Raw genomic sequence first — 115343 nt, 5'->3', positions numbered from 1 at the left:
GTTACGGTGCTTTCAAATGGGCACTAAAAAGTAACAGGTTTTCTTATGCTGCCTCTTTTTCGGGAGCCTTGGATTTTTCACCAGAGACCTTGCTTGAGAGGAAATTGGGTCAGCCAGCATATTGGCAAGGAGTCTTTGGTCAGTTTGATGACCCCAACCTTGATAAGCATTACCTTAAAAATATGGTGGCAGAAAGCGACGGTAAGACAAAATATTATGCTTGGTGTGGCTACGAGGATTTTCTTTTTGAAGCCAATGAAAAAGCTATTTCAGATTTTAGAGCTCAAGGACTTGAGGTGGACTACCGGAAAGACCATGGTGATCATGAGTGGTATTATTGGAACAGGCAACTAGAAGTGTTATTGGATTGGCTACCGGTTCATTATCAAAAAGAAGAAAGGCTGTCTTAGAGATCATTTGAGACAAATAGGATCAGCAATGAAAAAAATAATGTCTCTTATTTTGTGGTTGCCTAAGCAAGTGTTACGTTTGTTGTGGCAGTTAATTAAAAGCGTTCTGCAGACAATTTTATTAGTAGTCATCGTTGTTTTTGGCTTGATTTATTATTCTAATCATAGCAACTCCATTTTGGCCAACAAGATTTCGACTGTGACAGAACAAGTTGTACAAATTGTTGATACCTTAACACAACAACCTTCTACTCAAGCCCCTCAAGAAAAAAAGACACACTAAACAAAGCGTTTTCCTCTTACTGATAAGCAAATCAGATTAATGGAAAGCTGAGATGGATTTCTTTTCGAAATCAAGTTGAAAATGTCCTCAAAAGGGCATTTTTTTGCTACAATAAAATTATGATTATTTTACAAGGAAACAAGTTAGAACGCTCATTTTCAGGAGATGTTCTTTTTCAAAACATATCGTTGCAGGTTGATGAACGTGATCGGATTGCCTTGGTTGGTCCTAATGGGGTAGGCAAATCAACCTTGCTTAAAATTCTGGTTGGAGAAGAGACCCCAACCAGTGGGGAAGTTAATACTAAAAAAGACTTAACCTTATCTTATTTAGCACAAAATAGCCGTTTTGAATCAGATAAGACGATTTATGACGAGATGCTTAAAGTTTTTGAGGAATTACGACAGGATGAGAAGCGTCTTCGGCATATGGAGATGGAGATGGCAAGAGTGTCTGGTGAAGAACTATCATGTTTGATGTCAGATTATGATCGGTTGACTGAAAGTTTTCGGCGGCGTAATGGCTTCACGTATGAATCAGATATTAAGGCAATTTTAAATGGTTTTAAGTTTGATGAGAGTATGTGGGAAATGACCATTGCAGAGCTGTCAGGGGGACAAAATACCCGTCTTGCCTTGGCAAAAATGCTATTGGAAAAACCTGAACTGTTGGTACTAGATGAGCCGACCAATCATTTGGATATTGAGACAATCGCTTGGTTAGAAAACTATTTGGCGAATTATCAAGGGGCACTTATTGTCGTCAGTCATGACCGCTATTTTTTGGATAAGGTAGCAACCGTTACTCTGGATCTTACTCAAAACCGTTTAGACCGATACGTTGGAAATTATTCACGCTTTATGGCATTAAAGGCGGAAAAATTAACCACTGAAGAAAAGCATTTCGACAAACAGCAAAAAGAAATTGCCAAGTTAGAAGATTTTGTTCAAAAAAATATTGTTAGGGCGTCAACAACCAAACGAGCTCAGGCTAGGCGCAAGCAATTAGAAAAGATAGAACGTCTGGACAAACCAACTATCAGACAAAAATCAGCAAACATGACCTTTCAGGCTGACAAACCGTCAGGAAATGTCGTATTAAGAATTGAAGATGCAGCTATTGGTTATGATCAGCACGTTCTATCAGAGCCTATTAGCTTAGAAATAAACAAATTGGATGCCATTGCTATCGTTGGTCCAAATGGTGTTGGAAAATCAACTTTAATTAAATCTGTCATTGGACAGATTCCATTTATCAAGGGACAAATCAAGTACGGCGCTAATGTTGAAACAGGCTATTATGACCAAACCCAGTCTTATTTGACCCCAAGTAATTCAGTTCTTGAAGAATTATGGCACGATTTTTCAACCACTCCGGAAGTGGAAATTAGGAATCGTCTTGGTGCCTTTCTCTTTTCAGGAGATGATGTCAAAAAATCTGTTGCCATGTTATCAGGTGGTGAAAAAGCGCGTTTGCTTCTTGCAAAATTATCTATGGAAAACAATAATTTCCTTATTTTGGATGAACCAACCAATCACTTAGATATTGACAGTAAAGAAGTTTTAGAAAATGCCTTAATTGATTTTGATGGCACCTTGTTATTTGTTAGTCATGATCGGTATTTTATCAACCGTCTAGCAACAAAAGTTTTGGAAATGACTGAAAATGGCTCAACCCTTTACTTAGGTGACTATGATTATTTCCTTGAGAAAAAGGCAGAGCTAGAAGAATTAGCGCGTTTAGCAGCAACAGAGGAGCCGATAGAAAGGATAGAAACCCTTACCAATGACTACCAACTTCAGAAGGCTAGCCAAAAAGAACGTCGCCGTCTCACTCGGAGATACGAGGAAATTGAAACAAGATTGGAAAGTATTGAAGAGCGTATGGCTGATCTTCAGGGGGAAATGCTTGCTTCAAACGATACCGAACAATTAATCATCTGGCAAAAAGAACTGGATCAGCTTTACCAAGAGCAAGAAACTCTGATGGAAGAATGGGAAGAAATCGCTGAACAATTAGAATAATTTAACTGCTAAATAAGTCTTGGATAGATCTTTCCAAGGCTTATTTGGTAGTTTTAGAATAAAGAATAGGTAGTAAAGAAGGTTAGCTTTTGGCTATTAAAAAGTATTTTTAGGACAAACTGTTATATAATATTTTAAATTTCACTAGTACAGATGTGTTTGTGATTTCACAAACTATAAATCTTTGTTGAAGCTTAATAAGATAAGGTAGAAAGCGGTTTAATTATTTGCAAATTGTGAATAAAAGTTTTATGATAGGGAAGTAATATGATAATATGGAGGTCAAAATGGTAACAGTTTCTAAAGAACAACATTTGGATATGTTCCTAAAAATGGAACGTATTCGTGAATTTGATTCACGTATTAATAAACTTGTCCGTCGTGGATTTGTACAAGGGATGACCCATTTTTCTGTTGGTGAAGAAGCAGCTAACGTTGGTGCAGTAGCTCACTTAACTTATGATGATATTATTTTCTCAAACCACCGTGGTCATGGTCAATCAATTGCTAAAGATATGGATCTTAACAAAATGATGGCGGAGCTTGCAGGTAAAGCAACTGGTGTTTCTAAAGGACGTGGTGGTTCTATGCACTTGGCTGATTTTGAAAAAGGAAATTATGGCACGAATGGTATTGTTGGTGGTGGTTATGCACTTGCAGTAGGTGCTGCTCTAACACAACAATACAAAGGAACTAATAATATTGCAGTTGCTTTTTCAGGTGATGGTGCTACTAATGAAGGGTCGTTCCATGAGTCAGTAAACATGGCGGCAACATGGAAACTTCCTGTTATTTTCTTTATCATCAATAACCGTTATGGCATCTCAATGAGCATTAACAATGCGACAAACACCCCTCATTTGTACACTCGTGCAGAAGCTTATGGCATTCCTGGTTTTTATTGTGAGGATGGAAATGATGTGATGGCTGTTTATGAAACAATGGGCAAAGCTGTTGAACACGTTCGTGGTGGAAACGGTCCAGCTATCGTTGAGGTAGAATCATACCGCTGGTTTGGTCACTCAACGGCAGATGCTGGCAAATACCGTACTAAAGAAGAAGTTAATGAATGGAAAGAAAAAGATCCAATGCTCAAGTATCGCACTTATCTTACAAGTGAAGGCATTGCTACTGATGACGAATTGGATGCTATTCAAGCACAAGTCAAAAAAGAAGTTGACGATGCCTATGAATTTGCACAAAACAGTCCAGATCCGGAACTTTCAGTCGCTTTTGAAGATGTTTGGGTTGATTAAGTGACAAGGGGATGAGGCATTGACAACAGACGGTTAACAATCAACCTTGAAAGTATAAATGTGAATAGGAAAATATCGACTTTCAAGACAATTTATCTTTGCCACTGGAACTTTTATCATGAAGAGTTGGGATTATAATTTTAAAAACTTTTCAGGCTTAGATTTGATTTTATAACGATTTATATAAAGAAAGGAACAGGTTCATGGCGAAATGTCATTGAATCTGACCGATAAGACCATACAAAAAGGTAAGTTTTTTAAGTGCTAGTATCTGCGCCTTTCTATTTTGTAGTGGCTCTTACGGGCTTGGTATCTTAGATTATGTCAGAAACAAAATTAATGGCTCTGCGCGAAGCAGTCAACCTTGCCATGACTGAGGAAATGCGCAAGGATGAAAACATTTTCCTTATGGGAGAAGATGTTGGTGTTTATGGGGGTGATTTTGGGACCTCTGTTGGAATGATTGAAGAATTTGGTGCCAAACGTGTTAAAGACACACCAATTTCAGAAGCTGCTATCTCTGGTGCTGCCATTGGTGCTGCCATTACAGGGCTTCGTCCAATCGTTGATGTTACTTTCATGGATTTCCTTACTATCATGATGGATGCTATTGTTAATAATGGTGCTAAAAACAATTATATGTTTGGTGGTGGCTTAATCACACCAGTTACTTTCCGCGTGGCATCCGGTTCAGGTATTGGTTCTGCTGCCCAACACTCACAATCTCTTGAAGCGTGGTTGACCCATATTCCAGGGATTAAGGTTGTTGCTCCAGGTAATGCAAACGATGCTAAAGGATTATTAAAATCAGCTATTCGTGACAACAACATTGTTCTTTTCATGGAGCCCAAAGCTCTTTATGGTAAAAAAGAAGAAGTTAATCAAGACCCTGATTTCTATATTCCACTTGGCAAAGGTGATATCAAACGTGAAGGAACTGATTTGACAATCGTGTCATATGGTCGTATGTTGGAACGTGTTCTTCAAGCGGCTGAAGAAGTGGCGGTAGATGGTATTAACGTTGAAGTCGTTGACCCACGTACCCTCATTCCACTTGATAAAGAATTGATCATTGAATCTGTTAAGAAAACAGGTAAGTTGATGCTTGTTAATGATGCTTACAAAACAGGTGGATTCATTGGTGAAATTGCAACCATGATTACTGAAAGTGAAGCTTTTGATTACCTTGATCATCCTATTGTTCGTCTGGCAAGCGAGGATGTTCCGGTACCTTATGCGCGTGTTCTTGAGCAAGCTATCTTGCCAGATGTTGAAAAAATCAAGGCAGCTATTGTAAAAATGGTCAACAAAGGGAATTAGGTGACAAGTCTATAATGTAAAGCGAAAAGTTATCAATGACGCTTATAAATTGTGAAAGGATGTAGAAATGGCATTTGAAATTATTATGCCAAAGCTCGGCGTTGACATGCAAGAGGGTGAAATCATCGAGTGGAAAAAACAAGAAGGTGATACTGTCAATGAAGGTGACATTCTCCTTGAAATCATGTCAGACAAAACGAATATGGAACTTGAAGCAGAAGATTCAGGTATCTTATTGAAAATTGTCCGCCCAGCTGGTGACACGGTACCTGTAACTGAGATTATCGGTTATATTGGTGTTGAAGGTGAATCAGTCGATACAATCGCATCAAGCGAAAAAACCACAGAAACTCCAGTTCCTACTTCAACGAATGCTGGATCAGCAGTTGCTTCTAAAGAAGATGTTGCTATGCTAGTTCCTCAGATAGCAACGACAACTATTCCTCAAGGGACAGATGGTAAAGTTCGTGCCACTCCAGCCGCTCGTAAAGTAGCTAGAGAAATGGGCATTGACTTTACTCAAGTTCCAGGAACAGGACCAAAAGGTCGTGTCCATAAAGAAGATGTTGAGAACTTTAAAGAAGCGCAACCAAAAGCATCACCACTTGCTTACAAAATGGCTATTGACAAGGGGATTGACTTGGCGACCATTTCAGGAACAGGATTTAATGGTAAAGTTATGAAAGAAGATATTGTAGCAGTCCTCGAAGCTACTAAACCAGCTGAACCAAAAGCCCTAGCAGCAACTAAAGAAGAAAAAGTGGTTAATCTTCCAGAAGGCGTTGAACACAAGCCAATGTCAGCTATGCGTAAGGCTATTTCTAAAGGTATGACTAACTCCTACCTTACTGCGCCTACATTTACGCTTAACTACGATATTGACATGACAGAAATGATTGCACTTCGTAAAAAGTTAATCGATCCAATCATGGCGAAAACAGGTCTTAAAGTCAGTTTTACCGACCTAATTGGTATGGCAGTTGTCAAGACATTAATGAAACCAGAGCACGAGTACATGAATGCTTCTCTCATTAATGATGCTAACGATATTGAACTTCATCGTTTTGTTAACCTTGGTATTGCAGTTGGACTTGATGATGGTCTTATTGTGCCGGTTGTTCATGGAGCAGACAAAATGAGTTTGTCAGATTTTGTCCTTGCTTCTAAAGATGTGATCAAAAAGGCTCAATCTGGCAAGCTGAAAGCAGCAGAAATGTCTGGCTCAACCTTTTCAATCACAAACTTGGGAATGTTTGGCACAAAGACATTTAATCCAATCATCAACCAACCAAACTCTGCTATTCTAGGCGTTGGTGCAACGATTCCGACTCCAACAGTTGTTGATGGTCAGATTGTAGTGCGTCCAATTATGGCAATGTGTCTAACCATTGATCATCGCTTGGTAGATGGTATGAATGGGGCAAAATTCATGGTAGACCTTAAGAAATTAATGGAAAATCCATTTGAATTATTGATCTGATAAAAATTGAATTAGCTTGAAAAATCTGGATGATTTTTAAGGGCTAGAACAAAAAATAAAGCACTCGCAAAGACAAAAGAAGTGATTAGAAGAAAACTAATAATCCTTCTTTTCTCAAAAAAATAGAAAGGATTTAGAACGAGTTCGTGACATGTAAACACGAACTAAATGCTCGGAATAAAGTGGAAAAAGTTAAATAATCGAAGCGTTGTAGACGTCTTAACTTTCCTCAAGATTCGTCTCGGAAAGTCAGTCGTCCTGACTTGGGTGTGTTAACGAAATCAAAGATTTCTGACTTACCGCAAAATTCGGTTGCATTTGGACGTTCTTTGTATCATAATTATGGCTGTTGAAATTATTATGCCGAAACTCGGTGTTGACATGCAAGAAGGTGAAATCATCGAGTGGAAAAAACAAGAAGGTGATACTGTCAGTGAAGGTGATATTCTTCTTGAAATCATGTCAGATAAAACCAATATGGAACTTGAAGCAGAAGACTCAGGTGTTCTTTTGAAAATTATGCGCCAAGCTGGTGAAACGGTTCCTGTAACAGAAGTTATCGGTTATATTGGTGCCGAAGGCGAATCTGTTGAGGTTTCTAGCCCAGCTTCTTCAGATATCAATGTTGCTCGCACAACAGAAGATTTAGAAGCTGCTGGACTTGAAGTGCCAAAAGCACCAGCTCAAGCTGCTTCATCGTCACCAAAAGTGGCTCTTGCTGACGATGAATATGATATTATCGTTGTTGGCGGTGGTCCTGCTGGTTATTATGCTGCTATTCGTGGTGCTCAACTTGGTGGTAAAGTTGCCATTGTTGAGAAATCTGAATTTGGCGGGACTTGCTTGAACGTAGGATGTATCCCAACGAAGACTTACCTAAAAAATGCTGAAATCCTTGATGGTATTAAGATTGCAGCAGGTCGTGGGATCAATCTTGCATCAACTAACTACACGATTGACATGGACAAAACAGTTGACTTTAAGAACACTGTTGTTAAAACCTTAACAGGTGGTGTTCAAGGCCTTCTTAAAGCTAATAAAGTCACTATCTTTAATGGTCTTGGTCAAGTAAACCCTGACAAGACTGTAACCATTGGGGCACAAACCATTAAAGGTCGCAACATCATTCTTGCAACAGGTTCTAAAGTATCACGTATCAATATCCCAGGAATTGACTCTAAACTCGTTTTAACCTCTGATGATATTCTGGACCTTCGTGAAATGCCCAAATCACTTGCTGTTATGGGTGGCGGTGTCGTTGGTATCGAACTTGGACTTGTTTGGGCATCATACGGTGTTGATGTGACCGTTATTGAAATGGCAGACCGCATTATTCCTGCAATGGATAAAGAAGTATCGTTTGAATTGCAAAAGATCCTTTCTAAGAAAGGCATGAAGATCAAAACATCAGTTGGTGTGTCTGAAATCATAGAAGCAAATAATCAACTGACCTTGAAATTGAACAATGGTGAAGAAGTTGTCGCTGAAAAAGCTTTGCTTTCTATCGGACGTGTGCCTCAAATGGATGGTCTTGAAAATCTTAATCTTGAAATGGATCGCAATCGTATTAAAGTGAATGACTATCAAGAAACCTCTATTTCGGGTATCTATGCACCAGGTGATGTCAACGGAACTAAAATGCTTGCACACGCTGCTTACCGTATGGGTGAAGTAGCTGCAGAAAATGCCATGCATGGTAATACCACTCGTAAAGCCAATCTTAAGTATACACCAGCTGCGGTTTACACCCACCCAGAAGTGGCAATGGTTGGTTTAACAGAAGAACAAGCCCGTGAACAATACGGTGATGTTCTGATCGGTAAAAATAGCTTTACTGGTAATGGCCGTGCGATTGCCTCAAACGAAGCACATGGTTTTGTAAAAGTTATTGCTGATGCCAAATACCATGAAATTCTTGGGGTTCATATCATTGGTCCAGCAGCCGCTGAAATCATCAACGAAGCTGCAACCATTATGGAATCAGAATTAACAGTTGATGAATTATTATTGTCAATCCATGGGCATCCAACTTTCTCAGAAGTGATGTATGAAGCCTTTGCAGATGTTCTTGGCGAAGCTATTCATAATCCTCCAAAACGTCACTAAGAGCAAGTTTTACTGAAAATAAAAAAAGGAAGAACTGAGCAGTGAGCAGGAAGAGTTTCTTCCTTTTTACTTGTTTTTGAGTTTTATGAGCAGGTATCATAGCATTATTTGAAAAATGCTGGTTAAAAAACCATTATAAAAAATATTAATCATCTGATAAAAAATTCTAATATAATAACAAAACTATTGCAATTATATATAATAGAGTGGTAACTTTTGATAAAGTTACATCAGATGGTCTTTATTGTAGTCCTTTATCCCGGGAAAAGCACTATGATAAGACATCATAAATAACAATATGATATATAAAAGGAAGTACTCTACACATGAAGAAAAAAATTGTAGGAATATTATTAACAGCAGCTTCAGCAATGACACTTGCCGCACAATTGACTACAGTCGTTAGCGCTGATCAGTATAAAGGTACTGATCAATATAATTTTTACTCAAAATATAGTAATGATATGCTTGAAGCTTTTCTTGATGCCTATTACAGTTACGAGAAAGAAGTTAATCAGCATAAGATTGATGTAATTCAAGATGTTCTTTTAGACCGTTATAATGCTGGAACATGGAATCCTTATGCAGTTTCTGTGAAGAAAAATAAGGAAAATACCACAGTTTCTAATGGAATTACAGTAGTAAAAGAAACTAGTAGTACTACAGTTTCTAACAGTAACGGTATTACGTTGTCAAAATAATAATACATAGATAAAATACTCTAATCTCTAAGGGAGTTAGGTTGTCAATTTATGGATTATTCCCCATAAATCCTCAAACTCCTCCTTGACTTATAGCACAATCAACTACAGAGAACGAACATACAAAGGACTTATACATTTAAGTCGCTAGTATGTTCGCTTTTTTATAGTTGGCAAGCCTTGATAACTGTTTTACTAAAAGGTTTAGTGGCACAGTTGAAAGAATGTTTACTTTAATGACTAAAATTAGATTGGTAAACACTAATTTTAATCTAGCCAAAAGTTACCACTGTCAAAACTGAAAGGAAAAACTTGAAGAAGTCTCTTTAGAAAATTGATTAAGTAGCCCAACTTAATTCTTCATGAGTCCCTAAGAATTTAAGGTGAAACGTGGGTTTATTGCTTTTATCTCAATCTTTATAATGCAAAAAGCAACAGACAATAGCCTATTGCTTTTTGTGTTTAGGAGCCTTGTTATTACCTCAGTTCCCTCTTTTAATTTTTAGTAAGCAAAAGTTTATGATTAACTACTTGCCTTAGCCTTAATCTTTGTGGCTTACTTTTTTGAGATGCTTTGTTAAGAAAGTAAAGGTTAATAAGGTTAATCCCCATAGTCCCAGTGATGAGGTGGATTGACCAGCCTTTGGCAACGCTTTTTGAATACGCTTTTGATTTGATGAAGTTGGTTGGGGGTAACTGGACTTATCAGTTTTATTATCTGAGATGTTTTGACTTGGATTGTGTTCTTGTTTCTCCTTTTGATCATTTTTGGTAGCATCAGCAAAAGTGTAAAAACCTTGTTGAGGAAGGGACATGCCGGCAAATGTTGTTCCTTCTTTTGCGTAATGGATAAGGAACTTTTGTTGCTGTTTGCGATCATATATGGCAGCTACTTTATCATTATTTGCAAGTAATTCAAGTTCAAAATTGGCAACCATTGCTTCAAAATCTTTGCGACTTACATTTGGAATCATAGCATAGGCATAGCTATCGCCGTTTCCAGCGTGTTCTTGTGTGATGGTAATAAAGGTATTGGAAACTTCTTTTGCAGCAGCAGCTGATTTATCATCAGCTTTTATCGTATTCCATTTTCCAGTTTGAAGCGCCTTACGGATAGCAAGTGTTGTTGGCTTGAAGAAATAGTAACCAATATTGCGACCAGAAGCACCACTTTCAAGAAAAATACTTTTTGTGTCTTTAAAATTAGTTAGTTGATCTGTTAGATTGACTGCTTTACCGTTGACATAAGTAAGGTAAGGATGATTTTTATCTTCTTTTCGTTGCTCAATAGTGGTATAAGCTGGATCAGTAGATTTATTTTGGATATTACTGCCGACAAAGACAATCTTATTTCCTAAAATAAACCAACCTTTATTCAAAATAAGGCTTTTATTCCAATTGGTGAAAGTCATAGCAGCTAGGGCACTTGTATCAGTGAGTTTTTCACTACGAACAAAGGCACCATCAGGTAGACTGGTCATTCCAACTTGATCAGATTTGGTTTTAATGTTTTCAGGAGTGCCTTCAAGTGGTTTTTTACTTGTTTCAGTTGTTCCAGGTAAATAATAAGGATTGACGGTTGCCCAATAGTTGTCACTGTAATGTCCTAAGTCACTGTTGTATAGATAGAACATACCATCAGCAGTAAACCAGCCATGTAAATTCTCGTTATTCATGGCTTCATAATTTTGCGTACGATCAGAAAACATGGACAAGCCAAAAGCAAAATCATAATCGGCATTATAGAGGGCTAATTTATCCATACTATTAAAGCTAGAAACATAGCTTTTGCTTTTTTGAACAGGAATAGAGTCATCATCTAATAAGTTTTTCATTAATTGAATATCACGATAGGTTTTAAGGTTATCATATACATTATAGAAAGGCATTCCCTCAGTGACAAGAGTTTTCACACGTGTTTTGAGAGCTGTTCGGTGTGGTTCTTCAGACATGTCCGCGATTCGTAAAATGGCGCGGAGAGCTTCAACCGCAGCAACATGTGATTGGGCTGTTAATCGACTGATAGAACGACCTCGAGTCATATCCATCATTTCACCATTGACCATGATAGGGAAAAAGGACTTATTAATCCAGTGATAGATGGTAGCCATTTTGTCTTGCCCCATAGGTGAATTTGTTTTTTGGATAATTGGAATGAGTTGTGATAGACCATCAATGAGAACATTACCATAGGCACCTGTATAAGCAATTCCTTTATTATACATAGGACTTTTTTTATTGGTAATGACGTGATCGATTAAGGAACCATCTTTATAAAACCCATTGCCCTCATCAACAAGGGTAAATACTTTTTCAATCGCCTTGATAGTGGCTGCGATTTCCTTGTCGTCCTTACGAAGTAGACCAGCAATTAATTTGACACGCCCCATATCAATTAAATTACCACTGTTAGCTTCAAAAGGAGGAAAATCCTTTGCATTGACAGCGTTTACTCTAAAACGAGTTGGGTCTGGCACAAACTTTTCGATAGGAGCTGTGTATTTAAGAATTTCTTCTTGGCTAAAATAAGGATACATCAATGAAAGGGTATTATTAATGGCTCTAGGTGTACCAATTTCGTAGTCCCACCAATTTTCTTTATTATTTTTGCCGGTTGTCTGGTGATTTTCGCGTTCAAGGTTATAAGCGTGGTCATACATAAAAGCCATACCATCCCTAACGATGTTAATAGCTTTGTTATTGCGATAATAATTCGATTCAGGGTTGGTTACTTGTTTGGCAATTTTTTCGATATCACGGTAAGTTTGTGTAATATTAGTAGAAGCAGTGTAATCTTTTGTTTTCTCCCAGAGATAAGTTCTGTTTTGAAGTTCTGGTCCTTGATAGGTCTGAATGATTGTTTCAACTTCTTTTTCAGCCTTATTATGGAAAGCTACCATATCAGGATTGGTTTTATCATAAACAGCATTGCCAGCAATAATAGCATTCCAATCGTCTAATAGGTCGGTATAACGGTCTTTCTTAGGGGATGGGTGATTATTTTCTGGAACGGATGGTGTTTGCTGCAATTCAGTCATTACTGGAGCAACATTTGATCCTTCAGTAGTATTTTCAGTTTGATTTGTGGTATCTTTGCTAGTCTCTTGATCTGTTGACTGAGGGGGTGTTTTGATAGTTGTTTCTGGTGCCTGGGTAATTTCTTCAGCGTAACTATTTCGTCCATTACTCAAAATAGCGAAGCTGAGAATGACACTTGAATAGAGTAATAGCTGTTTATGATTTAATTTTGGATGTGTTTTCACCATAAAACCTCCTTTATTATGGGAATAGGAATTTAAAAACAAAAAAGTAAACCGGTTTGCTTTTTCAATATACCATTTTAAAAAGGTTTTGTAAACCCTTTCAATAATTATTCCGAATATTTTGCATAATTTAGTAAACTGTTTACTAAATTAGGGTTAAAATAATCGCCATAAACCTAATAATTTGTTATGATAAAGCAATAAAATATTCAAGAGGAGACATCAATGAAATACATCATCAATAAGAGTCATAATCCTGCATTTAACATTGCTCTAGAAGCTTATGCTTTTAGAGAACTGGTTGAAGAAGATGAATTGTTTATCCTTTGGATTAATGAGCCTGCCATTATTATTGGAAAACATCAAAACACGATTCAAGAGATTAATAAGGAATATATTGATAAGCATGGTATTCATGTTGTCCGCCGTTTATCTGGCGGCGGTGCTGTTTATCATGATTTGAATAATTTGAATTATACTATTATTTCAAATAAAACAACAGAAGGTGCTTTTGACTTTAAAACTTTCTCGCAACCCGTTATTGCAACTTTAGCTGATTTGGGAGTTACTGCTAATTTTACCGGTCGAAATGATATTGAAATTGATGGCAAAAAAATATGCGGTAACGCACAAGCCTATTATAAGGGTCGAATGATGCATCATGGTTGCTTATTATTCGATGTTGATATGACCGTTCTGGGCAATGCGCTCAAGGTCAGTAAGGATAAAATTGAATCAAAAGGTGTCAAATCTGTTCGTGCTCGAGTGACTAATATTTTAAACGAATTGCCAGAGAAAATTACAGTTGAAGTATTTTCAGATAAGATTTTGGCTAAAATGAAAGAAACTTATCCAGACATGACAGAATACGTATTATCAAAGGATGAATTAGTCAAGATTCAGCGATCTGCTGAAGAACAATTTGGTAGCTGGGATTGGACTTATGGACAAGCTCCAGAGTACACTATTGAGCGTAATGTACGCTACCCTGCTGGTAAAATTTCAACTTTTGCCAATGTTGAAAATTCTGTCATTAAAACTCTCAGAATCTACGGTGATTTTTTTGGTATTAAAGACGTGCAAGATATTGAGAAATTACTTGTTGGCTGTAAATATGACTATATTGATGTACTTGAACGTCTTCAAACCATTGATACCGCTCAATATTTTTCACGCATGACGGTTGAAGAAGTGGCTAAAGCAATTGTGGCTTAATGATGCAAGAAAAGTTGGTAGGTTATGAACGACTACTTGTCAAATAAATAAAGCATAGAACTTTTCTTCATTTAAAGTTCTATGCTTTATTATTGCTGTTTTTTCCCTGTCCGCTATAAGCTATGAAAACTAGCGTTTACTTCTTATTTTTAGGACTTTGCTGGGTTAAATTTAAACCCCAAGGTACTAAGTTTTCGGAATGGCACTGGATACGTTTGAGATTATCTTTATGCCTTATCAAGATAATAATTGCCAGTAAAATGATAATAAGGACTAAAAACCAGTCATAGTGAGGTAATAGAATATGAAAGGACGGAAAAATTAAGACACTTAGTATAGCAATAATGGCAGATCCAACACTAGCTAAGGAAATCATACTGAAAAGGTAGAGAAGCAATAGAAAGGTTGAGGCTAAAAAGAGCAAATACCATGGTGCAAAAGCTAACAAAACGCCAGCACTTGTTGCTACCGCTTTGCCACCTTTAAAGTGAGCAAAAATTGGGAAAGTATGCCCTAAAACAGCAAAGAAACCAATAATAATTGGTGAAACATTGGTCAAACCGAAGATGACTGGTAAACTTGTCGCCAAAGTTCCTTTCAAAATATCAATAGCAAGGGTAGCAATGCCAGCCTTAATGCCTAAAATACGAAAGGTATTGGTGGTTCCTGTATTGCCTGACCCATATTTGCGCAAATTAGTAGCATAAAATCGTTGACCAATCCATAGTCCAGTTGGAATAGATCCAAGTAAATAAGCAATGATAATAAAACAGATCAATTTCATACCTAATATTATACCATATTCCTTGATTTAAGAACTAAACATTGAAAAGAATTCGGAAAAATAGCAAATTACTTTGCAAAATTGTTAAAAAACTTGTAAGATAAAAAAGATGAAAATGTCTGGAGGTCAATTTTGACTAAGAAAGAAATAACAATTAATAACTATAACGATGATGCTATTCAGGTCTTAGAAGGGTTAGATGCTGTTCGCAAACGTCCAGGAATGTATATCGGTTCAACGGACGCTACAGGGCTTCATCATTTGATTTGGGAAATTGTTGACAATGCTGTTGACGAAGCCTTATCAGGTTTTGGAGATGATATTAAAGTAATCCTCAACAAAGATGGTTCAGTTAGTGTTGCTGATAGCGGACGTGGCATGCCAACAGGTCAGCATGCAATGGGAATTCCAACTGTTCAGGTTATCTTTACCATTCTTCACGCAGGTGGTAAATTTGGTCAAGGGGGGTATAAAACCTCAGGCGGTTTACATGGTGTAGGGTCCTCGGTTGTTAATGCCCTGTCAGCTTGGTTGGAGGTTGAAATCACAAGAGATGGAGCCGTCTATCGTCAGCGTTTTGAAAATGGCGGTAAGCCAGTGACAACCCTTAAAAAAGTTGGCACAGCTCCCAAATCAAAATCAGGAACAGTTGTTACCTTTATGCCCGATGAGACGATTTTTTCAACCATTGATTTTAAATTTAATACCATCGCCGAGCGCTTAAAAGAATCTGCCTTTCTCTTAAAAAATGTCAAGATGAGTTTAATGGACCTTCGTGGAGATGACTCGATTGTGGAAGAATTTCATTATGAAAATGGCGTTCAAGATTTTGTAGAATACTTAAACGAAGATAAAGAAACCTTAACGCCAGTAATTTATATGGAAGGTCAAGAGCAAGAGTTTCAAGTCGAGGTGGCTTTGCAGTATAATGACGGCTTTTCAGATAATATTTTATCTTTTGTTAATAATGTACGAACAAAAGATGGTGGCAGTCACGAAACCGGTCTGAAATCTGCCATTACCAAGGCTATGAACGATTATGCTCGCAAAACCAATCTCCTCAAAGAAAAAGATAAAAATTTGGAAGGTTCTGATTACCGTGAGGGCTTATCAGCAGTGCTTTCAATCTTGGTTCCTGAACAACATTTGCAATTTGAAGGACAGACCAAAGATAAATTGGGAAGTCCCTTAGCGAGGCCGATTGTAGATGGTATTGTTTCTGAAAAATTAACTTTCTTTTTACTAGAAAATGGTGAATTGGCTTCTAATTTGGTTCGCAAAGCCATTAAAGCCAGAGATGCACGTGAAGCAGCACGAAAAGCCCGTGATGAGTCTCGAAATGGCAAGAAAAATAAAAAAGACAAAGGCTTATTGTCAGGGAAGTTAACACCAGCTCAGTCTAAAAATGCCAAGAAAAATGAACTTTATTTGGTCGAGGGAGACTCCGCAGGAGGGTCTGCCAAACAAGGTCGAGATCGTAAATTTCAAGCCATTTTGCCATTACGTGGTAAAGTGTTAAACACGGAAAAGGCTAAGATGGCAGATATTTTGAAAAATGAAGAAATTAATACCATGGTCTATACCATTGGAGCAGGAGTTGGTGCTGATTTTAATTTGAATGACATCAATTATGATAAAATCATTATCATGACCGATGCCGATACCGATGGTGCTCACATCCAAACCCTTTTATTAACTTTCTTTTACCGCTATATGCGACCACTAGTAGAAGCCGGTCATGTTTATATCGCCCTTCCTCCCTTGTACAAAATGGCAAAAGGAAAAGGGAAGGCTGAAAAAGTAGCTTACGCTTGGACGGACGGTGAATTGGAAGATCTGCGCAAAGAATTTGGTAAGGGAGCCATTCTCCAGCGTTACAAAGGACTTGGTGAAATGAATGCAAACCAACTTTGGGAAACCACCATGGATCCTGAAACCAGAACCCTTATCCGTGTAACCATTGACGACTTAGCACGAGCAGAGCGACGTGTTTCTGTTTTGATGGGTGACAAAGCTGCCCCACGTCGCCAATGGATTGAAGATAATGTTAAGTTTACCTTGGAAGAAAACACAGTATTTTAAATCGTTAACCAAATGTCTGTTACACTTGTTATTTGAAATACGATTACTTCTACGTTATTCTTAGCCAAAAAGTTTACGGGTTTGAAAATGAAGTAACAATTAACCGCATTTTTCATATTGTATAAAGAGGGTATGGATTCAAGGAGAAGTGAATATCATCATGAGGTTAGTTATTTGTCAAAAAAACTACAGTATTCAATGGGATGGTACCTATTATTTTGCATTAGAGACTTACCCGAAGATACAAGATTGGGAATTAGAAAAGATAGCCGCTTTTAGTGCCTATGAAACAATGAATTGCAGGAGAACAGAAATTATTTCCCAAAATGATATGGTATTAAAAGAGATAACTGATTATTTGCAAAATCATACTGTTACTCCACCTTTTAAACCAAGTTGCAAAAAGGTGGCTTCAACTTATGATGTTTCTGGGAAAGCTGTATTTTGCGATTGGTTAAGCCATACATGCACCGTGGATACCGCTAGAGACATTTTAATATCAGAAAGACTCTTGTCAGCAGTTAAGGCTTTTGATCTCTCAGCTGAAGAATTAATGAAAGATCCACGAAATGCTGCAGGAGATCCCGCGGACTACTTTGACTATGTGATGTTAGGATGGTCAAATACCAGTTCTGGTTATCGTTTAGCCATGGAAAGGTTGCTAGGTCACTTGCCCAATGATAAGGAATTAGATGATTTTTTTGTTCCGGGTGTCAGTTTTCATTTTCATTATGATGAAGTAACATCCTTAGACCATTATCTTTTTGATGGTTATCACCCGGCAAAACTTAGAGGTGAGCTGTCCTTGAAACATTTAAAGGCATGCATTATCCCTAAAGAGCAGGCTCCTTTATTTGATTCTATTATCCCTGAAATACTCAAAACACGTTGTTTTTACTTGCCTTATAAGAATGAAGGATTAATTCGATGGAATGAAAAAGTTTATCGCTTTTTGCAGAACATTTAGTTCTTCTCTTTTTACCATGTAATCCTCTTTACCCAGAAAAATGGAGAGGTGATTGGTTAACTCTAGCATGTCACCTTTTAACTAAGAGAAGGAAATGAAGTTGCCTTAAACGTTGTGCAAAAAGTTAATTTTTCCAGTGATTTCTTGTTTTTTCTCACTTTATCTTTAAGAAAGGATTTGAGCATAGACTGAAAAATGAACGAAGAGGATCAATCGGCTCGCAATCACATTATTGTTTCACCGATTACCTATTATCATCTGTTTTTCTTAACGTCTTTTGCTTCATGAATTTATGTCAAACATTCAAAACATGTCTCTTGAGGACATTATGGGGGAGCGCTTTGGTCGCTACTCCAAATATATTATTCAAGAACGGGCACTGCCAGATATTCGAGATGGGCTGAAACCTGTTCAGCGCCGCATTCTCTACTCGATGAATAAGGATGGCAATACTTTTGAGAAGGGTTACCGAAAATCCGCTAAATCAGTCGGTAATATTATGGGGAATTTCCATCCGCATGGAGATTCTTCAATTTATGATGCCATGGTTCGGATGAGCCAAGATTGGAAAAATCGTGAAATTCTTGTTGAGATGCATGGAAATAACGGTTCCATGGATGGTGACCCACCAGCAGCCATGCGTTATACAGAGGCACGTTTATCGGAAATCTCAGGTTATTTACTCCATGATATTGAGAAAAATACGGTTCCGTTTGTTTGGAACTTTGATGACACTGAAAAAGAGCCCACAGTTTTACCTGCTGCCTTTCCCAACTTACTTGTCAATGGCTCCTCAGGGATTTCTGCCGGTTATGCCACAGATATTCCGCCACATAACTTATCTGAAGTGATTGATGCTGTTATTTACATGATTGATCATCCCAAAGCTAGCTTAGACAAGTTAATGGAGTTTTTACCCGGACCTGATTTTCCAACAGGAGGTATTATTCAAGGAACTGATGAAATTAAAAAAGCTTATGAAACAGGTAAAGGACGGGTTGTGGTTCGCTCTAGGACAGAAATAGAAGACCTCAAAGGTGGCAAGCAACAAATTATCGTCACTGAAATTCCCTACGAGGTTAACAAGGCTATTTTGGTCAAAAAAATTGATGATGTTCGCATTAACAGTAAAATTCCTGGAATAGCAGAAGTTCGTGATGAATCAGATCGTACAGGTCTTCGTATTGCTATTGAGTTGAAAAAAGATGCGGATAGCCAAACCATTTTGAATTACTTACTGAAATATACAGATCTTCAAGTGAATTACAATTTCAATATGGTTGCTATTGATCACTTCACACCTCGTCAAGTAGGACTTCAGAAAATTCTGTCTAGCTATATTAGCCACCGTAAAGACATTATCATTGAGCGTTCTAAATTTGATAAGGCAAAGGCAGAAAAACGGCTTCATATCGTTGAAGGCTTGATTCGTGTCTTATCTATCTTAGATGACGTGATTGCCTTGATTAGAGTTTCTGAAAATAAGACTGATGCCAAGGAAAACTTGAAAGTTAGTTATGATTTTTCAGAGGAACAAGCAGAAGCCATTGTAACCTTGCAACTTTATCGCCTAACTAATACCGATATTATTACACTCCAAAATGAAGAAAATGATCTAAAAGAGTTAATTACAATGCTCTCAGCTATTATCGGTGATCAAGCAACTATGTATAATGTCATGAAACGTGAATTAAGAGAAGTGAAAAAGAAGTTTGCCAATTCACGTTTGTCAGAACTTCAGGCAGAGAACCAAGCCATTGAAATTGACACAGCTAGTTTGGTTGCGGAAGAAGAAACGTTTGTTAGTGTCACTCGTAGTGGTTATATCAAGCGAACAACTCCACGTTCATTTAATGCATCAAGTCTTGATGAAATTGGAAAACGTGATGATGATATGTTGATTTTTGTCAAACAAGCTAAGACGACAGAGCACCTTTTGTTGTTTACAACTTTGGGAAATGTGATTTATCGCCCAATCCATGAATTAGCGGATTTACGTTGGAAAGATATTGGCGAGCATTTATCACAAATGATTTCTAATTTTGCTCCTGATGAGGAAATCTTGTATGCTGATATTGTGACCTCTTTTGATCAAGGGCTTTATATTGCTGTCACTCAAAATGGATTTGTCAAACGATTCGACCGAAAAGAATTGCGTCCATGGCGTACTTATAAATCTAAGTCAACCAAGTATGTCAACTTAAAAGATGCTAAAGACCGTGTTGTGAGCCTAGCACCAATTATCATGGAAGATCTTCTATTGGTGACTAAAAATGGTTATGCTCTACGATTTTCCAGTCAAGAAGTGCCTATTCAAGGCTTAAAATCTGCGGGAGTTAAAGGGATTAATTTGAAAAAAGATGATAGTTTGGCTTCTGCCTTTGCTGTAACAAGTCAGTCGTTCTTTGTCTTGACACACAGAGGTTCTTTAAAACGCATGGCTGTCGATGATATTCCACAGACCAGTCGTGCCAACAGAGGGCTACTGATCTTAAGAGAATTAAAAGCGAAACCACATAAAGTCTTTTTAGCAGGATCAGTATTGTCCGACACCTCATCTGAAATGTTTGATTTATTTACGGAAATACCAGAAGAAAGTACAAAACAACACATTTTAGAGGTCATCACAAAAACTGGTCAAGCCTATCGGATTCGATTAGAAGACCTATCCTTATCTGAACGAACCAGCAACGGCTCCTTTATTTCAGATACCATCTCAGATCAAGAAGTCAGAGCAGCAAGAATACGTTAAAAGAGGGTTTTCTATTATTTTAATGTAATTGTTGAAATCAGAATATTTCAGACAAATGAAAAAGAGACTTGAAAATTATCAAAAAAAAGTTACAATGGAAAAAAGTAGAAAAGAGGTCCGATGATGACAACAGCTATTGATTGGGAAAATTTAGGTTTTGAATACCACAAATTGCCATTTCGTTATATTTCGTACTATAAGAACGGAAAGTGGGATAAGGGTCAATTAACAGAAGAGGCTACTTTACATATTTCTGAAAGTTCTCCAGCCTTACACTACGGACAACAGGCCTTTGAAGGCTTAAAAGCTTATCGTACCAAAGATGGCTCTATTCAATTATTCAGACCAGATCGTAATGCTGCACGTTTACAAGCAACGGCTGATCGTTTATTGATGCCACAGGTTTCTACCGAACAATTTATTGATGCTGTTAAACAAGTAGTAAAGGCTAATGAAAATTTTGTGCCCCCTTATGGCACGGGCGCTACCCTTTACCTTAGACCCTTATTGATCGGTATTGGAGACATTATTGGTGTCAAACCAGCCGAAGAATATATTTTTACAATTTTCGCCATGCCAGTAGGAAACTATTTCAAAGGTGGTCTTGCTCCAACTAACTTTATTGTTTCTGAAGAATTTGATCGTGCGGCTCCTTATGGAACAGGTGCTGCCAAAGTTGGTGGAAATTATGCTGGCAGTTTATTACCAGGAAAAGCAGCGAAATCTGCTGGCTATTCCGATGTGATTTACTTAGATCCAGCGACACATACTAAAATTGAAGAAGTAGGTGCTGCAAACTTCTTTGGAATCACTGCTGAGAATGAATTTATCACACCATTAAGTCCATCTATTTTACCATCTATTACCAAGTATTCATTGCTCCAGTTAGCTGAAGAAAGACTTGGTATGACAGCTATTGAGGACGATGTTGCTGTTGATGAACTTGATAAGTTTGTTGAAGCAGGTGCCTGCGGCACAGCGGCTGTTATTTCGCCAATTGGAGGTATTCAGTACAAAGATAAGCTACATGTCTTTTACAGTGAAACAGAAGTTGGTCCAGTGACGCGTCGGTTGTATGATGAGTTAGTTGGTATTCAATTTGGTGATATTGAAGCGCCAGAAGGTTGGATTGTAAAAGTTGATTAAACGGAAAGCTTGTGGTTGCAAGCTTTTTTGATTTTGTGTAAAATAGACAAAGTGAGGTGAAGTGATGAGTAAAAAAGATAAAAAAATTGAGATTCAATTAAGTGATCAAAAAGTGATGGTTGATCATACGGAGATTGATGGCTATCAGCTACAAATTGGTAAACGGATTGTTGGAGAAATTGCAGAGTTTGATGAGAAATTTGTAGTCTTGAAAAATGGTACCGTAGATAGCTTCTTTAAAACACTCGAACAAGCAGTTGAAAATGTCATTGAAAACTATAATTTGAACCATTAAAAGTGGTGAAAATACTTGCAAGCATACAAAAACTATGATAGAATAGTTTTTGTTGTTATGGAAAGATAGCGAAGAGGCTAAACGCGGCGGACTGTAAATCCGCTCCTTCGGGTTCGGGGGTTCGAATCCCTCTCTTTCCATCTCAAAGCTAATCATGATTAAGATGGTTAGGTTTTTATGAGGATTTTGGGGTATAGCCAAGCGGTAAGGCAAGGGACTTTGACTCCCTCATGCGTTGGTTCGAATCCAGCTACCCCAGTCAGAGGTATCAGGCAGAGTCTGAGACCGTCAAAGATAAAAGTTGTTGTCGTTGCGGGTTACCTTGAGAAAATATATTGTTATCAAAAGCTAGCATAAGCTAGCTTTTGTTGGAGGATTTTTTAGAATGAATGAATTTGAAGATTTGCTAAACAGTGTTAGCGAAGTGAACCCTGGTGATGTTGTCACTGCGGAAGTTTTAACTGTTGATAACGGTCAAGCAAACGTTGTTATCGAAGGAACAGGTGTTGAAGGTGTCTTGACACTTCGTGAATTGACTAACGACCGTGATGCTGACATTAATGACTTTGTTAAAGCTGGCGACACAGTTGAAGTACTTGTTCTTCGTCAAGTAGTAGGTAAAGATACTGATACAGTTACTTTCCTAGTATCTAAAAAACGTTTGGAAGCTCGCAAAGCTTGGGACAAACTTATCGGTCGTGAAGGTGAAATTGTTACGGTTAAAGGTACTCGTGCGGTCAAAGGTGGTCTTTCAGTTGAATTTGAAGGACTTCGTGGATTTATCCCTGCTTCAATGATTGATACACGTTTTGTTCGCAACACTGAAAAATTTGTCGGTCAAGAATTTGATGCTAAAATCAAAGAAGTTGATGCAGCAGAAAATCGTTTCATCTTGTCACGTCGTGAGGTTATCGAAGAAGCTGCTAAAGAAGCACGTACTGAAGTTTTCTCTAAACTTTCAGAAGGTTCAGTTGTTACTGGTACAGTTGCTCGTTTGACAAGCTTTGGTGCTTTCATTGACCTTGGTGGTGTTGATGGACTTGTTCACGTAACTGAGTTATCTCATGAGCGTAACGTTTCACCAAAATCAGTTGTTTCTGTCGGTGAAGAAGTTGAAGTTAAAGTCCTTTCAATTGATGAAGAGGCTGGTCGTGTATCACTTTCACTTAAAGCAACAACGCCTGGACCATGGGACGGTGTTGAACAAAAACTTGCTCAAGGTGATGTTGTTGAAGGTAAAGTGAAACGTTTAACTGACTTTGGTGCTTTTGTTGAAGTATTACCAGGTATTGATGGACTTGTTCATATTTCACAAATTTCACATAAACGTGTTGAAAATCCAAAGGATGTTCTTTCAGTAGGTCAAGAAGTGGCTGTTAAAGTTCTTGAAGTTAATGCTGCTGATGAGCGCGTATCACTTTCAATGAAGGCTCTTGAAGAGCGTCCAGCACAAGCTGAAGGTGAAAATAAAGAAGAAAAACGCCACTCACGTCCACGACGTCCAAAACGTGATGCTAAACGTGATTATGAACTTCCAGAAACTCAAACTGGATTCTCAATGGCTGATCTTTTCGGTGATATTGAATTGTAATAACCAAACCAAGGTTGAGGTATCTCCCTCGACCTTTTGTGTTTTCTTATCATAAAGTCATTTAAAAATCGGTACTTTTATGATATACTATAAAAGTACTAACCACCTTTAGTGTAATGGATATCACGTAAGATTCCGGTTCTTGAGATGGGGGTTCGATTCCCTCAAGGTGGATAATAAAAACAAAAGGAAAGTTATTAAGTTAGATAGAAGTTGCGTGGTTTTTGGGGTATGAATTAATTCTTTATCTGATCTGTGCATCTAATTAGATTTTTCTGTGGTTTCTGAGAATAGTTTAAAAGCTACTAGCCCTCTACAATAGGCTAGCAGCTTTTTTGGTTTTAGTTGATTGCTCCGAAAGCGTAGTATGATTTATGATGATATCACTGCTTTTTACTTTTCAAGTCCAACTTGCGACATTTCTGTCAACTGATTATTTTCAAAAACAAGTGAAATATTGGCATTATCAGTTTCTGTTTTTAAACCACTAATCCAAATGGCTTGGAGTGTCTGACCATTACTAGAGGAAGCTTGACTATAATTATCTGGTTCAGTTAGTAGTTTTTTGACATCTTCATAAGACATTCCTTTTTGTAACTTTTGGTAATCTTTTTGTGATAAATTCAAGTCTCTTAAGAAAGCAAAGTTTGAAATAGTCTTGACGATACTGTTGTTTTCATAAAGACTAACACTAACAGTCACTTGATCGAATTTCCAAGTATATGAATCAAGTATGACATTACCAGCAGTTTTTTTCGTGTGTTGACTAGGTTGCCCAAAAAGTGTGGTTAATTCTTCAAGATTTGTTCCCCCTTTAAACTCTGAAGCAGCCGTTGCTAATTTGATTTTTTCAAAGTTAGCTCGAACATCCTGATGCTCTGCTTTTTTTGTTTCTGTCATAGTCGTTTTGTTGGTCTGACTAACTTTTTTATCTTTGTGTGGAGAGCAGGCTGTTAAGGCAGTTATCATAAAAGGGAGAGTAAGTAAGTTAACTAGTGTTTGTTTTTTCATATCACAATTCCTAAAAATTTCTTTTGTTACATTATAACATATTTTAGAGAGAATTTGATTTGATGGTAAGGAAAGTTTAGAAGTTGCTAACTAGATACTAGGCTTTGTGCTTCCTTAGATAACCTATTATTTTTACTGCGAGATAAAGACATGTGATTTTAGAAACTTGCTCTTTTAAGTTTAAAATCATGTTCAAATATTTTTGTTTATACTTCGGAATAAATGGTTTCGTGGTTGGTAAGTTTAAATTAAGGGTTTAGGACAGGAACTGTCAAATATTTCAAATTATTTTGCTGTTTTTGGTAAAAGGAGTGAGGTAAATTTTTCTAATGTGTTATCTTGAACTTATCATACAGGCAATCGTAATATTATTTGACTTTATCCAATAAAATCGATAATTAAGGGAAGACCATTTGACAGAATTTTTTGCGAATAGACAAATAGACGATGTTTAGAGAGTTGATGTAACAAAAAAACTACTTAGATAAAAAATAGCACATTATTGTACCAGTAGAAATAGAACTGTTGTTTCTTAGGACAAATATGTTTAGTTGTTACTCTTTTAGAAATAATAGTGCATGCATCAACAAAGCAAAAAGAAAAAACCTTGATTTAACAAGGTTTTAAGAACTTATAGAAAGTTGTGGTAAGTCTTAATGGAGCTGGTGGGAGTCGAACCCACGTCCAAACATCTGCCAACATATTTGTCTACGACCATAGGTTATGTCTTGTTTTAACAAGATAAGGACACATAACTCAAGTTCTTATCTTGCGAGTCTAACTATTTCTTTTTAAGGAACTAGACAATCCCTTAAACATAGCTTGCTGTTTTGAGACTTCTAGCAGGACACAAGCAATCTTGTAGAAGTCACGCTAACTGGTGTTTAGGCAGCTAAAGCGTAAGAGTTTGTATTTTTTGCAGTTATATTTAACTGGCATTTTACATCTGCCGATGGGACGCAAAACATGTCTCATAATGCCTGTCGAATCCGTAACAACCCCATGAAGTAAGATACATTAAATACCCACGAGGTTTATTATAACAAAATGTTTTAGAAATAGCAAAAAATCATGGCTTGTGGTATGATTAAGCTATGATAAATCAAAATTCAAAAGCTTATTATATTTGGCAGAAAATCATCAAGATTTTAGGAGTAATTGCTCTAATTGGTTCTTTTGCTCTTGTCTTTTGGCTCTACAAGTTAGGCATTTTAAATGACAGTAATGCACTTAAGGATTTTGTCCACCATTACAGGGTTTGGGGTCCACTTATTTTTATTGTTATTCAGATTATTCAAATTGTATTTCCTGTTATCCCTGGAGGAATCACAACAGTTGCTGGATTTTTAATCTTTGGTCCTATCGCTGGCTTTATGTATAATTATATCGGTATTATTATCGGAAGTGTTATCCTCTTTTTGTTGGTTAAAGCCTACGGTCGTCAATTTATTTTACTTTTTGTGGATGAAAAAACTTTTTACCGTTATGAGTGTCGCTTAGAGACATCTGGCTATGAGAAATTATTTATTTTTTGTATGCTTTCGCCAATATCTCCAGCAGATGTTATGGTGATGGTTACTGGTTTGACAGATATGTCATTGAGACGTTTTACAACTATTATTTTAGTAACAAAACCTATCTCTATCATCGGTTATAGTTATCTTTTTATTTTTGGAAAAGGCTTTATATCATGGTTTTTATACCGTTAAAGAATGTGAGCAAATCATAAAATCTTTGGTGAGATCAGTTTTTACTCCCCATTTCCTATAGATACATGAGATGGGGGTTATGATTTTTTGATTAAAAAAACTCCCACTAGACACAATGTTTTCTGTTTGCTGCTAGGGAAGTTTAGGCGAGTTATTGAATATTAAGTTTATTTTTAATAATGAAGTTGGTCGTAAAGTAACAGATTAGCATTTCGACAAACTGTTCTAGTATTAGAATGTAAATCAATGCTCGATCATTACCTTGAAAACCATTATTAGTTGAATCAAATCCGAGAATTTTGCTATTAATGTAAGTTGTCACAACACTAATAATAATGATTAAAATAAAGTAAGCCATAAAAGCCATTAATCCACGATGATTAGAGAAGAGTTGTCCAATCGAGATAGCAAAATAAATTAGTAGGATACTGGTAAAAGATGACAAAAGAACATAAGTAAGTAAGAGGACATGATTAAACATGTTATTAGTCATTATGACATGTCTTAGAGCTTCTAGAATCTCCTTAAAGTCAACCATTGGAATGATCAGAATGGCAATGCCAAAGATTAAAACGATAAAGTTAAATAGACTACAAATAAATGACGCTAATAATTTAGATAAAATAATTTGATGGGAACTAACAGGTAAGGTTAGAGTTAAGTAACCTTCGCGACCAAAAATATGTTTACTAAAACGATTAATAACAATTAGTAATGTTGATAGTAGTGACCCAGCAAATAAGGCGCCAAAAGTTAAGGCTAGAGTCAAAGGGAGCATTTTATTAGCAAGCGTCCCAAATAGACCGGCATCATTGGCATTTTGGGTAAACATTTTTATTGTGAAAGACAAAATTGCGGCAATTGCAATAACTCCGGCATTGAGTGCAAAATACCATTTACCAATGGATCTAAATTCGTATTTTAATAATTTTCCAAACATGATAACCTCCTAAACCTTGTATATTTCCCTAAAGAGAGAATCAATAGATTGCTGATGCTCTTCTCGCAGGTCGTCAGCATTACCAGATAGGCAAAGTTTTCCCTTTTTTAAAAAAATAACTTCGTCAAGGATAGGTTCAATGTCTGAAATAAGGTGAGTTGAGATAATGACAGATGCATTTTCCGAATAATTATTGATAATGGTTTTTAAGATATATTCTCTAGCTGCGGGATCAACACCACCGATAGGTTCATCAAGGATATAGAGTTTTGCTTTGCGACTCATGACGAGAATTAACTGAGCTTTTTCTTTATTCCCTTTGGAGAGATTTTTGAAGCGTTCATCAGGATTTAGTTCCAAGTCCCTTAGGAGACTAATTGCTTTAGTCTTATCAAAATCATTGTAGAAATCACTAAAAAAATCCAGCATATCTTTTATTTTCATATTTTCGTTAAGATAGGTGGTGTCTGGTAAGTAGGAGATAATTTTCTTAGTTTCGACGGATGGTCGATAGCCATCAATGACAATGTCACCTTTGCTTGGCTGTAAAAGACCATTAATAAGTTTAATAAGCGTTGTTTTACCACTTCCATTTGGTCCCAATAAGCCAATGATTTTACCGCTAGGAATTGTTAGTGTTAAGTCATCAACGGCTTTTTTTCTTTTGAAAGATTTTGAAACATGGTGCAGTTGTAATAATTGTGCCATTATTCTGAAGCCTCCTCTAAAAAGGTTGTTAAAACTGGAATAATTTCAGTGCGGTCAAATCCCATTTTGGTCATGTTACGAATAAATGATTCTAACTCGCTAATTGCTAATTCCCGTCTTTTACGAGCGATTAATTCCTGATTTTGGGTTACATAACGACCAGCAGTACGTTGTGAATAAACGATTCCTTCACGTTCTAATTCAGTAAAAGCTCTTTGCATAGTATTAGGGTTAACACCAGCAATTTCGGCATATTCACGAACAGTTGGAAGTTGGTCTCCGGTCTTAATTTCTTGACTAATAATTTGCATCAGGATATGCTGAGCTATCTGTGCGTAAATGGGGGATTTTTCATCAAATTTCCAAGGCATGTGGTCTCCTCTCGTATAGAATAGTTTTTTGTACTAAATGAATGGTACAAAAAAACAATGGGAATGTCAAGTTTTATGGCATTTTCTTCTTATTATAGAGAAGAATCAATAAAACACAGAGGTAAAATATAGGCAGTAAAGCTTTTTTCATAGTATAATAGTTAGTAAGACAGACGAAGGAGGAGCCTATGTTTGCTCAATTAGACACAAAAACCGTTTATTCATTCATGGATAGTTTGATTGATTTGAGTCACTATTTTGAACAAGCAAAGCAACTAGGTTATCAAACCATAGGAATTATGGACAAAGACAACCTGTATGGTGCTTACCATTTTATTAGGGGATGTCAGGATTATGGGCTTCAACCTGTTTTAGGGCTTGATATTGATCTTGTTTATCAGGAACACCAGATATCATTAAAATTAGTTGCCAAGAACACTATTGGTTATCAAAATTTGTTAAAAGTGTCTACTGAAAAAATGTCTGGCAAGTTGGATGTTGAGCACTTGTGTCAATATTTAGAGGGATTGGCTCTTATTATTCCTCAAAGGGAGTTAGTTGGTGATTTTATTTTGCCTTTTGAGTATTTTATTGGCATTGATGAGACTAGTGATTTTAGCAAGATAGATGATCGGCATCAGCCCATTCCTCTAAGGACTGTTCGTTATTTTTCAACTGATGATATGGAAACCTTGCACATGCTGCATGCGATTCGTGACAATCTTAGTTTAGTTGATACAAAAGTTGTAAATAAAGGACAAGATTTAATATCTTGCCAGGAATTAACCACATTTTATCAAGCTAATTGTCCCCAAGCTTTGTTTAATCTTGAGGCTTTGGTCGCTTCGATTAGTTATGAATTCGATGCTGATTTAAAGTTGCCTCGTTTTAATCGTGATAAGCTTGCTAAGCAAGAGTTACGAGAATTGACAGAAACAGGATTGAAGGAAAAAGGCTTATGGACCCCCCCTTATCAGTCACGTTTGACTCATGAATTGTCAGTGATTTCGGAGATGGGTTTTGATGACTATTTTCTTATTGTGTGGGATTTACTTCGTTTTGGTCGTAGCAGAGGCTATTATATGGGAATGGGACGTGGGTCTGCTGCAGGAAGTTTAGTCGCTTACTCACTTAATATTACAGGTGTTGATCCGGTTAAGAACAATCTACTGTTTGAACGTTTTTTGAATAAAGAGCGCTATAGCATGCCTGATATTGATATTGACCTTCCGGATATTTACCGCTCAGAATTTCTTCACTACGTGCGTGACCGTTATGGCAGTGACCATTCAGCTCAAATTGTAACCTTTTCAACCTTTGGTCCCAAACAAGCAATACGTGATGTTTTTAAACGCTTTGGGGTTCCAGAATATGAACTCACGAAACTAACCAAAAAAATTGGGTTTAAAGATAGTTTGGCGACAGTCTACGAAAAAAATATTTCTTTTAGACAAACGATAACTAGCCGTTTGGAATTTCAAAAGGCTTTTGCTATTGCTAAACGTATTGAGGGAAATCCAAGACAAACTTCTATTCACGCAGCAGGAATTGTCATGAGTGATAAAACCTTGACTGATCATATCCCTTTAAAATCGGGAGAAGATATGATGATTACGCAGTACGATGCAAGTGCTGTTGAAGCAAATGGTCTTCTAAAAATGGATTTGTTAGGGTTAAGAAACCTAACTTTTGTGCAAAAAATGCAAGAAAAAGTCGCAAAAGATTATGGTCATAGCATTGATATTGCAGCTATTGATTTAGAAGATCGCAAAACATTAGCGCTATTTGCTAGAGGAGATACAAAAGGTATTTTCCAGTTTGAACAAAATGGTGCCATTAATTTACTAAAGCGAATAAAGCCTCGACAATTTGAGGAAATTGTTGCGACAACTAGTTTGAACAGACCAGGTGCCAGTGATTACACAACTAACTTTATTAAGCGTAGGGAGGGGCATGAAAAAATTGACTTAATTGATCCCGTAATCGCTCCAATTTTAGAGCCTACCTATGGTATTATGCTTTATCAAGAACAAGTGATGCAAATTGCTCAAGTTTATGCTGGTTTTACACTTGGGAAAGCTGATTTATTACGACGTGCCATGTCCAAGAAGAATCTTCTTGAAATGCAGAAAATGGAAGAAGAGTTTATCGAGGGTGCAACAAACTTAGGACGATCCCAGGAAACTGCCAAGTTACTCTTTAAACGAATGGAGAAATTTGCAGGTTATGGTTTTAATCGTAGCCATGCCTTTGCCTATTCTGCCTTGGCATTTCAATTAGCTTATTTTAAAGCACATTATCCAGCAGTCTTTTACGATGTCATGATGAATTATTCAAGCAGCGACTACATTACAGATGCTCTTGAATCTGGTTTTCAAGTGGCACAAATTACCATTAATACTATTCCCTATACTGATAAAATTGAAGATAGTAAGATTTATATGGGGTTAAAAAATGTCAAAGGGTTACCTAGAGATTTTGCTTATTGGATTATTGAGAATAGACCATTTAACAGTGTAGAAGATTTTGTAGCAAGAATTCCTGAAAAATATCAAAAACCAGTTTGTCTTGACTCCTTAATTAAAATAGGACTTTTTGATTATTTTGATGGGAATCGTAAGAAGATTCTCGATAATTTGGAAGGTCTTCTTGTCTTTGTGAATGAACTAGGATCTTTATTTGCAGATTCCTCCTTTAGCTGGGTCGAAACAGAAGATTATTCAGCGGTAGATAAATATTATCTTGAACAGGAACTAATTGGTGTTGGCATGAGTAAGCACCCTCTTACCGAAATGGCAGAAAAGAGTAGTCGTGCTATTACACCGATTTCACAATTAGTTAAAGAGACAGAAGCTACTGTGTTAATTCAAGTGGATACGATCAGAGTCATTCGGACAAAAACAAGTGGTCAGCAGATGGCTTTTTTGAATGTGAATGATGCGAAGAAAAAACTTGATGTTACTCTTTTCCCTGAGCAATATGCCCTTTACAAGGATCAGTTAAAAGAAGGACAGTTATATTATCTTAAGGGACGAATTAAAGAACGTGATCAGCATTTGCAGATGATTTGTCAACAATTACAAGTGGCAAATAGTAAAAAATACTGGCTATTAGTAGAAGATCATCATGTTGATGCAGCCATTTCGCAAATCTTATCTGCTTTTCCGGGAGATGTTCCGGTGGTTATTCATTACCAAGACAGTAAAGAAACCATCGAATTAAATAATCTGCAAGTTCAACAAAATACTGATTTGGAAGAAAAACTCCATCCCTATGTTTTGAAAACGGTTTTTCGATAAAAATAGTCAATTAGTGAAGTAATTTGCAAATGAATATGCTATAATAAGAGCGTTAAATTAATTAAAGGAGTACCAAAGAATGAAACGTATTGCTGTTTTAACCAGTGGCGGTGACGCTCCTGGTATGAATGCTGCTATTCGGGCAGTCGTTCGTAAAGCAATTTCAGAAGGAATGGAAGTTTATGGCATTAACCGTGGTTATGCAGGTATGGTTGATGGCGATATTTTCCCACTAGGTTCAAAAGAAGTTGGTGACAAAATTTCACGTGGGGGAACTTTCTTATACTCAGCTCGTTATCCAGAATTTGCTCAACTTGAAGGTCAATTGGCTGGTATTGAGCAGCTAAAAAAACATGGTATTGAAGGTGTGGTTGTTATTGGAGGAGATGGTTCTTATCATGGTGCGATGCGTCTGACAGAGCACGGTTTCCCTGCGGTAGGTATTCCAGGAACGATTGATAACGATATTGCTGGGACTGACTACACTATTGGTTTTGATACAGCAGTTAATACAGCTGTTGAAGCCATTGATAAACTTCGTGACACTTCATCAAGTCATGGTCGAACCTTTGTTGTTGAAGTGATGGGGCGTAATGCAGGTGACATTGCACTTTGGGCAGGTATCGCAAGTGGTGCTGATCAAATTATTGTTCCAGAAGAAGAATTTGATATTGAAAAAGTTGTTTCAACAATCAAATATGACTTTGAACATAAGGGTAAAAACCACCACATTATTGTACTAGCTGAAGGTGTTATGAGTGGTGATGCTTTTGCTCAAAAATTGAAAGAAGCTGGTGACACGAGTGATCTTCGAGTGACAAACCTTGGTCATATTCTTCGTGGAGGATCACCAACTGCGCGAGACCGTGTAATCGCTTCATGGATGGGGTCACACGCTGTTGAATTACTTAAAGCAGGTAAAGGTGGCTTAGCTGTCGGTATTCATCATGAAGAACTTGTTGAGAGTCCAATTCTTGGAACTGCAGAAGAAGGTGCTTTGTTCAGTCTCACTGAAGAAGGTAAGATTATTGTTAATAATCCCCACAAAGCACGTTTAGATTTTGCAAGTTTGAATCGTTCATTATCACAATAAGTTTAGTTAAAAATGTTAAATCGTCAATTATTGACAAAAAAATAAGGGAGTTTCAGAGTAAAATGAATAAACGTGTAAAAATTGTTGCAACACTTGGTCCTGCGGTTGAAATCCGTGGTGGTAAAAAATACGGAGAAGATGGTTACTGGGCTGGTCAACTTGATGTTGAAGAATCCGCAAAAAAAATTGCTGAATTAATTGAAGCTGGTGCGAATGTCTTCCGTTTCAATTTCTCACACGGTGATCACAAGGAGCAAGGTGACCGTATGGCAACAGTTCGTCGTGCCGAAGAAATAGCTCGTCAAAAAGTTGGTTTCCTTTTGGACACAAAAGGTCCTGAAATGCGTACGGAATTATTTGCAGATGATGCTAAAGAATTTAGTTATGTGACGGGTGAAAAAATTCGCGTGGCAACAACACAAGGAATTCAATCAACTCGCGATGTCATTGCTTTGAATGTTGCTGGTAGTCTTGACATTTATGATGAAGTAGAAGTTGGTCATACTATCCTTATTGACGACGGGAAGCTTGGTTTGAAGGTTGTTGAAAAAGATATTGCAACCCGTCAATTTGTGGTTGAAGTTGAAAATGATGGGATTATTGCCAAACAAAAAGGTGTTAATATTCCCAACACTAAAATTCCTTTCCCAGCACTCGCTGACCGTGATAATGCTGATATCCGTTTTGGTCTTGAACAAGGACTTAACTTTATTGCAATTTCATTTGTACGTACTGCTAAAGATGTTGAAGAGGTCCGTGACATCTGCCGTGAAACTGGCAATGACCATGTTCAATTATTTGCTAAAATCGAAAACCAGCAAGGTATTGACAATCTTGATGAAATCATCGAAGCAGCTGATGGTATCATGATTGCTCGTGGTGACATGGGGATTGAAGTTCCGTTTGAGATGGTTCCAGTATTCCAAAAGATGATTATTACAAAGGTGAACGCAGCTGGTAAAGCAGTTATTACTGCAACAAACATGCTTGAAACAATGACTGAAAAGCCACGTGCAACACGTTCAGAAGTATCTGACGTCTTCAACGCTGTTATTGATGGTACAGATGCAACAATGCTTTCTGGTGAATCAGCTAATGGTAAATATCCAGTTGAGTCAGTTCGTACAATGGCAACTATTGATAAAAACGCTCAAACTCTTCTTAACGAATATGGCCGTTTAGATTCGTCTGCATTCCCGCGTACAAACAAAACAGACGTTATTGCTTCAGCTGTTAAAGATGCCGCACATTCAATGGACATTAAACTTGTTGTGACTATTACTGAGACAGGTAACACTGCTCGTGCGATTTCTAAATTCCGTCCAGATGCTGACATCTTAGCTGTAACTTTTGACGAAAAAGTACAACGTGCTTTGATGATCAACTGGGGTGTAATTCCTGTTCTTGCTGAGAAACCATCATCAACAGATGATATGTTTGAAGTAGCAGAACGTGTTGCTCTTGAAACAGGCTTGGTACAGTCAGGTGATAATATTGTTATTGTAGCTGGTGTTCCAGTTGGTACCGGCGGTACAAACACAATGCGTGTACGCACTGTTAAATAGTAGAGTAGAGGTCTAGAAAATTTTTCTAGCCTCTTTTATGTACGACGGGCATGTCGTACATCTGAGGTGAAAGTCCTCCGTGGGCACCCGCTACCGGTGAACCCAATAGCGACTCCCAAGCCTGACTATCGTGAGGTAGCGGAGAGAGGAAGGGATAGCGAAATCGTGGCTCTACGAACAGAAACGTGATACTAAGGCGTATATAGCGGATGAGGGGGTATAAAACTCTAAAGTCCAAATAGGTAGTCGTAACCTATATACGTAAATCACGAGAGTAAACGAGGAAAGATGTACGACTTATCCCGTGAGGTCTTGTCGAGGTAATAACCTAGTAATAACGAACGACAAGAAGTCAGCTGAAGCCATAGTAGTGATGAAGTTTCTGTAATAGAAACGGAGCGAAGGGCTGAACAATTAAATGACTATCGCTCAAAATAGAGTTGTCTATTCTAATTCTTGGTCTGAAAAGACGGTAGGCAGAAAACGTAAATGATGACTACTGTTCACAAATATAGGACAGTACAAATAGAACGACTGTATAGAATGAGAGATGAGGGAGTCTATGTACTCTCGTTAAAATTTAGTTGAACCGCCGTGTGCTGTGCCGAACGGCACGCACGGTGGTGTGAGAGGGACTAGAGATTAGTCCCTACTTGATTTTTATAAATCTAACATTTTTAAATGATATTGGATAAGCTTATTAGCGATTAGGAATGGATAAAAGAGTAGTTGAAAACAAGTTAAACACACGGAGAAACTATTCTTTTTAGAAAGCATTATATATCTAGTCATATACCATTTTAAACAATGTTAAGCTGGTTTTGAAATAAGATCTGTGAATAGGTTAAGAATGCATGTTTCCCAAAAAGGGTTGCAGGCATTTTTAGGTTTGAGGCATGTAATGGCAAATTGTCTGCTTTTTTTCTGACCTATATCATGGTATAATAAAGGAACAGACTAGGAGCGAATATGGTAAAGCGAGATTTTATAAGAAATATATTATTGTTATTAATTGTTATCATCGGGGCTATTCTGCTAAGAATATTTGTTTTTTCAACCTTTAGAATAACCCCTGCCACAGCTAATGCTTATTTGAGAAATGGTGATCTGATTACCGTTAAGAAAAATATTAGACCTCAATATAAGGATTTCGTGGTTTATACAGTTGGTAAAAAGGACTATGTTAGCCGTGTGATTGCTGTTGAGGGGGATGGTGTTACCTATATGGATGATATTTTTTACCTTAACAATATGGTTGAATCACAAGCTTATTTAGAGACTATGAAAGCACGATACTTAAATAATGCTCCTCTTGGAACCTTATACACAGAGGACTTTACAATTTCAACTATTACAAAAAATAAGTATCAAAAAGTTCCAAAAGGGAAGTATCTCCTTTTAAATGATAACCGTAAAAATTTGAACGATAGCCGTCGATTTGGTTTAATTGATGCATCACAAATTAAAGGATTAGTAACATTTAGAGTGTTACCTTTAAGTGAATTTGGTTTTGTAGAGGTAGAGTAGTTTTCAGACTACTCTTTTCATTATGTAAATTAGGCTAGACCAATTTTGCGATTGACAAGATTATTATGTTTCTATATACTATAAATATAGTATTTTTATTGGTTCAATTAGACTATACCAATTTTTGTGATTATGAGAGAAAGTAGTAAGCTAACTTACTAAGGTAAATAATATGTGTGGAATTGTTGGTGTTGTTGGAAATCGTAATGCAACTGATGTCTTAATGCAAGGACTTGAAAAGTTAGAATATCGTGGATATGATTCAGCTGGCATTTTTGTTGCCAATGCAGAGCAATCGCATTTAATCAAATCAGTGGGGCGAATTGCTGATTTACGTTCCAAAATCGGCATTGACGTTGCTGGATCAACAGGGATTGGTCACACCCGTTGGGCTACTCATGGAAAATCAACAGAAGCTAATGCGCATCCTCATACTTCTCAAACGGGTCGTTTTGTGCTTGTTCATAATGGGGTGATTGAGAATTATGTCCAAATCAAGAAAAATGACCTTGCTGGGCATGATTTTAAGGGACAAACTGATACAGAGATAGCCGTTCACCTTATTGGTAAGTTTGTTGAAGACGATAAGCTTTCTGTATTAGAAGCTTTCAAAAAAGCCTTATCTATTATTGAAGGCTCGTATGCCTTTGCTTTAATCGATAGTCAAGCAACTGATACGATTTATGTTGCTAAGAACAAATCGCCATTGCTTATTGGGCTTGGTGAGGGGTATAATATGGTTTGTTCTGATGCAATGGCGATGATTAGAGAAACTAGTGAATTTATGGAAATTCATGATAAAGAACTTGTTATTCTAACAAAAGACGCAGTAACTGTTATGGATTATGAAGGGCATTTGCTTGAACGTGATTCTTATACTGCTGAATTGGATTTATCTGATATTGGTAAGGGAACCTACCCATTTTATATGTTGAAAGAGATTGATGAGCAGCCAACGGTTATGCGTAAATTAATTTCTGCTTATGCTGATGAAGCTGGGAAAATGGTTATTGATCCGGCAATCATCTCCTCCATTCAAGAGGCCGATCGTCTTTATATTCTAGCAGCTGGAACATCTTATCATGCTGGTTTTGCAGCTAAGGCAATGCTTGAACAGTTAACAGATACTCCAGTTGAATTAGGAGTAGCATCTGAGTGGGGTTATCACATGCCTTTGCTTAGTCAAAAGCCAATGTTTATCCTTTTGAGTCAATCGGGTGAAACAGCAGATAGTCGTCAAGTTTTGGTTAAGGCAAATACGATGGGAATTCCAAGTTTGACAATAACAAATGTTCCAGGTTCAACGTTATCGCGTGAAGCAACCTATACAATGCTTATCCATGCAGGACCTGAAATAGCTGTTGCTTCAACAAAAGCTTACACGGCACAAATTGCAACCCTTGCTTTTTTAGCTAAAGCGGTCGGAGAAGCCAACGGAAAACAAGCAGCTATTAGATTTGACCTGGTTCATGAATTATCATTAGTCGCTCAATCCATCGAAGCAACATTAACTGAGAAAGACTTAATTGCCCAAAAAGTTGAGGATTTATTAACAACAACTCGTAATGCTTTCTATATTGGGCGTGGCAGTGATTATTATGTTGCTATGGAGGCAGCGCTGAAATTGAAAGAAATTTCTTATATTCAATGTGAAGGATTTGCGGCTGGCGAGTTAAAACACGGAACCATTTCTTTGATCGAAGATGGAACACCAGTTATTGGCTTAATTTCTTCAAGTGAATTGATTGCTTCTCATACACGTGGTAATATTCAAGAAGTTGTAGCTCGTGGCGCACGTGTTCTAACTATTGTTGAAGAAGGTCTTGAGCGTGAAGATGACGACTTTATTGTTAATAAGGTTCATCCTTTCTTAGCGTCAATCGCTATGGTTATTCCAACTCAATTAGTTGCCTATTATGCTTCTTTACAACGGGGTCTTGACGTTGATAAACCTCGTAATCTTGCTAAGGCAGTAACGGTAGAATAAGTTAATGAGGTAGCTATAGAAGTTAGTTACCTTATTTGTTTAAATAGTGATGCTGGCTTTAGGAAATTTTGGCTAGTTAATATTTCTTAGCCTATTTTACTTAGTCGTTATTTCTAAAAATCCGTAATGATAACGTATTCATCTTGTCAAATACTCATTTCTAAAGTAAAATATTAACATTAAGAATTTTAGGAGAGCAAGATGTCACTACCAAATTGTTTGCAATGCCAGTCTGAATATGTTTATGAAGACGGTCATTTATTAATCTGCCCAATGTGTGCTTTTGAATGGACGCCAGGTGAGGAAGTTGTTGAAGAAGGCTTGGTTGTTTTAGATAGCAATGGTGCTAGATTATCAGATGGTGATACGATTACAGTTATCAAAGATTTAAAAGTGAAAGGTGCCCCGAAAGATCTTAAACAGGGAACCCGTGTTAAAAATATTCGTCTTGTTGAAGGCGATCATAATATTGATTGCAAGATTGAAGGCTTTGGTGCTATGAAATTGAAATCAGAATTTGTTAAGAAAATTTGATATAATAGTTAAACATTTATTTTTAGGAGCTAACATGACCTACATTCAGCAAGTATTACCCAGCTTATTAGACGGAACCTTGGTTACTTTACAGGTGTTCTTTATTGTTATCATTCTCTCTATACCTTTAGGTGCTATTTTAGCTTTTTTAATGAGGATTTCTTTTAAACCATTGCAATGGTTTTTGATATTGTATGTGTGGATGATGCGTGGGACCCCCTTATTACTCCAATTAATTTTTTTCTACTATGTGTTACCAAGTGTTGGTATCAGTTTTGACCGTATGCCAGCCGCTATTTTAGCATTTACTTTAAATTATGCTGCTTATTATGCTGAAATTTTTCGTGGTGGTATTGAGGCAATTCCAAATGGTCAATATGAAGCAGCAAAAGTTTTAAAATTAAATACCTTTCAGACGATTCACTATATTATTTTGCCGCAAGTATTTAAAATTGTTCTCCCAAGTGTTTTCAATGAGATCATCACTTTAGTGAAAGATTCTTCATTGGTTTATGTTCTTGGTGTAGGGGATCTTTTGTTAGCAAGTAAGACTGCTGCAAATAGAGATGCTACTTTGGCACCAATGTTTATTGCTGGTATGATTTATCTGATTTTGATTGGTCTTGTAACGATTTTATCGAAGCAAGTTGAAAAAAGATTTAATGGCTATAAGTAAGGAGATTCCATGCTAGAACTTAAAAAGATTTCCAAACAGTTTGGGCAAAAACAAATTTTTGATTGCTTCGATTTGACAGTTCAAGATGGGGAAGTTCTTTCGCTTGTTGGTCCATCTGGTGGCGGTAAAACAACCCTGTTGCGAATGTTAGCAGGACTAGAGCCAATTGATTCTGGGGAAGTTCTTTACGATGGTGAAAGTGTTAGTATTGATCATTTAGAAAATCGTAATCTACTTGGTTTCGTTTTCCAAGATTTTCAATTATTTCCTCATTTAACTGTTTTAGAGAATTTAATACTCTCCCCAATCATTACAATGAGGAAATCCAAAGTAGAAGCTAAAGAAAAAGCATTAAATCTACTAGCACGTTTAGGCTTAAAGGAACATGCACAAGTTTATCCTTATTCTCTTTCAGGTGGGCAAAAACAGCGGGTTGCACTGGCGAGAGCTATGATGATTGATCCACAAATTATTGGTTATGATGAACCAACAAGTGCTTTGGACCCTGAATTACGTCAGGAAGTTGAAAAGTTAATTTTGCAAAATCGCAAGCTGGGAATGACACAAATTGTCGTGACTCATGATTTGGTATTTGCAGAAGCGATTTCAGATCGTATTATTAGGGTTAACCCTAAATAGAAGAGGAGATACTTTATGACCATTAAAAAAGGATTAACAATAGCTTTGCTATTAACTGTTAGTTTTATCCTAGTTGCCTGTGATTCAACTAAAGGGTTTAAATCAGGAGATGCTTGGAAGATATATCAAAAAGAAAAAATGATTACTCTTGGTTTTGATAACACTTTTGTTCCTATGGGTTATAAGGACGAAAGTGGGAAGAACAAGGGTTTTGATATTGATTTAGCAAAAGCCGTTTTTAATCAATATGGGATTAAGGTAAGATTTCAAGCAATCAACTGGGATTTAAAAGAGACAGAATTAAAGAATGGTAAAATCGACATGATTTGGAATGGCTATTCTGTGACCAAGGAACGTCAAGCTAAGGTCGCTTTTACTGATCCTTACATGAAAAATGAACAGGTCATTGTTACTAAAAGCACGTCTGGAATTCATTCTTTTTCTGACATGAAAAAGAAGGTATTAGGTGCTCAGTCAGGATCATCTGGTTATGATGCCTTCACAAGAAATCCTAAATTACTAAAAGACCTTGTGAAGAATAAGGATGCAACTCAGTATGAAACATTTACCCAAGGCTTTATTGACCTCAAAAATAATCGTATTGATGGTTTACTTATTGATAAAGTTTATGCAAATTACTACTTAAAACAAGAAGGTCAATTAGATCAATATAAAATCATTTCTGGCACTTTTAAGAATGAAAATTTTGCAGTTGGTCTTAGAAAAGAAGATAAAACGCTGCAAAAGAAAATCAATCAAGCTTTTAAACAGCTTTATCAAGATGGTCGTTTCCAACAAATCGCTAATAAATGGTTTGGAGAAGACGTTGCCACAAAAGCCATTCAAAAATAAAAGTGAAAGCTATTTCCTCTTATCCTCATCCCCTTCTTGAGAAAAAGACATCAAAAGATATAAAAAATCCTCGATAACCATTTTAGGCTATTGGGGATTTTTCTTTTATAATGCGGTAATGATGTTTTCGAGGTTGATGAATAGGAGTTATTTGGTGGAAGAGTAAGTACCAAACTTCATGACGTCTCCAAATACTGGTGTGTTGGTTACCACTCAAGCAATAAGTAATCAACTTTGTTTTTTGACTGATAGACTGAATCTTAAAGTCTGTAAAATTACTAGGAGAGTAGATTTGACTATTTAAGAATGGCTCATAGTGATAGATATGTCCCTCTTTATCAATCATGATAAACTCCTTTGCAATATAGACTTCATAGCCTGGAATCTTGCTTAAAATAAGTTTTTCATTACGATAAAGTTTTTTAGCAACATTTTCAAACATCTCATCCTCGGGAATTTTAGCAGGTTCTACATGAATATCAATATCATAGACTGCAAATTTTTCACTAAGTAACTGCTCAACTTGCTCTGTAATGGCATGACTTTCGTAGACAGAAAGGTCAGGATTCATCTCAAGAACAATATCGAGGTAGACATTGCTACCATAAGTACGTCCACGTTGCGATTTTACTGCAACAATTTTAGGAATCTCTAAAATAGCCTTTTCATATTGTTTTAAATGACGGTTATCAAATCCATCAGATAAGCTAAATGAACTTTCCATGAAAATCTCAAAGGCTGTTTTAAGGATAAAAAAGGTGATAATAATAGCCGCAATGCGGTCAATAATTGGTAATTGTAAGGAAGCAGCAATAATAGCAATAGAGGTTCCTATAGAAGTAATAGCATCAGAAAGATTATCTTTTGAAGCTGCTACTAAAGCACTTGATTTCACTTTTTTGGATAGTCGTTTATTAAAAGTGTAAACGCCTAGCATGATAATGGCCGAAATAATCCCAACAATAGCTCCAATCGGGTCAATTTCAACGTGTTGTCCACTAAAAAGACTTCGAACAGTTTGGATCAATACTTGAAAACCAACGATGAACATGATAAATGATGTTATTAGGCTAGACAAGTCCTCAATTTTCCAATGCCCAAACTTATGGTTGGCATCCGCCGGCTGGCTTGCTAGATGAAGTCCAATGAGAAGAGCAACATTTCCTACAATATCAGATAAATTATTAAAACCATCAGCAATTAGAGAGTTAGCGTTTAAAAAGTAACCTGCTAATAATTTAGCAATACTGAGCAATAAATAGGCAATGATGCTTACGATTGGTCCTCTTTTAGCTAATTTTAAATTTTCAGTCGGATCTTGTATCATAATGGCTCCTTTAGTTTCAATTCCACATTATACCATAAAAATAGCCTAGATCTCGATACTTTTACGAAGAAGTCTAGACTTTTATAACCTGTTATTTGACAGATCGTTTGTTAAAATACTGTTTGGTTTCAAAAATAACCACTGGGGATAAGGCTAGTAAAGCGATTAGGTTTGGAAGTGCCATTAGACCGTTTACAATATCAGCCAAAATCCAAATTAATTCGAGTTTTAGAAAGCCTCCTAGACCTACCATCAAGACAAATACCACCCGAAAATAAGTTAGGTATGTGATACCAAATAAAAATTCAAAGCAACGCTCACCATAGTAACTCCAACCTAAAATCGTTGTAAAGGCGAAGAGAACTAAGGAGAAGGTAAGACCAAAAGTGCCGAAATAACCAAAAACGGAAGAAAAGGCAGATTGTGTTAAGGGAGCACCTTCCAAGTTTCCGGTCCACTGACCAGTTACTAAAATAGAAAAACCGGTTAAGGTACAGATAATAATAGTGTCAATAAAGGTTCCAGTCATGGAGATCAGACCTTGTTCAACAGGTTCATTCGTTTTTGCTGCAGCTGCTGCGATAGGAGCAGAACCAAGACCAGATTCATTTGAAAAGACACCACGAGCAATTCCTTTTTGAATAGCTTCCTTGACAAGACTTCCTGTAAATCCTCCGATAGCAGCTGTTGGGGTAAAAGCAGATTTAATCACTAAGACAATCACAGGAATAATGTGATGGTAATTGACAAAAATGACAGCTAGACTAGATAGAATATAGAAAATAGCCATAAAAGGAACTATTTTTTCAGCAACCTTTGAAATAGAATGAATGCCACCAAAAATAATCATTGCAACAAGTACTGCTAAAACAATACCGACGATTTGGGGTGATAAACCAAAGCTGTGTCCCAAAGAGGAAGTAATTGAATTGACTTGTGCAAAGGTTCCAATTCCAAAGAGGGAAACTAAGATTCCGGAGATAGCAAAAAGAATGGCTAAAGGTTTCCATTGCTGTCCCATACCATTGACAATATAATACATGGGACCACCTGAAATGTAACCATTAGCATCTCTGGTTCGATATTTAATGGCTAAAACCCCTTCGGCATACTTGGTTGCCATTCCAAAAAAGGCAGCAACCCACATCCAAAAAAGAGCGCCTGGACCACCTGATTTAATAGCTGTTGCGACACCGACAATATTTCCTGTTCCAACAGTGGCAGCAAGAGCAGTTGCAAGAGCTGCAAATGAGGAAATATCTCCGTGTCCATCATTATCTGAAAAAATGAGTTTGAAAGCCACCGGTAATTTTAAAATTTGAATGAGACCTAATCGGCTGGTAAGGTAAATACCCGTGCCAACTAGTAAGATTAAAAGGGGTGGTCCCCAAATCAAATCGTCAATGAATTGAGTGATTGCTAACATTTTTATCTCCTAAAAATTATTGAAGTGGCCAAAAGAAAAAGTTATCTCTTTGAGACAACTTCTGAAGAAATGATAAAATCGCAAACACAAAAAGACTAAAACTGTTCTTATGGTTGTTGTTATTTTATCTTCTGTCCTTTTGCCTGAGAGATTGAGCAGAATGCCTTGCCCCTTCGGCGCCTAATAAGGTCTCTCCAGAAGTCCGTCCATCAAACAGTCCCGTTCAAAACTCGAACACCTGAGAGTATAACTCCTTCGGCGAAATTAATTTCTTCTCCTGTATGACATCATCCGGTTTATTAAATTATGACTATAATACCGGAAAATAGGAATACTGTCAATAAAAAATCATAACATAATATGGTATTGATAAGAACTATTTTTAGTTCTTACTGAATGCCCATGAAATGGAAAAACCTTGATATTTGTCTGATGGTCACTTTTGCCATTTTAATTGGAAACGTGATATAATTTTAAAGTTGATAAAAGAGAAGTTATTGAATGAGTTTGAGGAGAAATCATGAATCCTTTATTAAATGGAATGAATACAAAGCAGGCGCAAGCAGTTCAAACAACAGAAGGACCTTTACTAATAATGGCGGGTGCTGGTTCAGGAAAAACAAGAGTTTTGACCCATCGTATTGCTTATTTAATCGATGAGAAATTTGTTAATCCTTGGAATATCTTAGCTATTACCTTTACTAATAAAGCTGCACGTGAAATGAGAGAACGGGCATTGGCTTTAAATCCAGCTACTAAAGATACCTTGATTGCAACGTTCCACTCTATGTGTGTCCGTATTTTGCGCCGTGAGGCAGACCATATTGGTTATAACCGTAATTTCACTATTATTGATCCAGGTGAGCAACGTACCTTAATGAAGCGTATTTTAAAACGTTTAGATTTGGATTCTAAAAAATGGAATGAGCGTTCTATTTTGGGAACCATTTCAACTGCTAAAAATGATTTGCTTGATGAAAAAACCTATGAAAATCAAGCAAGAGACGATAGGTACAGTCAAATTGTAGCACGCTGTTACAAGGCATACCAAGAGGAGTTGAGACGAAGTGAGGCACTTGATTTTGACGATTTGATCATGATGACCTTACGTCTTTTTGATAAAAATCCGGAGGTGTTAGCTTATTACCAACAGCGTTACCAGTATATTCATGTAGATGAGTATCAAGATACTAATCATGCTCAATACCAGTTGGTAAAACTATTGGCTTCACGTTTTAAGAATATTTGTGTTGTTGGGGATGCTGATCAATCCATTTATGGTTGGCGTGGAGCTGATATGCAAAATATTCTTGATTTTGAAAAAGATTACCCAGATGCTAAGGTAGTGTTATTAGAAGAAAATTATCGTTCTACCAAGAAAATCTTGCAAGCCGCCAACGATGTCATCAATAATAATCGTAATCGCCGTCCTAAGAAACTTTGGACGCAGAATGCAGATGGTGAGCAACTTGTTTATTACAGGGCAAATGATGAGCGTGATGAAGCGTTTTTTGTTGCGTCTACAATTAGCAATATGAGCTATGATTTGGGGAAAAATTTCAAAGATTTTGCTGTTTTATATCGTACTAATGCACAATCACGGACTATTGAAGAAGCGCTGTTAAAATCCAATATCCCTTATACAATGGTTGGGGGAACCAAGTTTTACAGTCGTAAAGAAATTCGTGATCTTATCGCTTACTTGACTATTGTGGCTAATCCTGCTGATAATATTTCTTTTGAACGGATTGTCAATGAACCAAAACGTGGTGTTGGACCTGGGACACTGGATAAACTACGCCAATTTGCTAATACTACTAACATGTCCTTGTTAGAAGCAGCTTCAAATCTTTCAATGTCTCCATTAAAGGGTAAGGCTGTGCAAGCTATGACAGATTTAGCTAACCTTTTAGTGCAGTTGCGTCGAGGTTTAGAGGAATTAAGCATTACAGCCTTAGCGGAAACTCTGCTAGAAAAAACAGGTTATCTAGATAATTTGAGACTTCAAAATACTCTAGAAAGTCAAGCACGTATTGAAAATATTGAAGAGTTCTTGTCAGTGACTAAAAATTTTGATGATTCTAGTGACACGCAAGAAGATGATGAAAGTGGCGTTGATCGTTTAGGAAGGTTTTTAAATGATTTAGCTTTAATTGCTGATACGGATGATGCAAGTGTGGAGACAGCAGAAGTAACCTTAATGACATTGCACGCAGCAAAAGGGCTAGAATTTCCAGTTGTTTTTCTAATTGGGATGGAAGAAGGAGTCTTTCCTTTATCACGTGCAACAGAAGATCCGGATGAATTAGAGGAGGAAAGGCGTTTAGCCTATGTTGGTATTACGCGAGCAGAAGAGCTTCTCTTTATGACCAATGCTAATACACGGACTCTGTTTGGTAAGAGTAGTTATAACCGTCCAACACGCTTTTTAAGAGAAATTTCAGAAGATTTATTATCTTATCAAGGTTTGGCAAGACCCGCTCATTCTTCCTTTGGTGTTACATTTTCAAGTAAAAAACAGATACCATTTGGTCAAGGGATGAGCTTATCTGAGGCCTTGCAAGTACGAAAGGTTAAAACTCAAGAGCAAAGTGACCAACAAACTCTTAGTCATTCAGGAGTGGCGACTTTATCTTTGGGCTCTCATAAAAATACAGAAGTAATTTCTTGGCAAATCGGAGATGTTGCTCACCATAAAAAATGGGGAGATGGAACGGTTCTGGAAGTCTCTGGTACAGGTAAAACCATGGAACTTAAAATTAATTTCCCAGAAGTTGGTTTGAAAAAGTTATTGGCAAGTGTTGCCCCTATTGAGAAAAAATAAGACTAAACCAAGTTTTCTACTCGAAAAGTAGAGATTTGGTTTTTTTAATGTTCTCGAAGGTTTGATGAAAATAATGAAACGAAGGGAGTGTTGTGGTTCTCATAGCTTTTTAGTTTATTGGTTAAATTTAAGTAAGCATAAAACTTGCAAATAAAATCTTGTATTGTATAATAACAATATAAATTAAATATAGAGTGGTCACTTTTAAAATTATTTAAATAATAGTAATTTATTGGATATATAAAAACTAATATTTAAATGATATAACAAACTGACGCTTCGTTTTATAATTTATATGTTCACTTAATAGAGTGACTATTGATGGCTATTACTTGAAAAATAGCGACCACTATTTTTCACGGAACAAAAGATATGGGAGTATCTGAAAAGGAGAATTGTTATGGGACTTATTTGGACTTTACTTGTTGGTGCGCTTATTGGTGTGATCGCTGGAGTGCTTACTAAAAAAGGCGGATCGATGGGTTGGGTTGCAAACATTGCTGCTGGCTTAATTGGTTCTTACGTTGGTCAAGCTCTACTTGGTTCATGGGGAATTTCATTAGCAGGTATGGCATTAATTCCTTCGATTATTGGTGCCGTTATCGTGGTTGTTATGACTTCTTTTGTATTGCGTAAAACGAACTAGCCTTTCCTCTACTCAGTTTTAGAGACCGTCAAGTAGGAAAGAGTTTCGTATGTCAAAATATTTGAAGATTATTTATAGTCTTATTGGGTTTGTTCTATTATCTATTCTTGGCTGGGTCATCGGAGTGACTGGAAATGATATTGACTTACCTAGCAGCTATCGTTGGCTAAGTTGGGATATGGATAAACTTCCCAATTTGCTAGACTCGACTTTATATTATTACTACTTCTGGGCAGCCATTGTATTATTTGTTATCACACTTCTAGTGATATTGGTCATTATTTTCTACCCGCGTACCTACACTGAAATTCAATTACCGAAAAGCAAAGGAAAGTTACTTTTAAAAAAATCTGCAATTGAAAACTATGTGGTAACCACTATTAAATTAGCAGGGTTAATGCCAAACCCAGTTGTTACGGCTAAAGTATATAAAAGATTTAGCAACTTCTATTCGTGGCGAATTGACTTACGACGATAAAGTGATTGAGAAAATTATTGGCTTATCACTTGAAACGATTGATGGTTTATTAGGTATTAATGGCGGTTTCTTTGCTAATTTAAAAGATAAATTGGTTAATACGGAATCTGTTCGTGATGGTGTCAACGTTGAAGTTGGAAACAAGGAAGTTGCTGTTGATTTAGCAGTTGTTGTAGAGTATGGCAAAGACATTCCTGCGATTGTTGAGTCTATTAAAGCTATCGTCTTGATAGTATGACACATTTAAAAGTTGTTGAAATCAATATAAATGTTGTTAATATTCGTACAAAAGAGGAACATGAAGCTGCTAGTATTACGGTACAAGATCGTGTTACTAGTTCCGTATCTTCGGAATCACCATTTGCCGTCGAAAAAACAGTTTAATTCAAAGAATTTGTTTGATCAGTTAAATCAACGAGAAAATGATTCTAAAGGGTCGTACGAACTGGTATCCTTACTAGCTCTTTTCCCATGCAAAAAATCGAGAACTATTGTCATCTTTTGGGAAATGTGCTTTAATTAATGATAATACTAAAGATTGTTGGTTAAGGAGTAATGCAAATGACGAGCTATAAAGAGGAAATCACAGTTTCAAAGTATCAAAAAATTGCCATTTCAGTAGCTGAACGCATTGCAAGTGGTGAGTATGAAGTTGGTGAGAAACTAAAATCAAGAACCACTATTGCCTCAACTTTTAACGTATCACCAGAGACTGCAAGAAAAGGTTTAAATATTTTAGCTGATTTGAAAATTTTAACCCTCAAGCATGGCAGCGGTGCGATTGTCTTATCAAAAGAAAAAGCCATTGATTTTATCAACCAATATGAATCGACACATTCTATTGCTGTGTTGAAAGAAAAGATTAGAGATACTATCCATGATCAAGGAAAAGCGATGGAGCAACTGTCAGTTCTAGTCAATGATTTCTTAATGCAAAGCCAGTCAATTAGCAAGCAATATCCTTTAGCGCCTTATGAAATTATTTGTAGTCATGATTCGGAACATTTCGGAAAATCGATTGGTGCTTTAAATATCTGGCATCAAACTGGGGCAACTATTGTGGCTATTGAGCATTCAGGAAATTTCACCATTTCGCCTGGTCCCTATGCTGTGATTGAAAAAGGAGATCACATTTATTTTGTAGGTGATGATGCGGTGATCTCACGAATGAAAACTTTCTTTAATTTGCGAAAAGGTTTATGAGTTTGAGGAACTTCTTTCCTCGAACTTTTTTTGACCAGAGCTATGAGAATAAAAGAAATAAGAAGTGATTACACTTTTCGTTAAATGGCGAGGTTAAATTGTGAAAGAGTACTTGTTAGTTCATAATATTTTAGGTTTCAAAAACGCATACCTTTAAATTACCATTGTTGCATTTTGGAGACTGTTTACCATTTTCTCTTCAAGAAATGCTTTTAATTGTTGAATACAAATAAACCAAAGAATCCTATCACAGTTATCTTAAGCCAGCTTTGAGATTGTGATTTTGCTAGTAGTATTCGGTTATTAGTTTAGACAAGTCAATCTATTAAAAGTGCTAAAATAAAAAGGATGATACCTTGAAAGATATGCTATAGTATGATAGTATCTAAATACTACAACCTAATAGAAGGATACTATAATGGAAAAATTAATTAGGGATTATCTGGCAGATGGTAGAGAAAAGGTAAGATTGGGAGAGGTCGTCGATTGTTTTAAAGGAAAGGCAGTTTCTCGTAAAGTAGAATCAGGTGATTTTGGTTTAATTAATCTATCAGATATGGGAAGTTTAGGGATTCAATATGATCACGTGAGAACGTTCCATATGGACCGCAGACAACTTTTGCGTTATCTTTTGGAAGAAGGAGATCTTTTAATTGCATCCAAAGGGACATTAAAAAAAGTTTGCATTTTTCATAAGCAAGACCGTGAAATGGTGGCTTCATCAAATATTACGATTTTACGTCCTCAGCAAAAACTAAGAAGTTATTACATTAAATTCTTTTTAGAGTCTCCTATTGGTCAGGCATTTTTAGAGGCGGCTGATCACGGAAAAGAAGTCATTAATTTATCAACGAAAGAGTTGCTTGATATTCCTATTCCTGTGATTCCATTGGTGAAGCAAGATTATTTGATTAATCAGTATTTGCGTGGGTTAAATGATTATCGCCGCAAACTAAAGCGAGCAGAGCAGGAATGGAAATTTATTCAAAACGAAATTCAAAAGGGTTTAGGTTAGGAGTTGGATATGGGTTCATTTGAACGTACCTTAAAAATGACCTTAGCAACTATTGTTGCTATTTTAATCGCCTATCAACTTAACTTAACCTATGGCATTTCAGCAGGTATCATCGCCCTATTAAGTGTCTTGGATACCCGTCAATCAAGTTTATTGGTTGCTAGAGATCGTTTCTTATCTTTTATTTTAGCTTTTGGTGTTGCCATAATCTGTTTTGGTATTTTAGGTTTTACAACTCTAGCTTTTACTTGCTATCTAATCGTAACGATACCGTTACTTTACCAGTTGAAAATTGAGACAGGTTTGGTACCGATAACGGTTTTAGTGTCGCATTTATTTTCTGAAAAAAATACACAACTGCCCGTTTTGCTAAATGAATTTTTACTTTTCTTTATAGGAACTGGAATTGCTTTGTTGGTCAATGCTTATATGGGATCGCAAGATGAGCAAATTCGTCAGTATCACCAAGAGGTGGAAGAAACCTTAAAGACTATTCTTTATCGTTTTGAGAGTTTTCTTTTGGAAGGTCAAGGTCAAAATGAAGGGCTAATGATTCAAAAGCTAGATAAAATATTGGATCAAGCTCTTCAAATGGTTTATCGTGACAGGCATAATCGTTTGTTCTATCAAACCAACTATCAAGTTCACTATTTTGAAATGCGACGTCAGCAAAATAGACTTCTTGCACAGATGGCTGTCAATGTCAATAAAATAACAAGTCAAAGCAGAGAAAGTATTCTCTTATCCCATCTTTTTCATGAAACGGGCTGTCAGTTAAGTGAAGAAAACTCTGCTTTAACCTTAATTGACGATATTGAACAACTTTTAGAAACTTTCCGACAAAGAGAGTTACCGCGGACCCGTGAAGAATTTGAGAGACGAGCCATTCTTTTTCAGCTATTGCAGGATCTAGAACATTTTATATTACTAAAGGTTGACTTTTATCAAAATTATAAAAATAATCACGTTGGTAAGGCTTATTCTCATTAACCAGCAGACATGATAAATGATTGAGATTTAATTTCCTAAGCATTGTTGTTATCGGACAATGAAGAATCTTAGAATGGAGACATTATGAAAGAAATAAAGTGCCCTCACTGTCAAACCCTTTTTACGATTAATGAATCAGAGTACAGTCAGTTATTGGAACAGGTACGTGGTCAGGCATTTGACAAGGAGCTCCATCAACGTTTAGAAAACGAAACGGCTTTGATTGAAGAAAAAGCTAAACGCCATCTACAAGAGGTGGTAACGAGAAAAGAAAGTGAAATTACTCGTTTAAATCACCAGTTAGAACAAATTGAAAAAGAACAAGTCCATCTAAGACAAGAAGCACTAGCTAAAAAGGAACGATTAATTGTTGATTTGGAAAATAGGCTTGATAAACTTGCGTCGCAAAATGCTTTAGAATTGGCTAATCAATTAGCAGAGAAAGATAAGGAAGTCATTTCCCTAACCAACCAACTGGAAAAAGTAATATTGGAAAATGATTCCAAACTTCAGTCAGCGATCATTACTATTGAGAAAGAATGTGATTCGGTGAAAAACCAATTGGCATTACAGGAGAAAGAAAGCGCCTTATCCTTGGCTTCGATGCACAGCGATTATGAAGCGCAATTAAAGGCCGCCAATGAACAAGTTGAATTCTATAAGAATTTTAAAGCACAGCAATCGACAAAAGCTATCGGTGAAAGTTTGGAATGGTATGCAGAAACAGAGTTTAACAAAGTCAGAAGCTATGCTTTCCCAAATGCTAGCTTTTCTAAGGATAATCAACTATCGAGTCGTGGATCAAAGGGCGACTATATCTATCGCGAAGTGGATGCGAATGGTGTTGAGATTCTCTCCATCATGTTTGAAATGAAAAATGAAGCAGATACGACTAAAACCAAGCATAAAAACAGTGACTTTTTCAAGGAATTGGACAAAGATCGTCATGAAAAACAATGTGAATATGCCGTTTTAGTGACCATGTTAGAGTCAGACAACGATTATTACAATACTGGTATTGTTGATGTTAGCCATGAATACAATAAAATGTATGTGGTTCGTCCACAACTTTTTATCCACTTGATCGGTATTTTGAGAAATGCGGCTCTTAATAGCTTGAAATACAAACAAGAATTGGCTCTCGTAAAGGAACAAACAATTGATATTACGCATTTTGAAGAGGACTTAGCACAGTTTAAAAATGCTTTTGCTAAGAATTACCAATCAGCTAGCACCAATTTTAAAAAAGCCATTGATGAAATTGACAAATCTATTAAACGAATGGAGGAAGTCAAACGTTTCCTAACCACAAGTGAGAATCAGCTTCGCTTAGCTAATAGTAAACTAGATGATGTTTCTGTTAAGAAATTAACGCGTCATAATCCAACTATGCGTGATAAATTTCAAGAATTGAACAAGGATTAAATGCTTGAAAATAAGAAACGTGTAGGAGAGAGTCCGGATTTAATAGATTATTGCGATTTGGGATCCTCTACCTAAAAATAATCAATTAAAGATGATCATTACAACCTATTTGTTGTTCCACCATAATATTATTAAATGATATTAAAAAAGGAGTTTGCGAGAAAAAATTGCCAGAAAATCATTTTAAAGATAGTGGAAGTGGAAAAGAAGGGTAAATAGTCTATACGTTGTTATCAAGCAAATAGTTTTATAGTAAGATGTTGTTAATCGTAGAAACAGTTACTAGCGTTTATCAGTTCTTATTTTCGGTAAAAAATTGGTGAAACGGTTATAATGAATAAGCTTAAAAGTGACAGAAAAGATGAAAGTAGATAGATGATTAGTGGAATAATTAATTTAAAAAAAGAAGCAGGAATGACTTCTCACGACGCTGTCTTTAAATTGCGAAAACTATTGCAAGAAAAAAAGATTGGTCATGGGGGAACCCTTGATCCTGATGTGGTTGGGGTTTTACCAGTTGCTGTCGGGAAAGCTACTCGTGTGATTGAATACATGACAGAAGCTGGTAAGGTTTATAATGGTCGAGTTACTCTTGGCTATTCAACAAGCACAGAAGATGCCAGTGGTGAAGTGATTGCCAGATCGGTTTTGCCAGATACATTAACAGAAAAAAGAGTTGATCGGGTCATGGCAACATTTGTTGGTCAAATTACCCAAATTCCTCCTATGTATTCTGCTGTTAAAGTCAATGGTCGAAAATTATATGAGTACGCGCGTGCTGGGGAAACTGTTGAGAGACCCAAAAGGACGGTCACTATTTATCAATTTAAACGCACTAGCCCATTACAATTTACAGATGACGGTCTTTGCCACTTTGATTTCAAAGTGGCTTGTAGCAAAGGAACCTATGTACGAACATTGGCAGTTGACTTAGGACATGCACTTGGTATTGAGAGTCACATGTCATATTTGCAACGTTCAGCATCTGCGGGATTAACCATTGATACTGCCTATACATTGCACGAGATTTCTGAGATGATCTCTCGGCAGGACATGCGTTTTTTATTACCGATTGAATATGGAGTGAGCGATTTGCCTAAAATGGTCGTTAGCGATAGTGAGATGACAGAAATTTCGTTTGGTCGTCGTGTTAATCTTCCAAGTCAAGAACCGTTATTGGCTGCTTTTTATCATGAAAAATTAATTGCTATTTTAGAAAAATGCAATAAACAGTATAAACCGAGAAAAGTTCTCATCTGATAAGTGGATTGGGTTATTATGGAAATTAGATATATTAACAGCCATCAAGATATTGTGGAAAAAGACGACACCATTTTAGTTTTGGGCTATTTTGATGGTTTACATCGTGGGCATAAGGTTTTGTTTGATAAAGCTAGAGAAATTGCTAAGAAAGAAAATTTGGCAGTTGTCGTCTTGACTTTCAATGAATCACCTGAACTGGTGTTTTCTCGCTTTTCTCCCGAGTTATTGCAACATATCACATATGCAGAAAAGCGCTATGAAAAATTTGCAGAGTATGGTGTAGAAAGACTATACTTGATTGACTTTACCTCTTCTCTTTCAATGGTTTCTTCAGATGATTTTATTAGTCATTATATTGGCTGTTTAAAGGCAAAGCATGTTGTTGTTGGTTTTGACTATAAATTTGGGCATAATCGCACAGATAGTGATTACTTAGCAAGAAATTTTGCTGGTAATGTGTATACGATCCCAGAAGTAACCGAGGATCATGTCAAAATCTCGTCAACTCGCATCAGAAAGCTGATTCAAGACGGCAACATTTCCAAGGCAAATCAGCTTTTGGGCTATGAATTATCAACTAGGGGAATAGTTGTGCATGGTGATGCACGTGGTCGTACGATAGGATTTCCAACAGCAAATCTGACGCCTATTGATAGAACATTTTTACCTGCTGATGGGGTTTATGTTACGGATATTATCATCAATGGAAAACGTTTCCGTTCGATGACAAGTCTTGGTAAGAATATGACGTTTGGGGGCAAAGAGTTACGACTAGAAGTCAATATTTTTAGTTTTAATGATGATATTTATGGTGAGTTTGTCGAGATTATTTGGTTAGATAGGATTCGGTCAATGACAAAATTTGATGGTATAGAAAATCTGGTAGAACAATTAGAAGTTGATAGAGAAACGGCACTAAATTGGAAAAAAGATAGCCAACCGATTTAATTTTTTGTATAATAAGGTAAGTAAATTTGATAGAGGAAAAATATGGTTACCTTATTTTTATCACCCAGCTGTACCAGTTGTCGTAAGGCAAGGGCATGGCTATTAAAACACGATGTTGAGTTTCAAGAACATAATATTATTACAAGTCCACTAAGTCGGGAAGAATTGATGACCATTTTATCTTTTACAGAGAATGGAACAGAGGACATTATTTCGACACGTTCAAAGGTTTTTCAAAAACTTGATATTGATGTAGATGAATTGTCGATTTCGGATTTAATTGATTTAATTGCCCAAAATCCAAGTCTTCTTCGTCGTCCTATCATTATGGATAAAAAGCGCATGCAAATTGGATTTAACGAAGATGAGATTAGAGCCTTTTTACCAAGGGATTACCGTAAACAGGAATTACGTCAAGCAACTATAAAGGCAGAAATTGAGGGCTAATATGACAAATAATTATCATTATCCACTTGATTTAAGTTGGAGCACTGAAGACATTTCCTCAGTGCTTCATTTTTTGAATAAAGTAGAGTTAGCTTATGAAGAGAAAGTTAAAGCAGAAGATATTCTAGACAGCTATCGTACCTACAAAAAGATTGTTAGCAGTAAAGCGCAGGAAAAACAAATTGACCGTGATTTTCAAAAGGTAAGTGGCTATTCTACTTATCAAGCTGTGAAAAAAGCAAAGGAAATTGAGAAAGGATTCTTTTCCCTTGGAAACTAAATACGCATTTGCAAAGCAAATCATTAAAGAAGCTGGTGTATTCATTAAGGAAAAAATGACTCAACAACTGGAGATTCAGGTCAAAACACAGTTTGATGACCTAGTCACAAATGTTGATCAAGAAACCCAACAATTACTGATGGATAAGATTCATTCTGTTTATCCTAAAGACTATATTATGGCTGAAGAAAATAATGTTCGCCATCCGATCAATAAGGGGAATGTCTGGGTAATTGATCCGATTGATGGGACCGTCAATTTTATTGTACAAGGCTCTCAGTTTGCCGTAATGATGGCCTATTATGAAGATGGAATGGGTCAATTTGGACTTATTTATGATGTTATGGCTGATCAGCTTGTGGCTGGTGGAGGTGACTTTGAGGTCACTTTAAATGGTGATAACCTAGTCCCTTATCAAGACAAGCCACTGGAGCGTAGTTTAATTGGTTGTAATGCGGGCATGTTTGTCAGAAATGACAATAATTTAGCCCATCTCCTAAGCAAAACCTTAGGTGTTAGGGTTTACGGAGGAGCGGGTATCTGCATGGTAAAGGTTATGAAGCAGGAATTGTTAGCTTATTTTTCAATCATTCAACCATGGGATTATGCTGCTGCAAAGGTCTTGGGAGACAAATTGGGTTATGTCTTATTAACAATTAACGGAGATGAACCGGACTTCCAGTCACGCCAAAAGATAATGTTTGTTCCTAAAAGCAAATTAATTACAATTCAGTCATTTTTAACAAGTGACTCTTCATTAAATACATGAAAGCAATGGATGAAAACCATGCAATTACCAAAAGATTTTATTGAAAAATATCAAATCCTATTAGGCGATGAAGCAGCTGCTTTTTTGGCTAGTTTTTGTCAAGAACCTATCAGTGCCTTTAGGATTAATCCCCTGAAAAATCCCCTAAAAGCATTTGACAATCCTATTCCAAACACATTGTGGGGCTACTATGGCAAAATATCAGGCAAATCTCCAGAACACGTGTCTGGTCTTGTTTACTCGCAAGAGCCTGCTGCCCAAATGGTAGCACAAGTGGCTGCTCCCCAAAAAGGGAGTCACGTTTTAGATTTGGCAGCTGCCCCTGGTGGAAAATCAACACATTTATTAGCTTATCTAGACAACACAGGAATTTTGGTTAGTAATGAAATTTCTAAGAAACGTAGCAAGGTTTTAGTTGAAAATATTGAACGTTTTGGGGCAAGAAATGTTGTCGTGACAAATGAATCTGCGGATCGTTTAGCTAAGGTTTTTCCTAACTATTTTGACACTATTGTTTTTGATGCTCCCTGTTCTGGTGAAGGAATGTTTCGGAAAGACCCTAATGCGATTCAATATTGGCATCGAGATTATCCAAGCGAATGTTCTCATCTTCAAAAATCAATTCTAATGGATGCTCTGAAGATGTTAAAACCAGGTGGAGAATTAGTTTATTCAACTTGTACTTGGTCACCAGAAGAAAACGAGGTGGTTGTCAGCTGGCTACTCACCACTTATGACTTTTTGGAATTGGTCGATATTCCAAAGTTAAATGGAATGGTTGAGGGAATAAATTTACCAGAAACGGCAAGAATGTATCCTCATCATTACCAAGGTGAGGGTCAGTTTGTTGCAAAATTTAAAGATAAGCGTCAGAAATTTCAAGACATAAAGGTAAAGCTGCCGAAAACCAATTTAACTAAAGATCAAAAGATTTTATGGCAAAATTTTGAAAATGAACAGTTAAATGTTAAATTATCAGGTTTATTACAAACATTTGGAGATTATTTGTATTTATTACCGGAAGGCTTGCCCTCTCTTAATGGTCTAAAAATTGCTAGAAATGGCTTAGAACTAGGAGTATTTAAGAAAAAACGATTTGAACCCTCTTATGCTCTTGGATTAGCGTTAAAACCTAATGAGGTCTTTTCTTCGATTGAACTTTCTGACGTGGAATTCAAGCAATATGTATCAGGAAACATTGTCCAATTATCCCGTTCCTATCCAACAGGCTGGTATCAGTTGTTGGTAAACGGTAATGGTTTGGGATTTGCTAAAGTGGTTGACAAGACTCTGAAAAATAATTTTCCAAAAGGGTTAAGATTTTAGCCTAAACATCAAGATTAAAATGTTGCAAATTTAAAGAAAAAATTCTTTCAAAGCATAAATAGATGTGATACTATAAAGAATGTGTAGGATTTATTTTCTACGCATTTACACCCTTTATTTTTACGAATAGGAAATACAATAATGAAAATGAAAAAAAAATTCTTTTTGTTCAGCTTTCTAGCCTTATCAACTCTTTTTTTATCAGCATGCTCAAGTTGGATTGATAAAGGTGAGTCAATAACAGCAGTTGGGTCAACAGCCCTACAGCCGTTAGTGGAAGCAGCAGCTGATGAATTTGGGAGTAATAATCTAGGAAAATCCGTCAATGTTCAAGGTGGTGGTTCTGGAACCGGATTATCTCAGGTTCAATCAGGGGCAGTTCAAATTGGAAACAGTGATGTCTTTGCTGAAGAAAAAGATGGGGTTGATGCCTCTAAATTAGTAGATCATCAAGTCGCTGTTGCAGGTCTTGCGATTATTGCTAATCCTAATATTAAGGTATCAAATTTAAGTAGTCAGCAGTTGCAAAAGATTTTCTCCGGAGAATACACCAATTGGAAACAAGTTGGAGGACAAAATCTTGAGATTTCTGTTATTAATCGTGCTGCTAGTTCAGGCTCACGTGCAACGTTTGATAGTGTTATCATGAAAGGTGTTACCGCTAGACAAAGTCAAGAACAAGATTCAAATGGCATGGTAAAATCAATTGTTTCTCAGACACCTGGCGCTATTTCTTATCTCTCATTTGCTTATGTGGATTCGACTGTAAAATCACTTCAGTTAAATGGTTTCAAGGCAAACGCTAAGAATGTCACAACAAACGATTGGCCAATTTGGTCCTACGAGCATATGTATACAAAAGGGAAACCAACAGGATTGACCAAAGAATTTCTTGACTACATGTTATCAGAAGATGTCCAACAAAAGATCGTTACCCGTATGGGCTATATTTCGACAAGGGATATGAAGGTCGTGAAAAGTCATGATGGTAAGGTTACAAGGAAATAATGGGGGAATTATGAAAAATCAGGAATTGGCTAAGAAATTAGTCTCACCATCGAAGAATTCAAGACTTGAAACATTTGGTCGCACGATTACTTTCTTGTGTTTATCTTTGATTGTTTTTATCGTGGCGATGATTCTGATATTTGTAGCTCAAAAGGGATTATCAACCTTTTTTGTTGATAAAATTAATATCTTTGATTTTCTCTTTGGTAAAGAATGGAAACCGAGTGTAAAGAATACTGATGGAGTTCCTTATCTTGGAGCTCTTCCTATGATTACAGGTTCCTTTTTGGTTACTATATTGTCAGCCATTATTGCAACACCATTTGCGATTGGAGCAGCTGTTTTTATGACTGAAATTTCACCTAAATATGGAGCTAAATTGTTGCAACCGGCAGTTGAACTTTTGGTTGGTATTCCTTCTGTTGTTTACGGATTTATCGGTTTGCAAGTTATTGTGCCATTCATGCGTTCCGTTTTTGGTGGAACAGGTTTTGGTATTTTATCAGGGGTCTGTGTCTTGTTTGTTATGATTTTACCAACGGTGACTTTTATGACTACTGATAGTTTGAGAGCAGTTCCTCGTCATTACCGTGAAGCCTCTATGGCAATGGGGGCTACACGGTGGCAAACTATCTGGCGTGTTGTGTTAAACGCAGCACGTCCAGGCATCTTTACGGCTGTCATTTTTGGGATGGCTAGAGCCTTTGGTGAGGCTTTAGCGATTCAAATGGTCGTTGGTAACTCTGCTGTCATGCCAGAATCACTAACCACACCAGCTGCAACCTTGACTTCAGTATTGACAATGGGGATTGGTAATACTGTTATGGGAACTGTTCAAAATAACGTCCTCTGGTCGCTTGCCCTTGTTTTATTATTAATGAGTCTTGCTTTCAATTCCCTTGTTAAATTAATTACGAAAGAGAGAAAGAGAAACTATGAACGCTAAGAAAGTCGATAAAGTAGCGACTGGTACTCTCTATACCATCGCTGGAATCATTGTAGCTATTTTGGCTTCATTAATTCTATTTATTCTTGTTCGTGGCTTACCACATATTAGCTGGTCTTTTTTAACAGGAAAATCATCTTCTTATGAGGCAGGAGGAGGGATTGGGATTCAACTGTATAATTCCTTCTTTTTGTTGATTGTAACCTTAATCATTTCAATTCCTCTTTCAACCGGAGCCGGTATTTACTTAGCGGAATATGCTAAAAAAGGGCGTCTAACAAGCTTTATCAGAACTTGTATTGAGATTTTATCCTCTTTGCCATCAGTTGTGGTTGGTCTTTTTGGATACTTGATTTTCGTGGTGCAATTTGAATATGGATTTTCTATTATTTCAGGAGCTCTTGCCTTAACTGTCTTTAACCTTCCTCAAATGACACGAAATGTTGAAGATAGTTTGCTTCATGTTCACCATACTCAAAGAGAGGCGGGATTAGCCTTAGGGCTTTCACGTTGGGAGACTGTTTTTCATGTGGTTATTCCAGAAGCTCTTCCAGGTATTGTTACCGGCATTGTCTTAGCTTCAGGTCGTATTTTCGGTGAAGCGGCTGCTCTTATTTATACTGCTGGACAATCAGCGCCAGCCCTTGACTGGTCAAATTGGAATCCACTTAGTGTAACAAGTCCAATTTCTATTTTCCGTCAGTCTGAAACACTTGCTGTTCATATTTGGAAAGTTAATAGCGAAGGGACGATCCCTGATGCCACTCTTGTTTCGGCAGGAAGTGCAGCAGTATTGTTAATCTTTATCCTTATTTTCAATTTTTCAGCTCGCTTTATTGGTAAGAAACTTCATTCTAAAATGACAGCGGCGAAATAAGATATTGGAGAAATCATGACAAAATATAATTGGAACGAACGTCATATCATTACTTTTCCAGAAGAAACGATTGCTTTAGCAACCAAGGATTTACACGTCTATTATGGTGACAAAGAAGCCATCAAAGGAATCGATATGCAGTTTGAAAAAAATAAAATCACAGCTTTAATTGGTCCATCTGGTTGTGGCAAATCAACTTATCTTCGTAGCCTTAATCGCATGAATGATACGATTGATATAGCTAGGGTTACTGGAGAAATTCTTTATCAAGGAATTGATGTTAATCGTAAAGACATGAACGTTTATGAAATTCGGAAACAGTTAGGAATGGTTTTTCAAAGGCCAAATCCTTTTGCAAAATCCATTTATAAGAACATTACTTTTGCTCATGAGAGAGCAGGTATAAAAGATAAGAAAGTCCTAGACGAAATCGTTGAGACTTCACTCAAACAAGCAGCTCTTTGGGATCAAGTGAAAGATGATCTTCATAAATCGGCCTTTACCTTATCAGGTGGTCAACAACAACGTTTGTGTATTGCCAGAGCTATTTCTGTCAAACCTGATATTTTATTAATGGATGAACCTGCATCAGCCCTAGATCCAATTGCGACCATGCAATTAGAGGAAACTATGTTTGAATTGAAGAAGGACTACACCATCATTATTGTGACACACAACATGCAGCAGGCAGCACGTGCCAGTGATTATACCGCGTTCTTCTATTTGGGTGACTTAATCGAATATGATAAAACACGCAATATTTTCCAAAATGCAAAATGTCAGTCAACGGATGACTATGTTTCAGGACACTTTGGTTAGAAAGAGGAGAAGATGACAGAACCTATTTTACAAGTCAGAGACCTTTCTGTTTACTATAATCAAAAGAAAACCTTGAAAGATGTCACTTTGGATTTTTATCCTAATGAAATTACAGCCCTGATTGGTCCTTCAGGATCGGGAAAATCAACTCTCTTGCGCTCTATTAACCGTATGAATGATTTGAATCCAGAAGTGACCGTAACAGGCTCTATTGTTTATAATGGTCACAATATTTACAGTCCTAGAACAGATACTGTTGACTTACGAAAAGAAATCGGTATGGTGTTTCAACAGCCTAACCCATTCCCAATGTCAATTTATGAGAACGTTGTTTATGGACTTCGTCTAAAAGGGATTAAAGATAAGAGAGTCTTGGATACTGCGGTTGAAACCTCACTAAAAGGTGCTTCTATATGGGATGAAGTTAAAGATAGACTTCATGATTCAGCTGTAGGACTCTCAGGAGGACAACAGCAACGTGTCTGCATAGCTAGAGTTCTTGCAACCAGTCCCAAAATGATTCTTTTAGATGAACCGACTTCGGCTCTTGATCCAATTTCGGCTGGTAAGATCGAGGAAACCCTATTTTCATTAAAAAAAGATTATACCATGGTAATCGTAACACGTTCCATGCAACAAGCGTCGCGTTTATCTGACAGAACAGGTTTCTTCTTAGCAGGAGATTTACTTGAATTTGGACCGACCAAGGCTATGTTTATGAATCCTAAGCGTAAAGAAACCGAAGATTACATTTCTGGTAAATTTGGTTAAATCTATGGCAGATTGTTATGGGAAACTCTAGATAAACGAATAAATCATAGAAAGAAAAAATAATGTTAAGAACGAAATTTGAAGAAGAATTAGATAAACTGCACAATCAATTTTATTCAATGGGAACGGAAGTATTAGCTCAAATTAATAAGACCGTGCGCGCTTTTGTTAGTCATGATCGTGAATTAGCAAAAGAAGTTATTGAAGAAGATGATGCAATTAATGAGTTTGAAACAAAACTTGAAAAGAAATCCCTTGAAATTATTGCCTTGCAACAGCCAGTCTCAAATGACTTGAGAACAGTTATTACGGTGTTAAAAGCATCAAGTGATATTGAACGTATGGGTGATCATGCCTCTTCGATTGCTAAGGCTACAATCCGGATGAAAGGTGAAGAACGTATTCCAGTGGTTGAAGAACAAATCAATCTTATGGGGAAGACAGTCAAACAGATGGTAGAAGAAGCTTTAAATGCTTATATCAACGCAGATGATGTGAAGGCTTATGAAATTGCGGCTTCTGACGAACTCATTGATAACTATTTCCGTGATATTCAAGCCCTAGCTGTTGAAGAAATTCGCAAATCTCCTGATGCTGTTTTTGCAGGGAAAGAGTACTTCCAAGTATTAATGTATTTGGAGCGTATCGGAGATTATGCCCGTAATATTTGCGAGTGGATTATTTACCTCAAGACTGGAAAAATTATTGAATTATAAGAAAATATGCTATAATGGGACTGGGAAATTCTTACCAGTCCCTAATTTTTTATATAAAACTGTGCGAGATACTAAAAAACTGGTTGGCATCAGTAAGTTGCTGGTTAAGGAAAATCTGTCTTAGTTAGATTTTCCAAAATATGTCGCCAAACATGATTTTAAAGATGTTATGGATTTACCCATTATTATTTTTTATTAGAATTAAGGAGTTATATGGATACAGTAGAACATCTTATTGAAACGTTCGTTCCTGAAAATTATAATATCTTTTTAGATATTAATCGCTGTGCGAAATCATTTACAGGGAATGTTGCGATTAGTGGTGAAGCTTTAGATAATCATGTGGCTTTCCACCAAAAAGACTTGGATATTAAGTCAATTTTACTTGATAATGAGGCAGTGAATTATCGAATTGACAATGATAACGAAGTGGTACGTGTTGAACTGCCTGAAACAGGAATGATGACACTTGTTATTGAATTTTCGGGTCGTATTACTGATAACATGACTGGTATTTACCCATCTTATTACACAAAAGATGGGCAGAAAAAAGAAATTATTTCAACACAATTTGAAAGTCACTTCGCTCGCGAAGCCTTTCCGTGTATTGATGAACCACAAGCCAAAGCAGTTTTTGATCTAAGCCTTGCATTTGATCAAGAGGTAGGTGAGATTGCTCTGTCTAATATGCCAGAAATTAATGTTGACCGTCGCAAAGAGACGGGACTTTGGACCTTTGATACAACTCCAAGAATGTCATCTTATTTATTGGCTTTTGCACTAGGTGATTTACACGGTAAAACCACCAAAAGTAAAAATGGCACAACTGTCGGTGTTTATGCTACAACAGCACATCCCTTAACTTCTCTTGAGTTTTCACTGGATATTGCTGTGCGTGTCATTAATTTCTATGAAGATTATTTTGGGATTCATTATCCAATCCCTCAGTCTCTTAATGTTGGGCTTCCGGATTTTTCATCTGGTGCTATGGAAAACTGGGGCTTGATTACCTATCGTGAAATTTATTTACTAGTAGATGAAAATTCAACTGCCAGAAGCAGGCAACAGGTAGCATTAGTGATAGCGCATGAAATTGCCCATCAATGGTTTGGCAACTTGGTTACCATGAAGTGGTGGGATGATCTCTGGTTGAATGAGAGTTTCGCCAACATGATGGAATATATCTGTATAGATGCTATTGAACCATCTTGGAAAATTTTAGAAGATTTCCAAACAGTAGGAGTACCTCTTGCCCTTAAACGTGATGCTACCGATGGTGTCCAATCTGTTCATGTCAACGTCAACCATCCAGATGAAATCAATACCTTGTTTGATCCAGCTATTGTTTATGCTAAAGGTAGCCGTCTCATGCATATGTTGCACCGTTGGATTGGGGATCATGACTTTGCAACAGGTTTGCATCTTTATTTTGAAAAGCACCAATATCGCAATACTATTGGTCGTGACTTGTGGAATGCCTTATCGGATGCTTCTGGAAAAGATGTTGCCACCTTTATGAATGCTTGGTTGGAACAACCAGGTTATCCTGTCCTGACAGCTCGTGTTGAAAATGATCAGCTGATTTTAAGTCAAAAACAATTTTTCATCGGAGAGGGAAATGATCAAGGACGTTTATGGCCAATTCCGTTAAATGCAAGTTGGAAAGGGCTTCCTGAAATCTTGACAGAAGCAGAGTTGGTTATTCCAAACTTTAGCCAGTTAGCAGCAGAAAACATTGGAGCGCTGCGTTTTAATACAGAAAATACAGCTCATTACATCACGAATTATCAAGGGAAACTATTTGATTCCTTGGTTGCAGACTTGAGTTGTTTTGACAACACTGCTGTCCTTCAGGTACTTCAAGAACGCTGTTTATTAGCCGATAGCGGTCTCATTTCTTATGCGGAATTGGTTGATTTAATTGCTCAGTTTGATGGTAAAAAGTCCTATATGGTAGCTGAAGCGATACAGCAAATCATCTCCGCTTTAAATCGCTTTGTTGATGAAGAAACAGTATCAGAAAAATCATTTAACCGCTTGGTTGCTTCTATTTATCAGGAAGATTTTAACCAACTTGGTTTTGATAAAAAAGCTGACGAATCAGATGAAGATGAAATGGTGCGTCAAATTGCCACGACACGTTTATTGGCATCTGAAAATCAAACCATTATTGATGGTGCCAAAGCTATTTTTGAGGCGCATATTGACAATATTTCAGCGATTCCAGCAGCCATCCGTCGTTTGGTTTTGGTTAATCAAATGACATATTTTGAAACATCAGAATTGGTTGATACTTATTTTGAGACTTATGTGGCAACAACTGATAATAACTTGCGAAATGACTTAACGGTTGCTTTTGCTAAGACGAGCCAACCGGCTACCTTGAACCGGATTTTGGTCAGTTTAAAAGATAAGGATATCATTAAGCCACAGGATCTAGCTTTCTGGTATAATGTTTTGCTTGGACAACGATTTACTCAAGAAGCCATTTGGAAATGGGCTAGAGAAAATTGGGAATGGATTAAATCAGCACTTGGAGGGGATATGAGTTTTGACAAATTCGTTATTTACCCAGCTGCTAATTTTAAAACTCAAGAACGCTTAGAAGAATTTAAAGTCTTTTTTACCCCTAAATTAGGTGAGATGGCTATCAGCCGTAACATTACGATGGGAATTAACGAAATTGAAGCACGAGTTACCTTGATTAAAAAAGAGAAGGCAGCGGTGCTTGATGCTTTGAGCCATTACTAGCAATAAGAAAGGAGTTGGAAAACATTTCCAACTTCTTTTACGTTAAAACAGTCGTAAAGCTTGTAAATCAGCAAAAAATTTAGCAAAAATTAAGTTTTCTATGGTATAGTTTAGTAGAAGGTTCTTATTAAAAAGCAAAACCGTGCTGAGTTTCGTAAGGAAAACTTAGCTTTATGGATGGCAATAGAGGTAGAGAATGATAAAAATATTATTAGTTGAAGATGATTTAAGTTTATCTAATTCGATTTTTGATTTTTTAGATGATTTTGCAGATGTTATGCAGGTTTTTGATGGAGACGAAGGCTTGTATGAAGCAGAAAGTGGTATTTACGATTTAATTTTATTAGACTTGATGCTTCCAGAAAAAAATGGTTTTCAAGTCTTAAAGGAATTACGTGAAAAAGACATCAAAATTCCAGTTTTGATTATGACAGCTAAGGAAAGTTTGGACGATAAAGGTCATGGTTTTGAACTGGGAGCAGATGACTATTTGACTAAGCCCTTTTATCTGGAAGAATTAAAGATGCGCATTCAAGCATTGTTAAAGCGGACTGGAAAATTTGCTGATAATAACCTTGTTTTTGAGAATTTAGTGGTTGATTTAGGACGCAAAGAGGTCCAAATTGATGGCACACCGATCGAATTATTAGGAAAAGAGTTTGATTTATTGGTTTATATCTTGCAAAACCAAAATGTTATTTTGCCTAAGTCACAGATTTTTGATCGTTTATGGGGATTTGACAGCGATACCACAATTTCGGTTGTTGAAGTCTATGTTTCTAAAATCAGAAAGAAACTAAAAGGGACAAGTTTTGTTGACAAACTCCAAACCTTGAGAAGTGTAGGTTACATTCTAAAAAACAATGAATAAATTAAAGACAGAGATCCTATCGGCTAATCATACTCATTTTTTCCATTTTTTCGCCGTTTTTACGGGTATCTTCGTTGTCATGACGATTATTATTTTACAAATCATGAGATTTGGAGTCTATTCTTCTGTTGACAGTAATCTCATGTCTGTTAGCAACAATGCGAGTAGCTATGCCAACCGCGCGATGGCGAGAATATCTTCTTTTTATTTTGATGCTGAAAATAATATTATTAAGGTTTTACCGGATTCAGACAACTCAAAATTAGCGAGAAGTCCAGTAGCTAACACGGATATTATTTTATTTAGCGCTAATGGAACCATTTTAAATACATTTGATGCCTTATCGAACTATCAACATTTCCATTTGGACAAAAGTCGACTAGGCACCATCGTCACGACTAACTTAATGAATTTTTATGGACAAAAAGAGAAGTACCATACGATAACTGTAAAAGTCCATATCAAAAATTATCCAGCTGTTGCCTATATGATGGCAGTTGTTAATGTGGAACAATTAGATCGTGCCAATGAGCGTTATGAACAAATTATTATTATAGTGATGGTTATTTTCTGGCTTATTTCAATTCTAGCCAGTGTTTATCTGGCTAAATGGAGCCGAAAACCAATTTTAGAGAGTTATGAAAAACAAAAAATGTTTGTTGAAAATGCTAGCCATGAGTTAAGGACACCTTTGGCTGTTCTTCAAAATCGTTTAGAATCGCTTTTTCGTAAACCAAATGAGACAATATTGGAAAATAGTGAACACATTGCTTCAAGCTTGGATGAAGTTCGAAATATGCGTATATTGACGACAAATCTCTTAAATCTTGCGAGACGAGATGATGGAATCAATCCACAATGGAGTGACTTGGATGCTAAGTTTTTTGATGCTATTTTTGAAAACTATCAACTGGTCGCTCAAGAATATGGTAAAACCTTTTTAGTTGATAATCAGGTAAGTCGATCGTTGAAGATGGATAAAGCGTTACTGAAGCAACTGTTAACGATTTTATTTGATAATGCGATCAAATACACAGATAAAAATGGTGTTGTGGAGATTAAGGTAAAAACCACAGATAAAAATCTCTTAATTGCTGTCATCGACAATGGTCCAGGAATTAAGGAGGATGATAAAAAGAAAATCTTTGATCGTTTTTACCGTGTTGATAAGGCTAGAACACGTCAAACAGGAGGTTTTGGTTTAGGATTGGCTTTAGCCCAACAGATTGTAATTTCTCTTAAGGGAAGCATCACAGTCACAGATAATTTTCCTAAGGGAAGTATTTTTGAAGTGAAATTATAAAAAGAAGGCTGACTTTTCTGTCAGCCTCCTTTTTATATCTATTTCTTAATTGTCTTGATTTTTTAGAATAGATCTAGTTAGTATTGACTCAGCGCTTTGTTTTTCTCGTTAGCAATCTAACTATGAGATTCGCAGTTGGCAAAAGGGTGATGCTGTAGTCACTGAACTGTGTTTAGCTAAGATCGTTCTCTCTTCATCTGTACAACCAATCATCGTGATTTTTATCATTTTTTTCAGTTAAATGGCAAAAGAAAAACTCCAATCGGAGTTTTCATTGGATACTATTAGCCAAGTTTAGCAGCGAGACGTGCTTTATCACGGCTTGCTTTATTTTTATGAATCAACCCTTTTGATTCAGCTTTGTCGATGCTTGAAGAAGCAGTGCGGAAAAGCTCTTCAGATGGGTTCGCTTCAAATGCCTTGATAGCAGTACGCATAGCTGATTTTTGTGCTGAGTTTTTTTGGTTTGCTTTAACGTTAAGTTCAGCACGTTTAATAGCCGATTTAATATTTGCCAATGGTTTCACCTCCAAATTAATCTAACTCCACTATTATATAGAAAATAGATGCATTTGGCAAGTCTTTATCACTTTTTGAAGTAAATTTCGTCAATTTTATGGTCATCTGCTTTATGAAGAATTAATTCAGCACGATTTCGAGTCGGTTCGATAAATTTTTCGAGATTCTCCAAATTAACTGTTTTCCAGACTTTTCGAGCAAAATTAATAGCCTCTGCTTGAGGTAATTTGGTATATTGTGCATAGTAGCTTCTAGGGTTATTTTTTGCTAATTCGAGAATGCTCAAAAATCGTTCAATATACCAATGTTCGATATGGTTGCTATCAGCATCAATATAAATCGAAAAATCAAAGTAATCACTCATATACAGACGGTGATTTTGCTGGTTTTGAAAAACATTGATTCCTTCAACAATTAGGAAATCGGGACTGTTAAATTGCTGCATTTGGTTAGGAAGAATGTCATAAATCTCATGTGAATAGACAGGGACAGAAGCAGACTGTCCATTTTTGATGGTGTCTAAAAAATTTAACAGCAATTCCATGTTATAAGATTCTGGAAAACCCTTACGATTGAGGATTCCATTTTCAATGAGGGTCTGGTTAGGATATAAGAAACCATCAGTTGTTACTAATTCAACACTACTGTTTGGGTGTGTTCGGGACAATAGCAACTGCAATAAACGGCTAGTTGTTGATTTCCCAACAGCAACAGATCCAGATATCCCAATGATAAAAGGTCTTGATTGAATTTCTTTTTTTAGAAAGAGACTTTTAGAAAAAGATAAATTTTCCTGTGCAATTTTATAAATTTGAATTAAATGAATTAACGGGAGATAAATGTCAATCACATCAGTAATGTTAATATGGTCATTTAGACTTGTAATACTTTTAAGTTCCTCTTGTGTCAGTAAAGGTTTTGTTTTTTGGTGCAACTCTTTCCAAGATTCTCTGGAAATCTTTTCAAAGTTGATAAATTCATTTGACATACGAACTCCTAATATTTTAACAGTGCTTGCATTATATCATTTCAGATAAAAAATGAAAAATTTTTAGTTTGAATTTGTGAGAAAATCGGTATCATTTTTTGAAAAAAATCGAACGTTTAAAGAGCATTTTTCTGAAAATTAAAAAGAGCGAGCTCAATGTTCGGATTTACCGATTGATCAGATGAAAAACCTTAAAAACAAGCGTCTTGTAAACCGTTTCAAAGTGTGATAGAATGAAAAAGCATCTTAAAAAGATAGGAAAAACAACGACGAAAATGTATTATGATGAGAATCCAAACAGTATTCATGATATTCATGAGCTGAAAGTAACCTTACTAAATTATCCATTTACGTTCTTAACTGATTCTGGTGTCTTTTCAAAGAAAATGATTGATTTTGGGAGTCAAGTTTTGCTAAATACGCTAGATTTCAGTAGAAATGAACGTGTTTTGGATTTGGGGTGTGGGTATGGGCCATTAGGAATAAGTTTAGCAAAGGTTCAAGGTGTTCAGGCGACTTTGGTGGATATTAATAATCGTGCGGTTGATTTAGCTAGGAAAAATGCTAGTAATAACCAAGTTGAAGTGGCTATTTTTCAATCAAATATCTACGAAAATGTCAATGGACAATTTGAACATATTATTAGTAATCCCCCTATCCGAGCAGGCAAAAAAGTTGTTCATGAAATCATTGAAAAGAGCATTGATTTTTTAGTTGACGAGGGTGACTTAACGATTGTTATCCAAAAGAAACAAGGGGCGCCTAGTGCTAAAGAAAAGATGGCAACTATTTTTGGCAATGTTGAGATTATGAAAAAAGACAAAGGTTATTATGTTCTAAGGAGTAGAAAGCATGAGAACAGTTGATTTAATTCAAAAGAAACGTGACGGTAAAAAATTGACAACCGAAGAAATAAACTGGTTAATTAGTGGCTATGCTAATGGTACCATTCCGGATTATCAAATGGCTGCTCTTGCCATGGCAATTTATTTCAAAGGTATGACCACACGTGAAACACGTGATTTAACTATGAGTATGGTTAAGACTGGTGAGCAAATTGATCTTTCTGCTATTTCTGGCATTAAGACTGATAAACATTCAACAGGTGGTGTAGGAGACAAGGTGACCTTGATTTTAGCTCCTCTTGTGGCGAGTTTTGATGTTCCTGTGGCGAAAATGAGCGGTCGTGGTTTAGGGCACACAGGTGGCACTCTTGATAAATTGGAGGCTATTAAAGGGTTTCAGATTGACCGTAGCCAAGAAGACTTTATCAAGCAAGTCCAAGAAATTGGTATTTCTGTAATTGGACAATCAGACAAGCTTGTTAAAGCAGATAAATTGCTGTATGCTCTGCGTGATGTCACTGCAACCGTTGATATCATTCCCTTGATTGCAAGTTCTGTCATGAGTAAGAAAATAGCAGCAGGTGCTGATAGTATTTTGCTTGATGTTACTGTTGGTGATGGCGCATTTATGAAAACGATCGAGGAAGCTGAAAAATTATCAAGGCTAATGGTAGATTTAGGTAAAGAAGTTGGCCGTAAGACAGTAGCAGTAATTACCAATATGAGTCAGCCATTAGGACGTGCCATTGGTAACCGTTTGGAGGTTTTAGAAGCTCTTGACATTATGCAGGGCAAGGGACGTGAAGATCTTACGCATTTTATTTGTGAATTGGCTCAAATTATGCTAAGCCTAGCAGGGGTTGAGGAGACACTTGAAACTATTCGAAAAAAACTTGTTGACGGAACAGCCTTGAAGAAATTTGAAGAAATGGTTGTTTATCAAGGAGGAGATCTTAACGACCTTTACCGTCCGTCACAATCTGCTGTTCAGACAGAAGTATTTGCTTCTGAAGATGGCTATATCAAAGCATTACCGGCTTTGGAATTTGGCTTGTTTGCCATGAGATTAGGGGCAGGTCGAGCAGTTAAAACAGATCCTCTGGATTATGAATCTGGTATTGTTTTTGACAAGAAAGTTGGGGATCCTATTATCAAGGGAGATCGCATTGCAATCATCTTTTCACAAGAAGTTTTGGATGAAAAACTGCTTACAGAATTTGAAAAAAATGTTAAAATAGGTGCAGAACAAGTTAAGTCCAAAGAGATTATTAAAATTATTTCCTAAGGAGGAATTATCGAAATGAACATTAACAAATACATTGATCACACACTTCTAAAAGCGGATAGTGTTCAATCACAGCTTGATCAGTTGATTGATGAAGCAAAAACTTACGATTTTGCAAGTGTTTGTGTAAATCCAAGTTGGGTGGCATATGCAGCGAAGGCTCTAAAAGATTCGGATGTAAAGGTTTGTACAGTTGTTGGTTTTCCTTTAGGTGCAACGACATCGGCTACCAAAGCCTTTGAAACAAAAGATGCTATCGCAAATGGTGCTGACGAGATTGATATGGTTATCAATATCGGTCTCTTAAAACAAGGAAATGATCAAGCTGTTGAAGATGACATGCGTGCTGTTGTTGAAGCTAGCGGTGATAAACTGGTTAAAGTTATCATTGAGGCTTGTCTTTTAACAGATGAAGAGAAAGTTAGAGCATGTCAGTTAGCTGTTAAAGCAGGAGTTGATTTTGTTAAAACCTCTACAGGTTTTTCGACTGGCGGTGCCACTATTTCGGATGTGAAGTTAATGCGTCAAACTGTAGGTCCAGATATTGGTGTTAAAGCTGCTGGTGGTGCACGTTCACTTGAAGATGCGCTAGCATTTATTGAAGCGGGTGCAACTCGTATTGGGACATCTGCTGGTGTGACCATTATGAGAGGTGAAGTTGCAAATGGTGGCTATTGATCTCATTTCTTTAGCTATTGAGGCTAGTAAGCATGCCTATGTTCCTTATTCTCATTTTCCAATTGGAGCAGCTTTGAAGACCAAAGATGGTACAATCTATACCGGTTGTAATATTGAAAATGCAAGTTTTGGTTTGACTAATTGTGGTGAGCGAACAGCTATTTTTAAAGCTGTTTCAGATGGGCATAAGGAGTTGGTAGAGATTGCTATTTATGGAGAAACTCAAGAACCTGTCTCCCCTTGTGGTGCGTGCCGTCAAGTAATGGCAGAATTCTTTGAATCGTCTTCTACGGTAACCTTAATAGCCAAAAATGGTCAAACACTTAAAACGACTGTTGGTGATTTACTTCCCTATTCTTTTACAGATTTAGCATAATCTGATTTATTCTAGTTATCTAGCCGTCTTGGCTTTATATTTACTTTTGGCAACTTGTTTGCTAGAAATATTTTTTAGGAGGGTTCATATTCATGAACAAGAAATTTATTGGTCTTGGTTTAGCTTCGATAGCTTTACTAAGTTTAGCTGCTTGTGGTAACCGTGGTGCTTCTAAAGGTGAAGGAACTGGAAAAACCAATTTAAAAGTTGCAATGGTTACTGATACTGGTGGTGTTGATGATAAATCATTCAACCAATCAGCTTGGGAAGGCTTGCAGGCTTGGGGTAAAGAAATGGGTCTGAAAAAAGGCACTGGTTTCGATTACTTCCAATCTACAAGTGAATCTGAGTATGCAACAAACCTTGATACAGCCGTTTCAAATGGCTACCAACTGATTTATGGTATTGGATTTGCCTTAAAAGATGCCATTGCTAAAACAGCAGGTGATAATGAAAAGGTAAAATTTGTTATCATTGATGAGGTTATTGAAGGTAAAAATAATGTTGCTAGTGTCACATTTGCAGACCATGAAGCAGCTTACCTTGCAGGTATTGCAGCGGCGAAAACAACTAAAACTAAAACAGTTGGTTTTGTAGGTGGCATGGAAGGTACTGTTATCACACGTTTTGAAAAAGGTTTTGAAGCAGGGGTTAAATCTGTTGATCCATCAATCAAAATCAAAGTAGACTATGCAGGATCATTTGGTGACGCTGCTAAAGGTAAAACAATTGCAGCAGCTCAATACGCAGCCGGTGCAGATGTTATTTATCAAGCCGCAGGTGGAACTGGAGCAGGGGTATTCAATGAAGCTAAAGCTGTCAACGAAAAACGTGCTGAGTCTGATAAAGTTTGGGTAATCGGTGTTGACCGTGACCAAAAAGATGAAGGTAAATACACTTCTAAAGATGGAAAAGCATCTAACTTTGTTCTTGCATCATCAATCAAGGAAGTTGGTAAGGCTGTTCAATTGATTAATAAACAAACAGCAGATAAGAAATTCCCTGGTGGAAAGACAACTGTTTATGGTTTGAAAGATGGTGGTGTTGAAATTGCAACAACAAATGTTTCAAAAGAAGTTATCAAAGCCATTAAAGAAGCAAAAGAAAAAATTAAATCTGGTGACATTAAAGTTCCTGAAAAATAGTATTTAAAACAAGAAGCGCGACCTTTGTCGGTCGCCCTTTTTGGACTGAGATAACTTTTGTCTCAGTAAAACTTGTGACAAATGACAAGTTTTACTGAAATAAAAGATTGAATTGAAAGGAAATTATCCTATGACACAGCATGTCATTGAAATGAGAGAAATCACGAAAAAATTTGGTGATTTTATTGCAAATGACCACATTAATTTGAATCTCAGAAAAGGTGAGATTCATGCCTTGCTAGGTGAAAATGGGGCAGGTAAATCGACTTTGATGAATATGCTAGCTGGTTTGTTAGAACCAACTAGTGGAGAAATTATCATTAATGATAAGCCAGTTATGATTGATTCACCTTCTAAATCAGCTAAACTTGGTATTGGAATGGTTCACCAACATTTTATGTTAGTAGAAGCCTTTACCGTTGCTGAGAACATTATTTTAGGAAATGAAGTTGTTAAAAATGGTTGTTTAGATCTGAAACAGGCATCAAAAGAGATTAAAGAACTATCAGAAAAATACGGTCTTGCAATCAATCCAGCTGCTAAAGTTGCTGATATTTCAGTTGGTGCTCAACAGCGGGTTGAGATTTTAAAGACCCTGTATCGTGGTGCAGACATCCTAATTTTTGATGAACCAACAGCTGTTTTAACACCAGCTGAAATTGAAGAGTTAATGTTAATCATGCGAAACTTGGTTAAAGAGGGCAAATCTATTATTTTAATCACTCATAAATTGGATGAAATCAGAGCGGTGGCTGATCGTGTGACGGTTATTCGTCGTGGTAAGAGTATCCAAACCGTTGATGTGGCAGGAGCAACGTCACAAGATTTGGCTGAAATGATGGTTGGGCGTTCGGTTTCTTTCACAACAACTAAAAAACCATCTGAACCTAAAGATATTGTTTTATCTATTAAAAATTTAGAAGTTAACGAAAATCGTGGTATTCCAGCAGTTAAAGGATTATCGCTTGATGTTAGAGCCGGTGAAATTGTTGGTATTGCAGGTATTGACGGTAACGGGCAATCTGAATTAATTCAAGCCATTACAGGACTACGTAAAGTTAAATCTGGTAGTATCATGATTAAAAATCAGGAAGTGACGCATTTAAGTTCACGAAAAATTACAGAATTGTCAGTTGGGCATGTGCCAGAAGATCGTCATAGAGATGGTTTAGTTTTAGATCTTTCTTTAGCTGAGAATACAGCTTTACAAACTTATTACAAGGAACCATTAAGTCAAAAAGGTATTTTAAATTATAGTAAAATCAGAGAGTATGCACGTCATTTGATGAAAGAATTTGACGTGCGAGGAGCAAACGAATTAGTTCCTGCCCGTGGTTTCTCAGGTGGTAACCAGCAAAAAGCGATTATCGCTCGTGAAGTTGACCGAAATCCTGATTTGTTAATTGTTAGTCAACCGACTCGTGGTTTGGATGTCGGAGCAATTGAATATATTCATAAGCGTCTGATTGAAGAGCGTGACAAAGGAAAGGCTGTCCTCGTTGTTAGTTTTGAACTTGATGAAATTTTGAATTTATCAGACCGTATTGCGGTTATCCATGATGGTAAAATTCAAGGTATTGTATTGCCAAAAGATACGAATAAACAAGAACTAGGTATCTTGATGGCTGGTGGTTCCATTCATAAGGAGGAAAGTCATGTCTAACAAAGCACAAAAAATTGCTGTGCCAATGATTTCCGTCTTGTTAGGATTTTTACTTGGCGCCATTATTATGTTTATTTTCGGCTATGATCCAATTTGGGGATACGAAGGTCTTTTTCAAACTGCTTTTGGTAGTGTTAAAAATATCGGGGAAATTTTTAGGGCAATGGGACCTCTAATCTTAATCGCTCTTGGGTTTACGGTTGCTAGCCGTGCGGGCTTCTTTAATGTCGGTCTGTCAGGTCAAGCCTTGGCTGGCTGGATTGCAGCGGGTTGGTTTGCACTTGTTAATCCAGACATGCCACGTCCGTTCTTGATTATGATGACCATTCTTATTGGTATGATTGCTGGAGGAATTGCTGGTGCTATTCCTGGTATTTTAAGAGCTTACCTTGGTACAAGTGAAGTTATTGTTACCATTATGATGAACTACATCATTCTTTATGTTGGTAATGCGATTATTCAAAAGGGGTATCCTGAAAGTGTTAAACAAAGTATTGACTCAACTATTCAGGTTAGTGACAATGCCAGTTATCAAACACAGTGGTTGTCAGCTTTAACGAATAATTCACGTATTAACATTGGTATTTTCTTTGCAATTATTGCCATTGCAGTTATTTGGTTCTTATTGAACAAAACCACTCTTGGTTTTGAAATTCGTTCTGTTGGTCTTAATCCCCATGCTTCTGAATATGCAGGAATGTCATCTAAACGTACGATTATCTTGTCAATGATTATTTCAGGGGCTCTTGCTGGCTTAGGAGGGGTTGTTGAAGGACTGGGAACTTTTGAAAATGTTTTTGTCCAGGGCTCATCGCTAGCCGTTGGGTTTGATGGTATGGCGGTAAGCTTGCTTGCGGCTAACTCACCAGTTGGCATATTCTTCTCATCCTTCCTATTTGGTGTCTTGAATATTGGCGCTCCAGGGATGAATATTGCAGGTATTCCACCAGAGCTTGTTAAAGTAGTAACTGCTTCTATTATTTTCTTCGTTGGGGCACACTACCTTATTGAACGTTATCTGATTCGACCAAAAAAAACAGTGAAAGGAGGTAAATAAGATGAGTTTAGTAACCATTTTTGCTTTATTAGTGTCATCTATGCTTATCTATGCAACACCTCTTATTTTTACAAGTATTGGTGGTACTTTCTCTGAACGTTCAGGTGTTGTTAATGTCGGTTTAGAAGGAATTATGGTAATGGGGGCTTTTTCAGGGATTGTGTTCAACCTTGAGTTTGCTGAAACTTTTGGAAAAGCCACACCTTGGATTGCTATTTTAGTTGGTGGTATCGTCGGGTTGATTTTTTCTCTTATTCACGCTTTAGCAACAATTAATTTTAGGGCTGACCATATTGTTAGTGGGACTGTTTTAAATCTTTTAGCACCATCCTTTACTATTTTCTTGGTTAAGGTAATGTATGGTAAGGGGCAAACAGATAATATTCAACAATCTTTTGGTAAATTTGATTTTCCAGTATTGTCTCAGATTCCTGTTATTGGTGATATTTTCTTTAAAAATACAAGTTTGATTGGTTACCTAGCAGTTGCTTTTTCTTTCCTTGCTTGGTTTATCCTTTATAAAACAAGATTTGGGTTGCGTTTGCGTTCTGTTGGCGAACACCCTCAAGCAGCGGATACACTTGGTATCAATGTTTATTTGATGAAGTATTGTGGTGTTATGATTTCAGGTTTTCTTGGAGGAATTGGTGGGGCTGTTTATGCGCAATCAATCTCAGTTAACTTTGCCGTGACAACTATCTTAGGTCCTGGATTTATTGCCCTTGCTGCGATGATCTTTGGTAAATGGAATCCAGTAGGTGCAATGCTGTCAAGTTTATTCTTTGGTTTATCTCAAAGTTTGGCAGTTATAGGCGCTCAGTTACCATTATTGGAAAAAATTCCGACAGTTTATTTGCAAATTGCACCTTACGTGGTAACAGTTATTATTCTTGCGGCTTTCTTTGGACAAGCAGTTGCTCCAAAAGCTGATGGTGTTAATTATATTAAATCTAAATAAAGAAAAAGGTGCAACTCCCCTTGATGATTCATCAAAGGGAGTTTTTGTGTTTGAATGAGTTTTGAAGTTTTAGGCATAAATATAGAAAAAGGAAAAAGAATATGAGAGATATTTATGGGGAAAATAAAAGAACTGAGTTGATGATCTCAATTCTTTTAACCGTATAATCTGCTATGTTATCAAAATCAGTCCTCATTTAATAAGGACTGATCATTAGAAACTGCGCTAAAAGTTAGTTGACCTGTGTTGGGAATCAAATGGTATGGGTATGCATGGCAGCATGAGAAGGACTAGAGACCTATTTTTCTAACCAACAAAGGCATTGATTTCCGCTTCGATATTAGTGATTTTCTCTTTAGCACTTGCAAGGGTATCTCCAACTGTGGCAATATAAAATTTAATTTTTGGTTCTGTTCCGGAGGGTCTTACGGCAAACCAACTATCATCGGCTAAAGTGTATTTTAAAACATTACTTGGAGGAGTAGCTAGAGATGTTAGCCCCTCTTTAGATTCTGCGGTCTGTGCCAAGAAATCCTCAGTTAAGACAATATCAGTTTGATTAAATTGGCTTGGGGCATTATCACGGAATTTATCCATGATTTTTTGGATTTCAGCAGTGCCATCGAGACCGGAAAGGGTAATAGATATGGTTTTTTCAGCGAAATAACCGTATTCCTTGTAGATTTCATCAATCCCATCAGCAAGTGTTAAACCACGAGAGCGGTAATAAGCTGCGATTTCAGCAATTAAAAGAACTGCTTGGATCGCATCTTTATCACGGACAAATGGTTTTACGAGATAGCCGAAACTTTCTTCAAAACCAAACATATAAGTGTGGTTCTGTTTTTCTTCAAATTCTTGAATTTTTTCAGCGATAAATTTGAAACCTGTGAGCACATTAAACATGGTTGCACCATAGCTTTCAGCAATTTTGGTAACTAATTCTGTTGATACAGTTGATTTGGCAAGAGCAGCATTTTCTGGAAGCGTACCAGCTTGCTTATGAGCTTCTAAAATATATTTAGCCATTAAAGCACCAATCTGATTACCAGACAAATTCCAATAGCTTCCATCAGCTTGACGAATTTCAACACCAAGACGATCTGCATCTGGGTCAGTAGCGACTAAAACATCTGCATTAACTTGGCGTCCTAGTGTTTCAGCTAATGCAAAGGCTGCTTGACTTTCAGGATTTGGTGATTTAACTGTAGAAAAATCTGGATCTGGTTTTGCTTGTGTTTCAACCACTTGAACGGCTTCAAAACCAGCTTGAGCAAGGGCACGACGAGCTAACATTTCACCTGTACCATGAAGTGGTGTATAGACAATTTTCATATCACGACCGTATTGATCAATCAACTCCTGGTTAATAGTGACATGCTTAACTTCTTTAAGGTATTCAACATCAACATCTTCACCAATAACTGTTATCAAACCAGAAGTTTTAGCTTCTTCAAGGTCAGCTAATTCAATCGTAAACGGATTATCAATTGTGCGGATAAAGTTTGTTAAAGCGTCAGCATCGGCAGGTGGCATTTGTCCACCGTCTTGACCATACACCTTGTAACCATTGAATGGAGCTGGGTTGTGGCTAGCTGTTACCATGATACCAGCAAAAGCACCAAGGTGACGCACTGCAAATGATAACTCTGGAGTTGGACGTAGGGATTCAAATACATATGATTTAATGCCATGTGCTGCCAGAACTTGAGCGGATTCAAAGGCAAATTCTGATGAAAAATGTCGCGAATCATAAGCAATAGCAACACCAGCTTTTTTAGCCTCTTCACCTTTTGATTTGACTAATTTTGCAAGCCCTTCAGTTGCTTGACGAACGACATAGATGTTAATACGGTTTGTTCCTGCACCGATATAACCACGCATACCAGCAGTGCCAAACTCAAGAGTTGTGTAAAAAGCATCTTCTTTCGTTTTTTCATCCATATGAAGTAATTCGTCTTTTAAATAGGTCGGAAGATCAGGGACATTAAGCCATTTTTGGTAATTTTCTGTGTAAGTCATAGTCGTCTCCTTATATATTTTTAACCGCTTTCATTATAACATGTTGAAAAGAAAAAATCACTAATTTTTTACAATGGTTTACAAAGACCTTTTCAATTTTTCAGATAATTAATAATGATATAAAAAGCATGCCCATTATTTTAGAAGCATGCTTAATGATGAATGGTTATTTTTTTATTTTAGAAAGTGTCGGGACAAGGGCAACAGTCACAAGGGCTGAAATGACTATCTCTGCGATAGCATTTGTTGAAATAATAGCTGTCAGCAAAGTTTTGATATTACCTCCAAAAACAGTTGCAAAAAAGACAAAAATACCCGATAAGACAAAAATAGTATTTGTTAGCGAACCGACCATACCAGAGAGAACAAGTCCAACCTTATTAGGGATGAGTTTATAACAATAAGAGGGTGTTATCCCGATAAGAATACGTGGTACCATTGCAATCATCAATGAAGCGAAGTTTCCATTGTCAACAAAAGGCGAAAAAAGGTAACTTGTTGGTAAAAGAATAACCGTATTTGTGATAATGCTAATCAGTCCCATTAACCCACCTAAAATAGCTCCGATACGTGGTCCATACATAATCGAAGCAACAATAACAGGAATATGAACGAGTGTTGGTTTAATGGGAACAGGCCAAAGATTAAACACCAGATTACTGATAAAATGAATGACTAACATCATAGCAAAAAAGATAGCAATACGAGAAATTTCAGATGATTTATGACGGTTCATTTCATTCTCCGATAAGTTTTGATAATTGTTTGAATTAAGGAACAAGTTTAGGGGTTCTAATTCCCAAAACAGCATCAATGGCTTGTAAAATAATATCAAGATCAGCCAAAGCTCCAGGTCCTGTATCACCACAAGCTAGCAAACTTGTTTTGGGAGGAATCTCATCAAAGCCAACTGCTATTAGACGTTTGATATTTTCTTGAGTTATTGGATTTTGATACATTTTTGTATTCATAGCTGGAGCCATTAATTTTGGAGTGGTTGTAGGTAAGGCAAGGGCGACACTGGTGACAATATTATCTGCAAAGCCATAAGAAAGATGGGCTAAAGTATTGGCACTTGCAGGGGCAAGAATAAAAAGATCTGTTTGTTTAGCCAATTCGATATGATTGACAATTTTGACATTATCTTCTTTCATGACATCAAGATGAACTGGATTTTTTGATAAGACTTGTAGTGTTAATGGAGGAATAAAAGCAGTGGCAGCTTCTGTCATCAAAACAGTAACTTCATAGCCTTTTTTGACCAACTGACTAGTTAAATCAGCGGCCTTGTAGGCAGATATACTTCCAGAAATGGCTAAAGTGATGTGTTTAGTCATGTTTAGTAACCCTTTCATACAATAAGTTTGCGATGGCTTCTTTAGTATTTGCTGTAAACACCTCTTTGTCAGAGACCAATAGTGCCTTATGTTTACCTAATTGAATGTCAGATAAATCATTGGCAAGAATGTAGTCAGCATTGTTTTTTTCAAGGCTTTCTCGAGCCACCGCAACCAATTTCTCCTTAGAAACATTGACCAGAAGTTTAAAGCCAATCAGAATAATATCAGGATTCCATTTTTTGACGTAAGAAATGAGTTTAGGTGTTTTTTTCAAAAAAAGAACCTGATAATCAGATTTAGAAGAAATCTTATGTTCACTATTATGATTTGTTAAAAAGTCACTGAGATTCTCAGCATTGACAACTTCTTCAAAATCAGTCATATACACAGGAGTATAATCAGAAACAGCCATGCTATGGATTAGGAGATCATGTTTTGGAACTTGCTCTTTTAAAGCAATCATTAATTCTTGAACAGTTGTGATCTCAATAATGGTCAAATAACCAGATTTTACTGGTTTAACCGCAGTTTTAGTGGTAATTAAGGTCACTTCATGATGATGTTTCAAAAATTGTTCCGCCACTAATTTACCAAGTTGTCCTGTTGAATGGTTAGTGATACCTCTAACAGCATCAATGGGTGCGGTTGTACCGCCTGAAGTGATTAATAGTTTCATAGCCATATTTTATCAGAAAAAAAGGCAATAGTAAAATAGATGTCATCCTAATTTTAAGTTATCTAGACTAGTTTGATTAATAGTTTTATTTAAAGAGATTATTTTTAGAGAAAATTAATAAAAATAAGAAAAAAATAAGGAAATATCAAGGCATCATAGTGGCAAAATTAAAGGGATTAGGCTAAAATAGAGGAAGCGGTTTCAGATAAGGAAGGAAAAATTTATGATAAATATTAGGAATTTAACAGACTTACCTGTTTCTGTTTATGAGGATAAGCTTATCCAACCACAGGACGCTTTGAGTCCTTTTGCATGGACAGAAGTGTTTCTGAGAGAGATTAATCGGCAGCCAAAACAAGTCATTTTACATGTTTGGCCAATGGCAAAAACAGTCATTCTAGGAATGTTAGATAGACAGTTGCCCTATTTTGATTTGGCTAAAAAAGAAGTCGAAAGTACGGGCTATGTTCCTGTTGTTCGTAATATTGGAGGACTGGCTGTTGTTGCTGATGAAGGGATTTTGAATTTTTCGTTGATTATTCCAGATGCTTTTTCAGAACGAATCAGTATTGCCAACGCTTATTTGATAATGGTGGACCTGATAAAAGCAATGTTTTCAGATTATTATCAGCAGATTGATCATTTTGAAATCGAACAATCATACTGTCCAGGAAATTATGACTTGAGTATTGCTGGTCGAAAATTTGCTGGAATGGCACAGCGTCGTGTCAAGAATGGTATCGTTGTTTCGATCTATCTAAGTGTTTGTGGCAATCAGTTAAAGCGTGGTCAAATGATTGCTGCTTTCTATAAAGCGGGAAAGCAAGGTAAGACAACCAAAGTGACCTATCCTCAAGTTATCCCAGAATCTATGGCTAATCTCTCAGATCTGCTTGATACCCCATTTACAGTGTTAGATATGGTAGAGCGCCTTCAATTAACCCTAAAGCAGCTAGGATTTTCATTTCGTGCTAAGCAACTAACGCAAGGCTTAATTTCGGACTTTGAGGTTACTTACCAACGGATGCATTTAGAAAGGCACTAGAAAGGATCCTGAATGAAAAAAGTGTTTATTCCTTTATTTGATGCCTTGACATTACCAAATGGTACGGTTTTAACCAATCGATTTGTTTTATCGCCTATGGTAACCAATTCCTCAACGGCAGATGGCTTTGTTACTAAAGATGATTTGGCATATGCATTGAGACGAGCAGCATCAACCCCTCTACAAATTACTGGTGCAGCTTATATTGATCCTTATGGTCAATTATTTGAATATGGTTTTAGTGTTGCTAAGGATGACGACATTGCCGGGTTAACACGATTAGCTAAAGCAATGAAATCCAAAGGAGCCAAGGCAATTTTGCAATTAACTCATGCTGGTCGTTTTGCAAGTCACGCTTTAACAATACATGGGTTTGTTTATGGACCGAGTCAAATGCAGCTTAAGTCTCCTAAACCACATGAAGTCAAATCCTTAACTTGTCAACAAATAGAGGAGTTGGTTGAAGCTTATGCTCAAGCGACACGAAGAGCTATTCAAGCTGGTTTTGACGGTGTGGAGGTATCATCAGCCCAACGATTATTAATTCAAACCTTTTTCTCAACTTTCTCCAATCAAAGACGAGATAATTATGGGGGTCAATCTCTCACAAGCCGCTCTAGGTTTGGGTTGGATATTTTGAAAGCGGTTCAAGATGTGATTAATCAGGAAGCTCCAGATCAGTTTATCTTTGGGTTTCGAGCGACCCCTGAGGAAACTAGGGGAAATCAAATTGGCTACTCGATTGAAGACTTTTTACAATTTATGGATTTGGCGCTTGATGTTGCTAAATTAGATTATCTAGCCATTGCCAGTTGGGGACATCATATTTTCAGAAATACTGTTCGTTCATTAGGCATTTATCATGGTCACTTGGTTAATCAGGTGGTTTGGGAATATCTGAAAAATCGTTTGCCAGTTATGGCTACAGGCGGTATCAATACTCCTGAAAAAGCACTGGAAGCTTTTGCTTATTCTGACTTTGTCGGACTATCGACTCCCTTAGTTGTTGATCCTGAATTTGTAAGTAAAATAAGAGAAGGACGCGAAAAGAGTATTCATTTAAGAATTCATTTGGAGGATTTAGACAGCTTAGCAATTCCTCATGCAGCTTTTAAAGATATTGTTCCGTTGATGGATTACGGAGAATCCTTACCTCAGGAATCTCGCGCCTTATTTCGTGGTCTATCTCAAAACTACAAGGAGAATAAATGAAAGTTAGTGTTCTTGATTATGGTGTGATTGATAAAGAAAAAACACCACAAGAGGCTTTGAATGATACCCGATTATTGGCTCAAAAAGCAGATGATTTGGGGTTTAACCGTTTTTGGGTAGCCGAACACCATAATATTCATGCCTTTGCGATAAGCAGTCCAGAACTTCTAATGATGCATTTGGCAAACCATACCAAATCAATTCGGATAGGATCTGGTGGTATTATGGCTTTGCATTATAGCAGTTTTAAAATCGCAGAAATGATGATGACGCTAGAAGCTCTACATCCTAATCGTATTGATTTAGGACTAGGCAATTCTCTAGGCACTCCTTTGGTTAAGGGAGCTTTGTTAAGCACTCACCGTAAGGAAGATTATGGTCGAGTTTTAGAGGAATTGAGTCACTATCTTTCTTTTAACAAAGAAAATCCTCTAGCAATTACTGTTAATCCTAAAGGAGATTCTTACCCTCAACTTTGGCTGTTGAGCAACAGTCAAGAAACAGCAGAACATGCTGCTAATCTGGGTCTAGGATATACCTTTGGTATTTTTCCTTATATGCCTAAAAATCCCATTGAGGAAGCCCAAAAAGTATCCGCATGCTACCGACAAACTTTTACCCCTTCAAGTCAGTTAACAAGACCTCAATTAATGCTAGCCGTTTTTATCGTAATTGCTGAGACAGACGATGAGGCAAAATTGCTAGCAAAATCCCTTGATATTTGGATGCTTGGAAACCAAGATTTCAATGAGTTTAAGACTTATCCTGATACAGAAGAAGCTTGTTCCTATGCACTGACAGCAAAGCAGAAAAAGGTAATTTCTGCTAACCGTAGTCGGATGATTATCGGATCACCACAGAAAGTAAAAAAGAAATTAGATGAACTGATTGCAGCTAGCCAAGCGGAGGAATTACTTGTCATCCCTTTGGTTCCTCGTATAGAAAATCGCCTTAAATCGTTAGAACTTCTGGCTAATTTATACTTAACCCTCTGATTTGATAAAGAATTTAGGTCCTAAGCAGAAAGGAAATTAAAATGAAAAAATTTGCAAATTACTTATTAATTGAAAAAATAGATGACCACTATACTATTAGTATGACACCAGAATTACAAGATGATATTGGAACAATCGGCTATGCCCACTTCACAGAAAATGATACTGTAGCAGTTGATGACGTTATTGTCAATTTAGAAGCGTCAAAAACAGTCATATCTATTTTATCACCGCTTGCTGGGAAAATTGTTGAACGAAATGAGGCAGCAAGGCTAATACCAGATCTTCTAAATTCAGAAAAACCTGAATATAATTGGCTTCTTGTATTAACAGATGTTGATCAGGTAGCTTTTGAAAGCCTTGAAGATGCTTAATTCCTTCAAACAATTAGGAAGAATGATTCGGTTTTTACAATCAGAAAATCTATCCGATTTCTCCGTTTCTCCCATTCCTGACCAACTAGAAAAAAGGCAAGTTTTGTGGCGCTCTTTGATTAATCAGCGCCCTGCTTTACCAATTTCACAAGACTATCTTATTCTGGAAGACGATTACCTTAAGCATTGGCGTGCTACCATTTCACCTGTGACTTTGGAAAATTGCCAAAAAACGAATCACATAGGCATTTATAGCTACCATGGTGATATAAGGTATCTTGCTATCGATGCTATTGTTAATGCTGCTAATAGTGAACTATTGGGGTGTTTTATTCCTAATCATACCTGTGTTGATAATACTATTCACACCTTTGCTGGTTATCGTTTACGCTTAGCCTGTCATGATATGATGGTTGAACAAGGACATAAAGAGGGAATTGGGCAGGCAAAATTAACCGCTGCTTATCACCTACCTGCAAATTATATTATTCATACAGTTGGACCACAAATAGGAGTAGGGCAGAAACTATCACCTATTCGGGCGGACTTACTAGCATGTTGCTACCGATCATGTCTAAACTTAGCAATGAACCAAAAGCTAGAAACCATCGCATTTTGCACCATTTCAACAGGTGAATTTGGATTTCCTAAAAAAGAAGCCGCACAAATTGCCATTGATACGGTTTTGAAATGGCAAAAAGAGTATCCAAACCAATTATCAGTCATTTTTAATACCTTTACTTCAGAAGATAAAACCTTATATGAAACTTATTTGAGAAAGGAGAAGTGGAGTGACCATTTGGACAATTTATCCTAAAGAAAATCTGCAACAGGCAGAACAACTTGCTCAATTAATTAAAGAAGCAGATGCGCTTGTTGTTGGTATCGGAGCGGGCATGTCAGCAGCAGATGGCTTTACCTATGTCGGACCGAGATTTGAATCTGCTTTTCCAGATTTTATTGCAAAATACCAGTTTTTAGATATGCTTCAAGCCAGTCTTTTTGATTTTGAGGATTGGCAGGAATATTGGGCTTTTCAAAGTCGGTTTGTAGCTTTAAACTACCTTGATCAGCCAGTCGGTCAGTCGTATGTAGACTTACGTGCCCTTCTTGAAACGAAAGATTATCATATTATCACGACCAATGCTGATAATGCCTTTTGGGTAGCTAATTATGATCCGAACAAGATTTTTCATATCCAAGGAGAGTACGGTCTATGGCAATGCAGTCAACATTGTCATCAGCAAACTTATAAAGATAATGCCTTAATTCGACAAATGATTGCTGAACAAAAAAACATGAGAGTTTCAAGCCAGCTGATTCCCTATTGTCCAAAATGCGGTGCACCATTTGAAATCAATAAGCGGAATGAAGAAAAAGGGATGGTTGAAGATGTGGATTTCCATGCTCAAAAATCACGTTATGAGACCTTTTTATCAGCCCATCAAAAGGACAAGGCTCTCTATTTAGAAATTGGTGTTGGGCATACCACTCCGCAATTTATTAAACACCCTTTTTGGAAGCACGTATCAGAGAATCCCAATGCTTTTCTTGTGACTTTAAATCATAAGCATTACCGTATTCCTGTTCCCTTAAGACAACGAAGTTTGGAACTTACGGATCACATTGCCCAGTTAATTAGTGAAACGAAAACCATTTACCAAAACCAATCAGAAAATCTTATTTGAGTGTAAGAAATAGAAAGAGGGAGATTAAGATGTACCTTATTGAACCGATTCGTAATGGAAAACGTATTACCGACGGTGCTATTGCACTTGCTATGCAAGTTTATGTCCAAGAAAATATCGTTTTAGATGATGATATTTTATTTCCATACTATTGTGACCCCAAAGTTGAAATTGGAAAATTTCAAAATGCAGAGATTGAAACTAACCAAGATTACTTGAAGGAACATCATATTCCAGTTGTTCGTCGGGATACTGGTGGCGGAGCTGTTTATGTTGATTCAGGTGCCGTTAATATCTGTTACCTTATCAATGATAATGGCATTTTTGGTGATTTTAAACGGACCTACACACCTGTTATCGAAGCCCTTCGTCGATTGGGTGCAACAGGAGTTAAAATGACAGGGCGAAACGATTTAGTGATTGAGGGGAAAAAGGTATCTGGTGCAGCCATGACAATTACTAAGGGGCGTGTCTATGGGGGGTATTCTCTTCTTTTAGATGTGGATTTTGATGCTATGGAAAATGTCTTGACTCCTAATCGTAAAAAAATAGAATCAAAAGGGATCAAATCTGTTCGTAGTCGCGTCGGTAGTATCAGAGAGCACTTGGCTGATCAATATCAGGGCATAACTATTGATGAATTTAAAAATTTAATAGTTTGTCAGTTATTAAAAATTGAAAACATTACTCAAGCCAAACGATATGATCTAACCGAGGAAGATTGGCAACAGATTGATGCTTTGACAGAACGTAAGTATAAAAACTGGGATTGGAACTATGGGAATTCCCCACAATACCGTTATCACAGAGAAGGACGGCTTTCTGGGGGAACGGTTGATATTCATTTAGCCATTGAAAAGGGGCAAATTACTGCTTGTCGTATCTATGGAGACTTCTTTAGTAAGACAGATATTGCTGACCTTGAAAATCTTCTTATCGGTACTCGTATGAAAGAAGAGGAGGTTTTACAGGTCCTTGAATCAACAGCATTAAAATCGTATCTTGGTGCAGCAACAGCAGAAGAATTGACTCGTTTAATATTTTCTTGATAAAGGTATGGTCTTATCATGTATAAAAAACGAACCTTTTTTTACTATGTTTAAAAAATGTACGACAAAAGTGAAATATGATATAATGGCTGTATTAGAAAATTTGAGGAGTTATCATGAAATCAGATATAGAAATTGCCCAAAGTATTTGTCTAAAACCAATCACTGAAATTGGTAAAAAAGTCGGTATAGATTTTGATGACATTGAGCTTTATGGCAAATATAAAGCAAAATTATCTTTTGAAAAAATAAAAGCTGTCGAGACGAATACTCCTGGAAAATTAATCTTGGTAACTGCTATTAATCCAACTCCAGCAGGAGAAGGAAAATCGACAATGTCTATCGGATTAGCAGACGCTTTAAATAAACTCGGTAAGAAAACCATGCTTGCTCTGCGTGAGCCTTCGCTTGGACCGGTTATGGGGATCAAAGGGGGAGCAGCAGGGGGTGGCTATGCGCAGGTTTTACCTATGGAAGACATTAATCTTCATTTTACGGGTGATATGCATGCCATTACGACAGCCAACAATGCCTTATCAGCTTTGATTGATAATCATTTGCAGCAAGGAAATGATTTAGAAATTGATCAGCGCCGTATTATTTGGAAACGTGTGGTCGACCTTAATGATCGTGCCCTTCGTCAAATTATTGTCGGTCTAGGGAGTCCGATAAATGGTATCCCACGAGAAGACGGTTTTGATATTACTGTAGCCTCCGAGATTATGGCCATTCTTTGTTTGGCAACGGATCTGAAAGATCTAAAGGCACGTTTAGCGAATATTGTTATCGCTTATCGCTATGATAAGTCACCAATCTATGTTCGTGATTTGAAGGTTGAAGGTGCCTTGACTTTGATTTTGAAAGATGCTATTAAACCAAACCTTGTGCAAACAATTTATGGAACCCCTGCCTTGGTTCACGGAGGTCCATTTGCCAATATTGCTCACGGTTGTAATTCCGTATTGGCAACAACGACAGCTCTTCGTTTGGCAGATTATACGGTTACAGAAGCTGGCTTCGGTGCTGATCTAGGAGCCGAAAAATTCTTAGACATAAAAGTACCAAACTTGCCTAAAGCACCGGATGTGATCGTTATTGTTGCGACCCTACGTGCTCTTAAAATGCAAGGAGGAGTTGCCAAGACAGAATTATCATTTGAAAATATTGAAGCTATCCAAAAGGGTTTTGCAAATCTTAAACGCCATGTTGAGAATATGCGCAAGTATCATATTCCTGTTATTGTGGCTATTAATGAATTTGTCGCAGACACAGAAGCCGAAATTCATGCTTTAAAAACTTTATGTAAAGAGATTGATGTTCCGGTTGAATTAGCCAGTGTTTGGGCAAACGGTGCAGAAGGCGGTTTAGATCTGGCTAAAACGGTTATGCATCTGATTGCTCAAGAAACAGCAGACTATAAACGACTGTACTCCGATGAAGAGACATTAGAAGAAAAAATCACAAAAATTATTACTCAGATTTATGGTGGAAAAGCAGTTCAATTTGGACCAAAGGCTAAAAAACAACTTAAACAATTTACTGAGCTTGGTTGGGATCGCTTACCAGTATGCATGGCTAAAACCCAATACAGTTTTTCAGATAACCCATTTTTACTAGGAGCTCCAACCGATTTCACCATTACCATTCGTGAATTTGTTCCTAAAACAGGGGCAGGATTCATTGTTGCCTTAACCAGTGATGTGATGACAATGCCGGGTTTACCTAAAGTCCCAGCTGCTATGAACATGGACGTGTCAGAAGATGGGACAGCACTTGGTTTATTCTAGGGATACCTCCTTAAAAAGTGAATCTAGGGGATTAATAAAAAGATCTAGTGAGATCTTTTTTTAGTTAATATCTTTAAGAACAAAGGCTAGAATAGAAGTTTTAGGAGTGAATTTTTTGATCTACTTAGTTAGTATTCCTTTTATCATATTTGAGACAAAGATCTTTTAGTTTGATAGAATAGGATAAAAGATAAAATGGCGGTGTCAACGGACTAAGCAGAGAACTTCTTTAACCCTTCAAAGAGACAATTGGTAAAATAGTATTTGATAATTATTTTAAAAATGGAAATCCAGTACGGGCATCGCAAGCATTGCTATGATATAATAAATAAAAATGAATTTGGAGGATTGATCATCAAAAAGAAAGCAAAAGTAAAATATTTGCTCCATAAAGGGAAACGGAGATTTCTAAGAGGGATTTTTAGTCGAACAACCATTATTGCACTTTTGATCATCCTTCAACTTATCTTTTTGTTTCAATCTTATGCATGGATGGAGCAGTATCGTGTTTGGGTAACCATTTTGGAAAGTATCTTTGCCATTGCCATTGTTTTGTACTTGGTTAATAGTGAAATGGATGCGATTTCAAGAATGACTTGGTTAATTTTGATTATGATTGCTCCTTTATTAGGATCACTTTTCCTGATCTACACCAAATTAGATTGGGGTTACCGAGGCTTAAAGCAAAGAATTAACCATTTAGTAGATCTTTCTGCCCCTTATTTAAGAGATGACGACGCTATTTTAGCTATTTTAAAAGGTAATACCTCAACCACTTACCATCTGGTACAGTATCTAGAACGAAGTCACGGTCATTTTCCAATTTACAATAACACGCATGTAACTTATTTTCCGACGGGCGAAGCTTTTTTTGAAAATTTAAAAGAAAAGTTACTTGTAGCTAAAAAATACATTTTTCTAGAATTTTTTATTATCGCCGAAGGGCAGATGTGGGGGGAAATCCTCAGTATTTTAGAAAAAAAAGTTGCTGAAGGGGTTGAAATTAGAGTTTTATTTGATGGGATGAATGAGCTGTCAACCCTATCTTCAGATTACGCGGTTAGACTGCAACGTTTGGGGATAAAAGCTAAATCTTTTTTACCAATTTCACCTTTTATTTCAACCTATTACAACTATCGAGATCATCGAAAAATTGTGGTGATTGATGGTGAAATTGCCTTTACAGGTGGCATGAACTTGGCTGATGAATACATTAATGAAATTGAACGTTTTGGTCACTGGAAAGATGCTGGTTTAATGGTAGAGGGTGAAGCGACCGATAGTTTTTTAATTCTCTTTTTACAGATGTGGTCCATTACAGAAAAAAAACTGATTATTGAGCCGTATCTTTCTGAACATTCTACTCCAATTAGGTCAAATGGTTATGTTATCCCTTATGGCGACTCACCACTTGATACTGATAAGATTGGTGAAAATGTTTATATTGACATTTTAAATCACGCTAAGGACTACGTTTATATCATGACACCCTACCTTATTTTAGATAGTGAAATGGAGCATGCCTTGAGATTTGCTGCCGAGCGTGGAGTGGATATTCGGATTATCATGCCTGGTATACCTGACAAAGGTGTTCCTTATGCTTTAGCCAAAACGTATTACAAAGCCTTGATGATTTCTGGTGTAAAAATCTACGAATACAAGCCTGGATTTGTACACTCTAAAGTTTTTGTTTCCGATAATACCAAGGCAGTAGTAGGGACTATTAATCTAGATTATCGCAGCCTCTATCATCATTTTGAATGTGCAGCATATTTATATCGTGTCTCTGCCATAGCTGACATTGTCAATGATTTCAAAGAAACACAGGAAAAGTCACTCTTGGTGACAGAATATCAGCTAAGGCACAGACCTTGGCACCAAAAATTAGTTGGTCTTTTGGCAAGAACCATTGCGCCTCTCTTGTAATTTCTACTAAATTCTGTTAGAATAAACACATGCGATGAGTCGATTGTGATTTTTAATCACTTTTGCGCAGGGGAGATCATTAAGGCGGGAAGCCGATCTTGATAACTTGTGTGAACCGTTTTATCACATTCTTTTTGTAGAGTGCCCCTCAGAGTTGAGAAAAATCTCAACTCTTTTTTGGTTTTCAAAAAACCAACAAACCGCATAAAACACTTGGTTTTATGCGGTTTGTTGTATAATATTTTCTATTCCCACTCAACTGTTGCTGGTGGTTTACTGGTAATATCGTAGACAATGCGGTTGACATGATCAACTTCGTTAACAATACGAGTAGAAATTTTCTTAAGAACATCCCATGGGAGTTGTGCGAAATCTGCTGTCATGCCATCAATAGAAGTGATCGCACGAATGGCGATGGTATAGTCGTACGTACGACTATCTCCCATAACACCAACTGAACGGACACCAGTATTGACAGTAAAGTATTGCCAAACATCACGATCAAGACCGGCTTTTGCAATTTCTTCACGGAGAATTGCATCTGATTCACGAACTGTTTCAAGCTTTTCTTCGGTAATTGCTCCCATAACACGAATGGCAAGCCCAGGTCCAGGAAAAGGTTGACGCCAAACGATTTCTTCAGGCATACCAAGTGCAATGCCAAGTGCACGGACTTCATCTTTAAATAGGGTATTTAATGGCTCAATTAATTCAAACTCCATATCATCTGGAAGTCCACCAACATTATGATGTGATTTGATAGTCTGAGCAGTTTCTGTTCCGGACTCAATAATATCAGTATAAAGAGTTCCTTGAGCAAGAAAATCAACACCTTTTAATTTTCTTGCTTCATCATCAAAAAGATAGACAAACTCATTACCAATAATTTTTCGTTTTTTCTCAGGATCTTCAACATCGGCAAGAAGATCCAGGAAGCGTTTTGAGGCATCAACTCGGATGATGTTTAATCCAAATTTACCACCAAGCATTCTCATAACCTGATCACCTTCATCCTTACGAAGAAGACCATGGTCAACAAAAATACAGGTTAATTGGCTACCAATAGCTTTTTGAAGAAGAACACCAACAACTGATGAATCTACACCACCAGAAAGTCCTAAAAGGACTTTACGATTACCAACTGTCTCACGAATTTTAGTAATTTCCATTTCAATGAAATTATCCATGGACCAATCACCATGTGCACCACAAATAGTCAGTGCAAAGTTTTTAAGAATATCGTTTCCATAAATGGAATGCCTTACTTCGGGATGAAATTGAATTCCATAAAGATTTTTTTCAATATTCTCCATTGCTGCATAAGGACAATCTTTTGAATCTCCAACAAGATGGAAACCTTCAGGAATCTCAGTAACAGCATCACCATGACTCATTAAAACAAGTTGTTCTTCAGGAGTTCCAGCAAAGAGCCTTGATTCAGCACGAAGGTGAAGGGTTGACTGACCATATTCACGATTTCCGGCTTGACCAGCAGGAACAACTTTACCACCCAAAGTGTGTGTAATCAATTGCATACCGTAACAAATCCCAAGAATCGGAATACCTAGTTCAAAGATTTTAGGATCAATCCCAAAGGCATTATCAGCATAAACAGAATTTGGACCACCTGATAAAATAATACCAATTGGATTGATTTCACGAAGTTCTCTAGCAGTAATTTTATGGCTTTTAAGTTCAGAGAATACACCAAACTCTCGAATACGTCTAGCAATAAGTTGATTGTATTGGCTACCATAATCAAGAACAATAATTTTTTGAACATCATTCAAAATTGAATTTTCAGTCATTAGAATCCTTTCATTCTATACCAACCATCGGGCTGATAGTTTTCATCCTATTGTAGCATATTTTTGCTAAAAAGGCATTAGAATTTATTAGTGCTCAACAACTGGATACCAGTTTTTCACTCTACATTTTTAATATTCTCAAAGATTTTATCTCTAAACAAACTTAATACCTTTTTCTTCTGCAATTTTAGTCAAAAGTATGATAAAATAAAGAAAATTGACTTGAGGAGTAAGGCATGCTACCAGCTTATGTTAAGATTCATGATGCAATTAAAAAGGATATTGAACAAGGTGTTTGGTCTATTGGTAGCCGATTGCCAAGTGAAAGGGATTTGGCAGAACAGTTTGCAGTTAGTCGTATGACTCTTCGACAGGCAATCACTTTACTAGTAGAAGAAGGTATTCTTGAAAGGCGTGTTGGTAGTGGTACTTATGTAGCAAGCCATCGTGTTCAAGAAAAAATGCGTGGAACGACCAGTTTTACAGAAATTGTTCGTTCTCAGGGACGTAACCCTTCATCAAAATTGATATCCTATCAACGCCAATTGGCTAGCGATACTGAAATTAAAGAACTTATTTTGGAAAAAACAGATTATGTGATTCGAATGGAGCGTATTCGTTATGCCGATAATATTCCTTTGGTTTATGAATTGGCTTCTATTCCTGAGAAATTTATCAAAAAGATGAAGCGCACAGATATTACAGAACATTTTTTCCAAACCTTGACTACCAATGGTTATGAAATTGGTAAGAGTCAACAAACAATTTATGCCAAAATTGCAAGTGATCGTGTTGCTTCTTACTTAGAAATTACTAAGGGACATGCTATTTTAGCTTTAACCCAAATTTCTTATTTTACAGATGGAAGACCATTTGAATATGTGCGTAGCCAGTATGTTGGCGATCGTTTTGAATTTTATTTAGAAAATAATTAAGGATGTTAAAGTGGAAGTGCTTGATAACTTTTCACTTTTTATTTTTTGCTGATGTGACAAATAAATACTATAAATTAAGCAAATTTACAGTTTAACTCTAAGAACACTCTCGATGAAATCTCTAATATTTGGATTAAATTCAATTAGCAATGTTTCTTTCTAGATATGACACTATATTCATTTTTCAAAATATCATTACTTACTTACTTTCTGCTCGTTGTATCCTTTGCTGATTTTACTGTTAAAAACACCTATAATATGGTAAAATGAAAGCTATGGAAATTGAAAAAACAAACCGAATGAATGCACTTTTTGAGTTTTATGCAGCTTTATTGACAGATAAACAAATGAATTATATTGAGTTATATTATGCCGATGATTATAGTTTAGCTGAGATTGCTGATGAATTTGGTGTGAGTCGTCAAGCTGTTTATGATAACATTAAACGAACAGAAAAAATCTTAGAAACTTATGAAATGAAGCTTCATATGTACTCGGATTATATTGTTCGGAGTGAAATTTTTGATGAAATTATTGGCAATTACCCCCACGACCAGTATTTACAAGAAAAGATTTCAATTCTAACGAGTATTGATAATAGAGATTAAAAGGAGTTTTAGATTATGGCTTTTGACAGTTTAACCCAACGCTTGCAAGATGTATTTAAAAATATTCGTGGTAAGAAAAGACTATCAGAATCAGATGTTCAAGAAGTTACTAAAGAGATTCGTCTAGCTCTTTTAGAAGCTGATGTGGCTTTACCTGTTGTTAAAACATTTATTAAACGTGTTTGTGAGCGTGCTATTGGTCATGAAATCATTGATACACTTGCTCCAACTCAACAAATTCTTAAAATTGTTAACGAAGAGTTGACTGATATTTTAGGGGCAAAAACTGCTGAAATTGAAAAGTCACCAAAAATTCCTACAATTATAATGATGGTTGGTTTGCAAGGGGCAGGTAAAACCACTTTTGCAGGGAAGTTGGCTAATAAGTTAATTAAGGAAGAAAATGCTCGTCCTTTGATGATTGCTGCTGATATTTATCGTCCAGCAGCCATTGACCAATTAAAGACATTGGGACAACAAATTAATGTCCCCGTTTTTGATATGGGGACAGACCACTCAGCCATTGAAATTGTTAGCAGAGGTTTAGAGCAGGCACGTGAAAACCGTAATGATTATGTCTTGATTGATACTGCTGGTCGCTTGCAGATTGACGAGAAACTAATGGAAGAGCTTCGTGAGGTCAAGGCTTTGGCGAAACCAAATGAAATTCTTTTGGTTGTTGATAGCATGATTGGTCAAGAAGCAGCAAGTGTTGCTGATGAATTTAACAAACAATTGAGCATTACTGGAGTTGTTTTAACCAAAATTGACGGGGATAACCGTGGTGGTGCAGCTTTGTCTGTCCGTGAAATCACTGGAAAACCCATTAAGTTTACAGGTACCGGTGAAAAAATTACGGATATTGAAACTTTTCATCCTGATCGCATGTCTAGTCGTATCTTGGGAATGGGAGATTTATTAACTCTTATTGAAAAAGCCAGTCAAGAGTACGATGAACAAAAATCGTTAGAATTAGCTGAAAAGATGCGCGAAAACACCTTTGATTTCAATGATTTTATTGATCAGTTGGATCAAGTGCAGAATATGGGTCCCATGGAAGACTTACTCAAAATGATTCCTGGGATGGCAGGAAATCCAGCTTTGTCTAATATTAAAGTTGATGAAAAGCAAATCGCTCGAAAACGTGCTATTGTTTCATCCATGACACCAGCTGAACGCGAGAATCCAGATCTTCTAAATCCTAGCCGTCGGCGTCGTATTGCTGCCGGATCAGGTAACAGTTTTGTCGATGTTAATAAATTTATCAAGGACTTTAATCAAGCAAAAAGTATGATGCAAGGTGTTTTGTCAGGAGACATATCTAAAATGATGAAAGAAATGGGAATCAGCCCTAATAATCTACCTAAAAATACGCTAGGTAGTAATATGCCTGATATGTCAGTTCTAGAAGGAATGATGGGACAAGGAGCAGTACCGGATATGTCTCCTTTCGGCAGTGAGATGGATATGGGACAAATGTTTGGTGGCGGTTTTAAAGGAAAAATTGGTCAATTTGCTATGAAACAGGCTATGAAGCGTCAAGCCAATAAAATAAAAAAAGCAAGAAAAAAACGTAAATAACTCTGAAAGAAGCAGCCTATTATAAACTCGTCCGTACAGAAAAACACTCCAAAAGTTATACAGAAAAACACTCCAAAAGTTATACAGAAAAAATCTAACTTTTGGAGTGTTTTTCTGTATAATTAAGTTATGACAATAAAGCTGATTGGACTTGGTCAAAGATTTGGAGTTTGCACCTTATTAAAAAGCATAGTGTAGTGTTGAAAGAGGTTATTTGAACGATTTATACTTATGCTGAATATAAAGAGAGAAGATATAGTTGCCGTAGAATTCACCTCGAACTGAAAAATTAGGAGAAACTTAACCATTTCAGATTAAATGCAAACTACAAGGACTGACTCCGGTGCAATACAGAACTCAATTTATAGACGGGGATTAGAACGTGTCATATCATTCAAACTTCTAGTGGCATGAAGTTTGCAATAATTTTACCAATAATGCGAGGGGCTTCAGAATAAGGTGCAAATTTATCCGAATATTTTTTATTTAAAGACACTAGGCGCAGACCCTCCTCTTCGCGAAAGACTTTCTTAATATAGGTCTGACCATCCCATTCTACAGCATAGATGGCACCATCATAATCAAAGTTAACTTGCTTAATGAGAACCACCTCCCCGTTTAAATAAGTTGGTTCCATCGAGTCTCCAAATACCCAGGAAGCGAAATCATAATCGATTTGTTCATCGTAAAAGACGACATCAAAATTGCCATCTCCAAAATAAGAGTAACCAGTACCAGCTGATAAACTTTCGTAAACGTGGTAAGGAAAAATTTGTCTTGACTTATTAGATTTAGGCAGTTTAGCAACTTTTATTTGCTGAGTTAACAGCTGTTCCGAATAGCCAATGACTTTTTCTTTGTTTGAATGAGTTAATTGTTTATATGGAACTAATAAACGATGATCTTGCTTAAAATAATCGGCTGTTAAATCAAATAGGCTTGACAATTTGTCGAAATGCTTTTGATTGGGAACATTTTTCCCATTTTCCCAATTAGAAATAGTCATTTTATTGACATTTAGCAGATCTCCCAAGTCTTTTTGACTCATTTTCTTAGCGATCCTTGCCGTTTTTAATTGATTTCCAGAAAACATATTATAGTAGATCCTTCCCACTTAGTAAAGTTATAACTTTACTAAGTTTATCAAAAAATGTGACAAAAGGCAAGGGATTTTCATCACACTAGACACAGAAAACGTTATTTTCTTGATGAAAATCTTTCACATGCGATTGCCATGATTATACTTAGTATTTCGGTTATTTCTGAAATAATTAACGACTATTATTTATAAATTTAGAGGGATGGATAATTTATGTCTAATATTTTTCCGAAAAACTGTAATTTTCTTGAAAAACATACAAAGGCATGTTATACTTACTTTATGAGACGTGAATTACTATTAGAAAAAATTGAAGCTTATAAAGCTATTATGCCTTGGTATGTTTTAGAATATTACCAATCAAAATTATCGGTTCCTTATAGTTTTACAACTTTATATGAGTATTTAAAGGAATATAAACGCTTTTTTGATTGGTTAATAGATGCTGATTTAACTCCGGTGACAAAAACTGCTGATATTGAGTTAACTACTCTTGAGCATCTGACTAAGAAAGATATGGAGGCTTTTGTTCTTTATTTACGAGAACGCCCCTCCTTAAATACTTATTCTACGAAAAAAGGTTTATCTCAAACCACTATCAATCGCACCTTGTCTGCTTTAGCAAGCCTTTATAAATACCTTACTGAAGAAGTTGAAAATGCTCAAGGAGAACCCTATTTTTATCGGAATGTCATGAAAAAGGTGTCCACCAAGAAGAAAAAAGAAACCCTAGCTTCTAGAGCTGAAACAATTAAGCAAAAACTCTTTTTGGGTGATGAAACCATGGCATTTTTAGATTACGTGGATAAGGGATATGAGCGAAAATTATCTAATCGTGCTAAATCATCTTTTCGTAAAAATAAAGAACGTGATCTAGCTGTTATTGCTCTACTGCTTGCTTCTGGGGTTCGATTATCTGAAGCAGTGAATTTAGATCTTAAAGATGTTAACCTCAAAATGATGGTCATCGAGATTACTCGCAAGGGAGGTAAGCGGGATTCGGTTAATGTGGCAGGTTTTGCTAAGAAGTATTTGGAGGCTTATTTAGCTATTCGCAAAAATCGTTACAAAGCTGAAAAACAAGACTTAGCTTTCTTTTTAACAGAATATCGTGGTGTTGCGAATCGTATGGATGCTTCTAGTATTGAAAAAATGGTTGGCAAATATTCTGAGGATTTTAAAATTCGTGTAACACCCCATAAATTGCGACATACTCTTGCAACAAGGCTTTACGATGCAACAAAATCTCAAGTGTTAGTTAGTCATCAATTAGGGCATTCCTCAACACAAGTGACAGACCTGTATACTCATATTGTTAATGATGAGCAAAAAAATGCCTTGGATAGATTATAATTATTTACATAATTAAATTTATGTAAATATAAAATCAAACAATCTTATATCCATTACTATTTATAAATTCAATGAATTTTGGTGTATTGAAAAATTCCCTTTTCAAAAAATTTTTGGATTGAAAAAAAGGTTCTTTTACCCATTTCCTCAATCCTTTTTTAGTACAAAAAACCAACCTGGCGTTGACCAGTCAGGTTGGGAATTATGATCTATCAGCAATCATTAGTCATCTACAGCGTTGATTTTATCCGCTAAAAAATCAAATCCTTTTGGAATCATTAGTGTTTCGTCAGCCTTATCTTTTTGTGACTTTATTTGTCGGGCGAATTCAGAACGAATCTGATGAAAATCTGCTTTTGCCACAGCCAAGATATTTGGTGAGAAACCCGCTGCTCTACTCATGATATTACCAAACATAGCATTCAAATCATCACGATTCATAGCTTGTTCAGCATTAAACGCAGCTTCAAAAGCCAAAATAGCGTTTTCGCTATTAGCTAAAACAGGCTCCGAGCCTAAAAGTAAAGCTCTATCTTGGGCCGAAATACTATCTAAAATCTCATTCCAAGCATTTTTTAATGCCTCTAAATATTGACGAGACTGTTGACTATCCTGAACCGTTTCTTCCATGATTTTAAGAATTTTCACACGGTCAATCTTATAAGTGAAGGATTTCAGCTTTGAATTCCCAACCTGCATCGGTTGTTTTACAGCCAAATCGGAATTCGCTCGTAACTGCGATAATTCTTCCTTCAGCTGCTTCAATTCATTTTTTAGAGATTCTAACTGTTTTGGTAAATCTCCTTGAGAAGAAACTTGACTTTCTTCAGCTAATTGAATTGTCATCATCTCAGCGTAGATACGAGGATGTGTCCCTTTTTTGATTTCAGGCAGATGATCAGTAATAATAGCAATCATTTGAAAAATACGGTCCATTGATAAAGACAAATTACCATCAAAAATAGCCGATTGACGCTGATTTTCCCCACCTGCTTTAACAATCAATAAATCCCGCAGATAGGTAAGCAAATCCGTTGCAAAACGCCCCATGCTCTTGCCGCTATCATAAATCGTTTCTAAAGCTGCTAAAGCCTGTGTTGCTTGCTGTTGCATCAAATATTGAACATAATTATCCAAGGCAAGGATTGAAATGGAACCTGTAATTTCTTCTGCGATTGCCATTGTAACTTGATCGTTAGGTGATAAACTTAATGCCTGATCAAGAATCGATAAAGCATCACGCATACCACCTTCTGCTCGTCTTGCAATTAAACTCAAGGCATCAGCATCATAAGCAATGCCTTCTTTGTCTAAAATCCAAGCCAAGTGCTGACGAATGGCTTTTTGTTTAATAGCTTTAAATTCAAAGCGTTGAACACGCGATAAAATAGTTGCTGGGATTTTGTGCAACTCTGTTGTTGCTAGAATGAACACAACATTTTTCGTTGGTTCTTCCAAGGTTTTCAAAAGAGCATTGAAGGCACCGGTTGATAACATGTGAACTTCATCAATGATATAAACCTTATATGTCGCTCGGCTAGGCGCATAAGTTGATTTGTCGCGAATATCACGAATTTCATCCACTCCGTTATTGGAAGCTGCATCAATTTCAATAACATCTTCCAAACTTCCGCTAGTAATATCACGGCAAATATCACACTGGTTGCAAGGTTCCCCTTGAACCTGGTTAGGGCAGTTCATGGCTTTGGCAAAAATCTTTGCTGCACTGGTTTTACCTGTTCCTCTGGGACCTGAGAATAAGTAGGCATGGCTAATCTTACCAGATTCCACTGCCTGTTTTAAAGTAGTGGAAATAACAGACTGTCCCACCATTTCTTCAAAGGTTTGACTACGGTATTTCCGATAAAGGGCTTGATACATTAAGCTTCCACTCCAAACATGTCAAAAGTAAACTCGGTTTTTTCAAGAAGTAACTCAACAAAGGCTTCTAGGTATTCTCGATCAATTTCATCGTAATCTGCCACTAGAGCAGAATCCAAGTCCAAAACACCAACCAATTGATCATTTTTAACCATGGGAACGACAATTTCACTCATAGCTTTCGCATCACAAGAGATGTAATTAGCACGTTCTCTCACATCATCTACAATGATGGTTTGATTAGATTTGGCAGCTTCCCCACAAACCCCTTTACCAAGGCTAATATGAACACAAGAAACTCCCCCTTGAAAAGGACCAAGAATTAATTCTTGTCCGTCAAAGAGATAAAAACCTGTAAAAACAGAATGAGGTAAAGTCGTTCTTAAAAGAGCACTAGCATTTGATAGATTAGCTAAAGCGTTAGATTCATTGGCAAACAAGCCTTGCGCCTGTGCTAACATAAGTTGATACTGTTCAATTTTCTTGGTTTTATTCATAGTAATTATTATAACACACCTAGACAAATTCAGTCATCTTTTTCCTAGTTTGGCACGACAAACAAAACATAGGAAAAAGATGATTTATAACCTAGCCCTAGGAATTTTCATCTTAAACTGTTTACTGCTCAGGCTAAATGCAGTTAAAACATTCTGTCTCTTGCATCGTGTTTTAAAATAGCATAACACATCTTAAAAAAAGTGACTTTAGGGATAATCAGACCATCTTTTAAATTAGTTCTCTTAAAATAACATAGCTCACTAAAAATGTTAATAAAATGCCCATGTACCAAATAAGAATAAAATACCACTTTGTCGTTTTATGATGGCAAAGTTTGCCAGCTAAAAATGCACCAAAGCCACCACAAATCAAACTGGCAATCAAAAGTGTCTTTTCACTTATTCGCCACTGCCCTCTGACCGCCTTATACTTATCAAGCGCATAAAGACCAAACACAACACAATTCCATACCATTAAAAGACTAAACCAACTTATTAGCATATATGGCTCTCTTTCTAGGGGAATTCGTTTAAAAATAAGCAGATTTAAACAATCTGCCCAGTCATTCCTTAAACTTCACCAATAATACTGGCAATCTTGGTATTAATCAAATCAATAGCAACCACATTGGTAACTCCTTCTGGAATCACAATGTCTGCATAACGCTTGCTTGGTTCAATAAACTGATGGTACATTGGTTTAACAACACTCGTATACTGCTCAATAATACTTTCGAGACTTCTACCACGCTCCATCATGTCACGTTTGATACGACGAATGATGCGAATATCATCATCAGTATCAACAAACAATTTAATGTCCATTAAACGACGGAGACGTTCATCTTCCAAAACCAAAATTCCTTCAACAATAATAACATCTTGAGGATCTTGACGAAAAGTCTTATCACTTCGAGTGTGCTCTTTATAATCATAGATCGGAATATCCACTGGTCTACCAGCCAATAATTCCTTTAACTGCTGAATCATAAAATCTGTGTCAAATGCTAAAGGGTGGTCATAATTTGTTTTTACCCTTTCCTCAAAACTCATGTGAGACTGATCCTTGTAATAAGAATCATGCTGAATCATTGCAATTCTCGCATTTGGAAAACTGTCCAAAATAGCACGAGACACACTCGTTTTACCACCACCAGAGCCACCAGTTACACCAATAATAATCGGTTTTTTAAGCATGCTAAACTCCAAATCTAAAAAGTCTTCCTACTATTTTACCAAAATAATTTTATAAACGCTACAACAACATTTATTTAATATTGTGGAACCTAGACAAGACATTTTTTGAAAAAGATATTGATTTATTATTTTTATTTAATATTATTATAGGAAGATATAAATTCACTAATGTTACCTTCTTCTTAGTTATTTTTATACCTGAAAGGAGAACTATAATGAGAAGAAAGATCCTTTTTTCTGATTTAAATAACTTCTATAAAAGTACAATCGCTATAATCACAATAATTTCCAGTTTACTTGTGTTAAGTACAACCATTCAAGCAGAAACTAGTAAACACACCATATCAAAAAAAGATGAAACGCTTCATCAGAATAACTTAAGTATCTCAAAAACTGCAACTTCTGTGTGGACGACAGGAGTAACACCTATTACTTCCGATCAACTTACAAATTACCAAAATGATGTTTTTCGATACCCATACACCCCAAATCAAGGTTGGTATGATATTACAAAAACTTTTAATGGACGTGATAACCTTTTATGCGGTGCTGCTACAGCTGGTAATATGTTGCACTGGTGGTTTGATCAAAATAAGGAAGAAATTGAGAATTATTTACTAAAATACCCAGAAAAGCAAAAGATCATGTTTAACAACGAAGAAATGTTTGATCTACGAAAAGCCATTAATACTAAAGATAGTCAAAAAGAAAGTGCTCTTTTCTCTTATTTCCGTGACAAGGCTTTTCCCTACCTATCCGCACGTTACCTAGGTGTTATGCCTGATCATGTTTTAGATATGTTTATTAATGGTTACTATTTAAATGTGACTAAGCTAGATCCTACAGATGTCAATAGACCAAATCAAACAAAAGATATGCGAGGAGGCATTTTTGATGCTGTTTTTACAAGAGGAGACCAACACAAACTTTTAACAGGGCGTCATCCATTGTCACATTTATCTCTTAAAGAGATTAGTGATCTCATTAAACAAGAATTACAAAGCGGAAAGGCACTAACTCTATCCCATACTTACGCTAATGTCAGACTTGCTCACGTTATTAATATCTGGGGAGCAGATTTTGATAATGAAGGAAATTTGATTGCTATCTATGTTACAGATTCTGATAGTGATGAAAAAATTGGTATGAAAAGGTACTATGTTGGTCGAAATAATCGCTCTCAAGGAGTTCGAATTTCTGCAAAAGAAATTACTGATGATAATATCGGAGCACAAATGCTCATTCTCTTTACTCTATCTAGCGGTAAGGAACTATGGAAGAAGTAAATCCCTTATCAAAAAAGACCATTATTCATAGATTGAACCCCAGAAGTTAGTTTTTTATCTCTAGCTTCTGGTTTTTTCTTAAACTTAAAATTTTAAAGATAAAATTCAATTTTATCGACTAAGACAAGAATATTTGCTGTATCTCAAATATGTGATAATACGTACAGTATGAAAATTATTTGCAAGGAAAAAATAATTACTATTTACTTAAACAAAAATAAGAAATGATTGATTCCTAGTCAGTCTTGATTAGCCGTCTCAAATACATTATCCAACTTTTTTAGAAACAGATAATATTACATAACTTTTACGTATCCATCTTGATAAGTCAACACTATTTTAAGCATGCGAAATTCCAAATTTGAAAAGTATTCCCATTATTTACCAAATTTAGGACTATAATGCTATAATGAATGTAGGATACTGACAAACAATTCGTGAAAATAACATAAAAGCCTTAATAGTCATGTTTAAAGATTTATGCGCTAACCCTAATTAAAATTTCTAATATTTAGACAAAATGCAATTAGAAGTTTTTCGCTTTTTGCCTTTTCAGGTGTCCACTGTTCACTTTTCACGCATTTGTCATATAGAACAATAAGTAAAAGGAAATCAAATGATCAATCAATTCCCTTATCAATGGCAAGAAAAACTTGCCCAAGTACAATTTACTCAACTGACTCCCATTCAAGAACAGGCATTTCAACCCATCTTTAATGGCGATAATCTTCTCGGTATAAGTCCGACTGGAACTGGAAAAACCTTAGCTTATCTCTTTCCAAGTCTCCTTACATTACAGCCAAAAAAATCGCAACAACTTCTCATTTTAGCCCCAAATACTGAATTAGCGGGACAAATTTTTGAAGTCGCTAAAGAATGGGCAGAGCCCTTAGAATTAACAGCACAACTCTTTATTTCTGGAACCAGTCAAAAACGTCAAATTGAACGTCTAAAAAAAGGACCTGAAATTCTTATAGGAACACCCGGACGTATTTTTGAACTTATTAAGCTAAAAAAAATCAAAATGATGTCTGTTAATACCATTATTTTAGACGAATACGATGAACTCTTAAGTGATTCCCAATACGATTTTGTACAAAAAATTAGTCATTATGTTCCTCGTGATCATCAAATGATTTATATGAGCGCTACTAATAAAGTCGATCAAGCCAGCTTGAAAGCAAATACCCTCCTATTAGATCTTTCTGAACAAATGAATGATACCATTCAACATTTTTACCTCATGGTTGACAAAAGAGAACGAACAGAGTTACTGCGAAAATTTGCCAATATCCCTAATTTTCGTGCTCTCGTTTTTTTCAATAGTCTTTCTGACTTGGGTGCTGTTGAAGAACGTCTCCAATATAATAAAGTCTCAGCTGTTTCCTTGGCTAGTGATATTAACGTTAGATTTCGCAAAACAATTCTTGAAACATTTAAAAAGTATGATTTGTCTCTTCTTCTCGCAACCGATTTAGTTGCTAGAGGTATTGACATTGACAATCTTGAATATATCATTAATTTTGACGTCGCACGTGACAAAGAAAATTACATCCACCGAGCCGGGCGTACTGGACGTATGGGAAAAGCTGGTATGGTTATCACTTTTGTTAGTCACATCGAAGACATCAAAAAGTTAAAGAAGTTCACTAAAATTGCTGAAATCCAACTCAAAAATCAACAACTCCACCAAAAAAGGTAAACCCAAATTGAAGAAAAAGTCCATTTGGACAATTTCTTCAATCTTTTTTTATATCACAGAATAACTCAAAATTCTAAAGAATATTAGCAATGACATGACTAAAAAGTTAAGATCATTGCTCCTTTTTCTCCTAAAACTGACTGGTTTATAAACCCTGAAAAAATCACATAATGGAAATTTCACAAAATCATTGCTAATCACTTAATTTTTCCACTCTCTTTTTCTCACTTCAATTGAGATTTTCACAAAGAAAAAATAAAGGAGCCCGAGATAAAAATCTCTCAGCCCCCTTCACTTAATGCCCATATAGTTCTGAAACCGTTACACATTTATAACCTTCAGCTTTTAGATATTCCATAACTGTCGTTAAGGCATTGACAGTTGTTTGGTGAATGTCATGCATAAGTACAACACCACCTGGTTGTAATTGTTTCTTGATATTTGTCATAATACCTTCGGTAGTGTGATTTTCCCAATCTCTGGTATCAACCGTCCACAACATTTGCTTTAAACCAGAAGCACGTTGAACAGTATCATTTGTGGCACCATAAGGAGGGCGTAAATAAAGTGGTTTCTTTCCACATGCCTTAACAATAGCTTGATTCGTCATATCAATCTGGTTCTGAATTTGTTCTACAGTGAGCTTAGTTAAATTGGGATGATCCCAAGAATGGTTCCCAATTTCATGACCAGCATCGCTAACTTTTTTGGTCAATGCTTCATTGCTAGCAATCTTGGATCCCAACATAAAGAAAGTTCCTTTAGCCTTGTATTTTGCTAGAATATCTAAAACCTGAGGAGTTGTCACAGGATCTGGACCATCATCAAATGTTAAAGCAACTAATTTTTGTGTTTGCTGCATTTTTTCTTCAGCTTTTTTCTTAGCTAAATACTCATCATAAGCCGCCCTATCAGCGGTTTCCAAATAGTCCGGATTAATAACATCAAACAAAGACTTTAACGGAATCACAAACTCTTTATCTAAAATTAAATTCCCTGAATCAATCTCAAAATGATCACTCAAAAGATGGTTTCTCTCCCTTAAAACATTGTAATCATTGATATGAAAAACTTTATGTGGGTATTTCTTTTCAACCTCTTGACTGATTCTTTCTAAATGTCCAGATACGAGTTCTTTTAAATGAAAAGGTCGAAAATCTTCTGTCACATGATAAAAACTAACGATTTCTTCTGAAACTTTTGTTAAATGAAATAGCTTTTTCTGATAAACCTTCTTAGAAATAGCTATTTTTTTAACCATTTTTAAACCAGATGCTTGAAGTTTAGGTTTGAGCAAGACTACTGCGTTATTAGCTATCTTATCTTGATACAAGGATATGGGGAGATTATTAACAAAAAACTCATCCACATTTGCAATCGGCGAAAAATAATAATAGTCTTTTTTACCACTTTTGATATGCTTAACTGTTTTAATTTTTAGTTGAGACTGTTCTTGCTTCTTTTCAGTTAGGACTAAATGCTTAATATCTTGTTGGATTTTCCAATGATCAACAGACATTATCAGCAACGCTAAGAAAGTTAAACTTAATAAAACAACGAGAATAAGATTTATCTTTTTCAAAATTTCCCTCCATTTGTACTATCATTTTAACACAAAAAAGAGAAAAAATAAAGGAAAAATTAGGGCGCCCTAATTTTTCCTTTATTTTATTGAATATCAAATACGACTGACTTAAGCTTAGTCATAGCTTCAATGGAGTATTTAACCCCCTGAACACCTGCACCAGATTTTTTAGCACCTAAAAATGGGAAGTTATCTGTTCCACGCTGTGTTTTATTGTTGATGTGAACTGTTCCTACTTCTAATTTTTCAGCAATGGCAAATGCCTGTGGAAAATTATTGGTAAAAACAGATGCTTGTAGACCATATTCTGAAGCATTTGAAATCTCAATAGCTTCTTCTACAGAATGAACACGAATAATCGGTAAAACTGGTCCAAATGGCTCTTCCCATGCCAAACGCATATCAGTAGTCACATGATCAAAAAGAACAGGTGAGATAAGATTTCCTTTACGCTTAAAGTTTGTTACAGCAGTTGCTCCCTTATCATCTGCATCCTTGATAAGTCCTTCAACAAAATCTGCTGCCTTGGTGTCAATCAAAGGTGTAATATCAGCATCGTCTTCTGGCATACCAATACTTAATTTTTCAACCAATGTTCTGATTTCAGTTGTTAATTGATCTGCAACGTTGTCCATGACAAGAACACGTTTTACAGCGGTACAACGTTGACCGGAATAGCCAAAGGCACCTGCAACAATATTTTTAGCCGCCAAGGAGAGATCAGCGTCATCTAAGACAATAGCTGAATCTTTACCACCGAGTTCAAGCATAATTGGACGCATACCTGCTAATCTCCCAATCCCTTCACCAATTGGAGTGGAGCCTGTAAAGTTAATAAAGTTAACAGCTTCATGCTCAACAATGTAATCACCAATGACAGAGCCGCGACCTGTAATTGTATTGAAAACGCCAGCTGGAATCCCAGCTTCTGCAAATACTTGAGCAAGCAATAAACCCGAGATAGACCCTTGTGTAGGTGGTTTAAGGGCAACAACATTCCCCGCAATGAGAGCCGGTGCAATTTTAGAACCCGCCAAATTAATCGGATAATTAAATGGTGAAATAGCAAGTACGAGACCAACTGGCTCACGACGTACAATCGCAATTTTTTTCTTGCTTGCTGCCTCAAAACTGCCACCTTCAAGCACTTCACCCTCCATACGAAGGCCTTCTTCTGCTGCATAATTAACAATTTCTGCTGTACGTATCACTTCACTAACAGCAGCCTTGTGACCTTTCGCCACTTCTTTTGATAGAATGGTACCAATTTTTTCAGCATCTCGAACTAAAATATCAGCAGCTTTATGGAGATAGGCTGCACGTTCCACATACGAAAGACTTCTCCAACCTTCTAAGGCTTGCCGGGCAGCCTTATAAACAGCATCTACTTCTTCACGAGACATAGCAGGGACACTACCTAATTCCTCACCAGTTGCTGGTGCATAAATCTTAATAGTATTCTCAGAAAGTTTCCATTCACCGTTCACTAAATTTTTATATTGTTTTGTCAACCTTTTATCTCCTTTTACAATAGTATTATTATTCTATCACTTTTCAAGTATATTTCAACTTTCTACTACATAAATTATCTGAAAATTCCGACAAAATATTCGAGGTCTCAAACTATTCTGTTAATAATGCTGCAAAAAAGAGCTGGATACTTCCAACTCTTTTATCATTAATCTTCAAAAATGTATTCTTTAGAAAGTTCAAGAACTTCTTCTGCAGTGGAACATTCTGTCAGAGCACGGTTCGCATACTCTTCCATCTTTGCAGAATCAAGTTTCTTCATAAGGCTACGTGTACGAAGAACTGATGTCGCTGACATAGAGAATTCATCAAGTCCCATTCCGACAAGAAGTGGAACAGCTTGTTGGTCACCTGCCATCTCACCACACATACCTGCCCATTTACCTTCAGCGTGAGCTGCCTTAATAACATTGTTAATCAAACGTAGAATTGATGGGTTATATGGTTGGTAAAGGTATGACACTTGTTCGTTCATACGATCTGCTGCCATAGTGTACTGGATGAGATCATTTGTACCAATTGAGAAGAAATCAACTTCTTTAGCAAATTGGTCTGCAAGCATAGCAGCTGCAGGAATTTCAATCATGATACCAACCTGAATATCATCGGCAACAGCAACACCTTCTGCAAGTAAGTTTTCTTTTTCTTCATCAAAGACAGCTTTTGCAGCACGGAATTCTTTAATAAGGGCAACCATAGGGAACATGATGCGAAGTTGACCGTGAACAGAGGCACGAAGAAGTGCACGAATCTGTGTACGGAACATAGCATCACCGGTCTCAGAGATGGAAATACGAAGGGCACGGAAACCAAGGAATGGGTTCATTTCTTTTGGAAGGTCAAAGTAAGGAAGTTCCTTATCTCCACCAATGTCCATTGTACGCACTACAACAGGCTTGCCATCCATACCTTCAAGAACTGCCTTGTAAGCTTCATATTGTTCATCTTCAGTTGGGAAGTCTTGAGAATCCATATAAAGGAATTCAGTCCGATAAAGACCAACTGCTTCCGCACCATTATTGTTAACCCCTTCAACATCTTTAGGAGTGCCAATGTTTGCTGCCAATTCAAAATGCTTCCCATCAGCTGTTTCAGTATGTGCATCTTTAAGTAATGCCCACTCCGCTTTTTGTTTGGCATAAGCCGCACCTGCTTCTTTGAAAGCAAGAATTTGGTCTTCGCTTGGATTGATAATAACTTCACCAGTGATACCATTAACAGCAATCACATCACCATCTTTAACACGTTTTGTAATATCATTTGTCCCAAGTACTGCTGCAATCTCAAGTGTGCGTGCCATGATAGCTGAGTGACTTGTACGACCACCAATATTTGTAACAAATGCTTTTACATATTGTTTGTTAAGCTGAGCAGTATCTGAAGGTGTCAAGTCATGTGCAATAACGATTGATTCCTCGTTGATTGCAGCTGGATTTGGAAGTTTGACACCTAAAAGGTGTGCCAAAACACGCTTTGCAACATCACGAATATCCGCTGCACGTTCTTGCATGTATGGATTATCTTCCATGCCTTCAAAAATTGTGATGAACATGTCTGTCACTTCTTTAAGACCTGTTTCAGCATTTGTTTGTTTTGCGCGGATAGTTTCTTTAATCTGGCTAATCATCTCTGGATCCGCAAGAACCATTAAATGTGCATCAAAAACGGCTGCTGCTTCTTCGCCTAAGCTTTCTACTGCCTTTTCGCGGATAACAGAAAGCTCGTCTTGTGAAGCTTGGAGTGCAACATCAAGGCGAGCTTCTTCTGCATTTGTATCATCAACTGTAATAGTCTCAAATGACAAATCCGGCTGAACTAGTAGATATGCTTTAGCAACAGCAACACCATCAGAAGCTGCGATTCCTTTAAGCATTTCTGTCATAGTTTTATGCCAATCCTTCTTTAGTCATTGTTTCTTCGATTGCTGCGATTGCATCTTCAGCATCAGCTCCTTCAGCTGAGATAGTCACATCAGCACCTTGACCAACACCAAGACTCATAACGCCCATAATTGATTTAAGATTTACTGCTTTACCTTTGTAGTCAAGAGTGATATCTGAAGCAAATTTGCTAGCTGTTTGAACAAGCAAAGTAGCTGGACGCGCATGAATACCTGTTTCTGCAACAATGTGAAAGTCTTTTGAAGCCATATTATGGTTCTCCTTTTTGAGTTGTGTATTTTTGAGCCATCACATGATAACCCTTACAATAACAGATTATAGCATAATGCTTTTTTATTTTCAAGATTAAATATCTAAACACGGAAAAAACTTGAATTCTTTTTCCCTTGTTTTCATTTCATTATCATTTCTACTTTTTCAGTTATTCGTTCATTTTTTGCAATCTAAAATAACTTATTTTCAAAACGTTTTAGTGGTATTGTAAAAAAGAATGAAAGTTTGCACCAACACAATATTTAGTCTGTTTATTTTTAAAAAAGCACAACATATTGTGTTTTTCTCAAATAAATAACTTGCTTTTTACATTTATTTTTTATATGCTATTAGAGTAATTCCATTTATTAAAGTGGAATCTATTACATAAGTTTAGAAGGATCGGATATGATTACAGTATATTCCAAAAATAACTGCATGCAGTGCAAAATGACTAAAAAGTTTCTAGAGCAACATCGTGCTAATTTTCAAGAAATTAATATTGACGAACATCCTGAGAAAATTGATTACGTTAAGAGTCTTGGTTTTACATCTGCTCCTGTTATCGAGACTGACAACCTCGTGTTTTCTGGTTTTCAACCTGCAAAATTAAAAGAAATTATTCAATGAGACAAGGAAAAAACAATATGAGTCTAAAAAATCTTGGTGAAATTTCTTATTTCCGCCTAAATAACGAAATCAATCGTCCTATTGATGGTAAAATTCCTCTTCATAAAGACAAGGAGGCTTTGAAGGCTTTTTTCACTGAAAATGTACTTCCTAACACGATGTCTTTTACCTCAATTACCGAAAAAATCAATTACCTAATTGCAAACGATTATATTGAGTCAGCTTTTATTCAAAACTATAGACCTGAGTTCATCATTGAATTAGCTGATCTAATCAAGGCAGAAAATTTCCGCTTCAAATCATTTATGGCAGCGTATAAATTTTATCAACAATATGCCTTAAAAACAAACGATGGTGATTATTATCTAGAAAGCCTTGAAGACCGTGTCATGTTCAACGCTCTTTATTTTGCTGACGGCAATGAGAACTTGGCAACAGATTTGGCCATTGAAATGATCAACCAACGTTACCAGCCTGCTACTCCTTCTTTTTTGAATGCTGGGCGTAGTCGTCGTGGCGAATTGGTGTCTTGTTTCTTAATTCAAGTCACAGATGACATGAATTCTATTGGACGCTCTATTAATTCTGCTTTACAGCTGTCTCGTATCGGTGGGGGGGTTGGGATCACTCTTTCTAATCTTCGTGAAGCCGGCGCACCTATTAAAGGTTATTCTGGGGCAGCATCAGGCGTTGTGCCAGTAATGAAGTTATTTGAAGATAGCTTCTCTTACTCAAATCAATTAGGACAGCGCCAAGGAGCGGGAGTTGTTTACCTCAATGTTTTTCATCCTGATATTATCGCTTTCTTGTCAACCAAAAAAGAAAATGCAGATGAAAAAATTCGTGTTAAAACCCTGTCACTTGGTATTACCGTTCCAAATAAGTTTTATGAGTTGGCTCGTAAAAATGAAGATATGTATCTGTTTAGTCCTTACACTATTGAAAAAGAATATGGTATTCCATTTAACTATATTGACATTACAGTAATGTATGACGAGTTAGTGGCTAATCCCAAGATTACGAAAACTAAAATCAAGGCACGTGACCTAGAAACCGAAATTTCAAAATTACAACAAGAATCTGGTTACCCTTATATTATCAATATTGATACCGCTAACGAAGCTAATCCTATTGACGGAAAAATCATCATGAGTAATTTGTGTTCTGAAATCCTTCAGGTGCAAACGCCTAGCCTTATTAATGATGCTCAAGAATTTTTAGAAATGGGAACCGATATTTCATGCAATCTAGGATCAACCAATATCCTTAACATGATGACTTCTCCAGACTTTGGTCGTTCAATCAAGGCTATGACACGTGCTCTGACATTTGTAACAGATTCTTCAAATATTGAAGCTGTTCCAACTATTAAGCACGGCAACAGTCAAACTCATACTTTTGGTCTTGGAGCTATGGGACTTCATTCTTATCTTGCACAGCATCATATCGAATATGGAAGTCCTGAATCCATCGAGTTTACAGATATTTACTTTATGCTCATGAATTACTGGACCCTAGTAGAATCCAATAATATTGCCCGTGAGCGTGGTACAACTTTCACCGGTTTTGAAAAATCCAAATACGCTGACGGCACTTATTTCGACAAATATGTCACCGGTAAATTTTTGCCAAAATCTGACCTTGTCAAGACGCTCTTCAAGGATCATTTTATTCCTCAAGCCTCAGATTGGGAGACCCTTCGTGCAGCTGTTCAAAAAGACGGTCTCTATCACCAAAACCGTCTTGCAGTTGCCCCAAATGGGTCCATTTCTTACATCAATGACTGCTCTGCTTCCATTCATCCAATCACGCAACGGATTGAAGAACGTCAAGAAAAGAAAATCGGTAAGATCTATTACCCCGCAAATGGGTTATCAACAGATACCATTCCTTACTATACTTCTGCCTACGATATGGATATGCGTAAGGTGATTGATGTCTATGCTGCCGCAACAGAACATGTAGACCAAGGATTATCTTTAACCCTTTTCCTTCGGAGCGAGTTACCTATGGAACTTTATGAATGGAAAACAGAACGTAAACAAACAACACGTGACCTTTCGATTTTACGAAATTACGCCTTTAATAAAGGCATTAAATCCATTTATTACATCCGTACCTTTACAGATGATGGAACAGAAATCGGTGCTAACCAATGTGAAAGCTGTGTCATCTAACTAAATAAGAATGACGAAATCTAAAGCAGGCAGTCAGCTAATAGTGAAAAAACCTGTTTATAACGCGAAAAACCGACTCAACCCATCAGCAATAAATCGTGTGATAAGCAATTATACTATTTATCAATTAACTAGGGTTTATAAGTCAGTCAATAAAGATCGATTTCTTTTTTCAATCATTATAAAACTGGTTAGATTAACACACCATAAAGTAATTATCCCAAATTTCACCAAGCAAATCCAAAATAAAATCAGCAAAACGCTTATCTGTCGCCAGCACTTGTTAGTTTTAAATTTGTGCGCGAACCATGTCTATAATTAAAATAGTCATTAAAGATTTTAAAAATAAAAGTAATTTACAACACTAGTCTTTTTCACTATCATTTTTATTTTAACATTATTGGAGACCAGACCCTATGACAACCTATTATGAAGCAATTAACTGGAACGAAATTGAAGATGTGATTGACAAATCAACTTGGGAAAAGTTGACAGAACAATTCTGGCTCGATACTCGTATCCCCCTATCAAACGATTTAGATGATTGGCGCAAACTTTCTGCTATCGAAAAAGATCTAGTTGGCAAAGTATTTGGAGGACTGACCCTTCTTGACACCATGCAATCTGAATCTGGGGTTGAGGCTATTCGTCAAGATGTTCGTACACCTCACGAAGAAGCTGTACTCAATAACATTCAATTTATGGAATCTGTCCATGCCAAATCTTATTCATCCATTTTTTCAACCCTAAACACTAAAAAAGAAATTGAAGAGATTTTCGAATGGACGAATAATAATGAATTTCTACAAGAAAAAGCTCGTATTATCAATGATATTTACGAAAATGGCACTGCTTTGCAGAAGAAAGTTGCCTCCACTTATCTAGAAACCTTCCTATTCTATTCAGGTTTCTTTACCCCATTATATTATCTTGGAAATAACAAACTAGCTAATGTTGCTGAAATTATCAAGCTGATTATCCGTGATGAATCCGTTCACGGCACTTATATTGGTTATAAATTCCAACTTGGTTTTAATGAATTATCAGAAGCAGAACAAGATAGTCTCCGTGACTGGATGTATGATCTTCTTTACCAGTTATATGAAAACGAAGAACAGTATACCAAAACCCTTTATGATGGTGTTGGTTGGACGGAAGAAGTGATGTCTTTTCTCCGTTACAATGCTAATAAAGCTTTGATGAACCTTGGTCAAGAGCCACTTTTCCCAGACACTGCAAATGAAGTCAACCCAATTGTTATGAATGGGATCTCAACTGGCACTTCTAACCATGATTTTTTCTCACAAGTTGGGAATGGATACCTTCTTGGTTCTGTCGAAGCAATGCAAAATGATGACTATAATTATGGGTTATCTCAATAGCAAACAGTTCAATAAAATACGCTAAATTACTAACCCACTTTTTACCTTTTTTATTCTAAAATGAAAGGTACAAACAAGTACGATATTTTAGAGGGATAGTAAGAAAGGTATTAAACTTATGAGTTCAGTAGACAAGAAAATAGCACCTTAGCGGGTGCTTTTTTATGTTTAATAAACATCTCTCCTGTGCCCAAATTCAAGGGCTAAAATAACCATCTTATCATCTTGAATATCACAAATAAGCCTATAATCACCAATACGATAACGCCACTCGTTAGCATGGTTTCCTGTTAACCCTTTACCGTTAGCGCGTGGGTTGTCTGTCCCCTCTAAATGCTTATCAATCCAAGCAAATAGCAACCTCTGAATTTGCCTATCTAGTTTCTGAATTTGCCTTTGAGCCTTTTTAGAATATTCTATACGATACATAATTACAAGTTTAGCTCTTTCTTAAAATCAGCATGGCTAATTGTCTCAGGGTCTGCTTTATATTCAGCATAAGCTTGATGATAGATTTTTAAATCATATTCATCTTCAATATCACGCTCAAGAGCTTTCTTAAAGAGGCTCGATAGGCTTTGTCCTGTTAGTTGAGCGTAGCTTTTGAAAAATGTTTCTTCTTCTTGATTTAATCTAATAGTTACTGTACTCATGATTATTTACCTCATTTCTTTGTGTTACATTGTAACACATTCATAAGTAATAGTCAATCACATAGCCCCTAAAACCCATCTTATGATCCTTTCAATAATTCACATATAAATTATTAAACGCACAATAATAGCGAAGTTTTGCAAATAAAGCTATTTATGCTAAAACTACCTCAACAAACGTTAAGGGAGCGATACGATATTTATGGGTTATAATAAACCTTAAAGGGACTCGGGCTATAGCATGACTAACTGTGTGACTTACAGTTATAAATTAATTAGACATAAAATTAATTTATATCTAAGAGCAGTCGTATAATGGTTTACTAAAAGCCTGTTGCGATTGCCTTTTCTTATAAAATTTATGGTCTAGTAGTATTTAATAGGATGTTAAACTAGATCTGAAAAAAATGTTAAGAGAGGGTTTTCCCACTTTACGACATCACATTTAATAAAACACACTGAATCGGTTACACTAAACTAGACAGATTTTATGAAGTGTTCTACACTAAAGAAACAGGAGAAAAGTATGTCTAGAAAACCCCGTCGTCATTTTACTGATGATTTAAAAAAACAAATCGTCGACCTTCACAATGCAGGAAGGAAACGCAGTGAGCTAATTTCGGAATATGATTTAACGCCGTCG

The 115343-nt window shown here is 36.6% G+C and carries 99 protein-coding genes, 3 tRNA genes, 1 other RNA gene, 2 pseudogenes and 1 riboswitch (1 of these 106 running past the window's edge); of the genes and pseudogenes, 78 read left to right on the top strand and 27 right to left on the bottom strand.

Translation table 11 applies throughout. The annotated features are described in order from the left end of the window. From H346_RS0102170 to H346_RS0102135, 8 genes are all read left to right on the top strand, one after another. Window positions 1-410 carry the 3' portion of an alpha/beta hydrolase gene (locus H346_RS0102170; RefSeq protein ID WP_027969636.1) on the top strand. The gene continues 376 nt to the left of window position 1, outside the view, so 410 of the gene's 786 nt are visible here — the last part of the coding sequence; its start codon lies off the left edge, out of view; the stop codon is at window positions 408-410. Window positions 411-438: 28 nt separating this feature from the next. Continuing rightward, window positions 439-693, top strand: coding sequence for a hypothetical protein (locus tag H346_RS0102165; protein ID WP_027969635.1), 255 nt, complete (start codon window positions 439-441; stop codon window positions 691-693). A 119-nt stretch (window positions 694-812) separates the two neighbouring features. Next, the gene (locus H346_RS0102160) at window positions 813-2717 is read left to right on the top strand and encodes an ABC-F family ATP-binding cassette domain-containing protein (RefSeq protein WP_027969634.1); all 1905 of its coding nucleotides are present in this window, start codon (window positions 813-815) and stop codon (window positions 2715-2717) included. A 287-nt stretch (window positions 2718-3004) separates the two neighbouring features. Further along, window positions 3005-3973, top strand: coding sequence for a thiamine pyrophosphate-dependent dehydrogenase E1 component subunit alpha (locus H346_RS0102155; RefSeq protein WP_027969633.1), 969 nt, complete (start codon window positions 3005-3007; stop codon window positions 3971-3973). Window positions 3974-4294: 321 nt separating this feature from the next. After that, window positions 4295-5293, top strand: a complete 999-nt coding sequence (locus H346_RS0102150) for an alpha-ketoacid dehydrogenase subunit beta (RefSeq protein ID WP_027969632.1) — start codon at window positions 4295-4297, stop codon at window positions 5291-5293. Between the two features lie 67 nt (window positions 5294-5360). Further along, window positions 5361-6773: a dihydrolipoamide acetyltransferase gene (locus tag H346_RS0102145; protein ID WP_027969631.1), complete on the top strand. Its 1413-nt coding sequence runs from the start codon at window positions 5361-5363 to the stop codon at window positions 6771-6773. A gap of 342 nt (window positions 6774-7115) precedes the next feature. Beyond that, on the top strand, window positions 7116-8879 hold the full coding sequence (gene lpdA, locus H346_RS0102140) for a dihydrolipoyl dehydrogenase (protein WP_027969630.1): 1764 nt from the start codon (window positions 7116-7118) through the stop codon (window positions 8877-8879). A gap of 326 nt (window positions 8880-9205) precedes the next feature. Next, window positions 9206-9580: a hypothetical protein gene (locus H346_RS0102135; RefSeq protein WP_027969629.1), complete on the top strand. Its 375-nt coding sequence runs from the start codon at window positions 9206-9208 to the stop codon at window positions 9578-9580. Between the two features lie 542 nt (window positions 9581-10122). Here the strand turns inward: H346_RS0102135 and H346_RS09575 are convergent. Further along, on the bottom strand, window positions 10123-12843 hold the full coding sequence (locus H346_RS09575) for a polysaccharide lyase 8 family protein (RefSeq protein WP_037562467.1): 2721 nt from the start codon (window positions 12841-12843) through the stop codon (window positions 10123-10125). Window positions 12844-13068: 225 nt separating this feature from the next. On the opposite strand from H346_RS09575, the gene lplA (H346_RS0102125) reads away from it, so the two are divergent. Continuing rightward, window positions 13069-14058, top strand: coding sequence for a lipoate--protein ligase (lplA, locus tag H346_RS0102125; RefSeq protein WP_027969628.1), 990 nt, complete (start codon window positions 13069-13071; stop codon window positions 14056-14058). 136 nt (window positions 14059-14194) lie between these two features. Here lplA (H346_RS0102125) and plsY read toward each other — a convergent pair whose 3' ends face one another. Further along, entirely contained in the window at window positions 14195-14842 is a 648-nt protein-coding gene (gene plsY, locus H346_RS0102120) for a glycerol-3-phosphate 1-O-acyltransferase PlsY (protein WP_027969627.1), read from the bottom strand. Window positions 14843-14974: 132 nt separating this feature from the next. On the opposite strand from plsY, the gene parE reads away from it, so the two are divergent. The 9 genes from parE to H346_RS0102075 all read left to right on the top strand — a co-directional run bounded on the left by parE (window position 14975) and on the right by H346_RS0102075 (window position 23849). Further along, a complete protein-coding gene (gene parE, locus H346_RS0102115; RefSeq protein WP_027969626.1) occupies window positions 14975-16924 on the top strand; it encodes a DNA topoisomerase IV subunit B in 1950 nt (649 codons plus the stop codon). 160 nt (window positions 16925-17084) lie between these two features. Then, window positions 17085-17891 carry a hypothetical protein gene (locus H346_RS0102110; protein ID WP_027969625.1) on the top strand — a complete coding sequence of 269 codons (807 nt, stop codon included), beginning with the start codon at window positions 17085-17087 and terminating at the stop codon, window positions 17889-17891. A 292-nt stretch (window positions 17892-18183) separates the two neighbouring features. Next, complete coding sequence (gene parC / locus H346_RS0102105) at window positions 18184-20643, top strand: DNA topoisomerase IV subunit A (RefSeq protein ID WP_027969624.1); 2460 nt, start codon at window positions 18184-18186, stop codon at window positions 20641-20643. Window positions 20644-20766: 123 nt separating this feature from the next. Next, window positions 20767-21789 (top strand): branched-chain amino acid aminotransferase, encoded by a 1023-nt coding sequence (locus tag H346_RS0102100; protein WP_027969623.1) that lies wholly within the window; start codon window positions 20767-20769, stop codon window positions 21787-21789. Between the two features lie 64 nt (window positions 21790-21853). Further along, entirely contained in the window at window positions 21854-22084 is a 231-nt protein-coding gene (locus H346_RS0102095; RefSeq protein WP_027969622.1) for a DUF2969 domain-containing protein, read from the top strand. Window positions 22085-22143: 59 nt separating this feature from the next. Further along, window positions 22144-22224, top strand: a tRNA-Tyr gene (locus tag H346_RS0102090). Window positions 22225-22271: 47 nt separating this feature from the next. Further along, window positions 22272-22343 (top strand) — tRNA-Gln (locus H346_RS0102085). Window positions 22344-22469: 126 nt separating this feature from the next. Then, complete coding sequence (rpsA, locus tag H346_RS0102080) at window positions 22470-23675, top strand: 30S ribosomal protein S1 (RefSeq protein ID WP_027969621.1); 1206 nt, start codon at window positions 22470-22472, stop codon at window positions 23673-23675. Between the two features lie 102 nt (window positions 23676-23777). Further along, window positions 23778-23849, top strand: a tRNA-Arg gene (locus H346_RS0102075). 219 nt (window positions 23850-24068) lie between these two features. Here H346_RS0102075 and H346_RS0102070 read toward each other — a convergent pair. Continuing rightward, window positions 24069-24686, bottom strand: coding sequence for a DUF3862 domain-containing protein (locus tag H346_RS0102070; protein WP_027969620.1), 618 nt, complete (start codon window positions 24684-24686; stop codon window positions 24069-24071). Between the two features lie 654 nt (window positions 24687-25340). After that, window positions 25341-25688, bottom strand: a transfer-messenger RNA (tmRNA) gene (gene ssrA, locus H346_RS10155). A 92-nt stretch (window positions 25689-25780) separates the two neighbouring features. Between ssrA and H346_RS0102065 the strand changes: the two genes are divergently transcribed. Then, entirely contained in the window at window positions 25781-26395 is a 615-nt protein-coding gene (locus H346_RS0102065; RefSeq protein ID WP_027969619.1) for a TVP38/TMEM64 family protein, read from the top strand. 151 nt (window positions 26396-26546) lie between these two features. Here the strand turns inward: H346_RS0102065 and H346_RS0102060 are convergent, their stop codons facing one another. The 3 genes from H346_RS0102060 to H346_RS0102050 are packed head-to-tail and all read right to left on the bottom strand — an operon-like array spanning window position 26547 to window position 28414. Further along, on the bottom strand, window positions 26547-27335 hold the full coding sequence (locus H346_RS0102060) for a hypothetical protein (RefSeq protein WP_027969618.1): 789 nt from the start codon (window positions 27333-27335) through the stop codon (window positions 26547-26549). Window positions 27336-27344: 9 nt separating this feature from the next. Further along, complete coding sequence (locus tag H346_RS0102055; protein ID WP_027969617.1) at window positions 27345-28043, bottom strand: ABC transporter ATP-binding protein; 699 nt, start codon at window positions 28041-28043, stop codon at window positions 27345-27347. Continuing rightward, window positions 28043-28414 carry a GntR family transcriptional regulator gene (locus H346_RS0102050; protein WP_027969616.1) on the bottom strand — a complete coding sequence of 124 codons (372 nt, stop codon included), beginning with the start codon at window positions 28412-28414 and terminating at the stop codon, window positions 28043-28045. The genes H346_RS0102055 and H346_RS0102050 overlap by 1 nt, the downstream gene beginning before the upstream one ends. A 188-nt stretch (window positions 28415-28602) precedes the next feature. On the opposite strand from H346_RS0102050, the gene H346_RS0102045 reads away from it, so the two are divergent. The 9 genes from H346_RS0102045 to H346_RS0102005 all read left to right on the top strand — a co-directional run bounded on the left by H346_RS0102045 (window position 28603) and on the right by H346_RS0102005 (window position 40586). Then, a complete protein-coding gene (locus H346_RS0102045; protein WP_027969615.1) occupies window positions 28603-31713 on the top strand; it encodes a DNA polymerase III subunit alpha in 3111 nt (1036 codons plus the stop codon). 79 nt (window positions 31714-31792) lie between these two features. Further along, window positions 31793-32806: a 6-phosphofructokinase gene (gene pfkA, locus H346_RS0102040; protein WP_027969614.1), complete on the top strand. Its 1014-nt coding sequence runs from the start codon at window positions 31793-31795 to the stop codon at window positions 32804-32806. Window positions 32807-32868: 62 nt separating this feature from the next. Then, window positions 32869-34371: a pyruvate kinase gene (gene pyk / locus H346_RS0102035; protein ID WP_027969613.1), complete on the top strand. Its 1503-nt coding sequence runs from the start codon at window positions 32869-32871 to the stop codon at window positions 34369-34371. Window positions 34372-35340: 969 nt separating this feature from the next. Beyond that, entirely contained in the window at window positions 35341-35898 is a 558-nt protein-coding gene (lepB, locus tag H346_RS0102030) for a signal peptidase I (RefSeq protein WP_027969612.1), read from the top strand. Between the two features lie 172 nt (window positions 35899-36070). Next, a complete protein-coding gene (gene glmS / locus H346_RS0102025; RefSeq protein ID WP_027969611.1) occupies window positions 36071-37885 on the top strand; it encodes a glutamine--fructose-6-phosphate transaminase (isomerizing) in 1815 nt (604 codons plus the stop codon). A 201-nt stretch (window positions 37886-38086) separates the two neighbouring features. Beyond that, window positions 38087-38419, top strand: coding sequence for a zinc ribbon domain-containing protein YjdM (locus H346_RS0102020; protein WP_027969610.1), 333 nt, complete (start codon window positions 38087-38089; stop codon window positions 38417-38419). 34 nt (window positions 38420-38453) lie between these two features. Continuing rightward, on the top strand, window positions 38454-39095 hold the full coding sequence (locus H346_RS0102015; RefSeq protein ID WP_027969609.1) for an amino acid ABC transporter permease: 642 nt from the start codon (window positions 38454-38456) through the stop codon (window positions 39093-39095). Window positions 39096-39104: 9 nt separating this feature from the next. After that, window positions 39105-39734, top strand: coding sequence for an amino acid ABC transporter ATP-binding protein (locus H346_RS0102010; protein WP_027969608.1), 630 nt, complete (start codon window positions 39105-39107; stop codon window positions 39732-39734). A gap of 15 nt (window positions 39735-39749) precedes the next feature. After that, complete coding sequence (locus tag H346_RS0102005; RefSeq protein WP_027969607.1) at window positions 39750-40586, top strand: amino acid ABC transporter substrate-binding protein; 837 nt, start codon at window positions 39750-39752, stop codon at window positions 40584-40586. Window positions 40587-40668: 82 nt separating this feature from the next. Here the strand turns inward: H346_RS0102005 and H346_RS0102000 are convergent, their stop codons facing one another. After that, the gene (locus tag H346_RS0102000) at window positions 40669-41913 is read right to left on the bottom strand and encodes a cation diffusion facilitator family transporter (protein WP_027969606.1); all 1245 of its coding nucleotides are present in this window, start codon (window positions 41911-41913) and stop codon (window positions 40669-40671) included. A gap of 91 nt (window positions 41914-42004) precedes the next feature. Continuing rightward, window positions 42005-43339: an alanine/glycine:cation symporter family protein gene (locus H346_RS0101995; protein WP_027969605.1), complete on the bottom strand. Its 1335-nt coding sequence runs from the start codon at window positions 43337-43339 to the stop codon at window positions 42005-42007. Window positions 43340-43460: 121 nt separating this feature from the next. After that, a riboswitch (glycine riboswitch) is annotated at window positions 43461-43547 on the bottom strand. Window positions 43548-43859: 312 nt separating this feature from the next. Between H346_RS0101995 and pcrA the strand changes: the two genes are divergently transcribed. The 23 genes and pseudogenes from pcrA to H346_RS0101880 all read left to right on the top strand — a co-directional run bounded on the left by pcrA (window position 43860) and on the right by H346_RS0101880 (window position 67015). Further along, a complete protein-coding gene (pcrA, locus tag H346_RS0101990; RefSeq protein ID WP_027969604.1) occupies window positions 43860-46163 on the top strand; it encodes a DNA helicase PcrA in 2304 nt (767 codons plus the stop codon). 400 nt (window positions 46164-46563) lie between these two features. Beyond that, window positions 46564-46809, top strand: coding sequence for a GlsB/YeaQ/YmgE family stress response membrane protein (locus H346_RS0101985; protein WP_027969603.1), 246 nt, complete (start codon window positions 46564-46566; stop codon window positions 46807-46809). Between the two features lie 49 nt (window positions 46810-46858). Further along, window positions 46859-47245, top strand: a pseudogene (gene amaP, locus H346_RS09570) (alkaline shock response membrane anchor protein AmaP); the annotation flags it as partial. After that, a pseudogene (locus H346_RS09565) lies at window positions 47238-47671 on the top strand (Asp23/Gls24 family envelope stress response protein). The pseudogenes amaP and H346_RS09565, both read left to right, overlap by 8 nt. Window positions 47672-47848: 177 nt before the next feature. Continuing rightward, the gene (locus H346_RS0101970; protein WP_027969602.1) at window positions 47849-48490 is read left to right on the top strand and encodes a TrkA C-terminal domain-containing protein; all 642 of its coding nucleotides are present in this window, start codon (window positions 47849-47851) and stop codon (window positions 48488-48490) included. Window positions 48491-48908: 418 nt separating this feature from the next. After that, window positions 48909-49505 carry a restriction endonuclease subunit S domain-containing protein gene (locus H346_RS0101965; protein ID WP_027969601.1) on the top strand — a complete coding sequence of 199 codons (597 nt, stop codon included), beginning with the start codon at window positions 48909-48911 and terminating at the stop codon, window positions 49503-49505. A gap of 9 nt (window positions 49506-49514) precedes the next feature. Then, complete coding sequence (locus H346_RS0101960; protein ID WP_027969600.1) at window positions 49515-50495, top strand: aromatic acid exporter family protein; 981 nt, start codon at window positions 49515-49517, stop codon at window positions 50493-50495. 84 nt (window positions 50496-50579) lie between these two features. Beyond that, complete coding sequence (locus tag H346_RS0101955) at window positions 50580-51920, top strand: DUF2130 domain-containing protein (protein WP_027969599.1); 1341 nt, start codon at window positions 50580-50582, stop codon at window positions 51918-51920. 375 nt (window positions 51921-52295) lie between these two features. Further along, window positions 52296-53180: a tRNA pseudouridine(55) synthase TruB gene (gene truB, locus H346_RS0101950; RefSeq protein WP_027969598.1), complete on the top strand. Its 885-nt coding sequence runs from the start codon at window positions 52296-52298 to the stop codon at window positions 53178-53180. Between the two features lie 18 nt (window positions 53181-53198). Beyond that, entirely contained in the window at window positions 53199-54131 is a 933-nt protein-coding gene (locus tag H346_RS0101945) for a bifunctional riboflavin kinase/FAD synthetase (RefSeq protein ID WP_027969597.1), read from the top strand. Between the two features lie 42 nt (window positions 54132-54173). Continuing rightward, entirely contained in the window at window positions 54174-54578 is a 405-nt protein-coding gene (locus tag H346_RS0101940; protein WP_027969596.1) for a Spx/MgsR family RNA polymerase-binding regulatory protein, read from the top strand. A 1-nt stretch (window position 54579) separates the two neighbouring features. Beyond that, entirely contained in the window at window positions 54580-54858 is a 279-nt protein-coding gene (locus H346_RS0101935; RefSeq protein ID WP_027969595.1) for a UPF0223 family protein, read from the top strand. Next, the gene (locus tag H346_RS0101930; RefSeq protein ID WP_027969594.1) at window positions 54848-55627 is read left to right on the top strand and encodes an inositol monophosphatase family protein; all 780 of its coding nucleotides are present in this window, start codon (window positions 54848-54850) and stop codon (window positions 55625-55627) included. Before H346_RS0101935 ends, H346_RS0101930 begins: the two co-directional genes overlap by 11 nt. 18 nt (window positions 55628-55645) lie before the next feature. Beyond that, window positions 55646-56953, top strand: a complete 1308-nt coding sequence (locus tag H346_RS0101925) for an RsmF rRNA methyltransferase first C-terminal domain-containing protein (protein WP_027969593.1) — start codon at window positions 55646-55648, stop codon at window positions 56951-56953. Between the two features lie 141 nt (window positions 56954-57094). After that, the gene (locus H346_RS0101920; RefSeq protein ID WP_027969592.1) at window positions 57095-57961 is read left to right on the top strand and encodes a phosphate ABC transporter substrate-binding protein PstS family protein; all 867 of its coding nucleotides are present in this window, start codon (window positions 57095-57097) and stop codon (window positions 57959-57961) included. A gap of 10 nt (window positions 57962-57971) precedes the next feature. Beyond that, window positions 57972-58907, top strand: coding sequence for a phosphate ABC transporter permease subunit PstC (gene pstC, locus H346_RS0101915; protein ID WP_027969591.1), 936 nt, complete (start codon window positions 57972-57974; stop codon window positions 58905-58907). Next, entirely contained in the window at window positions 58897-59784 is an 888-nt protein-coding gene (gene pstA / locus H346_RS0101910; RefSeq protein ID WP_027969590.1) for a phosphate ABC transporter permease PstA, read from the top strand. The genes pstC and pstA overlap by 11 nt, the downstream gene beginning before the upstream one ends. 15 nt (window positions 59785-59799) lie before the next feature. Next, a complete protein-coding gene (gene pstB / locus H346_RS0101905; RefSeq protein WP_027969589.1) occupies window positions 59800-60603 on the top strand; it encodes a phosphate ABC transporter ATP-binding protein PstB in 804 nt (267 codons plus the stop codon). A gap of 12 nt (window positions 60604-60615) precedes the next feature. Next, window positions 60616-61374, top strand: coding sequence for a phosphate ABC transporter ATP-binding protein PstB (pstB, locus tag H346_RS0101900; protein WP_027969588.1), 759 nt, complete (start codon window positions 60616-60618; stop codon window positions 61372-61374). A gap of 62 nt (window positions 61375-61436) precedes the next feature. Then, on the top strand, window positions 61437-62090 hold the full coding sequence (gene phoU, locus H346_RS0101895; RefSeq protein WP_027969587.1) for a phosphate signaling complex protein PhoU: 654 nt from the start codon (window positions 61437-61439) through the stop codon (window positions 62088-62090). A gap of 213 nt (window positions 62091-62303) precedes the next feature. Beyond that, window positions 62304-64841 carry a M1 family metallopeptidase gene (locus H346_RS0101890; RefSeq protein ID WP_027969586.1) on the top strand — a complete coding sequence of 846 codons (2538 nt, stop codon included), beginning with the start codon at window positions 62304-62306 and terminating at the stop codon, window positions 64839-64841. A 196-nt stretch (window positions 64842-65037) separates the two neighbouring features. Further along, the gene (locus H346_RS0101885) at window positions 65038-65712 is read left to right on the top strand and encodes a response regulator transcription factor (protein ID WP_027969585.1); all 675 of its coding nucleotides are present in this window, start codon (window positions 65038-65040) and stop codon (window positions 65710-65712) included. After that, window positions 65705-67015 (top strand): sensor histidine kinase, encoded by a 1311-nt coding sequence (locus H346_RS0101880; RefSeq protein ID WP_027969584.1) that lies wholly within the window; start codon window positions 65705-65707, stop codon window positions 67013-67015. The genes H346_RS0101885 and H346_RS0101880 overlap by 8 nt, the downstream gene beginning before the upstream one ends. A gap of 284 nt (window positions 67016-67299) precedes the next feature. Here the strand turns inward: H346_RS0101880 and rpsT are convergent, their stop codons facing one another. Continuing rightward, window positions 67300-67548: a 30S ribosomal protein S20 gene (rpsT, locus tag H346_RS0101875; RefSeq protein WP_027969583.1), complete on the bottom strand. Its 249-nt coding sequence runs from the start codon at window positions 67546-67548 to the stop codon at window positions 67300-67302. A 53-nt stretch (window positions 67549-67601) separates the two neighbouring features. Then, the gene (gene coaA / locus H346_RS0101870; RefSeq protein ID WP_027969582.1) at window positions 67602-68522 is read right to left on the bottom strand and encodes a type I pantothenate kinase; all 921 of its coding nucleotides are present in this window, start codon (window positions 68520-68522) and stop codon (window positions 67602-67604) included. A 275-nt stretch (window positions 68523-68797) separates the two neighbouring features. Between coaA and H346_RS0101865 the strand changes: the two genes are divergently transcribed. The 8 genes from H346_RS0101865 to H346_RS0101830 all read left to right on the top strand — a co-directional run bounded on the left by H346_RS0101865 (window position 68798) and on the right by H346_RS0101830 (window position 76529). After that, complete coding sequence (locus H346_RS0101865) at window positions 68798-69388, top strand: class I SAM-dependent methyltransferase (protein ID WP_341830602.1); 591 nt, start codon at window positions 68798-68800, stop codon at window positions 69386-69388. Next, window positions 69375-70652 carry a pyrimidine-nucleoside phosphorylase gene (locus H346_RS0101860; RefSeq protein WP_027969580.1) on the top strand — a complete coding sequence of 426 codons (1278 nt, stop codon included), beginning with the start codon at window positions 69375-69377 and terminating at the stop codon, window positions 70650-70652. Before H346_RS0101865 ends, H346_RS0101860 begins: the two co-directional genes overlap by 14 nt. A gap of 15 nt (window positions 70653-70667) precedes the next feature. Next, window positions 70668-71330, top strand: a complete 663-nt coding sequence (gene deoC, locus H346_RS0101855; protein ID WP_027969579.1) for a deoxyribose-phosphate aldolase — start codon at window positions 70668-70670, stop codon at window positions 71328-71330. Next, complete coding sequence (locus tag H346_RS0101850; RefSeq protein ID WP_027969578.1) at window positions 71317-71706, top strand: cytidine deaminase; 390 nt, start codon at window positions 71317-71319, stop codon at window positions 71704-71706. The genes deoC and H346_RS0101850 overlap by 14 nt, the downstream gene beginning before the upstream one ends. Window positions 71707-71798: 92 nt before the next feature. After that, a complete protein-coding gene (locus H346_RS0101845; protein WP_027969577.1) occupies window positions 71799-72851 on the top strand; it encodes a BMP family lipoprotein in 1053 nt (350 codons plus the stop codon). Between the two features lie 130 nt (window positions 72852-72981). After that, window positions 72982-74514, top strand: coding sequence for an ABC transporter ATP-binding protein (locus H346_RS0101840; protein ID WP_027969576.1), 1533 nt, complete (start codon window positions 72982-72984; stop codon window positions 74512-74514). Next, on the top strand, window positions 74507-75571 hold the full coding sequence (locus H346_RS0101835) for an ABC transporter permease (protein ID WP_027969575.1): 1065 nt from the start codon (window positions 74507-74509) through the stop codon (window positions 75569-75571). The genes H346_RS0101840 and H346_RS0101835 overlap by 8 nt, the downstream gene beginning before the upstream one ends. A gap of 1 nt (window position 75572) precedes the next feature. Next, window positions 75573-76529 (top strand): ABC transporter permease, encoded by a 957-nt coding sequence (locus tag H346_RS0101830; RefSeq protein ID WP_027969574.1) that lies wholly within the window; start codon window positions 75573-75575, stop codon window positions 76527-76529. Between the two features lie 306 nt (window positions 76530-76835). Here the strand turns inward: H346_RS0101830 and H346_RS0101825 are convergent, their stop codons facing one another. The 4 genes from H346_RS0101825 to H346_RS0101810 all read right to left on the bottom strand — a co-directional run bounded on the left by H346_RS0101825 (window position 76836) and on the right by H346_RS0101810 (window position 80567). Then, the gene (locus H346_RS0101825; protein ID WP_027969573.1) at window positions 76836-78551 is read right to left on the bottom strand and encodes a phospho-sugar mutase; all 1716 of its coding nucleotides are present in this window, start codon (window positions 78549-78551) and stop codon (window positions 76836-76838) included. A 166-nt stretch (window positions 78552-78717) separates the two neighbouring features. After that, a complete protein-coding gene (locus H346_RS0101820; RefSeq protein ID WP_027969572.1) occupies window positions 78718-79287 on the bottom strand; it encodes an ECF transporter S component in 570 nt (189 codons plus the stop codon). A 34-nt stretch (window positions 79288-79321) separates the two neighbouring features. Next, the gene (gene coaC / locus H346_RS0101815; protein ID WP_027969571.1) at window positions 79322-79888 is read right to left on the bottom strand and encodes a phosphopantothenoylcysteine decarboxylase; all 567 of its coding nucleotides are present in this window, start codon (window positions 79886-79888) and stop codon (window positions 79322-79324) included. After that, a complete protein-coding gene (locus H346_RS0101810) occupies window positions 79881-80567 on the bottom strand; it encodes a phosphopantothenate--cysteine ligase (protein ID WP_341830601.1) in 687 nt (228 codons plus the stop codon). The genes coaC and H346_RS0101810 overlap by 8 nt, the downstream gene beginning before the upstream one ends. Window positions 80568-80790: 223 nt before the next feature. Here H346_RS0101810 and H346_RS0101805 point away from each other — a divergent pair, with 223 nt between their 5' ends. From H346_RS0101805 to cls, 9 genes are all read left to right on the top strand, one after another. Next, the gene (locus H346_RS0101805) at window positions 80791-81612 is read left to right on the top strand and encodes a lipoate--protein ligase family protein (RefSeq protein WP_027969569.1); all 822 of its coding nucleotides are present in this window, start codon (window positions 80791-80793) and stop codon (window positions 81610-81612) included. A gap of 12 nt (window positions 81613-81624) precedes the next feature. Next, a complete protein-coding gene (locus H346_RS0101800; RefSeq protein ID WP_027969568.1) occupies window positions 81625-82824 on the top strand; it encodes an NADH-dependent flavin oxidoreductase in 1200 nt (399 codons plus the stop codon). Then, complete coding sequence (locus tag H346_RS0101795) at window positions 82821-83819, top strand: LLM class flavin-dependent oxidoreductase (RefSeq protein WP_027969567.1); 999 nt, start codon at window positions 82821-82823, stop codon at window positions 83817-83819. The genes H346_RS0101800 and H346_RS0101795 overlap by 4 nt, the downstream gene beginning before the upstream one ends. A gap of 41 nt (window positions 83820-83860) precedes the next feature. Continuing rightward, window positions 83861-84193, top strand: coding sequence for a glycine cleavage system H family protein (locus tag H346_RS0101790; RefSeq protein WP_027969566.1), 333 nt, complete (start codon window positions 83861-83863; stop codon window positions 84191-84193). Continuing rightward, complete coding sequence (locus H346_RS0101785; RefSeq protein ID WP_027969565.1) at window positions 84186-85010, top strand: protein-ADP-ribose hydrolase; 825 nt, start codon at window positions 84186-84188, stop codon at window positions 85008-85010. The genes H346_RS0101790 and H346_RS0101785 overlap by 8 nt, the downstream gene beginning before the upstream one ends. Next, window positions 84985-85881, top strand: a complete 897-nt coding sequence (locus H346_RS0101780) for an SIR2 family NAD-dependent protein deacylase (protein WP_027969564.1) — start codon at window positions 84985-84987, stop codon at window positions 85879-85881. Before H346_RS0101785 ends, H346_RS0101780 begins: the two co-directional genes overlap by 26 nt. A 29-nt stretch (window positions 85882-85910) precedes the next feature. After that, a complete protein-coding gene (gene lplA / locus H346_RS0101775; protein WP_027969563.1) occupies window positions 85911-86930 on the top strand; it encodes a lipoate--protein ligase in 1020 nt (339 codons plus the stop codon). 116 nt (window positions 86931-87046) lie between these two features. Further along, window positions 87047-88717, top strand: coding sequence for a formate--tetrahydrofolate ligase (locus H346_RS0101770; RefSeq protein ID WP_027969562.1), 1671 nt, complete (start codon window positions 87047-87049; stop codon window positions 88715-88717). 348 nt (window positions 88718-89065) lie between these two features. Then, window positions 89066-90643, top strand: a complete 1578-nt coding sequence (cls, locus tag H346_RS0101765; RefSeq protein ID WP_027969561.1) for a cardiolipin synthase — start codon at window positions 89066-89068, stop codon at window positions 90641-90643. A gap of 245 nt (window positions 90644-90888) precedes the next feature. Here cls and guaA read toward each other — a convergent pair whose 3' ends face one another. Then, window positions 90889-92451: a glutamine-hydrolyzing GMP synthase gene (gene guaA, locus H346_RS0101760; RefSeq protein ID WP_027969560.1), complete on the bottom strand. Its 1563-nt coding sequence runs from the start codon at window positions 92449-92451 to the stop codon at window positions 90889-90891. 236 nt (window positions 92452-92687) lie between these two features. Here guaA and H346_RS0101755 point away from each other — a divergent pair, with 236 nt between their 5' ends. The 3 genes from H346_RS0101755 (at window position 92688) to ffh (ending at window position 95575) form a co-directional block, all read left to right on the top strand. Beyond that, window positions 92688-93386, top strand: coding sequence for a GntR family transcriptional regulator (locus tag H346_RS0101755; protein WP_027969559.1), 699 nt, complete (start codon window positions 92688-92690; stop codon window positions 93384-93386). A gap of 275 nt (window positions 93387-93661) precedes the next feature. Continuing rightward, a complete protein-coding gene (locus tag H346_RS0101750) occupies window positions 93662-93994 on the top strand; it encodes a putative DNA-binding protein (protein WP_244147244.1) in 333 nt (110 codons plus the stop codon). Window positions 93995-94009: 15 nt separating this feature from the next. Continuing rightward, entirely contained in the window at window positions 94010-95575 is a 1566-nt protein-coding gene (gene ffh, locus H346_RS0101745; protein ID WP_027969557.1) for a signal recognition particle protein, read from the top strand. A 394-nt stretch (window positions 95576-95969) separates the two neighbouring features. On the opposite strand, the gene H346_RS0101740 is transcribed toward ffh, so the two are convergent. After that, window positions 95970-96668 (bottom strand): LexA family transcriptional regulator, encoded by a 699-nt coding sequence (locus H346_RS0101740; protein ID WP_027969556.1) that lies wholly within the window; start codon window positions 96666-96668, stop codon window positions 95970-95972. Between the two features lie 288 nt (window positions 96669-96956). Here H346_RS0101740 and xerS point away from each other — a divergent pair, with 288 nt between their 5' ends. Continuing rightward, the gene (xerS, locus tag H346_RS0101735; RefSeq protein WP_027969555.1) at window positions 96957-98027 is read left to right on the top strand and encodes a tyrosine recombinase XerS; all 1071 of its coding nucleotides are present in this window, start codon (window positions 96957-96959) and stop codon (window positions 98025-98027) included. Between the two features lie 222 nt (window positions 98028-98249). Here xerS and dnaX read toward each other — a convergent pair whose 3' ends face one another. From dnaX to udk, 4 genes are all read right to left on the bottom strand, one after another. After that, a complete protein-coding gene (gene dnaX / locus H346_RS0101730; RefSeq protein WP_027969554.1) occupies window positions 98250-99908 on the bottom strand; it encodes a DNA polymerase III subunit gamma/tau in 1659 nt (552 codons plus the stop codon). Then, complete coding sequence (locus H346_RS0101725) at window positions 99908-100405, bottom strand: GAF domain-containing protein (RefSeq protein ID WP_027969553.1); 498 nt, start codon at window positions 100403-100405, stop codon at window positions 99908-99910. The genes dnaX and H346_RS0101725 overlap by 1 nt, the downstream gene beginning before the upstream one ends. Window positions 100406-100634: 229 nt before the next feature. Beyond that, window positions 100635-100907 carry a DUF1294 domain-containing protein gene (locus H346_RS0101720; RefSeq protein ID WP_027969552.1) on the bottom strand — a complete coding sequence of 91 codons (273 nt, stop codon included), beginning with the start codon at window positions 100905-100907 and terminating at the stop codon, window positions 100635-100637. A gap of 68 nt (window positions 100908-100975) precedes the next feature. After that, on the bottom strand, window positions 100976-101602 hold the full coding sequence (gene udk / locus H346_RS0101715) for a uridine kinase (protein WP_027969551.1): 627 nt from the start codon (window positions 101600-101602) through the stop codon (window positions 100976-100978). 215 nt (window positions 101603-101817) lie between these two features. Here udk and H346_RS09560 point away from each other — a divergent pair, with 215 nt between their 5' ends. After that, window positions 101818-102888 carry an IdeS/Mac family cysteine endopeptidase gene (locus H346_RS09560; protein ID WP_051188344.1) on the top strand — a complete coding sequence of 357 codons (1071 nt, stop codon included), beginning with the start codon at window positions 101818-101820 and terminating at the stop codon, window positions 102886-102888. Between the two features lie 616 nt (window positions 102889-103504). Beyond that, on the top strand, window positions 103505-104590 hold the full coding sequence (locus tag H346_RS0101705; RefSeq protein ID WP_027969550.1) for a DEAD/DEAH box helicase: 1086 nt from the start codon (window positions 103505-103507) through the stop codon (window positions 104588-104590). 295 nt (window positions 104591-104885) lie between these two features. Here H346_RS0101705 and H346_RS0101700 read toward each other — a convergent pair whose 3' ends face one another. The 4 genes from H346_RS0101700 to H346_RS0101685 all read right to left on the bottom strand — a co-directional run bounded on the left by H346_RS0101700 (window position 104886) and on the right by H346_RS0101685 (window position 109855). Further along, complete coding sequence (locus H346_RS0101700; protein ID WP_027969549.1) at window positions 104886-106172, bottom strand: polysaccharide deacetylase family protein; 1287 nt, start codon at window positions 106170-106172, stop codon at window positions 104886-104888. 86 nt (window positions 106173-106258) lie between these two features. After that, window positions 106259-107686, bottom strand: coding sequence for an NADP-dependent glyceraldehyde-3-phosphate dehydrogenase (locus H346_RS0101695; protein ID WP_027969548.1), 1428 nt, complete (start codon window positions 107684-107686; stop codon window positions 106259-106261). Window positions 107687-107853: 167 nt separating this feature from the next. After that, entirely contained in the window at window positions 107854-109587 is a 1734-nt protein-coding gene (ptsP, locus tag H346_RS0101690) for a phosphoenolpyruvate--protein phosphotransferase (RefSeq protein ID WP_027969547.1), read from the bottom strand. Window positions 109588-109591: 4 nt separating this feature from the next. Continuing rightward, entirely contained in the window at window positions 109592-109855 is a 264-nt protein-coding gene (locus tag H346_RS0101685; RefSeq protein ID WP_002984031.1) for a phosphocarrier protein HPr, read from the bottom strand. Between the two features lie 411 nt (window positions 109856-110266). On the opposite strand from H346_RS0101685, the gene nrdH reads away from it, so the two are divergent. From nrdH to nrdF, 3 genes are all read left to right on the top strand, one after another. Next, window positions 110267-110488: a glutaredoxin-like protein NrdH gene (gene nrdH / locus H346_RS0101680; RefSeq protein ID WP_027969546.1), complete on the top strand. Its 222-nt coding sequence runs from the start codon at window positions 110267-110269 to the stop codon at window positions 110486-110488. 17 nt (window positions 110489-110505) lie between these two features. Beyond that, the gene (gene nrdE / locus H346_RS09555) at window positions 110506-112665 is read left to right on the top strand and encodes a class 1b ribonucleoside-diphosphate reductase subunit alpha (RefSeq protein WP_037562461.1); all 2160 of its coding nucleotides are present in this window, start codon (window positions 110506-110508) and stop codon (window positions 112663-112665) included. A gap of 416 nt (window positions 112666-113081) precedes the next feature. Beyond that, window positions 113082-114047, top strand: a complete 966-nt coding sequence (nrdF, locus tag H346_RS0101665; RefSeq protein WP_027969545.1) for a class 1b ribonucleoside-diphosphate reductase subunit beta — start codon at window positions 113082-113084, stop codon at window positions 114045-114047. 168 nt (window positions 114048-114215) lie between these two features. Here the strand turns inward: nrdF and H346_RS0101660 are convergent, their stop codons facing one another. Together H346_RS0101660 and relB are read right to left on the bottom strand one after the other, a co-directional pair. Beyond that, window positions 114216-114476, bottom strand: a complete 261-nt coding sequence (locus tag H346_RS0101660; protein WP_027969544.1) for a type II toxin-antitoxin system RelE family toxin — start codon at window positions 114474-114476, stop codon at window positions 114216-114218. A gap of 2 nt (window positions 114477-114478) precedes the next feature. Continuing rightward, window positions 114479-114700 (bottom strand): type II toxin-antitoxin system RelB family antitoxin, encoded by a 222-nt coding sequence (gene relB, locus H346_RS0101655; RefSeq protein ID WP_027969543.1) that lies wholly within the window; start codon window positions 114698-114700, stop codon window positions 114479-114481. A gap of 526 nt (window positions 114701-115226) precedes the next feature. On the opposite strand from relB, the gene H346_RS10440 reads away from it, so the two are divergent. Beyond that, window positions 115227-115343, top strand: a 117-nt coding sequence (locus H346_RS10440; protein WP_037562455.1) for a transposase, incomplete at its 3' end; no start/stop codon positions are given.

The organism is Streptococcus castoreus DSM 17536, assembly GCF_000425025.1.
Lineage (GTDB): Bacteria > Bacillota > Bacilli > Lactobacillales > Streptococcaceae > Streptococcus > Streptococcus castoreus.
Note: the sequence above shows the minus strand (reverse complement) of the source record. Positions and strands in the feature narration are given on the sequence as shown.

Excerpts from the sequence above, each read along its gene's own strand:
- H346_RS0101865 (WP_341830602.1), top strand. The coding sequence starts at position 68,798 with ATGTATTATGATGAGAATCCAAACAGTATTCATGATATTCATGAGCTG.
- dnaX (WP_027969554.1), bottom strand. The coding sequence starts at position 99,908 with ATGTATCAAGCCCTTTATCGGAAATACCGTAGTCAAACCTTTGAAGAA.
- H346_RS0102005 (WP_027969607.1), top strand. The coding sequence starts at position 39,750 with ATGACCATTAAAAAAGGATTAACAATAGCTTTGCTATTAACTGTTAGT.
- H346_RS0101660 (WP_027969544.1), bottom strand. The coding sequence starts at position 114,476 with ATGTATCGTATAGAATATTCTAAAAAGGCTCAAAGGCAAATTCAGAAA.
- H346_RS0101995 (WP_027969605.1), bottom strand. The coding sequence starts at position 43,339 with ATGTTAGCAATCACTCAATTCATTGACGATTTGATTTGGGGACCACCC.
- H346_RS0101985 (WP_027969603.1), top strand. The coding sequence starts at position 46,564 with ATGGGACTTATTTGGACTTTACTTGTTGGTGCGCTTATTGGTGTGATC.
- H346_RS0102010 (WP_027969608.1), top strand. The coding sequence starts at position 39,105 with ATGCTAGAACTTAAAAAGATTTCCAAACAGTTTGGGCAAAAACAAATT.
- H346_RS0101885 (WP_027969585.1), top strand. The coding sequence starts at position 65,038 with ATGATAAAAATATTATTAGTTGAAGATGATTTAAGTTTATCTAATTCG.
- H346_RS0101925 (WP_027969593.1), top strand. The coding sequence starts at position 55,646 with ATGCAATTACCAAAAGATTTTATTGAAAAATATCAAATCCTATTAGGC.
- H346_RS0102155 (WP_027969633.1), top strand. The coding sequence starts at position 3,005 with ATGGTAACAGTTTCTAAAGAACAACATTTGGATATGTTCCTAAAAATG.
- H346_RS0101955 (WP_027969599.1), top strand. The coding sequence starts at position 50,580 with ATGAAAGAAATAAAGTGCCCTCACTGTCAAACCCTTTTTACGATTAAT.
- H346_RS0101805 (WP_027969569.1), top strand. The coding sequence starts at position 80,791 with ATGATAAATATTAGGAATTTAACAGACTTACCTGTTTCTGTTTATGAG.
- pstB (WP_027969588.1), top strand. The coding sequence starts at position 60,616 with ATGACAGAACCTATTTTACAAGTCAGAGACCTTTCTGTTTACTATAAT.
- H346_RS0101770 (WP_027969562.1), top strand. The coding sequence starts at position 87,047 with ATGAAATCAGATATAGAAATTGCCCAAAGTATTTGTCTAAAACCAATC.
- H346_RS0101800 (WP_027969568.1), top strand. The coding sequence starts at position 81,625 with ATGAAAAAAGTGTTTATTCCTTTATTTGATGCCTTGACATTACCAAAT.
- H346_RS0102000 (WP_027969606.1), bottom strand. The coding sequence starts at position 41,913 with ATGATACAAGATCCGACTGAAAATTTAAAATTAGCTAAAAGAGGACCA.
- H346_RS0102045 (WP_027969615.1), top strand. The coding sequence starts at position 28,603 with ATGTTTGCTCAATTAGACACAAAAACCGTTTATTCATTCATGGATAGT.
- H346_RS0101835 (WP_027969575.1), top strand. The coding sequence starts at position 74,507 with ATGTCTAACAAAGCACAAAAAATTGCTGTGCCAATGATTTCCGTCTTG.
- H346_RS0102165 (WP_027969635.1), top strand. The coding sequence starts at position 439 with ATGAAAAAAATAATGTCTCTTATTTTGTGGTTGCCTAAGCAAGTGTTA.
- H346_RS0101830 (WP_027969574.1), top strand. The coding sequence starts at position 75,573 with ATGAGTTTAGTAACCATTTTTGCTTTATTAGTGTCATCTATGCTTATC.
- deoC (WP_027969579.1), top strand. The coding sequence starts at position 70,668 with ATGAACATTAACAAATACATTGATCACACACTTCTAAAAGCGGATAGT.
- H346_RS0101960 (WP_027969600.1), top strand. The coding sequence starts at position 49,515 with ATGGGTTCATTTGAACGTACCTTAAAAATGACCTTAGCAACTATTGTT.
- H346_RS0101945 (WP_027969597.1), top strand. The coding sequence starts at position 53,199 with ATGGAAATTAGATATATTAACAGCCATCAAGATATTGTGGAAAAAGAC.
- H346_RS0101820 (WP_027969572.1), bottom strand. The coding sequence starts at position 79,287 with ATGAACCGTCATAAATCATCTGAAATTTCTCGTATTGCTATCTTTTTT.
- H346_RS0102150 (WP_027969632.1), top strand. The coding sequence starts at position 4,295 with ATGTCAGAAACAAAATTAATGGCTCTGCGCGAAGCAGTCAACCTTGCC.
- H346_RS0101970 (WP_027969602.1), top strand. The coding sequence starts at position 47,849 with ATGACGAGCTATAAAGAGGAAATCACAGTTTCAAAGTATCAAAAAATT.
- guaA (WP_027969560.1), bottom strand. The coding sequence starts at position 92,451 with ATGACTGAAAATTCAATTTTGAATGATGTTCAAAAAATTATTGTTCTT.
- H346_RS0101845 (WP_027969577.1), top strand. The coding sequence starts at position 71,799 with ATGAACAAGAAATTTATTGGTCTTGGTTTAGCTTCGATAGCTTTACTA.
- pstA (WP_027969590.1), top strand. The coding sequence starts at position 58,897 with ATGAACGCTAAGAAAGTCGATAAAGTAGCGACTGGTACTCTCTATACC.
- H346_RS0101850 (WP_027969578.1), top strand. The coding sequence starts at position 71,317 with ATGGTGGCTATTGATCTCATTTCTTTAGCTATTGAGGCTAGTAAGCAT.
- pcrA (WP_027969604.1), top strand. The coding sequence starts at position 43,860 with ATGAATCCTTTATTAAATGGAATGAATACAAAGCAGGCGCAAGCAGTT.
- H346_RS0101750 (WP_244147244.1), top strand. The coding sequence starts at position 93,662 with ATGGAAATTGAAAAAACAAACCGAATGAATGCACTTTTTGAGTTTTAT.
- lepB (WP_027969612.1), top strand. The coding sequence starts at position 35,341 with ATGGTAAAGCGAGATTTTATAAGAAATATATTATTGTTATTAATTGTT.
- H346_RS0102145 (WP_027969631.1), top strand. The coding sequence starts at position 5,361 with ATGGCATTTGAAATTATTATGCCAAAGCTCGGCGTTGACATGCAAGAG.
- H346_RS0102110 (WP_027969625.1), top strand. The coding sequence starts at position 17,085 with ATGAGGTTAGTTATTTGTCAAAAAAACTACAGTATTCAATGGGATGGT.
- H346_RS0101840 (WP_027969576.1), top strand. The coding sequence starts at position 72,982 with ATGACACAGCATGTCATTGAAATGAGAGAAATCACGAAAAAATTTGGT.
- truB (WP_027969598.1), top strand. The coding sequence starts at position 52,296 with ATGATTAGTGGAATAATTAATTTAAAAAAAGAAGCAGGAATGACTTCT.
- H346_RS0102060 (WP_027969618.1), bottom strand. The coding sequence starts at position 27,335 with ATGTTTGGAAAATTATTAAAATACGAATTTAGATCCATTGGTAAATGG.
- nrdE (WP_037562461.1), top strand. The coding sequence starts at position 110,506 with ATGAGTCTAAAAAATCTTGGTGAAATTTCTTATTTCCGCCTAAATAAC.
- H346_RS0101935 (WP_027969595.1), top strand. The coding sequence starts at position 54,580 with ATGACAAATAATTATCATTATCCACTTGATTTAAGTTGGAGCACTGAA.
- nrdH (WP_027969546.1), top strand. The coding sequence starts at position 110,267 with ATGATTACAGTATATTCCAAAAATAACTGCATGCAGTGCAAAATGACT.
- H346_RS0101920 (WP_027969592.1), top strand. The coding sequence starts at position 57,095 with ATGAAAATGAAAAAAAAATTCTTTTTGTTCAGCTTTCTAGCCTTATCA.
- H346_RS0101725 (WP_027969553.1), bottom strand. The coding sequence starts at position 100,405 with ATGAATAAAACCAAGAAAATTGAACAGTATCAACTTATGTTAGCACAG.
- H346_RS0101825 (WP_027969573.1), bottom strand. The coding sequence starts at position 78,551 with ATGACTTACACAGAAAATTACCAAAAATGGCTTAATGTCCCTGATCTT.
- H346_RS0101795 (WP_027969567.1), top strand. The coding sequence starts at position 82,821 with ATGAAAGTTAGTGTTCTTGATTATGGTGTGATTGATAAAGAAAAAACA.
- rpsA (WP_027969621.1), top strand. The coding sequence starts at position 22,470 with ATGAATGAATTTGAAGATTTGCTAAACAGTGTTAGCGAAGTGAACCCT.
- H346_RS0101940 (WP_027969596.1), top strand. The coding sequence starts at position 54,174 with ATGGTTACCTTATTTTTATCACCCAGCTGTACCAGTTGTCGTAAGGCA.
- H346_RS0101785 (WP_027969565.1), top strand. The coding sequence starts at position 84,186 with ATGCTTAATTCCTTCAAACAATTAGGAAGAATGATTCGGTTTTTACAA.
- H346_RS0101810 (WP_341830601.1), bottom strand. The coding sequence starts at position 80,567 with ATGAAACTATTAATCACTTCAGGCGGTACAACCGCACCCATTGATGCT.
- H346_RS0102055 (WP_027969617.1), bottom strand. The coding sequence starts at position 28,043 with ATGGCACAATTATTACAACTGCACCATGTTTCAAAATCTTTCAAAAGA.
- lpdA (WP_027969630.1), top strand. The coding sequence starts at position 7,116 with ATGGCTGTTGAAATTATTATGCCGAAACTCGGTGTTGACATGCAAGAA.
- H346_RS0101880 (WP_027969584.1), top strand. The coding sequence starts at position 65,705 with ATGAATAAATTAAAGACAGAGATCCTATCGGCTAATCATACTCATTTT.
- H346_RS0101860 (WP_027969580.1), top strand. The coding sequence starts at position 69,375 with ATGAGAACAGTTGATTTAATTCAAAAGAAACGTGACGGTAAAAAATTG.
- H346_RS0101965 (WP_027969601.1), top strand. The coding sequence starts at position 48,909 with ATGGAAAAATTAATTAGGGATTATCTGGCAGATGGTAGAGAAAAGGTA.
- ffh (WP_027969557.1), top strand. The coding sequence starts at position 94,010 with ATGGCTTTTGACAGTTTAACCCAACGCTTGCAAGATGTATTTAAAAAT.
- H346_RS0102135 (WP_027969629.1), top strand. The coding sequence starts at position 9,206 with ATGAAGAAAAAAATTGTAGGAATATTATTAACAGCAGCTTCAGCAATG.
- relB (WP_027969543.1), bottom strand. The coding sequence starts at position 114,700 with ATGAGTACAGTAACTATTAGATTAAATCAAGAAGAAGAAACATTTTTC.
- H346_RS09560 (WP_051188344.1), top strand. The coding sequence starts at position 101,818 with ATGAGAAGAAAGATCCTTTTTTCTGATTTAAATAACTTCTATAAAAGT.
- pstB (WP_027969589.1), top strand. The coding sequence starts at position 59,800 with ATGACAAAATATAATTGGAACGAACGTCATATCATTACTTTTCCAGAA.
- H346_RS0101685 (WP_002984031.1), bottom strand. The coding sequence starts at position 109,855 with ATGGCTTCAAAAGACTTTCACATTGTTGCAGAAACAGGTATTCATGCG.
- H346_RS0101705 (WP_027969550.1), top strand. The coding sequence starts at position 103,505 with ATGATCAATCAATTCCCTTATCAATGGCAAGAAAAACTTGCCCAAGTA.
- H346_RS0102070 (WP_027969620.1), bottom strand. The coding sequence starts at position 24,686 with ATGAAAAAACAAACACTAGTTAACTTACTTACTCTCCCTTTTATGATA.
- pstC (WP_027969591.1), top strand. The coding sequence starts at position 57,972 with ATGAAAAATCAGGAATTGGCTAAGAAATTAGTCTCACCATCGAAGAAT.
- glmS (WP_027969611.1), top strand. The coding sequence starts at position 36,071 with ATGTGTGGAATTGTTGGTGTTGTTGGAAATCGTAATGCAACTGATGTC.
- H346_RS0102095 (WP_027969622.1), top strand. The coding sequence starts at position 21,854 with ATGAGTAAAAAAGATAAAAAAATTGAGATTCAATTAAGTGATCAAAAA.
- H346_RS0102100 (WP_027969623.1), top strand. The coding sequence starts at position 20,767 with ATGACAACAGCTATTGATTGGGAAAATTTAGGTTTTGAATACCACAAA.
- H346_RS0102050 (WP_027969616.1), bottom strand. The coding sequence starts at position 28,414 with ATGCCTTGGAAATTTGATGAAAAATCCCCCATTTACGCACAGATAGCT.
- H346_RS0102020 (WP_027969610.1), top strand. The coding sequence starts at position 38,087 with ATGTCACTACCAAATTGTTTGCAATGCCAGTCTGAATATGTTTATGAA.
- phoU (WP_027969587.1), top strand. The coding sequence starts at position 61,437 with ATGTTAAGAACGAAATTTGAAGAAGAATTAGATAAACTGCACAATCAA.
- lplA (WP_027969563.1), top strand. The coding sequence starts at position 85,911 with ATGTACCTTATTGAACCGATTCGTAATGGAAAACGTATTACCGACGGT.
- H346_RS0102160 (WP_027969634.1), top strand. The coding sequence starts at position 813 with ATGATTATTTTACAAGGAAACAAGTTAGAACGCTCATTTTCAGGAGAT.
- parC (WP_027969624.1), top strand. The coding sequence starts at position 18,184 with ATGTCAAACATTCAAAACATGTCTCTTGAGGACATTATGGGGGAGCGC.
- lplA (WP_027969628.1), top strand. The coding sequence starts at position 13,069 with ATGAAATACATCATCAATAAGAGTCATAATCCTGCATTTAACATTGCT.
- H346_RS0102065 (WP_027969619.1), top strand. The coding sequence starts at position 25,781 with ATGATAAATCAAAATTCAAAAGCTTATTATATTTGGCAGAAAATCATC.
- ptsP (WP_027969547.1), bottom strand. The coding sequence starts at position 109,587 with ATGACAGAAATGCTTAAAGGAATCGCAGCTTCTGATGGTGTTGCTGTT.
- pyk (WP_027969613.1), top strand. The coding sequence starts at position 32,869 with ATGAATAAACGTGTAAAAATTGTTGCAACACTTGGTCCTGCGGTTGAA.
- pfkA (WP_027969614.1), top strand. The coding sequence starts at position 31,793 with ATGAAACGTATTGCTGTTTTAACCAGTGGCGGTGACGCTCCTGGTATG.
- udk (WP_027969551.1), bottom strand. The coding sequence starts at position 101,602 with ATGCTTAAAAAACCGATTATTATTGGTGTAACTGGTGGCTCTGGTGGT.
- plsY (WP_027969627.1), bottom strand. The coding sequence starts at position 14,842 with ATGAAATTGATCTGTTTTATTATCATTGCTTATTTACTTGGATCTATT.
- H346_RS0101740 (WP_027969556.1), bottom strand. The coding sequence starts at position 96,668 with ATGTTTTCTGGAAATCAATTAAAAACGGCAAGGATCGCTAAGAAAATG.
- nrdF (WP_027969545.1), top strand. The coding sequence starts at position 113,082 with ATGACAACCTATTATGAAGCAATTAACTGGAACGAAATTGAAGATGTG.
- H346_RS0101790 (WP_027969566.1), top strand. The coding sequence starts at position 83,861 with ATGAAAAAATTTGCAAATTACTTATTAATTGAAAAAATAGATGACCAC.
- xerS (WP_027969555.1), top strand. The coding sequence starts at position 96,957 with ATGAGACGTGAATTACTATTAGAAAAAATTGAAGCTTATAAAGCTATT.
- H346_RS0102015 (WP_027969609.1), top strand. The coding sequence starts at position 38,454 with ATGACCTACATTCAGCAAGTATTACCCAGCTTATTAGACGGAACCTTG.
- H346_RS0101890 (WP_027969586.1), top strand. The coding sequence starts at position 62,304 with ATGGATACAGTAGAACATCTTATTGAAACGTTCGTTCCTGAAAATTAT.
- H346_RS0101720 (WP_027969552.1), bottom strand. The coding sequence starts at position 100,907 with ATGCTAATAAGTTGGTTTAGTCTTTTAATGGTATGGAATTGTGTTGTG.
- coaC (WP_027969571.1), bottom strand. The coding sequence starts at position 79,888 with ATGACTAAACACATCACTTTAGCCATTTCTGGAAGTATATCTGCCTAC.
- H346_RS0101755 (WP_027969559.1), top strand. The coding sequence starts at position 92,688 with ATGCTACCAGCTTATGTTAAGATTCATGATGCAATTAAAAAGGATATT.
- coaA (WP_027969582.1), bottom strand. The coding sequence starts at position 68,522 with ATGTCAAATGAATTTATCAACTTTGAAAAGATTTCCAGAGAATCTTGG.